The following is a 112,115-nucleotide window of genomic DNA, read 5'->3' on the forward strand; positions in this document are numbered from 1 at the left end:
GGCCGCCACGCGGTGCGCGCCGCGCTGGCCGACGCCCCGCGCGCCGGCCAGCCGCTGCTGCTGGACGGCGTGGCCCTGGTGGCGGCCACCTCGTGGAGCGCGCCCAGCTACTTTGGCCACGACGCTGCGCAGCATCTGGGCCTGGCCGCGCCCGCCGGCCCGGCGCACGCGCCCGAGGCCCAGCTGGCCGCGCTGGCACCCGAGCTGGGCGGCCCGCGCCTGGCGGTGGACACCGCCTGCGCTTCCTCGCTCTATGCCCTGGACCTTGCCGCCGGGCTGCTCGAAAGCGGCCAGGCGCGGGCCGTCGTCGTGCTGGGCCTGAACGTGCTGATGCCGCCATTCCTGTTCATCGGGTTTTCCAAGCTGATGGCCTTGTCGCCGGCCTCGCGCATTGCGCCGTTTGCGGCCGATGCGTCAGGCATCGTGCCCGGCGAATGCGCTGCGGCACTGGTGCTGGAGCCGCTGCACCTGGCGCGCGCCGCCGGCCGTCAGGTCGTGGGCCTGGTGCGCGCGGTGGGGCTGGCGGCCGATGGCGCCGAGCGCTCGGTATTCGCGCCAGGTGCCGACGGCCAACGGCTGGCCTACGAGCGCGCCTTCGAGGGCCTGGACCGGCATGCGGTGGACTACGTCGAGGCCCACGGCACGGCGACCACGGTGGGCGACGAAACTGAAATCCACACGCTGCAGGCCTTTTTCGGCGCCGGCCGCGACCGGCCCTTGCCCATCGGTTCGGTCAAGGGCCTGATCGGCCACACGCTGGCCGCCGCCGGCATCGCCTCGGTCATCAAGGGCCTGAAGATGCTGGCCACGCGCACGCTGCCGCCGCACCTGCCGGTCACGCCGCATGCCGGCCTGGCCGACACGCTGCTGACGCTGGCCACCGCACCCCAGGTGCTGGGCGAGCTGGGCCGGCCGATGCGGGTCGGCATCTCGGGCTTTGGCTTTGGCGGTGCGAATGCACACGTGGTGCTGGAGGAGGCGCCAGCGATGGACCCGGGGCCCATCACGGCCGCGCCCGCCGAACCGGCCGAGGCCCTGGCCATCGTCGACTTCGAGGCCGCCTTCGCCGGTGTCAACGGTGCCGCTTCTTTGGCCATGGCCGCACGGGGCGGCGAGTGGCCCGCCGGCCGCTTCCCCGCCACGCTGCGGGTGGACGCCCAAGGCCTGCGCATGGGCCCGAACTTCCTGCGCCGGCTGGACCCGCTGCAACTGCTGGCCACCCACCTGACCCGCGAGCTGCTGGCCCGCCATCCCGGCAGCAGCGGCTCGGCGGCCACCGGCATCGTGCTGACCAGCAACCTCGGCGGCGAGATGAGCCTGCGCCTGTCGCGCAAGTACGCCGCGCTGTTTGCCGACCGGGCCGCTGCCGACGCGCCGGAAACCAGCATCGAAGCGATTGCCTCGGCGCTGCCGACCATGTGCTCGGGCTACCCGGCCTATCACCTGGACCTGCGCGGCTTTCACGAAACCCTGGCCGGCGAGCCCGGCAGTTTCTGGACCTCGCTGCGGCTGGCGCCGCGCTGGCTGGCCGGCAGTTGCCAGGCCCTGGTGCTGGGCGCGGCGCGGCAGGTCAAGAGCCCGCTGGAGGCGCAGCAGGCCGGCGCGCAGGACGGTGTGGGCCTGTTCCTGCTGAAGACCGAGGCCCAGGCCCGCGCAGCGGGTGAGCCGCTGCTGGCGCTGCTGCGCCCGCTGGCGCCGGGGCTGGCGCTGCCGGCGGCCTGCGCGCAGGCGGGGCTGGACCTGGCCAGCATTGCGCTGCGCCTGCGCTGTGAGCTGCACCAGGCCGAGCTGGGCGAGGCGGCCGGTGTCGAGCTGCTGGCCCAGGCGCTGCTGGCGCCGGAGCGCCGCGTGGCGATCGAGGTCTGCCGGCAAGGCCAGCCGGTGCAGGCCTGGGTGCTGGACAAGGAGGCGGCGTTCAGCGCTGCCCCGCGCCAGCCGCAGCTGCCGCTGGAGATTCGCTTCGCGCCGCATGGCCGCATGGCCGAGGAAATATTGCCGCTGCCGCCCATCGTGCCGTCCCGGCCCATCCTGGCGGCCTCGCTGCCTGCCTCGCCTGTGACCGAGCCCAGCGCTTCGGCTGCGCGCTGGGCGCAGCAGGCCGGCCAGGCCTTGCAGGCGTTTTTCGCTGCCCAGCGCCGCGCGCTGGACCTGCTGCCGGGCCCGCTGTCGATGTCGATGCCTGTGTTGCCGCCGGCCGTGGCCATGCCCGACTTTGGTGTGCTGCAGGCCATCGCCAGCACCGCGCAAGGCCTGTCCGCCGAGCTGCGGGTGGACGAAGAAGACCCGTATTTCTTCGACCATGCGCTGGACCATGTGCCCGGCATCCTGATGGTCGAAGGCATCGTGCAGCTGGCCCTGCACCGTGCGCCCGGCCACTGGGTGCGCCGGCTGGCGCTGAAGTTCCGCCGCTTCTGCGAGAAGCAGCATGCGGTGCACATCGAGCTGTTGCCGCGGCCCGGCGCGCTGTGTTTTGGCGGCCAGGTGCTGCAGCACGGCCAGGCTGTGGGCAGCTTCGAGATCGAGCTGGGCACGCCGCCGCTGTTGCCGGTGGGCACCGCGGCGCCGGTCCGCCCGGTGGACCAGCCGCAGCTGCTGCACAAGCGGCATGCGGCCAACGTGCTGGTCGGGCCGCTGGCCGAAGGCGCCCGCGGCCATGACACGGCGCTGGTGCCGCCACCGGCCGGCCACCGCTTCGCGCACGGTGCGCCGGGCTTCCATGGCCCGCTGTACCTGCTGGAGACCGCGCGCCAGGCGGTGATGCTGGGCGCCCACGGCGTGATGGGCATTCCGCTGGGCCTGCCGATGAACCTGCTGGCGCTGGAGCTGCGCCTGGCCGAGCCGGCCCCACGCGCCGCCAGCCTGGCCTACCGCCTGCAGCCGCAGCCGCTGCGCAAGGTCGACACGATGACGCTGGCCGACGTGCGCACCGTGCTGCTGGAGGGCGAGCGGGTGCTGGGCGAGGTGCTGATCAAGGCCCAGGTGGTGGACGCCGACACCTACGAGCAGCAGCGCGGCCGCGAGCCGGCGCCGCAGGCCGGGGCCGCGGCGCTGGAACGGAGCGCAGGATGACGGCCGGCATTGCAGGACCCGCGGGTCCGATCGAACGCCTGCTGGCGCAGGTCGAGATCCGGCCGGACGCGCCGGCCATCGAGATGGAAGCCAGCGGCCAGGTGCTGAGCTACCGCGGCCTGCAGGGGCTGATCGAGGACGTGCGCGCGGCCTTGCAGGCGCTGGGCGTGGGCGAGGGCGACGCGGTGCTGGTGGCCCTGCCGGCCTGCCCGGAGCTGGTGGCGGCGTTCTATGCGCTGGCTTCGCTGTCGGCCTTGTTCGTGCCGGTGGCCGAAGACCTGACGCCCTTCGAACTCGCCCCTGTGCTGGCCGATGCCAGGCCCAAGGGCGTGATCGTCGCCGAAGCCGGCATGCTGGCCCGCGTGCTGGGCCCCAGCGTGGGCTTTGCGCTGCTGCTGCAGGGCCAGGCGCCGGTGGTGCAGGCGATCGACGGCGTGCGCGTGGCGGTGCTGGCGCAGTGGCTGGCTCAGCCGCAAGGCCGGCGCCCCGCGCTGCAGCCACCGCCGGGCAATCCGCTGGTCAGCTGCCACTTCACCTACAAGGGCCTGGGCTACCCGCTGGGCGTGCTGCACCGCTATGCCAGCTACGGCGCCTGCATCGAAGGCCTGCTGGCCAGTGCCGGTGTGCGGGCCGGCTCGGTGCACCTGGCGCTGCTGCCGCTGCACCCGATCTATGCGCTGCTGGCCAGCGTGTTGTCGCCGCTGTCGCTGGGCGCGCATGTGATCGTGGTCAGCGGCTCGGGGCGGCGCCATGTGCTGGCGCTGCTGAGCCGGCGGCAGGTCGAATGTGCCTCGCTGGTGCCCACCATCTACCGCCTGCTGGTGGCCCAGGCGCGCTCGCCGGGCCGGCACAAGGCCGGCGCGTTGCACCCCGAGCTGCTGCTGGTGACCGGCGGCAGCCACATGAGCCCCGAGGCCATGGCCGAGGTGGAAGAAACCGTGGGCGTGCGGCCCTGCCAGGGCTACGGGCTGACCGAGGCCTTGCTGGTCTGCGCCAATTTCCGTGGCACCGAACAGCCGCATTCGCTCGGTCAGCCGCTGCACGGCGGCGTGCAGGTGGCGGTGCTGGATGCGCAGGGCCAGCCGCTGCCGGCCGGCCGGGTTGGAGAGATCGTCGTCAGCGGGCCCAGCCTGATGCAGGGCTACCTGGGCCGGCCGCGCGAAACCGCGCGCTTCCTCAAGGGGGGCCGCATGCACACCGGCGACCTTGGCCACCTGGACGCCCAGGGCCACCTGCATTTCGACGGCCGGGCCATGCCCTTCACCAAGAGCGCGGCGCAGATGGTGGACCTGCCGGAGATCGAGGCGGTGCTGCGCCGCCACCCGCTGGTGGCCGACGCCCGCGCCTCGGTGCGCAACGACCCGCTGCGGGGCGAACGCGTCGACGCCTCGGTGGTGCTGCGCGCCGGCGCGGCGATCCAGGGCGAGGACCTGGTCGCGTTTGCGCGCGGCTACCTGTCGCCCCACAAGGTGCCGCGCTCGGTGCGGCTGTTCCAGCGCGGCCTGGTGGCCACCGGCGCGCAAGACTTCCAGGAGGGGGCATGACCCAGGTTTCCGTGACGACTGCGGCCGCTGCCGCCCGTGGCAAGGCCTTGCGCGCAGCCATGCCGCTGCTGCTGACGGTTGGCGGCTTCGTGCTGATCGGCGGGCTGTGCGGTTACCGGCTCTACCAGCTCGGGCCCACGCCGCAGGCGGCGATGTGCGCGGCAGCGGTGGCGCTGTATGCCGGCTGGCTGGGCTGGGAGTCGCGCGTGTCGGTGGCCGAGGTCGGCAAGCGCACGGCCGATCACGACCGCGGCACGATGGAGATGGCCGCCGCCGCCAAGATCACGCTGCTGCTGGCCGCGCTGCTGCCGCCCAGCCACGTGATGGCCGCGGCCGCGCTGCCTGGGCTGGCGCTGATGGCGCTGGGCATCGCGCTGCGCACCACGGCCATCCGCCAACTGGGTGCGGCCTACAGCCACCGCATCCGCGTGCCGGCGCTGCCGCTGGTCGAGCGCGGGCTGTATGCGCGCTTGCGCCACCCGGCCTACCTTGGCACCTTGCTGGCCCATGCCGGCGTGGCGCTGGTCTTCTTCAACCCCTGGTCCCTGGCCGCGCTGGCGCTGTTGTGGGCGCCAGCGGTGCTGATGCGAACACTGGTCGAAGACCGCTGCCTGATGGCCTTGCTGCCCGAATACGCCGCCTACGCGCGACGCGTGCCCGCCCTGCTGTTGCCCGGGCTGTATTGAACCGAACCCCACCGAACCGGAGCTCCCATGAAACATCTGCAAGAGCGCTTGCCGCTCATCCTGTCGATCTCGTTTGTCACTGCCATCCTGGTGCTCACGCTGTGGCGGCTGTCGGCCTGGGCCGATCCGGCGCGGCTGCTGGCCTTTGCCTTTGTCGGCGCCTACCTGCTGTGGCTGGCGGTCGAGGCGCGCGTCGCGGTCGGTGAAATCGGCAAGGGCCAGACCGGGCTGGACCGCGGCACGCTGGAGCTGTATGCCTTCGGCCGGGCCGTCACGGTGCTGGCGGCGCTGGCCCTCGCGCCGGCCCAGCAAGCCATCAGCGCCCAGGCGGCCGGTGGCTTTGTGCTGTTTGTCGCCGCGGTGCTGTGGCGGCTGAACGCGATCCGCGAGCTGGGCCGCTTCTATTCGCACCGGGTGCGGCTGCGCGGCGACCACCAGATCGTCGACACCGGGCCCTATCGCTTCGTGCGCCACCCGGCCTACACCGGGATGATCTTCGCCCACCTCGGGCTGGTGCTGTTCTTCTTCAGCTGGCCCGCCGCCGCGCTGCTGGCGCTGCTGTTCGTGCCGGCGGTGGTGCTGCGCATCCTGGTCGAGGAAAAAGCCTTGATGAGCACGCTGGCCGGCTACCGCGAATTCAGCCAGGGCCGGCCACGGCTGCTGCCGCTGGTGTGGTGAGCGGCGAGCGCATGGCCCCGCTGGCGCTGGCCATCACCGGTGCCACCGGCTTCACCGGCGGCGCGCTGCTGCGCCGGCTGGCCGCCGAGCCGCCCGGCAGCGTCAGCGCGCGGGCGCTGGTGCGGGGCGAGGGCAGCCGCGTGGCGAGTGCCTGCGTCACGCCAGTCATCGGCGCCTTGCCGGCGCTGTCGGACGGCGCTGCCGAACAGCTCTTTCCCGCGGGGCCGCATGTGCTGGTGCACCTGGCCAACCACAACGTGGGCGACGCGGCCAGCTTCGAGGCGGTGAACGTGGAAGGCACGCGCCGGCTGCTGGCCGCGCTGCCGGCCTCGTGCCAGGGCATCGTCTATGGCAGCTCGCTGTCGGTGCTGGGCCAGGCCGCGCAAGAGGGCGTGGACGAGCGCGCGCCGGTGGCGCCGCAGACCGCGCTGGCCCGCTCGCGGCTGGCGGCCGAGCAACTGGTGCTGGCCGCGGCGCAGGCGCGCGGCATTGGCGCCTACCTGCTGCGCCCGCGCTTCGTGCTGGGCCGCGGCGACGCGGCCACGCTGCCCGGCCTGCTGCGGCTGGCCAGGCGCGGCCTGGCGCTGGGCAGCGGCGCGCAGCGCTGGTCGGTGATCGACGTGGACGACCATGCCGAGATCATGCTGCGCCTGTGCCGCCGGCTGCAGGCAGGCAGCCAGGTGCGCGGCCCGCTGCACATCGGCTATTCGCGGCCGATCAGCTTCGACGAAGTGCGCAGCGCGCTGGGCGAAGCCTTTGCGCTGCCGCCGGTGCGCCGCCGGGTGCCGGTCTCGGTGGGGGTGACGCACCTGATGTCGCGCCTGCCGCTGGCCGGGCTGCGCCGCCTGGCGACCCAGCTGGAGCTGGTGGGCCTGTCGCATTTCTCGGCCACCGACCGGCTGCAGGCCGAGGTCGGCACCGACCTGCTGGGCAAGGACCCGCGTGCCGTGGTGGCGCAGGCCGCCCGGCTTCTTTCACAGTCTTGAGGTCTTCGCCATGAGCGCATCCCGTCAGATCATGCCGGTCCCGTCCGGGCGGCCGCCGTTGCCACGCCGCATTGGCGCCCGCATTGCCACCGAGGCCCAGTTGCGCGACCACCAGGCGGTGGGCGGCAAGCTGGCCCGCCAGCGCGTGATGCGCGAAAAAGGCCTGGCCGTGCCGCCGTTTTTCGCGCTGACCGCAGCCTTCTTCGACGAGCTGTTCTGGCCGCTGCGCGAGGAGGTGAGCCACCTGCTCGCCAAGCTGGACTTCAGCGACGGCCAGGCCGTGCGGCAAGCGGCCGCGGCGATTCGCGAGCGCTTTGTCGCGCTGTCTCTGAGCGCCGAGCAGGAGGCCGCGGTGCTGGCCAGCTTCGACCGTCATTTCCCGGCCGACGCGCTGGTGGCGGTGCGCGCCTCGACCATCGGCCACCGGCTTGATGAAAGCGAGGACTCGGCGGATAACCCGTTCGCCGGCATGAGCGAGACCTTCCTCTACGTGCGGCGCAGCGAAGTGCTGACCAAGCTGCGGCTGTGTTGGGCCAGCGGCTTCAGCGCCGAGTCGCTGGTCTACCGCCAGGCCCAGGGCATGGACCTGCTGGGCTTCAGCGTCGGCGTGGCGGTGCAGCAGATGGTGCTGGGCCAGCGATCCTTCGTGCTGTTCACCGTCAACCCGCGCACCGCCGCCCGCGAGACGGTGATCGCCGCCGGCCACGGCATTGGCGAGGGCGTGGTGCAGGACAAGGTGGCGACCGATCACTACTTCGTGCATGGCAGCAGCGGCGAGATCCGCGCCGAGGTGGTTGAGAAGACCGAGATGCTGGGGCTGGACCCGGTGCTGGGCAGCGGGCTGGCCATGCTGGCCGTGCCGCTGGCGCTGCAGCAGGCGCCTGTGCTGTCGGACGACGAGATCCGCGCGCTGGTGCAGCTGGGCCGCCGCATCGAGGCGGTGTTTGGCGCACCGCAGGACATCGAGGGCACGATCGATGCGCAAGGCCAGGTGCATGTGCTGCAGTCGCGCCCGATCGCGCTGGACTACCGCCGCATGCGCGTGTGGACCAATGCCAACGTGACCGAGAGCTTCCCCGGCGTGACCACCGCGCTGACCTACTCGTTCTCGCGCTACTTCTACCGCGTGATCTTCCACGACTGCTACCGCCGGCTGGGCATGAGCGAGCGCGGACTGCACGATGAACACGAGGCGCTGGACCGCATGATCGGCTTCGTGGGCGGCCGCGTGTATTACTGCCTGACCCACTTCTACCACCTGCATTCGCGCAGCCCGCTGTTCCCGGTCTTCCGCGCGCACTGGGAAAAGATGATGGGTTTCCGCGCCTCCTACGAGGCGGCGCCCGCCGGCATCTTCGGCCGCGCGCTGCGCGCCACCGGCAAGGCCCTGGCGACTGCGTCTGCCGGCGCCGTGGTGCTGTACCGCTACTTCACGCATGAGCGCGCGATGCGCCATTTCCACGCCTGGTGGGAAGGCCTGATCGCGCCGCTGCGTGGCCGGGACTTCGACGAACAGGACCTGCTGGTGCTGGAACACGAGTTCCACCGGGTGTGGCGCGAGGTCGGCAATGAATGGGGCGTCACGCTGCTGAACGACACCTACCTGCCCGTCCTGTATGGGTTGACAGAAAACCTGTTCAAGCAATGGGGCCTGGCCGAAGACGAGGCGCTGATGAGCGACCTGCTGTGCGGCGACGAGGACCTGATGAGCGTCGAGATCGTGCGCAGCGCCGTGCGGCTGGCCGAGCGGGTGCGCGCGGTGCCGGCGCTGCGCCAGGCCTTTGCCCACATGCAGCCGCAGGCGCTGTGGGACGCGGTGGCCGCCGACGCGCTGGACGCCGAGTTCTGCGCCGCTGCGAAGCGCCATTGCCACCGCTACGGTGACCGAGGCCTGCAGGAGCTGAAGATCGAGCAGCCCAACATGCGCCACACGCCGCAGTTGCTGATGCAGATGGTGCAGGGCTATGTGGGCGGCGAGGTCACGGTGCAGGGCTTGCGCGAGCGCGAGCAGGCGCTGCGCCAGGCGGCCGAGCTGCGGCTCAAGGAACTGTTGGCCGATGCGCCGGTCAAGCGCCTGGTGCTGGCCTACCTGCTGCCCAAGGTGCGCGGGCTGATCCGCCATCGCGAGAACAGCCGCTATTGCCGCAGCGAGCTGTTCGGCTTCAGCAAGAACGTGTTCCGGGCCATGGGCCGGCGGCTGGTGGCACAAGGCGTGCTGCGCAGCGCAGACGATGTCTACCACCTGTCTCAGGACGACTTGTTCGGCTGGCTGGACGGCAGCGGCGTGACCCAGGACCTGCAGGCGCTGGCCGACCTGCGGCGGCGGGAATTCAGCCAGAACGAGAAGGCCGAGACCGCGATGGACCTGACCACGCTGGGTCCGCTGCACGACAACGTGCTGCTGGCGCCCAGCCAGGAAACGCCCACCGAAGGCGAGCTGCGCGGGCTGGGCTCCAGCACCGGCAAGGTCCGCGGCCGGGCGCGGGTGGTGATCGACCCGAACAGCGTGGGCGCGCTGGGCGAGGGCGCCATCCTGGTCGCGCGCGAGACCGACCCTGGCTGGCTGTTCCTGATGCTGTCTGCCAAGGGCATGGTGGTGGAGCGCGGCAGCATGCTCTCGCACACGGCGATCACCGGCCGCAAGTTCGGCATCCCGACCATCGTCGCGCTGCCGGGCGCGACCACGCGCATTCCCGATGGCGCGCTGATCGAGATGGACGGTGCCAGCGGCCGGGTCGAGATCATCGAACTGCCGGTGGCCGGTGACGCACCCGCCATGGCCGAGGCCGCGTGACGACGACCACCCGCGCCGCAGGCCCGCGCTGGCCGCTGCTCGGCTTCCTGCGCGAGGTCTATGCGCCCGGGCTTCACCTGGCCTACGCCGCCGCCTGGTACCTGGCGCTGGAAGGCACCTTGAGCGGGCTGGCAGGCCTGCCGTGGCGGCCCGACGCGCGCAGCCTGGCCTGCATCGCCACCTTCTTCCTGGTGCTGTTCTTCCTGCGCGTGGCCGACGAATGGAAGGACCTGGCCTACGACCGCGTGCACAACCCGGATCGCCCGCTGGTGCGCGGCCTGGTCACGCTGCGCGACCTGTATCGCTACCTCTGGGTCGCGGCGCTGCTGGTGCTGGCGATCAACAGCCTGCTGGCGCCGTGGCCGCTGTTCATCGTGCTGGCCGACCTGGGCTGGGGCCTGGCGCTGGTTGCGCTGGAGCGCCGCTCGGCGGCGCTGCGCGACGGCATGCTGCTGAACCTGCTGCTGACCTATCCGGTGAACGTCGCGCTGAGTGTCCATGCCTATGCCGCCTTCCTGGCCAAGACAGGTGCTGCGCCCTCGGCCCGCGGCGTGTTGGTGATCGCCGCGTTTGCGCTGGCCTTCCTGGTCTACGAGCTGCTGCGCAAGACCGCCTGGCCGGCGCTGGCGCGGCCGGGCGAACGCCTGTATTCGCAGGTGCTGGGCGGCGGTGGCGCAATGGCGCTGGTGCTGGCCTGCGCGCTGGGCGCCAGCTTCACGCTGTTCGCGCTGTGGCTGCAGCAAGGCATGGCCCCGGCGCTGGCGTCGCTCACCTTGCTGCCGCTGCTGCCGGCGGGCCGGGCCGCGTGGCGCTTCCTGCGCGAGCGGCGGCAGCGCGTCAAGCTCACGGGTTTGGGCATGCAGAGCCTGCTGCTGTTCTACGGCGGGCTGTGCCTGCTGGCGCTGTGGCGCGCGCTGGCCTGAGCGGGGTTGACCCGGGTCAGGAATCTTGTTTATGATTGAGTAATCACTCAACTAAGCAAGCATTGTTTCCCGGCATGGCCAGACCCCGCAGCGAAGACAAGCGCAACGCCATCCTGCAGGCCGCGATCGACGAGTTCGCGGCGCGCGGCGTGTGGCACACGCCCACTTCCGCCATTTCCAAGGCGGCCGGCGTGGCCGAGGGCACGCTGTTCACCTACTTCGCCAGCAAGGACGAGCTGGTCAACGCGCTGTACCGGCAGCTCAAGGGCGAGCTGGCCGAGCGCATGCTGGCCGGCTATCCGGCCGGTGACGGCGCCGGGGCGGTCAAAGCCGGCTTCGGCCATGTTTTCAGGACCTATGTGGCCTGGGGCGCGGCCAACCCGGCGCGCTTCAAGGTGATGGCCCAGCTGAAGCACTCGGACCAGGTCACGGCCGAGAGCCGCGCCGCCGGCCTGGCGCCTTTTGCCAGGCTGGGCGAAGCCGCGGCGCAGGCCATTGCGCAGGGCATCGTGCGCCCGCTGCCGTTCGACTTCGTCTGCGCGCTGCTGGGCGGCATGGCCGAGGCGACGATGGGCTTTGTCGCCACCGCGGCGCCGGGCGATCCGGACCACGCGGCCGCGGCTTTCGAGGTCTTCTGGCGCGGCGTCGTGATGCCCGCCGGCTTGGGAAAGTGAAACGATGCGATTGCTGATCATCGGTGCCACCGGCATGGTGGGCCAGGCGGTGCTGCGCGAGGCCTTGCTGGCCGACGACGTGAGCCAGGTCCACACGCTGGGCCGCTCGCCGGCCGGCACCGCGACCTGGGCCCGCACTTCCCAAGCTGCCAAGCTGCGCGAGCACCTGCACCCGGACCTGTTTGCGCTGTTCGGCGTGGGCGCGCCAGGTGGCGAAGCGGTGCTGACCGAGCCGCTGGCGGCCGAGCTGCGCGAGGTGGACGCCTGCTGCTTCTGCCTGGGCGTGTCGGCGGCCGGGCTGGACGAAGCCGCCTACGCGCGCTTCAACCATGACCTGCCGCTGGCGGCCGCCCGTGCGCTGCAGGTACTGAACCCGGCGATGACCTTCCTGTACGTCTCGGGCGCTGGAACAGACACGACCGAGCAGGGCCGCTCGATGTGGGCGCGCGTGAAGGGCCGCACCGAAAACGCACTGCAGCGCGTCGGCTTCCGCAGCGTCTACCTGCTGCGGCCTGGCGTCATCGTGCCGCTGGATGGCATCCGCTCCAAGACCGGTTTCTACGACGGGTTCTACCGCCTGGCGCGGCCGCTGCTGGGACTGGCGCTGCGGGCCTTGCCCGGCCAGGTCCTGGACACCCGCCGCCTGGGCCGCGCGATGCTGGTGCTGGCGTCCCGTGGTGCTCCGAAGCCGGTGCTGGAGTCACCAGATTTGCAGGCGCTGTCGCTCTTGCGGCCGGCCACTTCGGGAGGTGCAAGCCGTGGTTGAACGCAGCGCAGTGAAGCGCCGGCTCTGGCGCTGGCTGTTGCTCGCCGTGGCGGGCACCGTCGTTGGCACCGTGGCGGGCCTGAGTGGCTGCGCCATGCTGGACCATTGGGGCACGCCACATGACGAAGCGGCGCAGGCGGACGCGCGCAAGGCCGAGTCGCCGCAGTGGCACGACGGCGAGTTCCACAACCCGCAGCCGATGTGGAACAACACGCTGCAGGCGCTGACCGGCGTGCTGTTCAACGAGACCCCGGCCCGTGCGCCCGAGTCGCCCGTGCCGGTGCTGGCGAGTGAAGGCGAAGCGCTGGCCCAGCCGCCGGCCAGCGGCCTGCGCGTGACCTGGTTCGGCCATTCGTCCACGCTGCTGGAGATCGACGGTCAAAAGGTCTTGCTGGACCCGATCTGGAGCCAGCGCCCGTCGCCCGTCAGCTGGGCCGGGCCGCAGCGCTGGTTCACACCGCCCATCGCGCTGGACAAGCTGCCGCGCATCGACGCGGTGCTGGTCTCGCACGACCACTACGACCACCTGGATGCGCCGACCATCCAGGCGTTGAACGCGCGCCCAGAGCCGCCGCGCTTCATCGTGCCGCTGGGCATTGGCGAGCGGCTGCGCCTGTGGGGTGTGCCGGCCGGGCGCATCACCGAGCTGGACTGGTGGCAGGCCACCACGTTGGGCGAGCTGCAGGTCACCGCCACGCCGGCCCGCCATGCCTCGGGTCGCTTGAACCCGCGCAGCAACCACACGCTGTGGGCCGGCTATGCCTTCACCGGCCCGCAGCACAAGGCCTGGTACTCGGGTGACACGGGGTTGCACGACACGCTGCGCGAGATCGGCCAGCGCCTGGGCCCGTTCGACCTGACGCTGATCGAATCCGGCCAGTACGACGCCGACTGGCCCGACTGGCATCTGGGCCCGGAGCAGGCTGTGCTGGCCAACCAGTGGGTGGGCGGCAAGGTGATGATGCCGGTGCATTGGGGCCTGTTCGCGCTGGCCAACCACGGCTGGACCGAGCCGGTCGAACGTGTGCTGGCGGCGGCACGCTGCAACGGCACGCAGCTGCTCACGCCGCGCCCCGGCGAAAGCGTGCAGCCCACGCTGGCGGATGGCCCCGGCCACACGCCGTGGTGGCCGCAGCAGCCCTGGCGCAATGCCGCGGAAAAGCCGGTGCGCGCCACGCAGGCCGGCGACCCGGCGCAGCGCATGCTGCAGCTGGATTGCAAGCCCGGCGCTTGAGCCTCAAGTGCTGGGCACTGCTTCCACGAAGCGCTTGCGCAGCCAGCTCAAACCCGGGTCCTGCTGGGCCCGCGGGTGCCAGGCCATGGCCAGGTTGAAGCGCGGCATCTCGAAGGGCAGGTCCAGCACGTCGACGATGGCCGCGTAGCGCTGCAGCAGCTGGCTGGGCAGCGTGGCCACGCAGTCGGTCTGCGCCAGCACCAGCGCCACCTGGTTGTAGCTGGGCACGGTGACGGCGACTTGGCGATGGCGCGAGAGCGTCGCCAGCACGTCGTCGGTGGGGCTGTGGAAGTCCGCCTTCTGCGAGACGATGACGTGCGGCAGCCGGCAGTATTCGTCCAGCGTGGCGGGCTGCAGCCCGCGCGGGTGCTGCTTGCGCTGCGCCATCTGGAAACCATCGCTCATCAGGAAGCGGGCCTTCAGCGTGTCGGGCACCTTGCCCGAGTCGCCAAGGAACAGGTCCACCTCGCCGCGCGCCATGCGCGCCACCAGCGTGTCGCCGCCATCGGCCGGAATCACCGCCAGGCGCAGCGCCGGGTTCTGCTGCTGGATCACCGCGGCCATCACCGTCAGCCCGATGATGGTGAACACGCTGTCGTTGGCCGCCACGACAAAGGTGCGGCGCGAGCGCGTCGGGTCGAAGGCCGGCTCGCTGGCCACCGCATCGCGCAGCATCGCCAGCGCCTCCCCCAGCCGCGGCTTCAGCTCCAGCGCACGTTCGGTCGGCACCATGCCGCGGCCGGTTTCGGAGGGCACCAGCAGCGGGTCGCCAAACACTTCGCGCAGCCGCGCCAGCTGGCCCGACAACGCCGACTGGCTGATGCTCAGCCGCCTGGCGGCGCGCGTCACGTTCAGCTCCGCCAGCAGCGCGTCCAGCGAAATCAGCAGCGGGAGCTCGGACCGTTTGATATCCATTTTTCCGATGCCTCGTATTGGAATTTGCCACTCACCATTGTGAATGGTGATGGGTAACCTGACGGCCGTTGCCACTTCTTTCCGCCAGTTTTCCATGAACAAGACTTCTGCCATCCGTTCCGCTGCCTTCGTGCTGAGCACGCTCGTGGCCGCCGCCTTCACACCCTTTTCGACCGCTGCCGAGCCGGCCAGCGCCGCCGTCACGCAACACGTGCAAGCTGGCGTCTACCGCCACAAGCTCGGCGACTTCGAGATCACCGCGCTGTCAGACGGCTCGGTGCCGCAGGACCTGCATGCGCTGCTCAAGGGCGCCAGCCAGGGCGAGGTGGACGGCTTGCTGGCCCGGTCCTTCCTCGCCAGCCCGGTCGAGGCTTCGATCAATGCCTTCCTGATCGACACCGGCTCGCGCCTGGTGCTGGTGGACGTGGGCGCCGGCGACTTCTTCGGCCCCGGCTACGGCGGCAAGCTGCTGAGCCGGCTGCGCGCTGTGGGCGAGTCCCCGGCCGACATCACCGACATCCTGCTGACCCATGTGCACACCGACCACAGCGGCGGCCTGGTGCACGAGGGCAAGGCGGTGTTCCCGAAGGCCGTGCTGCACGTGGGCCAGCCGGACGTGGACTTCTTCCTCGCGCCGGCCAACCAGCAAGGCGTGGGCGGCTACGACAAGGCCTATTTCGCGCAGGCCACCGCGGCGCTCACGCCTTACAAGGCCTCGGGCCAGCTGCAACCGTTCAGCGGCGTGAGCACGCTGCTGCCCGGCATCACCGCCATCCCCACGCCAGGCCACACGCCCGGCCATGCGTTCTACCGCGTCGAGAGCCACGGCGAGGCCATGACCTTCATCGGCGACGTGGTGCACGTGCAGGCCGTGCAGTTCCCGCAGCCGGCCATCACCATCACCTACGACGTGGACCAGCCGGCCGCCGCCCGGCAGCGGCAGGCCCAGTTCCAGAAGCTGGCCGACGAACGTGCGCTGGTCGCAGCGCCGCACCTGCCGTTCCCGGGCCTGGGCCATGTGCGCCAGGAAAAGACCGGCTTCAGCTTCGTGCTGGTGGACCATCACGACCGCGAGGGTCAGTGAGGCGTGGCCCGCAGCGTGGCGGGCCTCAAGCCTTTGGGTTGGTGTCCGCGGTGCCTGCAGCAGGCGGCGCGGCAAGCGCGGGCGCCGTCAGCGTCAGCAGGATGTCGGCATACCAGGCGCAGTTCAGGCCCAGCGATTCGTCCAGCACCAGATCGCGCGTGCCCATGTCCATGCGCGAGGCGTGAACGCCCAGCAGGCGCCAGGGAAGCGTGGCGCCCAGCGCCGCGTCGCGCATCACCACAGGCGCGCCGCTGGCGCCTCGGTGGGTGCGGGCATCGGTCAGGAAAAAGCCCTGGCCCTGGAAGCGCACGCCAAAGGCCGAGGCCACGCTGGCCTGGCGCACCACCGGCAGGTGGTGCAGCGTGTCGTGGAAGCCCAGCGGGAAGCCCACCACCAGCAGCGGCTGGCCGACCTCCACGTCCGGCTGGGTGTGCTGCACATGGGCTGGCGTGAAGCAGCGCAGCACCGTGCCGGCGGGCAAGGACGCGCGCGGCAGCGGCAGCACCGCCACGTCGATCTCGCCGCCGCCGTCGCTGGCCTGGCGCCACAGGCTCAAGCCCTCGTGGTAGGTGAACAGCGACAGCACCTGCATGGCCCGCAGGTCCACCTCGTCGGTGTGCAGCTCGATCTCGATGCGGTTTGGGTGATGCTTGCTGGCCGCGTCGATGAACACATGCCGGCTGGTCACCAGGAACAGCTGATCCCCGCGCTCGAAGAAAAATCCGGTCGCACCGGTCAGCACCCGGTCGCCGTCATAGGTGGTGATGCGTGTGGTGCTGAGCAACAAAGGTTCGGTCATCGGCATTTCTCCCATCTGGCTCGATGATGGCATGGGCCGTGCCCGGTCGCCGTACAGCCAGCGTATGTGTCCCAGCGCACCGACGGTTGCCAGGCCGCAGGCGATGCTGCCTAGCGGGGCGGCCAGCGAGCATCCCGAACCACCAGGCAACGGAGACGCGATGAGCACAGAGGCTTTTTTCCACCTTCCTTCCGGCACGGTGCGCTTCTGGGTGCAGGTGCAGGACACCGAGGTCGGTGCCAGCATCGGCAAGGAGGTGTTGCACTACCGCTACCAGTCCGCCAGCCTGGACGACGACCCGCTGGCCACCTACCTGGCGCATGCCGCCGAGCTGCATGCCGCGGTGCAAAAACGCGTGGCCGGCGGCTCGGTCGAACCGGTCATGCTGCGCGACGGTGACGTGAGGCGCTGAGCCAAGGCCGCCGAGCGCTTTTGATGTTTTTTGAACATTCCGCGTGAGGAGCATGCACGGTCTGGCGTCAAATCGATGCCAGCGTCCTGACCAACTTCGATATCGCCATGCGCCCGCCGGCTTCCGCCCATTTCCCTCACGGCAACGATCGCGTGCCATGCCATTGCGAGGGGTAAGTGCGCGGCTTTCTGCTTGAAGACGATCCGCGGCATGCGGCCCATGTGATCGACTGCCTGGCAGCCACCGACATCGAGATTTCGCATTTCTCGACGGCCGGCGCCTTCTTCAAAGGACTGGCCGCGGCCACGCCGCAGATGATCGTGCTGGACTGGGGCCTGCCGGACCTCAACGGCTTCGAGGTGCTGCGCAAGGTGCGGGAACACCATGGTTTGCGCATTCCCATCGTGATGCTGACTTCGGTCGACAGCGAGGATCTTGTCGTTGCGGCGCTCGAAGCCGGTGCCGATGACTTTCTCACCAAGCCGGTGGCCCGTCCCGTCCTTCGCGCGCGGCTCCAGGCACTGGCGCGGCGTGTCTCGCAAGTGCCTGTCATCTACCGGGGACGCTTGACCTTTGGGTCGTTCCACCTCGACTATGCAGGTCAGAGCGTGGTGGATGTCGATGCGCCCGAAGAGCGCTTCGCCCTGACGCCACGCGAATTCGACCTGATCTGGCTGCTGATGAACAATCCGGACCGCTTCATCCCGCGCGCTGAACTGCTCGCCGCTGTTTGGGGCAAGGCGAGTGAAGTCGCCACCCACACCCTGGCCCAACATGTGCATGCGGTTCGCAAGAAGCTGGGACTCGCACGGCGCGGGATTCGGCTCGTGGCCGTCTACGGTTCCGGTTACCGCCTCGAGTCGCCTGCTGGCTGAGCGCCTGAAGCCCTCCTTCCGGTCATGGCCCCGACGCATGCCCTCGTGAACCCGACGCCCTCCCTGGTCGATGTGCCATCGTCACCGACACCTGCGGCCCCCGAAGTCACCCCGCTGGTGGTGGTCGACGACCTCGTGGCCGCTTGGCAGGCGCACCTCGATGACTTGACCGGCGAGGCGCGGACCCGTTTGCTGGTCACGCTGGCATGGCACCTGCGCCAGCGCGATCCTGTGCAGGCGCGGCGCTTGGCAGACGAGGCGTCTCCTTTGCTGACCGCCGCGCCAGCCGCAGAAGCTGCATCGCTGCTCGGCCGGCTGCAACTGGTGGTTGGCGAGCAGGCCCTGCTCGCCGCCGATTTCGACCTGGCGCGCACGCACGCCGATGCAGCCCTCGACCTGTTCGCGAACGCCGGTGACGCAGTTGGCGCCGCGGACGCGCACAGCCTGCTCGCTTCGCTGGAGACGGACCTGGGCCGCCACGATGAGCGCGACGCCGCGCTGAGCCGGGCACGAGCTGCGGCGCTGGCCGCCCACGACCCGCAGCGCCTGGCGCTCATCGATGCTGCGATCGGCTACAACGTCACGGTCGCGCAAAGAGGGCATTCGGCGAGCGATTGGGCCGCGGCCACCGACGCGCAGCTGGCGGGCGAGATCCCGGCACGGGTGGCCTACGCCAACGACCAGCGCGTGTTGATGGCTTTTCAACGGGCCGAATACGGCCTTGCCATCACCTGGCTGCGCGACCAGCTGGAGGCGGCGCGCATTTGTGGCATGGTGCGCAAGCAGATCACGACTGCAGCGAACCTGAGCCTGGCGTTCGCCATGTTCAATGACCACGGCACTGCCCTGGAGTGGGCCCAGGCGTCGCTGGACATCGCACGCGCCGCGGGGTGGCCGGTCCTGGTTGGCACGGCGCTGCTGCAGACGGCCCAGGTCCTGAATGACCTGGGCCAGGACGCCCCGGCGCAGGCCATGCTGGACGAATCGCTGGCCGTCCTGACGCGACAGTCCGGCGCCCGCCTGCATCTGGAGGTGCTCGCCTTCCAGGGCCGTCTCGCGCTGGCGCGCGGCGACGCGGCGGCCGCGCTGCAGGCCAGCGACGACCTGGCGCGCTTCTCGCAAGGTCACTATCGCGAAAACTACCTGTTCTTCGTTCGCTACTGTCGTGCGCGTGCGCTGATGCTGATGGGGCGCGCGTTGGAAGCGGAGCGCGGTGCGTTCGAAGCGCTCGAGAGCGCGCAGAAGATGCAATGGCAGCACGGGCAGATCGAAGCGCTCGAACTGCTGGCGAGCCTGCATGACCGCCATGCCTTGAACCCGCCGGCGCCGCTGGAGGCCGCGACGGCGCCGCTGCACTACCTCGGGCGTGCGCTGGCCGTCGCCGTCGCGATCCCTGGTTTCCAGGTGCCCGACAGCCTGTTCGCGCAGTTGGCCGAGCAGCATGCCAAGGCGGGTGACCATGCGGCGGCCTATGCGCGTTCGCTGGACGCGGCAGCGGCCCGGGAGGCGACGCACAGCCGCGAGGTGCGCAATCGCGCCATGGCAGCACAGTTGCGTCACGAGGCGGAATCGGCCCGGGCTGAACGCGATCATCAACGGCGGGTTGCCGACATCGAGGTCGAGCGCGCACGCTCGCTGCAACACGCCCTGTCCGAACTGCAGGCCGCGCAGGACGAACTGATGCAGCGCAATGCCGAGCAGGCGCGCATGCACACCGAACGCGAGGAGACGCTGGCCTTTCTGGCCCATGACCTTCGCGCCCCGTTGTTTGCACTGGGTCCGGCGCTGCAGAACGTGACGCCGAGGGACGAAGCGCAACTTGCGGAACGCCTCGCCGAGAGGGCCCTGGCGATGACGGACCGCTTTCTGGCCGTCGCCCGCCTCAGCCAGCTTCCGACAGCCGATCGCGTGCCGCTGGACCTCGCTTCCCTCGTGGACGCCGCCTGCGAGACCTTCGAGCGCCGCGCGATCGACGAGGGCCGGCTGCTGGAGCAGGACCTGGTCTTCGGCGTCGCCATCGTGGGGCACCGCGAGACCCTGATGCGTGCGTTCTGCAACCTCGTCGACAACGCCCTGAAGTTTTCGCAGGACCGCGGCCGGGTGGACGTCTCGATGGTCTTCACCGAACACGAGGCCGCGATGGTGGTGACGGATGACGGCCCCGGCATGTCCGCCGCCGCACAGCAGGTGCTGCTTCGCACCGGCGGCGAGCGCTCGGTCTTTTCGGGTGGCCGCCTCGGCCTGGCGATCGTCGCGGAGGTGGCCAAGGTGCACGAAGCCCGCATCGCGGTCCACGCCGGGCCGCAGGGCACGCGCATCGAGTTCTGGCTGCAGCGCGTGGCCACTTGAACCAATTATCAGCAACTATCAAGTGCAGGCGTGGCTTGTCATCGGTTGGCCATGCGAAGGGTTTCGCAAGCAGGGCGCGCTGACTACATTGGGGTATCACTTAACCCGCATTGGAAAGTCCCATGTTCGATCGAGAAGTTGTGTTGTCCTCGGCAAGCCCTGGTGGCCATCGGAAGACCTTCGGAGCGCTGGTCGCCAGCGTGGCCTTCACGGCCGGCGCATTGGTGCTGCCCACCGTCCATGCCGGCGAGAACGGCCCGAAATTCGAGCTGCTCTACACCTTCACCGGCGGCAATGACGGGGCCTGGCCCGCCGGCAACCTGGTGGCCGACAAGAAGGGCAACCTCTACGGCACGACTTCTGCCGGCGGCCCCAATGGTGCGGGCACCATCTACAAGCTGGCGCCGGACGGCACCCAGACGGTGATCCACGCCTTCAACGGGATGGATGGCAACCTCGCGATGTCCGGCCTGCTGAAGGGCTCGGACGGCAATTTCTACGGCGTGACCGAGATCGGCGGCCGCAACGGCGCAGGCAATGTGTACAAGGTGACGCCAAAAGGCGTGCTGACCTCGATCTACGATTTCGGGGCCAGCGACGTCGACGGGTACACGCCCGCCAGCGATCTCATCTGGGGCTTGGATGGCGCGTTGCTGGGCACGACGGTCAACGGCGGCGCCAACCACCTCGGCACGGTCTACAAGGTCACGCTGGACGGCAAGCTCACCATCCTGCACAGCTTCAACGGCGTTGACGGCAAATATCCCGCCGCCAGCCTGGTGATGGATGCGGCTGGCAACCTCTACGGCACCACGTCGAACACCGCCAGCGGCAGCTCGGGCACGGTGTACAAGATCGACGCCAAGGGCGTCTTCAGCGTGCTCAAGACCTTCGACCATGCGTCGGGCTTCTTCTCGCATGTCCCGCTGACACTGGACGCCGAGGGCAACCTCTACGGCGCCACCGGTGCGGGCGGCGCGACCGGCAACGGTGCGGTGTTCAAGCTGACGCCGAGTGGCACGTTCAGCGTGCTGTATGACTTCACCGGCGGCGCCGATGGCTCGGAACCGGAGGCGGGGCTGATGCTCGACGGGCAGGGCAATCTGCTGGGCACCACCAACTGGGGTGGCTACCAGTACAACGGCACGGTGTTCAAGCTCTCGCCGGACGGCAAGCTGAAGACGCTGCACTCGTTCGACGGCGTCACCGGCAGCTATTCGCGGGCCGCCCTGCTGCGCGACAAGGCCACGGACGTGCACTGGTTCTACGGCACCACGTATGCCGGCGGCTCGGGCAGCGGCGTGGTCTACCGCGTGATGAAAAACTGATCGAAGAAACCGGCTCGGCTGGGCGCACGAGCCGCATCGCCAACAGAACTTCCGCCACGCCATGCCTCATCGGCACGTGGCGCCTCGGTTCCTGTGAAGTCTGACTGACTGATGGCCAGGTTTCGAAGATGCAGGCCCCGGAGCTTTGTGCAGCTGACGCTCAGCCCGTACGCTGCGCCTGGAACATCGTCATCCGAGCCAGCAGCCAGTCCAGCAGTTCATTCGCCGCGGCCACCAGCGGCCGGCCGGCGCGCACCAGCAGCCTGGCCTGCGCGTTGCGGAACAGCGGGTGGTCCACGGGCAGGGCGACCAGCTCGCCGGACTCGATCTCGCGCTGCGCGGCGAACTCGCCGATCAGCGTCAGGAAGTTGCCGCTGGCGGCCATGCGCTTGAGCGCGGTCAGTGAGTTGGTGGTCAGCGTGGGGCGGATGGCGATGCCCTCGGTGAAGGCCAGCATCTCGATGAGTTTGCCCACGCCGAAGCTGGCCGGCATCAGCGCCAGCGGATGTGCCAGCAGGTCCTGCAGGCCGGCCGGGCCACCGCGCTGCGCGAGCGCGTGCCGTGGGTGCATCACCAGCATCACCGGCTGGGCTGAACTGGCGCGGGCGGTGATGTGCTCGTGCGGTGGCGGGTTGTAGGCCAGGCCGATGTGGGCCCGGCCCTCGGCCACCTCGGCCTGCAGCGCGTCCATCGACAGCATCTCGATCTCGACCTCCAGCTTCGGGTAGCGGGTGCAAAAGTCCGACAGCACCTCGGCCACCAGCAGGTCCACATAGCCTTCGCTGATGACCACCCGCACGTGGCCAAGCTGCAGCCCCTTGATGGCCTGCAGCCGGTCTTCCAGCCGCTCCTGGTGCGAGCGGTAGCCGCGCCAGAACTCCAGCAGGTGGGCCGCCGCCTCGGTGGGCTTCACGCCGCGCGCTTCGCGCTCGAACAACTGCGCGCCCAGCTCGTCTTCCAGCAGCCGGATCTGCCGGGTGATGACCGAAGGCGCGGTGTTCAGGCTGTCGGCCGCGCCGCGGATCGTGCCTTGCGCCACCACCTCGCGGAAATAGCGCAGGCGCTGCTGGTTGATCTCTCGCATCCCGTGGCTCCTTGATTGCTTGTTGCCTGTTGAGCAACGAAGTGTGACTTTAGTTGCTCTTGTTCGAATGAGGTGGCGCGCGGACCATTCGCCCCGTGCTCACCCCATCCGCCTCAGCTTCAGCCACCTCACAGGAGAACCGCATGACTTCCGCGCCGCAGCCCACCCGCCGCCACTTCCTCGGCAGCACCGCCCTCGGCCTGGCCGCCACCGCCGGGCTGGCCTGGACCGGCGCCGCACGGGCGCAGGTCGCTGGCGTTGCCGCCTCGGCCGCCGCGTCGTTCGGCCCCATCCGCCAGGTCGAGGCCGGCCTGCTGGACGTGGGTTATGCCGAGCTGGGGCCGGCGAACGGCCCGGTGGTCGTGCTGCTGCACGGCTGGCCGTATGACATCCACAGCTTCGTCGAGGTGGCGCCGCGGCTGGCCTCGGCCGGCTACCGGGTCATCGTGCCGCACCTGCGCGGCCATGGCAGCACGCGCTTCCTGTCGACTGAGAGTTTCCGCAACGGCCAGCAGGCCGCGGTGGCGCAGGACATCATGGCCCTGCTGGATGCGTTGAAGATGCCGCGTGCGCTGTTCGCCGGCTTCGACTGGGGCGCGCGCACGGCCGGCATCATTGCCGCGTTGTGGCCCGAGCGCTGCGAGGCATTGGTCTCGGTGAGTGGCTACTTGATCGGCAGCCGCGAGGCCAACAAGGCGCCGCTGCCGCCGGCCGCCGAGCTGGCCTGGTGGTACCAGTACTACTTCGCCACCGAGCGTGGCCGCCTGGGCTACGAGAAGAACCGCGATGCCTTCGCCCGGCTGATCTGGCAGACGGCCTCGCCGAAGTGGCAGTTCGACGAAGCGACCTTCGCGCGCAGCGCCGCCTCGCTGGCCAACCCGGACCATGTGGCCATCGTGATCCACAACTACCGCTGGCGCCTGGGCCTGGCCGAAGGCGAGGCCCGCTACGACGCGCTGGAGCAGCGCCTGGCCGCCGGCCCCGCCATCACCGTGCCCAGCATCGTGCTCGAAGGGGACGCCAATGGCGCGCCGCATTTCGATGGCGACGCTGCCTTCCGCCGCAAGTTCACCGGCAAGTACCAGTTCCGGCTGATCGAAGGCGGCATCGGCCACAACCTGCCGCAGGAAGCGCCCGCCGCCTTTGCGCAGGCCGTGCTCGACGTGGCGCGCCTCTGAACCTGAATCTGAACCCTTCCACCCGACAAAAGGAGTACCTCATGTCCCGCATCACCGACGTTCTCTACACCGGCCGTACCCGCACTCAGGGCGGTCGCGACGGCAGTGCCCGCAGCGACGATGGCCGCCTCGACATCTGCCTCAGCCCGCCCGGCAGCGCCGGCCAGGGCACCAACCCCGAGCAGCTGTTCGCCGCCGGCTGGTCCGCCTGCTTCATCGGCGCGATGGGCCATGCCGCGCGCCGCATGAAGGTGGCCCTGCCGGCCGAAGTGGCCGTGGCCGCCGAGGTGGACCTGGGCACCGGCGAAGGCGGCTATTTCCTGCAGGCCCGGCTCGCGGTGAGCCTGCCCGGCCTGGCGCCGGACGTGGCGCGTGCGCTGGTGGACGAAGCTCACGCCACCTGCCCGTATTCCAAGGCCACGCGCGGCAACATCGACGTGGCGTTCTCGGTCAACTGACCGAACCGAACCCGCAGATCCGAAAGGCTGGATGGCCATGCTCCCTGTTCGTTTGTCCCGCGCCCGCGGTTGGGTGGTCCGCGCACTGGCGCTGCTGCTGGCCCTCTGGCTGGCCTTGATGGGCCACGGTACGGCCACGGCCGGCAGTGGCTGGGTGGGCGCGGCCCTCAGCGGGCAGCAGCTGCTGCCTGCGCTGGACGGCGCCACCGCCTGGCTCAACTCAGCCCCGCTGGACGCCCAGGCCCTGCGCGGCAAGGTGGTGCTGGTGGACTTCTGGACCTACTCCTGCATCAACTGCCTGCGCACCTTGCCCTATGTGCGCGCCTGGGCGCAGAAGTACGGTCCGTCCGGCCTGGTGGTGCTGGGCGTGCACACGCCCGAGTTCGACTTCGAGCGCGCGCTGCCCAATGTGCAGCGTGCGGTGAAGGACCTGGGCATCACCTACCCGGTCGCGGTGGACAGCCAGCAGGCGCTGTGGCGCGCCTTCGGCAACCGGGCCTGGCCGGCGTTCTACTTCGTCGACGCGAGCGGCAGGATCCGCGATCGCCAGCTTGGCGAAGGCCGCTATGAGCGGGCCGAACGCATGATCCAGCAACTGCTGCGCGAAGCCGGCCGCCGCAACGTGCCAGAAGACCTGGTGGCACCGCAAGGCGAGGGCACGCAAGCCGCAGCCGGCCCGCGGGCGCCAGCGTCCGACGAGACCTACCTCGGCGCCGCCCGCGCCGAAGGCTTCGTGGCCACGCTGGGCCAACTGCGCACCGGTGGTCGCCCGCAACGCTTCTCGCCCGCGCCGCGGCTGGACCTGAACCAATGGACGCTGGCCGGCAACTGGCGCGTGGGCGAGGAACAGATCGAAGCCCCGCAGGCCGGCGCCCACATCAGCTACCGCTTCCGCGCCCGAGACCTGCACCTGGTCCTCGGCCCCGGCCAACCCGGTCGCAGCCTGCGCTTCAGGGTCCGCATCGACGGCAAGGCCCCAGGCGCGGACCACGGCAGCGACACCGACGCCGAAGGCAACGGCCGCATCGATGCCCAGCGGCTGTACCAACTGGTCCGCCAGTCCACCGATGGCCGCGAGCGGCTGTTCGACATCGAGTTCCTGGACGAGGGCGCGCAGGCGTTTTCGGTCACGTTTGGGTAGCGGCGCGTGAGTGTTACGCTGCTGCGGCCTTGAACAAATTGCCTTCAATCTCACCGCGAGCTAGGCATCCATCGCGTGTCCCGCCCAGTGTGAGGGTATGAGCGCGCGATGAGCGACATGCCCCTCTCGGTCGCCGCCGGCTCCTTCGAGTTGGCAGTGCCCGCCGGGGTGTGAGCACGCCGCGTGGAGAGCTTCGACCGATGAGCGCACCGTCCTGCTGGTGGTCCTGTCTGGGCTGCGAAATGACCAATGAAGGATCAGCCGAGGTCTCGCGCAGAAGCGACCTCTGCGAGATATGCCACAAAGGCTTTAACGGCGGGGTTGTTCTGCCGGCTCTGCGGCCAAACGGCATGGATGGCGGAGCTGGTGACCCAGTACGGCTCCAGGATCGGCATCAGTAGGTGGCGCTCGACATAGGGCGCGGCTATCCACGATGCAGCCATGCCAATGCCGGCGCCGGCCGCCAGCAACTCGACAACGGCATCGCTGACGTCGACGACGATGGCCGCGTCTGGCCGTAGCTCTACCGCTCGCTCCCCAACGGCGAACGCCCAACTCAGCAACTTGCCGGAGTTCTGGTATCGGAAGTTAACGCAGTCGTGGTCCGCGATCTCTTCGGGGCGTTGAGGGATTCCGCGCTCAGAGAGATATGCTGGCGAGGCGTAAGCCCCGAGGCGAACAGGTGCGAGCGTTCGCGATATCAGATTGGAGTCGGGTAGGTGGCCAATTCGAATGGCGACATCGATCCGCTCTTCCACCAGGTTGACGAAGTGATCACTGAGCCGGAGGTCCAGCTTCACCTTGGGAAATCGGCGGCGAAACCCAGGCAGGGTCGGTGCCAGCAGCCGCGTGCCAATGGGCAGTGGGGCCGCAATCTTCAGCGTGCCGCTCGGTTCAGCTTGAGATGCGGTTGCTGCCTGGACGACGCTCTCCGCGGCCTGGAGCAACTGCAGTGCCTTGTCCTGCAGTTCATGCCCTTCGGGCGTCAGCACGAGCGACCTGGTCGTGCGGGTGAAGAGCTTGACCCCCAGAAGCAACTCAAGGCGCTGTATCGACTTGCTGACGGCTGATGGCGAAATGGACAGCGACTTGGCGGCCGCAGTGAAGCTGCCGAGGGAGGCTGCGCGTGAGAACGCAATGATTCCGGTCAGGCGCTCAAAGCTGATTTGTTCCGTCATGGAATATCTATATCAATGAACAGACCGATTATCAATGGCGAGGAACATTGCCACACTGCCCTCATCGCGGCAAAAGACCGCCATTCCATGAGGTAATCAACGATGAGTGCGCAAGTGATGAAGGCAGTTCGACAACATGCATTTGGCGGCCCGGAAGTTTTGACGTACGAGGACGCGCCGATGCCAACACTCGCCGCAGGCGAAGTCCTCATTCGGGTGCACGCCGTGGGCCTGAACCCGCCCGACTGGTATCTGCGCGACGGCTACAGGATGCTCCCGCCCGAGTGGCAGCCCAAGGTCCACTTTCCGCTCATTCTCGGGACGGACGTCTCCGGCGTTGTGGAGGCCGTTGCCCATGACGTCGCGGACTTCAAGCCGGGCGACGATGTCTATTCGATGGTTCGCTTCCCTGACGGCCTGGCTGGGCAGAGCCGTGGCTACGCTGAGTATGTGACCGCCCCAGCCAGCGAGGTCGCTCTGAAACCGGCCCGCATTGACCACGCACATGCCGCTGCGGCTCCCATGTCGCTGCTGACGGCATGGCAATTTCTCATCGAACTGGGTCACGATGTTCAGAATCCCCTCCAGCCCCACCGTCACGAGCCGGTGCCGCTTGAAGGCAGGGTGGTGCTGATCAACGGCGCCGGTGGCGGTGTTGGGCACTTTGCGGTCCAGCTCGCCAAGTGGAAGGGCGCCAAGGTCGTCGCTGTCGCCTCCGGGCGCCAGGAACAGTTCGTGCGGAGTCTGGGCGCCGACGAGTTCATCGACTACACGCGCACAGCGCCAGAAGAGCACGTTTCGGATGTCGATTTGGTCGTCGACGGTGTCGGAGGCCCCACGACTGGCCGCTTCTTGAAAGTGTTGAAGCGGGGCGGGGCGTTGTTCCCCATCTTTCCGCTGGGCTTCAATGGCGCCGACGAAGCGGCGAAGCTGGGTGTGATGGTGTCGTCAACTCAGGTGCGTTCCAGCGGCAAGCAGTTGGCCACTCTCGCGGGTCTGCTTGACGCCGGAGTCGTACGCGTCGCCATTGACAGTGCTTACAAGCTCCAGGACGCGCGTGCCGCCCACGAGCGGGCGGCTGCAGGTCACATTGCCGGCAAGTTGGTGCTGACCGTCCGCCAGGAGTCCGGCGATGTCTTCAAGACACAGGCTCAAGCGGGCGATCGACGACCTGCTGGATACTTCAATCGACCTCGAGGTCGCGCTTGACCGGCACTTCTCGCCAGTCTTCGTTCAGACCGTCAACGGGCAGAGGGTAGACAGACCTGCCTTCGCGACCGGGATTGCGCTGTTGCGCGGCCAGTTGTATCGGGCCAATGTCACCGTACTCGACGAGATCGCGGTGGCAAATCGATACGCCCAGCGTCATCGGATAGAGCTTGAATTCACGGACGGGTCTCGGCTGGCACGGGAGGTCTACGTCTTTGCTCAGTTCGACGCTGACATGAAATTTGCGAGCATCCATGAAGCCTCTCATGAACTCAGCGGTCCTTGAGCCCAAGGTCAAGCCGACCGTGGAACGAGGCGGGCCGCCCAAATGTCCGTCAACGCAAGGTGGATGGCGCAACAGGAATCGCCTGGAACGCCTTCGAGTCATGAGCTGCAATCGCGATGATCTGCGGATACTTCTCGCGTGCCGCACGAATGAGCGCAATGTCGTGCCGTACTTCATTGTCACGCTCGCCAATGATGCGCCGCATCATCCATGGCTTTTCAGCGGGAAGATCGATGCCTTCCATTTGGAACGTGAGGTCGCCGAGGAATGCGAGCCGCTTGCCTGATGGCAGGTTAACGAAGACAACCACCGAGTCCGGCGTGTGTCCCGGTGCGGGAACGATCACGACCGATCCATCACCCCAAACGTCATGGCTCCGGGGGAAGCCGAGGTATGAGCCTCCATCGAACTTGTACTCAATGAACCGGACATTCTGAAAGCTGCGCAATAGCTTCGTGTCCTCGGTCTCAGAGGCGATGAACATTCGCGCCCGGTCGCTGATCAGTACAGGAACATCCTTCAAATCCTGGAGACCGCTGATGTGGTCCCAGTGTGCGTGGGTGGGAATCACGCCAGCAACGTCGCCCGGCTTCATGCCAAGCGCTGCCAACTGCTCAATCGCTGGCGTGCCTCGCCGGTAGGGCGTTCGCTGCATCGCCGGCAGCGTAAGGACATGTGAATCCACGTTGGTACCTGCCCCGGCATCGATCAACAGATTTCCTTTGGGGTGCCGGATGAGCACCTGCGTCATTGCCATGTGACGGGTCTCGCGCCAAGAGCCTCCCCGGAAGGTGAGCGCGGCCGGACTGTCATACGAGCCGGTCGGCAGCGAGGTGACAGACATTGCCGACGGGGGCAAGGCCGGCGGGAGTACGCCGACGTCGGGATCATCAAGTCTGAGACTTGCGGGAGTGAACGATTGCCACGCCGCGACGCTGGCTACAACCGCGCAGGCGATGAAGACTACGAAAGACCCGGTCAGGATCTTCTTGATATTGAGAGTCGGGTTCGAACTGGGCATGGGGAGCGCCTTTGCTGGTCGTCTGGTCTTGCTGAATCATGTCAATTCGACCATGCCGACATTCCTGACCAACGCCTTGATCCTGTCAAGATATTGCACAATCCTGCCAACTCGCCCAAATGAGGACAGACGTTGAATCCCCTCGTCCTTGATGACCTTTCTGCTCTCATCCGGCGCCATCACAAGGCGACCAACACCCTGAACACGTTCCCGAGACTGCATCTCACATATTCGGAGGAGCCTGCTCTGTCGTACTCACAGCTCTGCGAGCCGATGTTCGCGCTGGTCGCCCAGGGAAGCAGCTCTATCACCCTTGGCCCGCGGAGCATCGAATGCAGCGCCGGCCAGTGCGTCGTGGTTCCTGTTGACTTGCCGCTCACTGCCTATGTGACCAAAGCAGACTTGCAGCGCCCATTCTTGGGCTTGGGTTTTCGGCTGGATCCGGCGGCCATCGCCGCGCTGATTCTTGAGTCCGATCCAGCACGGCCCACCGTTTCGGACTTCTCGCAGGGACTTACCGTCAGCCCACTGTCTCTGGAGCTACTTGACCCGCTGGTTCGACTGCTGCGACTGGCAGATCGTCCTCAAGACATTCCCATTCTTGCCCCAGCGATCGAGCGAGAACTGCTGTGGCGACTCATGACCGGTCAACAAGGGAAGGTCGTGCGGCAGATCGGACTCGCTGACGGAAGGTTGACGCGCCTGAACCGCGTGATCCGCTGGATACGCTCAAATTTCGATCGCACGCTTCGCATCAGTGAGATGGCCGGCATCGCCGATATGAGCGTGACATCCTTTCACCGACACTTCTTGCGCGCCACGTCCCTCACACCCTTGCAGTTTCAAAAGCAGATCCGGCTGCAAGAGGCACGCATGAAGCTTTTGTCAGGGGCCCTCAGTGCAGAGGAGGTCTGCTATTCAGTGGGCTACAGCAGCCCGTCACAATTCAGTCGCGAGTACCGGCGACTGTTTGGCCGTGCACCCGGCGCCGGCAGGCAGTCTCACAAATGGGGCGCGACCTGACCTCGATCCAGCCCGCGCGTGTTGTGTCATCTGGTTTTCCGACTGGGACGGCGTGTGCGTATTCCGATCCTATTGATCATCAGGTCCAGTTGTGCGCATCACAGGGTCCGGCACTCCTGAACAGTGCCTTGTAAACCCGTTAGCTCAACAGCGGTGGGCAACGCAAAGCGTTGTCCAAGGCCCCAGGGCGCGCAGCGCCCGCCCCCTCTTGCATCACTCACTGCAATGCGCAGTTCCACTCAGGCGAGCGCTTGCAACGCCTCGACCACATTCCGGCACTGCCGCTTCAGGTTCCGTGACGGCGGTGCCCCAAAACAGCCGGCCGCATCCGCGGGTGGACTGTGACAAGCTTTCGTGGACGCGCTGGCCGACGCTGTTGGTCTCGGTGGACCGGGACACAGCGGGCGCCTGACCTGCCAGCGCGCGCCCCGCTGCCCAAGTAAAAAAGGCCGCGCCCGTTGCCGGGTGCGGCCTTTGCGATCCGGTCAGGCCTGGATCACGGGCGGTTCACGGCCGTCCATGCAGCCTTGACGGCTTCGGTCTCCGGCGAGGTTTCGCCGAACAGGTCGGTCGCGGCGCTGATGGTGGCGGCGCGGGCGGCGGCGTAGTCGGTGCTGCTGGTCATGTAGACGGTCAGCGCGCGGTACCAGATCTTGGCGGCCTTCTTGCGGCCGACGCCGGTCAGCGTGGCCGAGCCGGTGGCGGTCCTGGTGTCGCCCGAGACGCAGGTCTTGGACGGCGCACCGGCGGTGGTGCCTTCGGCCAGCAGGAAGTAGAAGTGGTTGGCCACGCCGGACGAGTAGTGCACATCCAGGTTGCCCACGCCGCTGTACCAGCAGTCGGCCGAGCCGCCGTCCTTGCTGGGCTGCTGCATGTAGCGCAGGGCCTTGCCGCTGCCGGCCGGGTAGAGCTCTTCACCGATCAGGTAGTCGCCCACGTCGTTTTCGTTCTGGGCAAAGAACTCGACCATGCTGCCCATGATGTCCGAGGTGCCTTCGTTGAGGCCGCCGGACTCGCCGGAGTAGATCAGCGCGGCGGTGCGCGAGGTCACGCCGTGGGTCATCTCATGGCCGGCCACGTCCAGCGAGACCAGCGGGGTGAAGCTGTTGCCGTCGCCGTAGGTCATGCAGAAGCAGTCGTCGCTCCAGAAGGCGTTGTCGTAGTTGCGGCTGTAGTGCACGCGGGAGTAGGCGCCCTGGCCGTCGTCGGCAATGCCATTGCGGCCAAAGGTCTTCTGGTAGTAGTCCCAGGTCATGTTCTGGCCGTAGGCGGCATCTGCAGCCACCGTCTCGTTGCTGGTCTCGGTGTTGTCGCCCCAGAACTTGTCGGTGCCGGTGAAGACGGTGCCGGTGCCGAACTGGCGGCTCTTCATGTCCACCACGTAGTGGCCGCCGCGGTTCAGGTCCTTCAGCGTGTAGGTGGTGTCGGCCAGGTCCGAATGCAGCGGTACGTTGCCGGAGTACAGGGTCTTGCCCTTGCCCTTGACGTCGGCCGTCTCGATGTCGTCCCACTGGTCGAGCAGGGTGTTGCCGGTGGCGCTGATGATCAGGTGGGCCTGGCTGGGCGTGCCGTCAGGCTGCACGCCGTCCACGCGCACGTCCCAGGCCAACTGCGGTTGGCTGCCGCGGGCGTAGATCACCAGTTCCTTGTGCTTCACGCTGCCGGCGGAAGCCAGCGAGGTGGTGGCGGCGAGCGCGGTCCTGGCGGCCAGGGCGGCTTCGACCTTGGGCGTCAGGTCGAGCTGGATCATGGCCTTCTGGGTGAGGCTCAGGCCTTGCAGGCTGCCGTCCGCACGGCTGTGCACCACCAGGTCGCCACCGATCACGCGCAGCCCGTTGTGGGTGCGGGCAAAGCGCACGTGCTCGCTGCCGTCGGCATCGACGACCAGGTCACGCGCCGAATAGGCGTCCGCGCCCGAACCATGGGCCGAGGCCAGGGCCTGGCCGTTCAGGTGCGCGAGGGCGCGTTGCACGGCGGGGTGCTCGGCGGCGGGTTGTGCCGCCAGGGCCGACTGGCCCATGCAGATGGCGATCGCCGCAGCGGCGATCAGGCGCAGGGAAGGATTCTTCATGATGACGTCTGTCTTTGTGATGGAAGGGGCTGGGTGGTAAAGCGGTTCAGCGCGCACTGGCGCTGCGTGCCTTGGGTGTCAGCGTGGCGGTGCCGCTGGCGTCGATGAGGGTGGCCTTCGGGTCCTTCGCCGGCTTCTGGCCGAACAGGAAGCGAGCCGAAGGGCCGGCGTCGCTGAACGAAACGAAATCGGCGCTGACCACGTCGGCTTTGCCGTCGCCATTGAAGTCGCCCACGGCCAGGGCATGCGGCTCGTCGGCGATGAACGCGGCGAAGTCGCGGGTCAGCGCGGGCGCATCGGCACCGGGGGCGGTCTTGTTCAGGTAGATCACCATCGCGCCGTTGGAGAAGTCGTCGGCGACGAGGTTGGTGAACACCAGGTCGGGCTTGCCGTCGCCGTCCATGTCTGCCAGGCGCACTTCGTAGGGGGCGCCGTCCGAGCGTGAGCTGACGGTGAACACCGGCCGGGCGCTGCCGGTGGGCGTGCGGTTCAGCAGCACGCTGAAGGTGCTGCCGGTCTGCTGCGAGTCGTTGTCCGCGGTGACGATGTCGGGCCGGCCGTCTCCGTCCAGGTCGGCCACGTCCATGCCGCTGACCCCGCCGGGCAGGCTCACGGCGATGGGCGGTGCAAAGCGGATCGGCCCGCCAGCGGGCGTGGTGTTCAACAGCAGCGACACGTCCGCCGACAGCAGGTTGCCCACGGCGATGTCAGGCTTGCCGTCGCCGTTGACGTCCAGCGTGCGAACCACATAGCTGTAGGAGCCGGCCTGCGGGCTGCCCGGCAACGATGCAGCCAGGGTCAGCGTGGGCTGGGTGGCACCGGCGGGCGTGGTGTTGCGCAGCACAAGCGCCTTGCTCCCGAAGCCGGTGGCGAGCACCACGTCGACGACACCGTCGCCGTCGAAGTCGGCGAAGGCAACGTCGGTGGTCGCGCTGTCGCCCAGCGCCACATCGCTGCGGTCGAAGCGCAGGTCGGCGGCGCCGACGGGGGTGGTGTTCAGGAAGACCGAGATGGCCGTGGTGTCGGTGACCGAGGTCACCAGGTCGGGCCTGCCATCGCGGTTCAGGTCGGCGCTGCCCAGCCGCATCGGTGCGGCGACCACCGGCAGCGAGGCCAGCGCGGTGAAGTTGGCCTGTTTGGCCTTCTTCGCGGTGTCGTTGCGCAGCAATGTGATGGCGGGTGCGCTGCTGGTGGCCGAGGACATGGCGACATCCGGCAAGCCATCGCCGTTGAAATCGGCCACGACCGCGCCTTGCGGGGAGCGCCCGATGCTGGCCGAGCCGGCTTCGACCCAGACACGCCCTGTTGCCGGCTGCGCCACCGGGTTGGACAAGGCGAGCGTGAAGCTGCGGGCCTGGGGCACGGGCTTGCCGACCAGCGGCACGTCCACCACCAGTTGCACCTGCCCCGGCGCGAAGCTCAAGGTGCCGTGGGTGCTGGTGTAGTCACGGCCCGCCAGTGCGGTGCCGTCGACGGTGGCGTAGTCGACCAGCGCGGCAAAGCCGGTGTTGCCGCTGCGGGTGACGACGAACTGCAAGAAGCTGGTGAAGCGGCTGGGTTCGATGGACGTGTCGTTCACGGCCAGGTTGGCGGCGGCGAAGGCTGGGGCACTGGCCAGCAGGCCCAGGCCCCATGAAAGTGTCGTGGCGGCGGCTGTCTTGCGAAGCAGGTGGCAGGTCATGGGCGTGGGGATACGAAGTGAATGGGGGCCTGCGCCGCGTGGGCGATGCCGCAGGCGGCGCAGGCAGCTCGCAGCGATCAGGGCTGCAGCTTCCCGATGCCGCTTTGCAGGATGGTCACCGGCGTGCTGCTGCGCGACTGCAGCGCCACTTGCAGCTTGGCGCGGCTGTTGATCACCGTGTCGGCCGTGACCACGTCGGGCAGGCCGTCCTGGTTCAGGTCGACCGCGGCCAGCGCATGCGGCTCGTCGGTGCCGGTCACGAAGTTGGCCTGGATGAAGCTGGGGTTGTCGCTGCCGGCGGTGCTGCGATTGAGCAGCACGCCGACGGCGCCGGCGGGGGTGTTGCCCACGCCCAGGTAGCTCACCAGCACGTCGGTGCGTCCGTCCAGGTCCATGTCGGCGGTGGTCACGCCGTAGGGAATGCCGCCGATCTCGCGCACGTTGGGGGCGAAGACCGGTGTGGTGGCGCCGGCCGGGGTGCGGTTGAGCAGCAAGGCCCAGGTGCTGCCGGCGGTGCCGTTGTTGTTGACGGTGACGATGTCCAGCTTGCCGTCGCCGTCGATGTCCAGCGTGGCCATGTCGGACGCAGGCTCGACGGTCTCGAAGGTGATGGCCGGTGCGAAGCTGATCTTCGAGGAACCGGCGGGCGTGGTGTTGAGCAGGATGGCGACGGTGGCGTGGTTGGCGTCGTAGCCGTTGCCCAGTGCGATGTCGGGCTTGCCGTCGCCGTTGAAGTCGCCGGTGACCACGGTCTGCGGGAACGAGAAGCTGCTGGTGGGGTCGGCCGAGAAGCCCAGCGGCGCGTCCAGCGCCACGCCGGTCTCGCCGCGTTTGGTCAGGTTGCGGAAGACGATGGCGCGGTTGGTGTCGGCCGCCGAGGGCGAGCCGAAGCCCGCGCCGACGATGTCGATCTTGCCGTCGCCGTCGAAGTCGGCGCAGGCCATCTGGTTCATGTAGCCCCAGGGCAGCGAAACCACGTCGGTCCGCACGAAGCTCAGTGCGCCGGGCTGCGAGGTGTTCATGTGCACCGTGAACTGGTTGATGCCGGCGCCGGCGGCCACCAGGTCGGCCAGGCCGTCGCCGTTCAGGTCGCAGGTGACCGGCTTGTTCGGTGCCGAGATCATGCCCAGTGCCAGCGGCGTGGCCAGCACCGGTGCGGTGGTGGCGCCGGCGGCGGTCTTGTTGAGCATCACGTCCAGGGTGCCGGCCGTGTAGTTGGCCAGCGCCAGGTCAGGCTTGCCGTCACCGTCCAGGTCGGCGCTGGCCATGCCGTAGATGTACTGGCCGATGGTGGCAGCGGGCTTGGTGGTGGTCAGCGCCAGCGTGTCCAGGCTGCCGACGGTCTCGATGGCCTGGTCCAGCTGCAGCGTGAATTTGCCCAGCTTGCGGTGCTTGGCGTCCTTGCCCAGCACCTGCACCGGCACCGTGACGCTGGTGGCGCCTGCCGGGATGGTGGCAATGCCGCTGGTGGGCCAGTAATCCTTGCCGGCCTTGGCCGAGCCGTCCACGGTCTGGTAGTGCACGCTGACGGCATTCGTGGTGTCGCCCTGGCGCACGATCTTCATCGGCAGCACGGTGGGCTGGTCGCCCAGCGTGACCGCGCCGTTCTTGCCGTTCAGGGCGGCGGCGGACTGGGCATGGGCCGAGTCGCCCAGGGCAAGCACGGCCAGCGCGGCGGCCAGCAACTGGACGGCGGGCAGGAGACGGAAACAGGCAACAACGGCGGGCACGGGCAAACTCCTAGCGGACAGGCTTCTGGGATGTGGGGGATGCCCGGGCGGGTGGCCCGGGCCCCGCCAGGTGGCGGTCGGGCGGCAGTGGGTGATCTGCAGCTCGAGCACGAAGATAGGCGCCACCGCCAGGCAAGTCCTGCCCAATTGATGACCAAACCATGACTGCGGGGTGCAGTCCCCGAGCGCTGGCGCTTCAGCGCAGCTCAGAGCAGCGTCAGCAGGCGAGGTGCGCGAGGCGGCGCGAGCGCGTCCTGGGTCGCCGCATAGATCGGGCCCAGCGCGGCCAGGAAGGGCGGTGAGCGGTGGCGCATGGCCTCCATTGCGGCCTGGTGCAGCTCGCCGGCTTCGTCGCGCCGGCCCTGGGCCAGCGCCAGCCGGGCGGCCACCGCCAGGCCCAGCGGGTGCTCGCGCAGCCAGGGGCCGATGTCGCGCAGCAGGCGGGCGGCCTCGGCCGGCTGGCCGGCTTCGAGCTGCAGCCAGGCGGCGTCCAGCTGGGCATGGGCGCGGGTGCTGCCCAGCGGCGCCATCTGGCGTGTCTGGGCCAGCAGCGCCAGGGCCTGGGTGTCATCGCCCTGTTCCTGGGCCTGGGCGGCCCGGGCGTGCCGCTCGGCGGCTTGCAGCGGCAGGTCTTCGGCCCAGCGGGGCAACGCGTGCCAGGCCGCCTGCCAGGCGGCTTTTTGCGCCAGCAGCTCGGCGGCCGGGCGCAGCCGCAGCCAGAGGCCCAGGCGCCAGCGCTGGAACAGGTGCACGCTTTCGGCATAGCCGTTGTCCTGCGACTGGGCCAGCGCGTTCTGGCAATGCGCCTCGGCGCCGGCGAGGTCGCCCTCGTGCGCCGCGCGGTAGGCCCAGGCCACGGCCAGCGCCGCCAGCACGCGGCGCAGCGTGCCATCGCCCAGGTGGGCGGCGGCGTGGAAAGCGCGTTCGGCCAGGTCGCCCGGCGAGCGCAGTTCGAAAGCCAGCTGAGCGGCGATCAGCAGCACCCAGGCGGCGCTGTCGTGTTCGTTGGCCGGCAGCTCTGCGAGGCGGGCCATCGCGGCTTCGCAGCGTGCAGTGGCCTGGCGGAACAGGCCCAGCCCGGCCTCGGCCAGCGCCAGGCAGGCGAGGGCGTCCACGCTGTTGGCGCGCAGGCCGTGGCGCTCGCACAGCGCCAGCGCCTGCTCGGCCAGGTCGCGCGCCACCAGCAGGTCGCCGGCATGGTGCGAGAGCACCGCATGGTTGGTCAGGATCACCGCCCGGCGCAGCTGGTTGCCAGCCCGTTCGTTGGCGCGCCAGGCCAGGTCGTAGAAGCGCCGGGCGCGTTCGTAGTCGCGTTCGACCTGGGCGGCAATCGCCTGGCCCAGGTAGATGCGGATCACCCAGTCCTCGTCGTCGAACGGGCGGGCCAGTGCCAGCGCGGTGTCCAGGTGCTGGCGGGCACGGGCGATGCCGGGTGCATCCGCCGCGCTGTTGAACAGCGCCCGGCCCAGGCCTTCGTGCGCGGCGGCCGTCAGGCGCAGGTCGCCAGCCCGTTCGGCATCGGCCACCAGCGCCAGGCCGATGCGCTCGGCTTCGGCGTCGTTCAGGTTGGCCAGCGCGCGCAGGTGGTGCAACCGGGCGTAGAGGTCGTCGGGGTTGAAGTCCAGCACCACGCGCAGCAGCCGGGCCGCCACTTCCCAGCGTTCCTGCCCACCGACCTCGATGGCGCGCGCAAAAGCCTGGCTGGCCAGCGGATCGGGCGTGGCGCGCTGGGCGGTGTTGCGCAGCGCGGTTTCGGGAAACAGGCCGGCGGCCAGCGCGTCGGCCAGCTGCCCGCCCAGCGCGCCGGGCTCGGTCGCTTTCAGGCTGCCGCGCAGCTCGTGCCGGCCCACGCTGTGGTAGTCCAGCCGCAGCCGTTCGCCGCTGCGGCGCAGGCTGGCCAGCACCACGCTTTGCGCGCCGGTCAGTTCGGCGAGCTGCAGTGCCAGGGCCTCGTCTGGCTTGGCAGACCTGGCGGCGGGCAGCTGGCTCAGCGCGTGCTGCACCGTCTCGGTGGCCAGGATGCTGAGGCGGGTGTCGCCGTCCAGCGCCTGCGCGGACAGCAGCGGCAGGCCCCAGGCGGTCCAGTCCAGCGTGCTGTCGCCGCTGGCGTTGTGCACCGGCAGCAGGGCCAGGCGCGGGCGTGCAGCGGCGGGAGATGGCCCTTCAGGCGCGGCCGGGCCGTCGCCCGGTGCCGCGGTGCTCACGCCGCCCGGCGGCTGGAAGCGGTAGCCCACGCGGTGCACCGTGCGCAGGAGCAGCGGTTCGTCGCCGGTGTCGCCCAGGGCCTGGCGCACCTTCATCACGGTGCGGGCCAGCACGTTGTCCGACACATCGGCCCCGCGCCACACGGCGTCCAGCAGCTCGGCCTTGGGCACCACGCGGTCCCGCTGCCGCACCAGGTGCAGCAGCAGCTCGAAGGCCTTGGGTGGCAGCGGTTGCGGCTGGCCGCGCCAGAGCAGCTCGCGCCCGGCCGGCCTCAGCACGCAATCGCCAAAGATCAGCTCGTCCGATTCACCATCCACCATCACACCCAATGCCGTGCCGACCTGTTCGCCGCATCATCGCACGCGGGTTCGGGCGGGCTTTCGGCGCATGAGTTTCAGCGTGCGAGCGCCAGCCGCAGCTGCGGCCGCACCCGGTCCGGCTCGCCTTCGATGGGGGCGGGCAGGCTGCCCACGCGCTGGGCGCCGCGGGCCAGGTAGAAAGACTCGGCGTAGGGGTCGGCGTCTATCGTCAGCCCGGCGGCACCGGCCGCGCCCGCCAGCCGAGCGGATTGCGCCAGCAGCGCCCGGCCCACGCCGCGGCCGATCTGCGCGGGCAGCACCCAGCAATGCTGCAGCGCCCAGTCGGGCGAGCCGGGCTGCAGCACGACAAAGCCGGCAATCAGCGCGTCTGGCAGCTCGGCGGCGCCGTGGTCCACCCGCTCGGCCACCCAGCAGCAGCCTGTCGCCAGCGTGGCCTCGTCAATGCGCAGGTCATCGGCCCAGGCCGCCAGCTGGGCGGTGCTGTAGGGCCAGAAGGCCTTGGAAGCCTGCGCCAGCGCGCTCAGCGCCTCGGCCTCGCCTGGGCGGGCAGGGCGGAGCGAAAAGTGCAGCGAAAAGGCGGTGGGCGCCATGTCCGGCGCGGGCAGGATGCTCGGGCTGGTCAGGTTCTGGATGGGCATGGAAGAGGAGGCCATGCCTGTTCGACCCGGGGTGCGCGATTCGGTTCGAGCGGAAATGTCTCAGCTTTTGGAAGCGTCGGCCCTGGCGTCGGCATCTGCCGTCAATGGGCCGGGCCAGACAACGGCCTGGGCGACGACCACGTGCTCGCCATTGAAGGTCGCCGAGGGCGCGCTGCGCAGCCGGTAGCCCAGGCTCAAGGCCGCGGAAACACGGTGACAGAAGGCCGCATCGTCCACGCCGGTCAGCAGGCGGTAGACGGGCATGCCTTCCGGCGGGCCGGCGGGGGTGACGGGCGTGGCGTCCGGCGCGGGCGAGAGGGTGCCGTCACCAAAGCGCAGGTCGGCAGCGTTGACCGCGCGGATCTCCGGGCCGAAGCTGGCGATGTCGGGCAGCGTGGCGTTGTGGTGGGCGCGGATGGCCGCGGCGCTGGCGTGGGCCTTGTCGTGCGTGGTGTGCGCGTCGGCCACCAGCAGCACGGGAAAGCTCAGCGCGGCGGCGCGGCGCGTCGTGGTGTCCACGCAGAACTCGGTCGCGTAGCCGCAGATGGCGAGCTGCTGCACGCCCCAGCCCTTGAGCAGCTCCAGCAGATCGGTGCGCAGGAACGAGTCTGGCGTGGTCTTGCGCACAAAGCTGTCGCCGGCATCGGTCTTCAGACGGCGCTCCAGCTGCCAGCCGTCGCTGCCATGGGCCAGCGGGCCGCTGGCGCGCTCGTGCTGGATGAAGACCACCGGCACGCCGGCCGTGCGGGCCTGTGCGGTCAGGGCGTTGATGCGGTCGATGACCGCGTCGGCCTCGAAGGGGCGCGGCGAGTCGTCGAACAGGCCGCATTGCACATCGATCACGAGCAGGGCAGTTTTCATGGCGCTGGGTCTGTCGTTCAGGAGGAAGCTTGATTCTCGGCGACCTTCTCCGCGGCCGGGACGCCAGCCCGGCCAGCGGGGCGGTCTTTGCGCCTGCGCTGGCTCAGGAATGCCAGATCGTGTTGACCGTCAGTGTGCGCAGCCCCGCCTGCTCGCAGCCGAGGTGGCTGGGGGAGCCGTGTGCCACATCGGTGAAAGCCCAAGCCAGCCCCAGTTCGCGGGCGCGCTGCAGGCGGGCCTGCAGCAGCGCGCGGTGGTGGCCTTGCCGGCGATGCGCTGACAGCGTGAAGCTGTTGCCCAGGAAGCCGGCGCCGCCGGCCACATGCAGCGTGGCCCAGGCGCAGGGTTGGCCGGCGTTGTCCCGGGACAGGAAGACCTGAAACTCGTCCGTGGCGTAGAAGTGGCGCTTGCGGGCGCGCTTCTCGGCGCTGAGCTGCAGGCCTTCATGTTGCTGCAGCAGGTCCAGGAAAAGATCGGCCTGGTCGGGGCGCAGCAACTCCACCTGCGCTGTGGCCGGCTGGGGCGCCAGCGCTGCGGGTTGCACGGCCAGGTAGCACAGCGCGTACGCGGGCCGGTAGCCCAGGCCTTGCAGAAACGCGCTGGTGCTGGCGCCCACGCTGTCCGGCCACAGTTCCCAGGCCGCGGCCTGTTCCGCCTCGGGGCTGAGTTCCAGGTCCTCCAGCGCGGCGATTTCGCGTGCCACCGCGCGGTGGTAGTAGCTGCTGTGCGGGCGCGCCGGGTCGCACACCCAGGGCACGGCGTCGGCCGGTGCGCACTGCACGGCGGCTTCGTCGCCGTCGGTGGTGCGGCGGGCATTGAAGGCGGCGTAGACCAACTCGGCGGGCACCAGCGCCCGGGCGGCGGCCTGCCAGTCCATCAGGCCCATCAGGCACCCTTCACCGGGTACACGCCCTCGCCGTGCGCTGCGGCGCGGAAGGCGGGCAACTGCTCGGCCTGGGCCGACCAGGCAGCCAGCCGCGGGTAGCGCTCGGCATGGACCTGCTCGGGCTGCATCTGCTGCGCGAAGTGCGCGGCGACAGCCAGCGTGATGCCGGCTTGCTGCAGCTCGCCGCTGGCCAGCGACAGCAGCTTGGCCTGAGGCGACTGCGGTGCCAGCGCGGCTTCGAGCAGGCCGAAGGCGCTGTGCATCTGACCGGTGACCCGCTCAAGCCATGGTGCGTGAACCTTTTCGGCCGGGCGAATGCCGTGTTCGTAGACGATCTGCACGCTCTTCTCGGTGGCGGCCAGCGCCAGGCCGATCAGGTGCAGCGCCTGCTGGCGCGCGGGCAGCGCGGCCGGCATCAGGCTGCGGGGCGCTGCCAGCGCTTCGGCGTAGTCGAGGATCAGCGTCGAATCCATCAGCACCGTGCCGTCGTCACAGACCAGCGTGGGTGCCTTGACGACCGGGTTGATCTGCCCGAAGGCGTCGAAGCCGCGGAAGACCGAGACCGAGCGGTGTTCAAACGGCAGCTGCAACAGCTGCAGGGAGACGGCGACGCGCCGCACGTAAGGCGAGTCCAGCATGCCGATGAGTTGCATGGGAAGGTTCCTGAAGGTCGGCTGCAGAGTCTACGGTGCAGCCGGCGCGAGGGCCAGTCTTGCGCCCGCCTGTTTTGGCAACGCAACCTGCGTGCCGGGTACGATGCCGCATGCGGGTCTGCTTTCGTGTGCTGTTGTGGGGCTGGCTCTGGCTGCTGCCGGCCGCGCTGGCATTTGCCCAGCTCCCCAGCCTGAGCGACCAGGAACGCAACTGGATTGCGCAGCAGGGCGCCGTGCCGGTGGTGGTGGTGGACGGCAACGCGCCGTACTACAGCCGGCGCGCAGACGGCATGCCGGTGGGGTTTGCCATCGACATGATGGACCGCATCAGCGAGCGCACCGGCTTGCGCTGGGCCTACCGCTGGGTGCCTTCGGCACAGGCGGCCGCGCCGCTGCTGGCCAGCGGCGAGGTGCAGATGACGCCGCTGGCCGCCCCCAGTCCCGGGCGGGCGCCTTTTGTCACCTTCCCCGGCCCCTTGCTGGACGCCGAGCTGGTGCTGGTGACCCGCAGCGACGTGACCGACGTGTCCGAAGCCCAGAACTTCGCCGGCCGACGCGTGGCCATCGTGCAGGCCCAGGTGCCGGGCGAAATGCTGGTGCGCGAGTTCCCGGGCACGCGGGTCCTGTCCTTCGAGACCACCCAGCAAGCCCTGCAGGCCGTGGCCACCGGGCAGGCCGACCTGTGCGTGGCCTGGCTGCACGAGGCGCTTTACCACATCGAGGCCAATCTGCTGGCCAACCTGCGCGTGCGCCGGGAGGACCGGGCCGGGCGCAGCTTCCTCGGGCCTGCGGTGTCGCGCCAGCAGCCCTTGCTGGACAGCATCATGCGCAAGGCACTGGAGAGCATCAGCCCGGCCGAGCGGGCCGCGGCGGCGCGCCGCTGGTTGCCGGTGGGGTCGTCGGCGCTGTGGGTGCCCGGCAAGGTCGAGCTCAGCGATGTCGAGCGCAACTGGGTGCAGCGCGCGGGCGATGTCCGCATTGGCTTCGACCGCGAGTTCGCGCCCTTCACCAGCAGCACCGGCCTGGGCCGCTTCGAAGGGCTGGGGGCGGACATGTTCCGGCTCGCGGCGCAGAAGGTCGGCCTGCGCGTGATCGAGCAAAGCGGCGCCAGCTTTGCCGACACCTATGAACGCGCCGCGCGGGGCGAGCTGGACGTGATCGTCGGCATGGCGCGCACCGAGTCGCGCCGGGCGCTGTTCGACTTTGTCGGGCCGTTCTCGTCTTCGCCCACCGTGCTGGTCATGCGCAGCAGCGACCCGCGCCAATGGCGCACGCCAGACGACATCGAAGGCGGCTCGCTGGGCTTGCTGAAGGAGCATTTCCTGCTGCCGCAGCTGCACTCGCGCCGCCCCGGGCTGGTGCTGGCCGAGTTCTCGTCGCAGGCCGACATGCTGGCCGCGCTGGACACCGGCGCGGTGGCCGCGGCCCTGGGCAACGCCACCGTCATCAACCGCCTGATCGATGCGCGCTACACCGGCCGCCTGCGCCTGACCGGGGTGCTGCCGGATGCCGACAGCGAGCTGTTCTTCGGTGTGCGCAAGTCCAGGCCCGAGCTCGCGCGCTTGCTGGAAAAGGGCTTCGAGGCCATCACGCCCGGCGAGGCGGCCGACATCCAGCGGCGCTGGCTGCTGGTCTCGGTGCAGCCCGGGCTGACCTGGGCGGACGTCACGGGCTGGGCGGTGCCGATTGCGCTGGCCGGCCTGCTGGTGATCGGCATGATGTGGCTGGCCAACCGCCGGCTGAAGCGGGCCCACCTGGCCGAGCGCGAAGCGCGTGCTGACGCGGAACGGGCGATCGAAGCGCACCGGCGGGCAGAAGCCCTGCTGAACGACGTCGCTGCCCATGTGCCGGGCATCGTCTTTCGCTACGTTGTCCGGCCGGATGGCAGCTTCGCCCACCGCTACACCTCGCCCGGCACGATGCGCTTCATGGGCGTCCAGCAGCTGGATCCGACGCGCTCCATCCTGCGCGAGGTGATTGACCGGGTGCGCGAGGACCACCGGGCCGGCGCCCTGGCTGCCGAGCGGGCGTCGATGCGCACCGGGCAGCCTTTCAAGCTGACGGTGGCCTACCTGGACCCGGAGCGCGGCAGCCGCTGGGTGCATGCGGAAGCGGTGCAGCGCACCGAGCCGGACGGCACGCGGGTCTGGACCGGGTACGTGGTCGACGTGAGCGCCGAGCGTGAACTGCAGGCCAGGCTGGCGCGCGAGGCCGAGTCGCGCAACCTGCTGATGGCCTCGGCCAGCCATGAGCTGCGCGCACCCACGCACCTGCTGTCGCTGGCCCTGCAGTCGGTCAGCGAGCGGGGGCTGGACGAGCAGCAGGCCGGCGCGCTGGAGATTGCCCGCCAGTCCGCGCAGACCTTGACCCAGCTGCTCAACGACGTGTTAGACGCCGCACGCTTTTCCACCGACGCCATCAAGCTGCGCCCGCGCAGCTTCGACCTGCAGGCCCTGCTCACCGAAGTGGCCGGGGCCTGGCGCGCGGCGGCCGGCAGCAAGGGCCTGCTGTTCGAGCTGCATGCCTCGCCGGACCTGCCGCGCCGCGTGGTGCTGGACCCGTTGCGGCTCAAGCAGCTGCTGACCAACCTGCTCAGCAACGCCTGCAAGTACACCGCCGCCGGCCGGGTCTGGCTGGAAGCCTCGCGCGCCGCAGATGGCAGCCTGCGCTTCGTGGTGGGCGACACGGGAGTGGGCATCGACGCGAAGCTGCGCGCGACCTTGTTCGAGCCCTATGCCACCGCCGAACGCGAGGCCGGGCCGGCGACGCCCGAGGGCAGCACCGGCCTGGGCCTGGCCATCTGCCGCCAGCTCTGCACGCTGATGGGCGGCCGCATCGAGCTGCACAGCGAAGCCGGCCGGGGCACCGAGGTCACGCTGCAGATTCCGTTGCAGGACGAGCTGGCACCCGCTTTGACCGGGCCGCGCAGCGGCGCGGTGCTGGTCTGCGACGACGACCCGGTCAGCCGGCTGATGATGACCGAGATGCTGTGCCGCCTGGGCTTCGAGGCCGAGGGCGCCGCCGACGCCCGCGACGCGCTGGCCCGCTGGCGGCGCGGCGGCGTGGGCGCCATCGTCACCGACCTGGACATGCCCGGCCTCGGTGGCCTGGAGCTGATCCGCGAAGTGCGGCAGGCCGAGCTCGGCCGCGAACACCCGACCGTGATGGTGGTCTGCTCGGGCAGCGAGGTGCCTGAGCTGCAGTCGACCGAGCGCAGCGCGCAACACGACGCCTACCTGCTCAAGCCGGTGCAGATGGACCTGCTGGCGCAGACGCTGCGCGACCTGGGCCTGATGGGCGCCTGATCGGCGCCGGTCTTTTCAGGGCACCACGGCGTCTGCCGCCCGCGGCGCGGCGCCGGCCGCCGGCTTGAACTGGTTGGGAAACCAGCGCTCGCGCAGCCGCAGCCCCGGGCGCTCCACCAGGTAATGCAACAAGGCTGCCACGGCCAGGCAGGCCAGCGTGACCAACGCCAGCCGCAAGCCAGGTGCCGCCGCCAGCCCCGCGCCACCGGCCGTGGCCACGATGTAGGCCACCGGCTTGTGCGAGAGGTACAGCGGATAGGACCAGGCCGCCAGCGTGGCCGCACCCGGCACGCGGGTGCGCTGCAGCCAGCTGCCCGGCCGCATGGCCGCGGCCACCAGCAGGCCGAAGCTCATCGCCACCAGCGAATAGCCGGCAATGCTCATGAAGCCGCCATAGCCGTAGCCGTCGATGTAGTAGTGCTGCAGCACGCCGTGGCCCATGGCGAGCAGCGCCAGCAACGCGGCAGGCAACAGCCAGCGGCCCGCCGCCCCCATCAGCCGGCGCCAGGTCCCGGGGTGCAGGTGCTTGAGCATTGCCAGCGCAACCCCGGGCAGGAATTCGTCGAAGCGGCACAGCGTGCCGTAGTACACCCAGGGGTAGTAGTGGTCCGCCAGCGGGCTGTCCTCCCGCCCGTACCAGCTCCACAGCAGCGCGCGCGTGCCCACGCCCAGCGCCAGCAGCAACGCCAGCGCGCCCCAGGCCTGCCGCCGGCCCCAGCCCCAGGTCTTCACCGCAAAAGCGCCCAGCAGCGCCGCCAGCGGCAGCGTCGCGTAGAACTGCTCCTCGATGCACAGCGACCAGGCATGCGAAAACGCGGTGCCCGGCTGCAGCCCCCAGTTCTGCGTGAACGTGAGGAAGCGCCACAGCGGCGGCGGCGCCTTGCCGCCCATCAACGCAGGCGCCAGAAAATACGCCGCCACCACCAGCCAGTACACCGGCCAAGTGCGGAAAATGCGCCGCGCATAAAACCCGCCCAGGTCCAGCGCCCGCCCCCGCACCAGCCCGCCCAGCAGGCCGTTGGCAATCAGGTAGCCACTGAGAACGAAGAACAGGTCCACCCCCACCCAGCCCACCTCGCTGAGCCAACCGAACGTCGCCTCCCGCGAGACAAAGACTTCGTAGTGGTACATGAAGACCAGCGCGATGGCGATGGCACGCAAGGTGTCCAGGCCGGCCTGGTGCTGGGGGATGCGTGGCTCAGGGGCGGTCATGGTGTGGCGGACAGGAGCTGGGAGGCGCTTGCGCTTGCAGGCGCCGCTCGTTGAGCAGGTAGATCGGGAAGATGGCCAGGGCCAGCAGACACAGCACGCTGGCGAGCAGCGTTGCGGAATGATCGAGCAGCGCGCCGCCCATGGCTGGGCCTGCAAAGAAGCCGAGGTAACGCAGGTCGACCAGGCCCATCAGCCGGCCACGGTTCTCGTTCGTCGCGAGCCGCGCCGCGGCGATGTCCGGCAGCGGAAACAGGATCACCTCGCCCAGCGTGAACAGCACTGCGCCCAGGTCCACGCACCACTGTGCGGGCGCAGCGCCAAACAGCAGCCAGAGTGCGGCCGTCAGGGCCGCCACGCCAATGGCCACTTGCAGGTGCATGGGGAGCTTGGCGATGGTGCGGTCGCTGAGGTACATCGCCGGAATGGCCAGCGCAGCATTGACGAACAGCGCTCGGCGGTAAAGCGGCCCACCCTCTGGTGCGAACGCCATGTCCAGCCGCAGCGACAACGTGGACTCGTATTGCGAGAAGACCAGGAAGAAGACAAAGCCCAGCGCGATGAGCCCGGCCATGGCCCAGCGGTCGACGGCCAGCGGCGCAGCGCCAGCGCGGGCGGGCGCTGGCCCGGCACGCAGGCGCGTGCTCGTCGCCAGAAACAGCGCAAAAACCGCAGCGGCCAGCGAGAAGCAGGACTGCGGCCCGTAGGGTGCCATGGCGGTGGCCAGCAAAGGCCCGAGCATCGCGCCGCCAACCAAACTCATGTAGCGCAGCTTGAACAGTCGGCCGCTGCCATCGTCGTACTGCACCAGCGCGGACTTCAGCGCCGGCTCCATCAGCAACCGGCACAGGCCGATCAGCAGGATCAGCCCGATGGCCGCTTCAGCGCTGCGCGCCGCAAACAGCGCGGCAAAAACCAGCACATAGAGCGCCGCGGCCAGGCGCAGCATGGGCAGCCAGCCCAGCCGGTCGGCCAGCATGCCGCCTGCCCAGGCGCCGCCGGAAGACACCAGCGCGATGCTGCCAACGACCAGTCCCGCAGCCGAGTTGCTGAGAGCGAACTGCTGCTTCAGGTACAGCGCCAGGTAAGGCAGCAACGCAAACAGTGCGGTTGCGGACAGGCCCATCAGCACAATGAGGACCAGCCTTGGTTGCCGGCGCTCTGGAGGAAGTGGCGGGTCCTCGCGTGTCGAGCTGGTATCCGGCATGGGTGGGCAAGAAGCTGGGCGGTCTGCGGCGGCCGCGCATTGTGACCCAGCTGGCCCCTGCGAGAGGCTTCGACCGGCTCAGCCCGAACGGGATGTTCAGGCGCCGAATCGGGGGTGGCTTCAGCCGGCCTCGACCGTCACGCCCGGCCAGCGCTTGGTGTATTGCTTGGTGGCCACGCGTTGGCGGTAGGTTTGTTCGCTGACGCGCACCGGGTTGCGGCGCACGCGCAGTGCGAACAGGTCGGCCAGGCCGTAGGGGGCGATGATGCGCAGGCTGTCGTCTGGCCGCAGCGCGATGGCGACCGAGGTGCAGTATTCCGGCCAGCTGGCGACCGCTTCTTCCAGGCTGTCCAGCGGGGCCACCGCGTGGCCGAAGATGGCTTCGAACCAGTGGTGCACGCCGGCCTGGTTGGTCACTTCCCAGGTCAGCTCGGGGCAGGCGCGGGTGAGTTGCTGTTGCAGGGCCTGGTCGCGGGCTTGGCGACAGTCGGCGGCGTCGAAGAAGACGACGTCCCAGTCGGCCACGGGCGAGGCCTCCGCGTGGCCGTGCAGGTGGTCCCAGACCAGGGTGCGGATGGCGCCTGCGCCAATGCAGGCGTCCGGCGGCGCGACTGCACGCACGGCGCGCAGCGCGGTCATGAAGGTGGGCGAGGACTGGACGATGTGCTGCAGGCGCAGCGTCAAGGTCGCATCGGATTCAGGCAACAGCGTCGTCATTGGGGAGACACATCCATCAGCGTTTCGAGGAAGCGGCGCTGCCAAGCGTGCACGTCGTGCTCGCGGATGTTCGCCAGCATGCGCTGGTGGCGCAGCTGGCGTTCCTGCAGCGGCATTTTGAGCGCGTGCAGGATGGCCTCGGCCGTGGCGTCGGTGTCGTAGGGGTTGACCAGCAGCGCGTCGGTCAGCTGCTCGGCTGCGCCGGCAAAGCGGGACAGCACCAGCACGCCAGGGTCGGCCGGATCTTGCGCGGCGACGAATTCCTTGGCGACCAGGTTCATGCCGTCGCGCAGCGGCGTGACCAGCGCGACCTTGGCGGCGCGGTAGAGGCCGGGCACGGCGTCGCGCTCCAATGGCTTGTGCAGGTAGCGGATCGGCGTCCAGTCCAGCTCGCCGAAGTCGCCGTTGATCGCGCCGCACAAGCTCTCCAGCTCGCGCCGGATGTCGCCATAGGCCTCGACCTCCTCGCGTGACGGTGCGGCGATCTGGACCAGCGTGGCCTGCTGGCGGACTTCGGGGTGGCGCTCCAGCAGCGTGCGGAAGGCGACCATGCGCTGCGGCAGGCCCTTGGAATAGTCCAGGCGGTCAATGCCGACCAGCAGCTGGCGCTGCGCGTACTGCTGGCGCAGCGTGGCCAGGGTTTCCTGGGCCGGCGGGGCTGCAGTCATCGCGATGAAGCTGTCCACGTCCAGCCCGATCGGGAAAGCACCGGCGCGCAGCATGCGGTTGAAGGCGCCGAAGGAATGTTCTGAGAGTTCTTCGGCATGCGCCTCGGCCACCAGGTAGCGCCGCAGGTGCACCATGTCGGCTTCGCTCTGCAGGCCCACCAGGTCGTAGGCGAACAGTGCACGCATCAGCCAGTCGTGCCCGGGCAGCGCGGCCAGGATCAGCTGCGGCGGCAGGGGAATGTGCAGGAAGAAGCCGATGCGCTGCTGGCAGCCCAGCGCGCGCAGCTCGGCGGCCAGCGGGATCAGGTGGTAATCGTGCACCCAGAGGACGTCGTCCGGCTTCAGCAGCGACGCCAGCGCCTGGGCGAACTGCCGGTTCACGCGGCGGTAGGCATCCAGGTGGCCGGCCTCGAAGTGGGCCAGGTCCAGCCGGTAGTGGAAGACCGGCCACAGCACGCCGTTGGCATAGCCGCGGTAGTAGCCGTCGTAGTCTTCGCGGCTGAGGTCCAGCGTGGCCAGCGTCACGTTGTTGTCCAGCGGCTTGATGTGCAGCCGCTGGTCGGACGGCGTGGCCGCGTCGACCACATCGCCCGCGCCGAACCACAGGCCACCGGACCTTGTGAGGGCGTCCCCCAGCGCGACCGCGAGGCCACCCGAAGAGGGCTTGCTCGGGTCTCCGACCCGGTTGGACACCGCGACAAGCCGGCTCATCGCGTGAACCTCTCGGGCTGTTGTGCGCCGAGCTGGGCCGCGGCGGCGGCCAGCCAATCGTGCAGTTCGGCCGGGTTGGCCAGGCGGTGCGAGGCCAGCGTTTCGCCTTCACCGATCTTGATCGCCACGCCGCCCATGCTCTGCACCAGTTCGAAGGCGCTCTCGTCGGTCACGTCGTCGCCAAAGAACCAGGGGCGGCGCAGGCGGAAAGGTTTGTAGTCCATCAAGGCATGCACCGCGGCGGCCTTGGTCGCACGGCTGGGTTTCATTTCGACAACGAACTTGCCGCGCAGCAGGGCCATGCCCTCCGCATGCAGCAAGGCTTCTTCCATCACCGCCAGGCACATGTCTTCCAGCGCGGGGACCTGCCGGTAGTGCAGCGCAATCGCACCGGGCTTGCGCTCCATCAGCAGCGCCGGGTGCTGTTCGCACAGCTGCGCGATGACGGTTGCGGCCTGGTCCAGCGAGGCCACCGGCATGCGCCGCATGGGGCCTTCGGCAACGCGCAATTCGGTGCCGTGCACGCCCGCCACGGTGAGCTTCAGCGAGTGCAGGTAATGGTCAATCTCGCTGACTGGCCGGCCGCTGACGATGGCCAGCGCGCCGTTGAGTGCGAGCTTCAACTGGAACAGCAATTCAGCCGTGCGCGGCAGCACGGCAATGGTGTCGGGCGTGGGCGCCAGATCGACCAGCGTGCCATCGAAATCAAAGAACAGCGCGCATTCGCTGCCAGGCAGATCGGGAGCCTTCATGCGTGCTCCGCGGGCATGCCGAAGCCGGCCCGTTGCCGTAAGTGCGCATTCCGTTTTCCGATCTTCATCCCTGGGGTGCGTTCATGAGCCATCTGCATGCCGGGGACTATAAAAGTTGCCCGCCGGCCTCCGTGTAGGCGCAGGCCTGATATCGCAGCGCGCTGCCCCTGGCGGGTCAGGCTTCGCACCCGCAAAATGCATGCATGCAAGTTGCAACGACTGTTTCAAACATGCTGTTTGACCCCGTGCGCCACGAGGGCTTGAACGGGCCGCCGTGGGACGAGGCTGCGGCAAGCGCCGCGGTGCAACGCATGGTGCAGGACGCGCTGCAGGACTTCTCGCCGCAGGGGCTTTGGCCGGCTCATGCGCTGGACGATCCGGCCACGCCTGACACGCGCTACTCGATGCTGTATTTCGGCGCTGGGGGCATCGTCTGGGCGCTGCATCGCCTGTCCAGGCAAGGCCACGTGGCGCCGGCCGAACTGACCCGTTTCGACGCCACCCTTCCGACGCTGGTCCAGCGCAACCGGGAGGTCGGCGAGACCCACCTCGCCGGCACGCAGTCGCTGTTCATGGGTGACGCGGGCCTGCTGCTGTTGCAATGGCAAGCCGCGCCTTCGCAAGCCATCGCCGACCGGCTGTTCGACGTGGTGCAGGACAACCTGCACCACCCGGCGCGCGAGATGCTGTGGGGCTCTCCCGGCACGCTGGTGGCGGCCATCCACATGGCGGAGGCGACCGGCGAGCCGCGCTGGGCCGAGCTGTTCACGCGCGGGGTGAACATCCTGTGGGACGAGATGGTGTTCGAGCCGGTGGCTGGCACCTGGCTCTGGCGCCAGGACCTGTATGGCCGCGACAGCTGCTACCTCGGTGCCGGCCACGGTTTTGCCGGCAACCTGTCCCCGGTGATGCGGGGTGCGGCGCTGCTGCCCGAAGCCGTGGTGAACGCCTTTGCCGAGCGGGCCTTGCAGACGCTGCAGGTGCTGGCACGGCGCGCCGACGGCTGCGCCAACTGGCCGCCGTCCCACCCGCCGGATGCCAACGGCAAGATGCTGGTGCAGGACTGCCACGGCGCGCCCGGCATCGTCTGCCGGCTGGCTGCCGCGCCGCGCACGCCAGGCTGGGACGCGCTGCTGCTGGAAGCCGGCGAGATGACCTGGCGCGCCGGCCCGCTGGCCAAAGGCTCGGGCCTGTGCCACGGCACTGCAGGCAACGGCTACGCGCTGCTGAAGCTCTGGCATCGCAGCGGGGACGCGCTGTGGCTGGCGCGCGCACAAGCCTTTGCGATGCACGCGGCGGCGCAGGTGGACGCGCAGCGCGAGGCCAGCGGCCACGCCCGCCATTCGCTGTGGACCGGCGACATCGGCGTGGCGCTGTTCATCGCCAGTTGCCTTCAGCAAGACAGCCGCTTGCCGATGCTGGACGTGTTCTGAGCCAGGGCCGGTTCACGCCACTGCAGCAGCTTGCACCGGCCGATGGCACTTTCAGGATCCGCATTTCGTTAGGAGGTTCAGGAGCGTGGCCTCGGAGGGTTGTGCCGAAGGTGACGGGAGTCTTGCGAAATGGGTTCGATGTTGCGGGTGGCCAAGGGGCTGCTCTGTCTGGCCGCCATGTCGGCGGTGTTGGCGGTGCCGGCGGTGAAGGGTGAAACGCCGGCTTCGCCGCCGCCCACCTGGGTGCTGCAGGCGCGAGTCATCGCCACCGGCCTGCCCGGAGGTTTCGGGCTGCGCCAGGTGGGCCGCTTCCACAGCGGCGGGCCCATCCCGTCCAACCCCGAGTTCCTGCTGCAGACCCAGGCCGGCCATGTGCTGGACCCGGAGCGCCTGCTGGTGGCCGTGGCCGGCAACCTGGGCGCGGCGCCCGGCAATGCGGCGCATGCGACCGGCAGCGTGCTGTCCATCGACCCGCGCGCGGCCCGCGAAGGCGCGCCGCTGCAGGTGCCGCCCGAGCTCGCGCGCCGCCCGCCGCCGCCGGGCTCGCCGGTGCAGCTGTACAGCGCGCAGAGCGAAGCCTTCCTGAACCAGCGCCACAACGACGGCGCCCGCACGGCGATGTTCGGCGCCGTCTCGGGGCCGCGCTACCTGTCGGTCAACAACGCCTTCGGCCGGCCCTGGGTGGCCAATGCGCCGTTCGGCTTGGCCGGCCCCGGCAGCGAGAGCGTGGTGGACCCGGACGGCACGCCGCTGGCCAACGCGCCCAGCGAAAGCGCTGGCGGCGTGTTTGTCGGCGACCGGAGCGGCCGGGCCAGCGTGCCCAAGGCCGTGCGCAGCGGCTGGTGGGCCTCGCTGTGGAACCGGCGCGACAGCGGCCAGCTCACGCCTGGCGTGATCGGGCGCGGCGCGCTGGGCACCGCGCTGCTGGGCGCCTCGCCGGACGGCAGCGGCTTTGCGGTGTTCGCCGTGGTCACTGGCGACGGCGCGGTCGTGCAGGTGCATGTGCAGGACGGCGTGGACGGGCTGGCGCCGCCCGGCACGGTGGACGTCGGCGGGGTCGATCCCGGCGTCATCGGCATGGCCTTCAAGTGGATGCCCGGCCGCGCGCTGTACCTGGCCGACGCGCGGCGCAACCGCATCACGGTGCTGCAGTTGGCGGACGATGGGCGGCAGTTCACAACCCGCCGCACCGAGCAGTTGAACTCGCCGTGGCTGCGCCAGCCGGTGGACCTGGCCGCCACGCTGCCCGAGATCGCCAACCCGCGCTTTGCCAGCCAGACCACGCTGTCCGGCGGCTCGGACCTGTACGTGCTCAACCGAGGCGACGGCAGCCTGCTGCGGCTGCGCCAGGACGGCCAGGCGGCCGCCCGCGCACTGGTGGACTGGCCCGGCGTGGGCCGCATCGGCGCGGACAGCCTGCGTGCGCTGGCCGTCTCGGCCGACGCGCAGCGCATCTGGCTGATGGCGCAGCCGCCGGGCAGCGCCACGGCCACGCTGCTGGAGGTGAACGCCTTCGACGCAGCGGGTCAATTTACGCCCATCGCCGCAGCCATGACCGCCGCGGCGTCCGGGATGGCGCGGGCCGCCGGTACCTCGGCCGCCGCCATGGCTCACGGCGCGAGCCTGTTCGCCACCAGCTTCTCGCCGCGCGAAGGCCTGGGCCCGCTGTTCAACGCGCCTTCGTGCGTGGCCTGCCATCCCGGAGGCGGCGCCAGCGCCGATGAGGCGCATTTCGCACGCCGCCTGGCCCGCATGGACCCGGTGAGCGGCCGGCTGGTGCCGCAGGCCGGTCAGCTCAGCAGCGTGGCGCCGCGCCGCTCGGTGCGCGAACTCGGCGTGGCAGGCGCGCCTTCTGCTGACGCACCGCGCGAGGCCAACGTGGTCTCGCTGCGCATGCCATTGGCGCTGCAGGCGGCCAGCCGGCTCGACGAGATCCCGGACGCGGTGATCGCCGCCCAAGCCGTCAGCAAGGGCGACGGCATCAAGGGTCGGGTGCAGCGGGTCACCACCGCCAGCGGCGAGCAGCGGGTGGGCCGCTATGGCTGGAAGGCCGACGTGGCGACGCTGGAAGACATGGTGGCCGAGGCCATGGGCAATGAGATGGGCATCACCAGCGCGCTGGCGCTGCACCCTGTGGCCCAGCCCAAGGACGATGGCGCGATGGTGCGTTCGCTGGCCGCCTACCTGCGCACGCTGGGACCGCCCGCACATGCGCCCGGCGGGGCAATGGCCTCGGCGAAGAACGCTGCGACGGAGCGGGCACGATGAGCATTCAACTGGAACCGCCGGCGGGTGTTGCGCTGGCAGCCCGCCCGGCCGCATGGCGGGCATGGCGGACATGGTGGCCGGCGCTCGAACTGCGCGCCCGCTGGCCCGGCGTGGCCGCTGCCGCGGCGCTGGCGCTGGCCGCCAGCTGGATGGCCGGTGGCCTGGGCGACCCGCTGGCGCGCAACCCGGTGCTGGTGGCGATGCTGTTCGGCCTGCTGCTGGGCAGCGTGCTGGGGTGCCCGGCGGTGCTGCAGCCAGGCCTGGCCTTCACCAAGCGCCAGTTGTTGCGCCTGGGCGTGATGCTGCTGGGCTTTCGCATCACCGTGCTGCTGCTGGTTTCGCTCGGGCTGGTGCCCATCCTGATCGCTGCCGTCGAGCTGGTGGCGGTGCTGCTGCTGGTGCGCTGGGCGGGGCGCCGCTGGTTCGGGCTGGACCCGGCGCTGGCGCTGCTGGTCGCGGTGGGTTCATCCGTCTGTGGGGCGGCAGCCATTCTTTCGGTGGCGGCGCTCGCGCCGGGCCGCGAGAAGCATGCCGGCCTGGCCATCAGCCTGATCACCGTCAGCGGTACCGTGGCGCTGCTGCTGTTTCCGGTGGCCTTCAGCGCGGGCTGGCTGCCGGGTCTGGACGAACATGGCTTCGGCATCACCGTGGGCGCCAGCATTTTCGAGCTGGCCCAGGTCTATGGCGCTTCGTTCGCCATCTCCGAGGGCGCGCTGAACACCGCCACGCTGGTCAAGCTCAGCAAGGTGGTGATGCTGATCCCGCTGCTGCTGGTGATGGGGCTGCAGCGCCAGTCGGTGACAGGCGGCGAGGGCGGCGCGGGCGAGCAGGCCGGCGCGGCGCGCCCTCGCGTGGCCGTGCCATGGTTTGTTGTGGGCTTCCTGGCGGTGCTGCTGCTGAACTCCAGCATCACGCTGCATCCGCAGGTGCGCGCGAGCCTGCTGCAGTTCGACCAGTTCCTGTTCCTGATGGTGATGATCGCGCTGGGCCTGAGCACACCGCTGCGCCTGCCTCGCCAGCCAGCGCAGGCCTTGCGGCTGGCGGGCCTGTGTGCACTGGCGCTGGCCCTGTCGGCCGGGCTGGCCTATGCGATGGTGCGCCTGACGGGCAGCGGGGCCGATGTGCCCGCGGATGCTGCCGGGACAGCCGGCGGGCAACTGGCCCTGGCCCAGCGGCTGGACGTTGGCGGCCGCGTCTTCGACGCCGTGGGCTGCGCCAAGTGCCATGTGCCGTCATTGCCTGGCATTCATGGCGACGTGCCGCTGTATTCGGACCTGCTGCTGCACGACATGGGCCCTGCGCTGGACGACAAGATCGTGCAGGGCGACGCGACTGGCGCCGACTGGCGCACCACGCCGCTGGTCGGCCTGCACATGCGCCAGCGCTACCTGCATGACGGCCGCGCCGAGACCCTGCGCGACGCCGTGCTGGCCCACGGCGGCGAAGCCGAGATCGTGCGCCAGCGCTTCTTCGAGCTGGACGAGGCCGAGCAGCAGGCCGTCTACCGCTTCCTGTCCGGCCTGTAGCCCTGCCTGCCAGGGACTGGCCTTCTCAGAGCCCCAGCGCGCTCAGGGTGCCGTTGGCGCTGATGTAGACCATGCCGCCGGACAGGCTCAGGCGCGCGTAGCTGCCGGAGATCGACACCGGCACGCTGGCCACCAGCTTGCCGTTGCCAGCCTTCAGCGCGACCACCGCCGTCTCGCTGCTGGCGTTCTGGGCCAGCAGGTAGACCAGCCCATTGGCCCAGACGAGGTTGGAGATGGCACCCTGGCCGCTGGGCAGCGGGCGGGTCCACAGCGTGTTGCCGGTGGCCGCGTCCAGCGCCAGCACGCTGGTGCCCACCGGCACGTAGACCGCCTGGCCGTGCAACGCCATCGCGGTGCCCACGAAGCCCACGGTGCGCGACCAGCTCAGCGCGCCGGTGGCGGCGTCGTAGGCATTGACCAGGCCGGAGTCGGTCGTGACCACGACCTTGTCGCCCAGCGGCTGCGCCGGGCGCTGCATGTTGCTCGCCGCGACCTCGGTCGCCCACAATTCGACGCCAGTCTCCGCGTCATACGCATGCAGCTTGCGCGGCCCGTTGCCGCAGCATTCCAGCCAGGTGCTGACGAACACCCGGCCGCCAGCGACGGCAGGATCGTTGTTCATCACGCCGTTGCCGCCGGTGGTGGCGCGCCAGGCCTGCTGGCCCGTGGCCGTGTCCAGCGCCACGACCTGCCCGCGGTTGCTGCTGACGTACAGCCGGCCCTGGCTCAACGCTGCGTCCGCATTCAGCCCCATGTCCGCGCTGCTGGCCATCAGGTCCGTTTCCCACAGCACATGCCCGCTGGCCGTGTCCAGCGCGCTGACCACGTTGCGGTAGTTCGGCGACAGCGCCGAGCTGACGAGAAAGGTCTGCCCACCCGCCGTGGCCGGCGTACCGCAGTTGCCCACGCCCGCCAGCTGGTCCCACTTGCTGGCACCACCGGCAAGCTGCAGTGCCGACACGTCGTACAGGTTCGAGCACGCCAGCAACTGCGGCCCGGCCTGCGTGACCGCGCTCGCATAGAACTGCCCCAGCTGCCGCTGCCACTTCAGCTGCAACCCTGCCACGTTGCGAGCCGTCAACGTGGCCTCGTCGGTATTGGCCTGGCTCTTGGCTGCGCTGTAGCCCTCTTGCGGCCACTTGGCGAAGGCGGGCGTTGCAGCGGCACAGGCGGCGGCTGCAAGCAGCGCCAGGGACAAGAATCGTGGGATCGGCATGGGCAGGACTCTCAATGAAATTCGGCCCAATCTATCCGCTGCCCATGAATGCTGCGTGGCGGTTTGCCCTGGGATCCCTAGGTTGAGATGGGCTTGAGATGTGCGAAGTGGCCGCCGTAGCGGTGTCTCGTTGTGCGGCCAAGATCGATTCGGCGCATCGCCAAATTGTCCGCAAACCTCTCTCCCCCGCACCAGCCTGCTCACCCTGCGGGTTTGCTCTCCACCGGCGTGGGGTCACGGATTCAGGATCCTTGCTCTCCTCATGGCTGCATTTTTCTCAACGAGAGATGCCTCCCGAAGTTACGAGCGTTCACATCCGGTGCAGAAAGATTACTGACACGTTACGGCGGTGCAAGCTCGCTGCCCGAAAAACTCGACCGCAACAACACGCCGTCTTCAGTGCTGCGGGAGGATGGCGATCTTGGAATCCTTACTGTGCAGGACGCGCTCCCTCCTGGTCGAGTTGTACGATCTGGCACGGCGCCAAGTTCTCGGCTGATACTGGCTTTCGGTTGTGGGCTCCTTTTGGGTGCCGTGGTCGACATCCGCGGATGAACCCTCTCTAAAAACTGACGGAATCTGAATGACGACGACTCCCATCACCATCTCGGATCTCACCACAGCAAACACCAATGGCACAGGCGTCTTCGACATCCTGATGCGATCGGTCCAGGGCTACTTGGACAGCGAGGTGACGCAGGGACGCATCAAGGAACCCGAATACGCCACGGCCTACTTGGCATCGATGAGCCTGGCCATGCAGACGGGACTGCAGTTCGTGCTCGCGCAGCAGAAGACGGCCCTAGATGCGCAGCTGCTCGAGCAGCAGATCACGCTGGCAAGCTTGGAAGTCCAGAAGGCACAGATCGAACTTGCCATCCTGACGGCCGACCAAGCCAAGGTTCCTGCTGAGCTTGCTGAGATCCCGGCTCAGATGGCTTTAGCGGACCAGCAGAAGTCAAAGTTGGAGACGCTCCACGTGCTGCCCAAGCAAGGCTTGACGTTGGATGCGCAGAAGACCCTGGCCACACCGCAAACACTGAGTCAGGCCGATGCGGACCATGAGCGCACACAGGCCTCGTTCGGCAAGTCGAGCCAGGAAACGGCAACGCCGGCTCAGAAGGCCGCCACTGAGCAGGTTGAAACATCCGTCGTGACCACTGACAGCGAAACTGTGGTGACCAGTGTGGGCGGCATGACCGGGGCGGTCACGCTGCGACAGATTGGCCTGCCGCCGGCTTATGCGAAAGATGTGGTGGGCGACGGTATCGTGGATGATTACCCAGCTATGCAGGCGATGGTGAATAGCCTTCGGATACTTTCGCCTATCACCCCCGTCACAGCAATGGCGACGACCTCGCCGACCACGATCGACCTGAGCGGCCGAACCATCAAACTGAGTCAGCCGCTGGACCTTAATAACCTCTACAACATCAAGTTTATCAACGGCAAGTTCATCGCTGACTCTACTGTGAGTTGGACAGGTAAATCGTTGATCAGCCTCGTGAGCTATTCCGGCGCGACGCCGGGCTCCACGTGGCGACAACACCGGATTAAGTACATCAGTTTCGAGAACATTGAGTTCGACGGAAACAATGTGACGCCGGTGGTTGTGAAGTTGCAAACCACTTACGAGGTGTCGTTCTATCGCTGCCGGGCAGTCCACTGGCAGATTGACGGAAAGGGCTGGTACACGGTCCCCAGTCCGACCCCCGACGCTAATAACCAAGGTTCCTATCTGACCAACAACACGCAGCTGCGCCTATCGCACTGCAATGCGTCGTGGCGGCAGCATGGCGAAGAGGATGGCTCTTCTTCAGGAACCGGCATCGAGATCAATACCTCGGACTGCCACATCGACAGCTGCGTGAACTTCGGCTGCGATATCGGCTTCGCTTTCGATCATTGCTACAACGTCAAGTTCTCGAACTGCCACAGCTACGTCGGTTCGGATAAATACTGTCTGGTGATCGGGCCAGATGCCCATAGCGTGTGGTCCACAGACTTCTACGGCGATACCGGCATCATCGAACTGCGCTCGTTCTGCCACTCGTTCGTTGGCGGTGGCTTTGTTGCCAATTCGAAGTTCCGTCTGCATGTCTCGCAAGCGGACGAGGCCCTGGACGGGCTGGTGCTTCAGGGTGTTCAGTTCGCGAATCAGCCTACCGTGGAATACGAGGGTTCCGGCTCACTGTCGCAACGACTGCGCGCCAGCTTCAACAATTGCCGCCGGCCTGACGGTTCGCCGATCCGCGGCGTCGGCTCTACGTCGTACTGGCTTGGTGACGTCACGGCGCCAACCATCGTCTTCAACGACTTCGCTGGCGTCTACTCCACAACCGGCTTTTACTCACCGACACCGAATCAGGTTGCACTCACCGCGGAGTCAACCGCGCAGGTGATGTGGAACGCCGAAGGCACGGTGCTGACGAACCGCGGCACGATCAGCCGGCCGTCGCTGCGGTGGGGTGACAGCGCCAACTCTGTTGACAGCACTTCTGGTTGGTATTCGCCGCAGGCAAACCGCATCTCTACCGTCAGCAACGGCATCGTGATGCAGGCCGTTAGCGAAACTGGCCACCAGTTCTACCGCGGCACGCGCGCGGTGCCTTCGCTCAGGTTCCGCGACGCAACAACTTTCGACAGCGATTCTGGCTTCTATTCGCCGGCGTCAGACCAGGTGGCCTTTGCAGCCAGCGACGTGCGCATCATTCGATTAGACCGCACTGGCGTGTTGATGAAGCGCGGCACGGTCAGCAGCCCGACACTGCGCTTTGGCAACGACCCGAGTGATGACACGGGTTCGGGCTGGTACTCTCAAGCAGTTGACGAATGGGCTTTGGGCAGTGCCGGTGTGATGCGTTTTGCCAGCCGGCCGAATGGTGTGGTGCTGGGCGGCCAACTCGGAGTTTCACTGCCCGCCCCAACGCTGACCATCTCCGGCGGCACGCTGACGCTCACGACCGGCACGCAGGTTTTTTTTGCCGGCGGCGGCACGCTCAACACCATCACGGTGCCGAGCCTATTCTCCGGCGGCGGCGGCTACGCAACCATCATCCCGACAGCGTCGATCACCACCACGACGGCCGGCAACATCAAAGAGGCACTGACGATGGTGGCCAACAAGCAGTACCGTCTTTATTACGATAGCGACGCCGGCAAATGGTTCTTCTGATTCACATCCGATTTGACGGATGTCAGCGCATGAGCGCCGCGGCGGCAACACGGCGTTCGGCCAACCCAGGCACCAGCCAATGCCCAACAGGGCCACGACCAGCAGCATCGCACCGACGACCCGTGCCGTGCTGTGGCTCTCGGCATACGGATCCAGTTTCCGACTCGTCCCCCGGGGGCAGCTTCGCCTCTTCGGATGGCGACGCGCCCAACCGTACCTTCAGCCGCATGCGGCCATTGATGGCCCAGCCGCTGGCGTTGAGGATGGGGCCGAGGCTGCGTTGGCGGAGCTTGAGCCAGGCGATGAGCATGCTGGGGCCTGAGATGGATAGCACGATGCCTTCGGCACAGTGGGTTTGCGTCAGCAGCGAGTAGAGGAGTTCACCTCGTCGGTCACGGGGTGTCCGGATCCTGGTCTTGGGCCGCGGGTGATTCGTCGTGCCGCACACCAATCAGGCGCTTTTCCCGTGCGATCTCCGCCACCAGTTCCGCTTCGGTGGGCAGCACGCGCTGGTACTTGGAGGCAAAGAGCTGCTGGCTTTCCTGGATCACCGAATACTTGACGACGGTTTCATCCTTGCTGTCGCACAGGATGATGCCGATGGTGGGGTTGTCATCCTCGCCGCGCTTGAGGTCATCGAACATGCGCACATACATGTCCATTTGGCCGATGTCCTGGTGGCTGAGCTTGCCCGTCTTCAGGTCGATGATGACAAAGCACTTGAGCAGGTAGTTGTAGAACACCAGGTCCATGAAGAAGTGGCTGGTCTCGGTGCTGATGCGCATCTGCCGCGCCACGAACGAGAAGCCCTTGCCCAGCTCCAGCAGGAATTTCTGCAGCTCGTCGATGATGGCCTGGTCCAACTCGCTCTCCCTGAGCCGAGCCGATTCCGGCAACTGCAAGAACTCCAGCACGTAGGGGTCCTTGATGAAGTCGCCCAACGATTCAAGGTTGCCTGCGCCGCTGGTTTCGCTCTTGCCTTGGGACGACAGCAGGCGCTGAAAACTACGGCTTTGCATGTTGCGCTCCAGCTGCCGCACCGTCCACTGCTGCGCGGCGCCCTCGGCGAGGTAGTAGGCCCTGGCCTCGGGGTCGTCCTCCCGCATGATGAGCCGGTTGTGGCTCCAGCTCAATTTGCTACACGCTGTGTAGCAAATTTCCCTGTCGGGGTAGGTCAGGTAGAACTGGCGGAAGTTGCGCAAGTTGGCATAGGAAAACCCCTTGCCAAAGTTCTCAGTCAGCGCCCGGGACAAGTTCTCCAGCAGCCGCGTGCCGTACTGGGCTTTGTGCTTTCCTTGCTGTTCTTCCTGCACGATGCGCTGGCCGATCAGCCAATAAGCCTCCACCATGGCCGAGTTCACCGCCGAGCGCGCCTTGCTGCGCGCCTGCTCCAGGATGGACTTGATGTCCGCGTGGAAGGTGGTCAGTTCGCTCATGGCAACGGGGGCGGGAATGGAGGCATCGCAATGCGCGGTGGTGTTCGCCCATTGTGACTTCCAGCGCGCCACTGGACATCACGCGGTTGGCGTTGAAAGTCGGCGGCGCGCCATGGCAAGGATGCAGGCGTCGTCGAGCTGAATCGACTTCTCTCCACTGGGCGCACCGGACGGCTATTTCGTCACGGCAGCAACCGCCGCCCCATGCCGCAACGCCTCCGGCAACACCCCATTCAACCACCCCATCCGCCAGCCCAGGGCCAACAGCACGACGACCAGCACCAGCGCGCTCACGGTCCACGCCGTGCCATGGCGTTCTGCATACGGATCTGGCTTGCGGCTCGCGCCCGGCGGCAGCTTGGCTTCCTCGGAGAGGGACGCGCCCAGCCGCACGTTCAGCCGCATGCGCCCATTGATCGCCCAGCCGCTGGCGTCCAGGATGGGGCCGAGGCTGCGTTGGCGGAGTTTGAGCCAGGCGATGAGCATGCTGGGGCCGGAGATGGACAGGACGATGCCGATCAGGGCGACGGGGATCCACCAGCCCAGTTCGACGAACTTGCCGAACACGCCGACGATGACGGCGCTGATGCTGCCCAGCGCCACGCCCAAGGCGGCGACGGTGCCGACGTCGATGCGGCGGGCGTTCAGCGCGGCCGCTGAAGCGGCTGGCGCAGCGGGTGCGGGCGGCGTGGCCTTGTCCAGCGTGGCGACCTGGCCGGCCAGGCCGCCGAGCTTGCCTTGCTGGGTCGCGTCACTCGCGGCGGCGCGCTTGGCGACCTGTTCCTCGATCAGGCGCAGGAACTTCTTGTACGGCAGCAGGAAGGCCTGCCGGATGCCGATCGGGTTCTCGATCACCTTGACGATGCGGGCGTCCCAGTCGCGGCCCTCGCGGTCGTAGAAGACGCCGTTCCGTCCGACAAAGAGGAAGTCCACGTCGCCGGCGGTGAAGGCCGCGACGATGGTCATCTTCTCGCTGCCGCGCACACATTCGCAATACGCCAGGTAGGCCTTGGCGAGGCCGGCGATCACCGCATGCTGGCCGGCGTCGTTGACCTGCACCACCAGGTCGCAGCTGCGGCCGTCCAGGTAGAGCCTTCCGGCCTGGAAGATCGCGCCTTCGCGGCGGTAGAAGGCCTCGAACGAGACGAAGTTGCGCAGCAGCGGCAGCAGGTCGCGCTGCAGGCGCAGCAGCTTCTCCAGGTCGTTGACGTGGCCGTGCTGCGGCGCGGCGGCTTCGTCTTCTTCGATCAGCGCAAGCAGGCGGGCGCGGCTGGCGGCCAGGTCCTGGCCGAGCAGGGCCAGCAGCTTGTCGGCGCCCAGTGCGGCCACCTTGCCGGGCGGCCGCGTGGCGAGCCAGTCGCGGCAATGCGTCACGCGGCTTTTCAGGTCCTGCCATTCGGCTTCGGCCAGCGTGTTGCGCTCGCTGCCCAGCAGCGGGGCGACGGCCAGCTGGCGCAGGTCCTGCAGCGCGGTTTGCCAGGCCGGGTTGGCGCCGTGGTCCAGCGGCAGTGGGCGGCCGGCGCTGACGGGGGCCAGCGGCAGCTGGCGCAACGGATCGGCCGACAGCGAGAGGGACTGCAGCGCATACCCCTGCAGGGTTTCGGGTGCGGGCAGGTTCAGCGCCTCGGCGGCGCCTGCGGCGTAGCTGGCCAGGCGGCAGCGGGCGAAGAAGTCCTCGACCTTGTCGTGCACCGCGTCGACCGCCTGCGCGGCGCTGCGCATGTCGCCGCAGTCGCTCTCGCCCTGGTGGTGCCAGGCCAGCAAGGCTTCGGCGGCGTCGAAAAAGGCCGTGGCCTGGTCGACGCCGATGCCGGCTTCGCCGCCAGCGTCCTTCACGCTGCCCTGGATCTCGATGACCTGCTCGATCAGGCCGCGCAATGCGGTGTCGTCGCCAGCGTTCGCGGCGGTGACGATGCCGTCGCCGTTCAGCCGCTCGTCGGCCAGGTGCTGCTGGCGCTCGGCAATGGCTTCCAGGCCGATATCGCCAGCCTTGGCTTCGGCGCTGTCCAGGCGGGCCAGCGTGCGGCGGGCTTCTTCGGCCAGCGCGCGGCCTTCTTCGTTGTCGGCCAGCGAGGCCAGTGCGAGGCGCTCGCCGCCGCGCACCAGCTGCTCTGGGTCTGCCAGCCGTTCGCAGGCCCATTCGCAGGCGGCCAGCAGCTCGGGCGCGCGGATGCGGCCGTCGTGGTCGGTGTCGATCAGGTCCAGCGTGCGCGCATCGAAGTGGGTGCCGCGAGTCGGGCAGGCCAGCGCGACCCAGAGCTTCTGGTCGAGTTCGCGCAGGTGGGCGATGTCCTCGCCGCTGGCGATGAGCACCTGGTCGACGCCACCGGCGCGGAAGAATTGCCAAGCATGGTTCATGGAGGACGGGGGCAGGCGCCGGGCCGGACGCCGCAGAAGGTCAAAGATTGCTGAAGTGTCGCCCGGTGCCAGGTGCTGCTGTGTAGGACCAGGCCGAAGTGAGGCTGCCAACAGGTCGCCGCGAGGAATTCGTCACCGCCGTGTCTGCTTGAAGCGCGCCATCTCGTATGGAGGGTAGAAGGGCGCCACGCAGCGAGCATGGCAACCGAGCCCATTTTTCAACATCACACTCATCGACCCGTCATGCGTGACCCCGTCCGACAACTCGCGCACTCGGCCCGCTACCGTCTTTCGCATGAATACGAGACGGTGTGGCTGACGCGCGAAGGTGCAAGGCCCACCGAAATCGGTGATTTCTACGGCGACCCCCACACGGCCATCATCGATGGTGCCGAAAGATGGTGTGCCGTCGGCGGCAATGGCCTCATCGTCTATTTCTTCGAAGAGCCGTTCGAGGCCTACCAACCCGGCCGGCCGTCTGCCCAGTATTTCGAGCTCGGCCGGAAGGAGCGGGACACCTGGTGGGTGGAGAGAATCCAGCAAACCGGTCCGTGGGAAATCCAGGTCCTGCTTGAGACCGGCCTCACTCAACGCATCACGTTCAAGCGGACCAGCGAAGGCTGTGCCTTTGTGGTTCACGAAGGCGGGCGGGACGCCGGCCTGCCGAGGCCGTGAGCTTCAGCCCCAGCGGCTGCGCAGCTTCTCGCGCAGGTCCATGACCTGCGTGGTCGGGCGCGTGGGTTCGCTGCCGTCGGCGCGCGGTGTGGCCGGCGTGAACAGCGGCAGCAGTTCGGGCGGCAGGAAGCGGCTGCGGGCGCCGTACATGTGGCGGTCGCCGTGGCGGTGCTGCTGGGTGACGTAGAAGCGCTGCGGCACCATCAGGTCCAGGTGCTGGCGGGCGCGGGTCATGGCGACGTAGAGCAGCCGGCGCTCTTCCTCCAGCTCGGCCGTGGTGCCCACGCCGAGGTCGCCCGGCACGCAGCCATCGACCACGTTCAGCAGCGTCACCGCTTGCCATTCCTGGCCCTTGGCGGCGTGAATGGTGGAGAGGATCAGGTAGTCCTCGTCCAGCGACGGGTCGCCTGCGTTGTCGCTGCTGGCCTCGGGCGGGTCCAGCGCCAGCTCGGTGAGGAAACGCTCGCGGCTGCGCTGGCCGCGGGCCAGTTGCACCAGCTGGTCGATGTCGGTCTGGCGTGCGGCGGCGTGTTCGTGCAGGCGCTCGAGCTGCGGGGCGTACCAGTCGGCAATCGCCTGCAGCTCGCTGGGCCAGCCCGGCTCGCCGCGGCGCAGCGCGAGCCACAGCGTGGCCAGGGCCTGCCATTCGACCGCGGCAGCAGCGGGCGGTTGCCAGGTGGCCATTGCGGCGCCGGGGTCCGCGGCGGCGGCCAGCGTGTCCAGCAGCCGGCGTGCATGCGCCGGGCCGATGCCCGGCACCAGCAGCGCCACGCGCAGACCGGCCAGCCGGTTGCGCGGGTTCTCGGCCCAGCGCAGCACGGCCAGCACGTCTTTGACATGCGCGGCTTCGAGGAATTTCAGGCCGCCGTACTTGACGAACGGGATGCGCCGGCGCGCGAGCTCCAGCTCCAGCGCGGCGCTGTGGTGCGAGGTGCGGAACAGCACCGCCTGGCGCTTCAGCGTGAGCCCTTGTTCGCGCCGCGCCAGCACCTGCTCGCAGACCCAGCGCGCCTGCGTCGGCTCGTCTTCCACGGTGACCAGGCGCGGCTTCTCGGCCGAGGCGCGGTCGGTCCACAGCGTCTTGGCAAAACGTTCTGGCGCGAGTGCGATCACCGCGTTGGCCGCGTCCAGCAGCGGCTGCGTGGAGCGGTAGTTGCGCTCCAGCGTGACGACCCGCGCCGGCGGCGAATACTGGCCGGGGAAGTCCAGGATGTTGCGCACTTCGGCGGCGCGGAAAGCGTAGATGGCCTGCGCGTCGTCACCCACCACGGTGACGCCTTCGCCGCCCGGCTTCAGTGCGCGCAGGATGCCGGCCTGCAGCCGGTTGGTGTCCTGGTATTCGTCGACCAGCACCTGCTGGAAGCGCTCGGAAAGCGGGCCGGCAATCGCCGGCTCCTGCATCATCGTGTGCCACCACAGCAGCAGGTCGTCGTAGTCCAGCACCTGCTGGTCTTGCTTGGCGGCTTCGTAGTCGGCGAACAGGGCTTGCAGTTCGCCGACCCAGTCCAGGCACCACGGGAAGACCTGCTGCACCACCGGGCCCACGGCGCTCTGGCTGTTCACGCAGCGCGAGTAGATGGACAGGCAGGTGCCTTTCATCGGGAAGCGCTTGGCGGTGGCGGCCAGGCCGCGCTGCTGGCGTGCCAGCGCCATCAGATCCTCGGCGTCGCCGCGGTCCAGCACGGTGAACTGCTCGGACAGGCCGATGGCCACGGCCTGCTCGCGCAGCAGCCGGGCGCCCACGCTGTGGAAGGTGCCGGCCCAGGGCAACACTGGCGCGGCCTGGCTGGGCTTCAGGCCCAGCGCCTGGTGCAGCAACGCGGCGCAGCGGCGCTGCAGTTCCAGCGCGGCGCGGCGCGAGAAGGTGAGCAGCAGCAGGCGCTGCGGGTCGGCGCCGTTCAGCACCAGGTGAGCCACGCGCGCGGCCAGCGTCAGCGTCTTGCCCGAACCGGCGCCGGCAATCACCAGCAGCGGGCCGCCCTGGTGGGCGGCGGCTTCTCGCTGGGCATCGTTCAGCGCAGCCAGCGGGTCGGTGCCAGCGGGCGGCGGCACATCGGGGCGGGTCAGGGTCTGCATCGCGGCTGCGAGCATACTGGATGAATCAACAGCCGGGATGGGGCGGCCTGGCGGCGGCTTGGTTCGCCGCCTGTCTCCGTGTAACACTTCGCCGATTCACGTCGGCCGACATCACAAGCCGCGAGCCCCACCCAGGCGCGCGTGCCGCACGGGTGGCCCAAATGCCACCCGCGCACAGGACGGCCGTGGCGCAGCAGGTGAGGCCGCATGCCCGTTCCAAGACCCCCATCCCGGCGACTGTCCGACTGGCTGCCCTACGCCATCGTGGCGGCGCTGGTGGCCGTGTTGCTGATGGCGCTGGCAGGGGTGTCCATCTGGCAGGAACGGGTGCGCCAGCGCGAGCGGGCCGCAGCCGCCACGCAGAACCTGGCCCGTCTGCTCGAAGGCCGCGTGGCCGACGTCTTCACCCAGTTCGACCTGGTGCTGCAGGTGGCTGCCTACCATGCGGTGGACCACCTGCTGGACGACGCCAGCAGCCCGTTCGACGCGGAGCGCGAGCTGCAGGCCTACCGGTCCGCGGCACCAGGCATTGCCGGCATGGCCGTGGTCGACGCGATGGGCCAGCGGCGCTACGGCCAGGGCGCGCTTGGCCCGCGCCTGTCGCAGCGCGAAGATTTCGTGCGTGCCCGTGATGGCGGCGAATCTGGTTTGTTGATCGCCGGCCCGCTGCGGCATGACGAAACCGGTCCGTGGGTGATGCTGCTGAGCCGCGCGCTGCGCGGCCGGCAGGGCGAGTTCCTCGGCATGGTCACGGCGGACTTGCCGGTCGACCTGTTCGGTCCGGTGTTCCGAGACGTGGACCTGGGCGCGCATGGCGCGGCCACGCTGCGCACCGCCGGGCTGGCGCTGGTCTACCGCCAACCCTGGCCGGACAGCGGGCGCAGCGGCATCGGTCGCAGCGAGGTTTCGCCTGCGCTACGCGAGGCCATCGCGGTGCGGCCGGAGGCGGGCGAATACGTGGCCGCCACCGCGCTGGACGGGGTCTCGCGCATCAATGCCTACCGCAAGCTGCGCGGCCATCCGCTGTACCTGGTGGTCGGCCTGCCGGAGGCGGATTTCCCCAGCGGCTGGAACCGCATCGACACCAGCATCGTGCTGCTGGCAGCGACCACGCTGGCGGTGGCCGGCTTTGCGGTGCTGCAGCTGCGCCGCGCCTCGCGCCGGCAGCTGGACGCTGCGCAGCGCCGCTTCGAGGCCATCGTCGAGTCCTCGCACGACGCCATCATCTCCAAGACACTGGACGGCAAGGTCACCAGCTGGAACCGCGGCGCCGAGCAGATCTTCGGCTACAGCCCGGCCGAGATGCTGGGCCAGCCGCTGCAGCGCCTGTTCCCGCCCGAGCGGCGCGACGAGGAGGCGGCCATCATCGAGCGCCTGCGCAGCGGCGAGCCGGTCTCGCATTTCGAGACCGAGCGGCTGCACAAGAGCGGCCGGCGGGTGCCGGTGTCGGTGACCATTTCGCCGCTGGTCGACCAGGCTGGCGAACTGGTCGGTGCGTCGATGATCGGGCGCGACATCAGCCACCACAAGGCGATGGAAGAAGAGGTGCGCAGCCTGGCCTTCCACGACCCGCTGACCCGGCTGCCCAACCGCCGCCTGCTGCTCGACCGCCTGCGCCATGCCCAGCAGACCAGCCGCCGGTTGAACAGCCACGGCGCGGTGCTGTTCATCGACCTGGACCAGTTCAAGGAGCTCAACGACCGCCACGGCCACGACGCGGGCGACCGCTTGCTGGTGGAGGTGGCGCGCCGGCTGCGCAGCGCCGTGCGCGAGAGCGACACCGTGGCCCGGCTGGGCGGCGACGAGTTCGTCGTGATCTGCGAGAACCTGGGCCAGGAAGTGGCCGCGGCCAGCGAGGCCGCTGACGGCGTGCGCGAGAAGATCGCCCAGGCCCTGGCGCAGCCGTGGCTGCTGAGCATGGGCATGGCCCCCTGCGTCGGCGCGAGCGTCGGCGTTCGGCTGTTTTTCGGCGTGGACGATGACCTGGACCAGCTGATCCAGGACGCCGACCGGGCCATGTACGACGACAAGGCCAGGCGCCGCGCCGGCCGTGGCCAGGCGCACGCCTGAGCCCGCGCCCGCTGGGGATTCAGAGCAGGCCGCTGGTGTGCGCGCTCAGGCCGGCAGCGCCTCGCCGGCGGTTGGTTGCCGCGGGTCCTGCACCTGGCCGGCCAGCGCCTGCCGCGCCTGCTGCACGCCTTGCGCCATCAGCCTGGCCACGCGCTCGGGCGAATAGTCGAACTGGCCGCCAATCCCGTCCTCGGGCAGCGAAGGCCGCATGATGCGCAGCCAGGGCTGGAAGCGCGAAGCCAGCAGCGGCTGCGGCGCCAGCTTGTCGAACATCAGCAGGTGCAGGGTGCGGTCCAGCATCGCGATCGAGCTCAGCGGCAGTTCCGCCGGCGCGGGCGCGAACTGCTCGATCGTCACCAGCTGCACCGGCTCGTCCGCCTGCACCCGGCCATTGGCGCACAGCCGCTCCCACAGCAGCTGCAGCGCCGGCTCGCGGCTGACTTCGCCGTCCCAGTACAACCGGCCGTCCATCTCGACCGACGGGAACATCAGCGGCATCGCCGCGCTCGCCGTCAGCGCCGGCACCTGGACCGCTTCGTCATCGCTGCAGAACAGGCGCAGCCGGCCGCTGGCCACGTCGGTCGCGGCGACCGCCAGCATCGGGCCCTCGCCAGGCCGGCTGCGGTAGCCCTCGCTGCCGACCAGGGTCTCGAACAGCTGCTGCAGCGCCAGCGGCCGGTACAGCGGGCGCTCGCGGCGGCGCAGCGCGCCCAGCACATTCCAGTTTGCGAACTCGGGATGGAACAAGCCGCGGTTGCCCCACAGCAGGCCGGTCAGCAGCCCATTGGTGGCGCGCAGTTGTTGCGCGGTCAGCGAATCACCCAGCGGCAGTCCGAGGAAGGGGAAAGACGGCATCGCGATGCGTTCCTCCCAAAGTTGCTGCAACTGGCTGCGGCCGTGGTCTGCGCTGTGGAACGCGGTGGCCACCGTGCAGGCGTTCAGCGCCCCGATGGAAGCGCCGGCCACCGCGATCAGCTCGTGGCCACTGGCGGCCAGCCACGGCGCGAGCGCCTGCCAGGCGCCACAGCCAAAGGCGCCCAGCGGGCCGCCGCCCTGGAACAGCACCACGGTCTTGATCGGCGAGCGGGAAGGGGCGGCAACGGGGCGGCGTGGCATGGGGCGGCTGGCGCAGTGGTCGGTGTGGCTGTGCTGCGTTGCAGCAATCGACGGTCCCGGCCCTGGCGCCAGCGCACCAATGCGGCGGCGCCAGGACCGTCGATTGCTCGGCTGCGCCATCCCAGCAACGCTGGCTGCCAATCTCACCACCGGAACATCTTCATGCGATTCAACACCTGGCTCCTGGCGCTGACCGCCACCGGCATCGCCGTGCACACGCTGCGCAAGGCGGCGAACCGTGGCTCCACCACCGCCCTCACCACCAGCGGCTCCCGGCCCGGCGACGGCGCCGCCGCTGGCTTCACCGCCGGCAACGGCTCGCCCAACGCGGCCGAGCGGCTGCCTGACATGGGGCTGAACACCGGCCGCATGCGCAAGCCGCATCCCACTGACAGCGACGAGGCCGCGCCCGGCCTCGCGGACTTCGCCCGCGGCGCCTGAAAGGAACCGACATGCTTGCCATGGACTATCGAGGCCCGTACCGGATCCGCGCGCGGCAGAAGGCGGATCCGGTGATCGAACACCCGGGTGACGCGATCGTGCAGGTCACCCGCGCCTGTATCTGCGGCTCGGATCTGCACCTCTACCATGGGCTGGTGCCCGACACCCGCGTGGGCACCACCTTCGGCCACGAGTTCATCGGCCGCGTGGTCGAGGTCGGCCCGGCGGTGCAGCAGTTGAAGAAGGGCGACATGGTGCTGGTGCCGTTCAACGTCTTCTGCGGTGCCTGCTACTTCTGCCAGCGCGAGCTGTACAGCAATTGCCACAGCACCAATCCCGAGGCCACCGCGGTGGGCGGCATCTATGGCTACTCGCACACCACCGGCGGCTATGACGGCGGCCAGGCCGAGTACGTGCGCGTGCCGCTGGCGGACATCGGCCCGACCAAGATTCCGGACCAGCTGCACCATGACGACGCGGTGCTGCTGACCGATGCGCTGCCCACCGGCTACCAGGCCGCCGAGATGGGCGACATCGAGGAAGGCGACACGGTGGTGATCTTCGGCGCCGGGCCGGTGGGCATCTTCGCTGCCAAGTCGGCCTGGCTGATGGGCGCGGGCCGGGTGATCGTGGTCGACCATGTCGAGTACCGGCTGGCCTTCGTGCAGCAGTACGCGCAGTGCGAAGTGGTCAACTTCAAGGAGGTGGCCGACATGGCCCTGCACCTGAAGAAGATGACCGACTGGCTGGGGCCGGACGTGTGCATCGACTGCGTCGGCTGCGAGGCCGCGGGCAGCGCGTTGCAGCGGCTGACCGGCGTGAAGCTGAAGCTGCAGGGCGGGGCGGCCACGGTGCTGCACTGGGCCATCAACTCGGTGCGCAAGGGCGGCAGGGTGTCCATCGTCGGCGTGTACGGCCCGACCTTCAATGCGGTGCCGATCGGCAATGCGGTCAACAAGGGGCTGACGCTGCGCATGAACCAGGCCAGCGTGAAGCGGCACCTGCCGCGGCTGATCGAGCACATCCTCGCGGGCCGGCTGGTGCCGCGCGAGGTCATCACCTACCGCGTGCCGCTGGAAGAGGTGGCCGATGCCTACCACCTGTTCTCCAGCAAGCTCGATGGCTGCATCAAGCCGGTGCTGATTCCGCCCGGCGCGGCCCATTGAGCGCCGCCGTCTGCCACCCGACTGCCAGGAGACTGCCATGTCCGTCCGTCGAGCCGAGCCGTATCCGCACGCCGAACCCCACGGTCACGACCACTCCCATGCCGAGCCGCATGGCGCGGCAGCCGTGGCGCCTCATGCCCCGGATGGCGTGCCGCCACGCCAGCCGGTGCGCCGCGAGGCCTTTGCCCACATCCCTGGCTGGGGCGCCGACCTGGCCAAGGCCGACCGCCCTGCGTACCCGATGGAGCGCCAGCCGCCGCGGCTGGACCCGCTGCCCAGCGGCCGCCCGGTGCAGCAGCGGCCATCGGTCGAAGTGCTGCATTCGACTGAGCGGCCGGGCCTGACGCCGGTCTTCGGCACCGGCCAGCCGCCCAAGGGCCTCAGCGGCATGCTGCGGCGCGTGGCCTTCAAGTTCAGCGAAAGCGACCTGCGGCACTGGCTGGTGCTGCTGTTTGCCGACCGGGTCAACATGGTCGAAGGCGTCTGCAGCGACCTGGCGCATGGCCATGTGCCCAGGGTCTATGCCGAGATGGGCGGCCGCGCCGAACTGAAGCACAACCCGGCTGGCGCGGCGCGCAAGGCGGCCGCCGTGGTGGCGGTCGCGGGGCTCGCGTACCTACTGCTGCGCAGCCGGCAGCGCCGTCGCCAGCTGCGCTGAAGAAGCGCCGAGCCTGGGGCCGGCGCTCAGGCCCGCGAACGGGCCCGGCGTTCCTGCCACACGGCGGCGGCGAACACGCCCATGCCGCCCAGCGCCAGCAGCACGCCGACCCAGCCGGTGGAGGTCCAGCCCATGCCGGCGGCAATGGCGGCGCCGCCGAGCAGCGCGCCCAGCGCGTTGGCGGTGTTGAAGGCCGAGTGGTTCAGTGCGGCGGCCAGCGTTTGCGCATGGCCGGCCACGTCCATCAGCCGGATCTGCAGCGCCGGGCCGATGGCGACGATGCTGCCGACCAGGAACACTGCCAGCGCCGCGGTGACCGGGTGATGGGCCATCGGCACGAAGGCGGCCATCACCGCGGCGTCCCACACCAGCAGCCAGCCGATGGTGGGCATCAGCGCGTGGTCGGCCAGGCGCGAGCCGACCAGGTTGCCGGCGACCATGCCCAGGCCGAACAGCGTCAGCACCAGCGGCACTGCGTCGATCGAGAAGCCCGAGACTTCCATCAGCGTGGGCTTGATGTAGCTGAAGACCGCGAACATGCCACCAAAGCCGATCGCGGCAATGCCCAGCGTCAACCAGACCTGCGGCTGGGCCAGGGCGCTCAGTTCGCGCAGCGGGCTGGCGCCGTGGGCGGCCGGGATGTTGGGCACGCCGCGCTGCACCAGCACGCAGGCCAACGCGGCGATCGCGCCCACCAGCACAAAGGCCGCGCGCCAGCCCCAGTGCTGGCCCAGCCAGGCAGCGAGCGGCACGCCGACCAGCGTCGCGCTGGTCAGGCCCAGCATCACCAGGCCGACGGCGCTGGCGCGGCGGTTGGGCGGCGCCAGCGCAGCCGCCACCAGCGCGGCCACACCGAAATAGGTGCCGTGCGGCAGTCCGGCCACGAAGCGCAGCAGGTTCAGCGACAGGTAGCCCGGCGCCAGCGCGCTGGCGAAGTTGCCCACGGCGAACAAGGCCATCATCGCGACCAGCAGCGTGCGCCGCGGCCAGCCGGCGGCCAGCACCGCCAGCAGCGGCGCGCCGAGCACCACGCCCAGCGCATAGGCGCTGATCACATGGCCGGCCTCGGGAATGCTGACCTGCATGTCGGCCGCCACTTCGGGCAGCAGGCCCATGATGACGAATTCGCCGGTGCCGATCGCAAAACCGCCGACGCCCAGCGCGATGATCGCGGGCCAGAACGCCCCTGCCTGGCGGATGGTCGGGACATCGGTGAGGGTCGGCGCAGCGGGATTCATCGAGTTGGGGTGGGCAGGCGAGGAGGCGGGGCAGGGGCCCGGCGCGGCAGCGACAGGTGTCGCATTGTGTTGCAGTGCAGCAAGCCCCCGCTGGCTGACGGTTACTTGGCGGTTACGCACACTGGCTGCGATTCAACTTTTGCCCCCACGAACCGATACTGTCTGGGCCGGCGGCAACTGCCAGCGCACACGAACCTGTCCCACTGCCGAACTGCCGACCGACCGCCCATGCCGATGCCAAAACCTGCCGATCTACACCGCTGGGGCCTGGTTGAGCAAGTTGCGGGCTTCGCCGTCTGGGACCTGGATGTCCCGGCACAGCAGGTGCTCTATTCCCCCCAGTGGAAGGGCTGGCTGGGCTATCCGGCAGAGGACAGTGCGGACCCCGTCGAGACTTGGCGCTCACGCGTGCACCCGGACGACCTTGGCGCGATGGTGCAGGCGCTGTCCACCCACATCGACGGGCAGGAGCCGAGTTACGAGCATGAGTTCCGGCTGCGTGCGGCTGACGGCGCTTATCGACGGGTGCTCTCGCGAGGCCAGGTGGTGGCCAGAGACGGGCATGGCGCCGCGCTGCGTGCCGTGGGCACGCTGACGGACCTCGGCAAGCGGCGCCAGGCACAGGAAGCTCGCCAGCCGGCGCATGGGCCTGTCGATGGCGATGGCGTCAGCGATGCGCAGCGGCAGTTCTGGCTGCGGGTGAGCCACGAATTTCGCACGCCCCTGAACGCCGTGCTCGGTTTTTCCCAGCTGCTGGCCACGCGCCTGGGCGCGGATGACCTGCCCACCCAGCGCCTGTACCTGGCGCATGTGGAAAAAGCGGGTTGGCAGCTGCTGAAGCTGGTGGAAGAGGCCATGGCCGAAGGGGGCCATCCGGCGTCCACCCCGGCTGGCCTGGCAGACCGCGCGCTGCCCGGGACGGACGAAAGCCCTGGCGGCTGACGAGCCGCTCAGCGCTCAGGCCGCGCTTGGCGTTTCCACCTGCAGCACGCCGCGCTTGACCTGGTCGCGCTCGATGGACTGGAACAGGGCCTTGAAATTGCCTTCGCCAAAGCCATCGTCGCCCTTGCGCTGGATGAATTCGAAGAAGACCGGGCCCAGCATCGTGGCCGAGAAGATCTGCAGCAGCAGGCGAGGGCGTCCGTTGTCGGTCGAGCCGTCCAGCAGGATGCCGCGCGTCTGCAGTGCCTTGGCGTCTTCGCCGTGGCCGGGCAGGCGCTCGCTGAGCATCTCGTAATAGGCCTCGTTCGGCGCTGTCATCAGCGGCACGCCGGCGAGTTGCAGCTGGTCGATGGTGGCCAGCAGGTCATCGCTCAGCAGCGCCACGTGCTGGATGCCTTCGCCGTTGAACTGCATCAGGAATTCCTCGATCTGGCCGGAGCCCTTCTTGGATTCCTCGTTCAGCGGAATGCGGATCTTGCCGTCCGGCGCAGTCATGGCCTTGGAGGTCAGGCCGGTGTATTCGCCCTGGATGTCGAAGTAGCGGATCTCGCGGAAGTTGAACAGGCGCTCGTAGAAGCTGGCCCAGAAGGCCATGCGGCCGCGGTAGACGTTGTGCGTCAAATGGTCGATCAGCTTCAGGCCATGGCCGACCGGATGTCGGGCCACGCCTTCGACGTATTCGAAGTCGATGTCGTAGATGGACTTGCCGTCCTCGAAGCGGTCGATCAGGTACAGCGGCGCACCGCCAATGCCCTTGATGGCCGGCAGCCGCAGCTCCATCGGGCCAGTGGGGATCTCGACCGGCTGGGCGCCCAGTTCAAGCGCGCGGGCATAGGCCTTGTGCGAGTCCCTGACGCGGAATGCCATTCCGCAAGCCGATGGGCCATGCTCGGCCGCGAAGTACGCGGCGTGGCTCTTGGGCTCGTTGTTGATGATGAAATTGATCTCGCCCTGGCGGTACAGCAGCACCTGCTTGGAGCGGTGGCGCGCCACCAGCGAGAAGCCCATGGCTTCGAACAGCGGCTCCAGCTGGCCGGGAGTGGGCGAGGCGAATTCGACGAATTCGAAGCCCATCAGGCCCATGGGGTTGTCAAACAGATCAGCCATGGTTTGGCTCCTGGAAAAGATGTCGTTGATCAAGCGGCAAGCGGCCTGCCCGGTGACGGACCGGTGCAGGCCTGCAGCCATGCGAAAGGGAAAAGGAAGGAGAAGGGAAGCGGGTGAGGGCGCCGGAGCGGCGCTCAGCGCGCTTCAGGCCGGCGCGTGGGCGCTCGGCGGCGCGCACGGCACGCCGCGCACGCTGCGGGCGAGGTGGTCACCGATGATCAACTGGCAGACGGTGGTCGTCATGGGGCGCATGGTAACCAGCCCGGCGCGGCCCGTACAGCGACTGCGCAATGGCAGCAACCAAATACCGCCAAACTGGCTTGGCAGGCTGTGCCTCACGCAGTTGAGGCAGCACCAGAGGAAGCAGCGTGCCGTCCGAAGACATCAGCAACCCGACGGAGACGGCAAGCTGGCGCTGAGTGCAGGCGGGGTCTGCCTCAGGCCAACGCAGCCTGCCGGATCGCCGGCTGCAGCTTGGCCTGGAACTGGTCCATCGTCAGCTCGCGCAAGTCCACGGCCTTGGCCCCGCCACCGGCCACGACCGTCACCTCGGTGATGCCAATGACCTTCAGGATCAAGCGCAGGTACTGCGTGGCGATGTCCCGGTCCTGGATCGGTGACCCCGCCTCGTAGCTGCCGCCCGAAGCCAGCAGCAGCGTCGCCCGTTTCCCCTTGAGCAAGCCCTGGCCGTCAAACCCGAGCGTCAGGCCCTTGCGCACGATGTGATCGATCCAGGCCTTGAGCGCGGCCGGCACGTTGTAGTTGTAGACGGGGCTGGCGATGACCAGGTGGTCCGCGGCCAGCAGTTCCGCCACCAGCGCATCGGACAGCCGCAGCAGGTCCTTCACCTCCGACGTCTGCTGTGCTTCAGGTGTGAAGTAGGCCTGCAGCCAGGGGCCGGTGACAAAGGCCAGGGCGGTCTCGGCGAGGTCGCGGCGAACGACCTCGCCATCGTGGTGCGCAGCCTGCCATTCGGCGACGAAGTGGCGGGTCATCTGGCGCGAGATGGAAGATTCGCCGCGCGGGCTGGTCTCCACGACAAGAAGTCGGGACATCAAGAATTCTCCTGTGCAGGTTCGCAACCGCCGGATGGCGGCACAGGGCGAATTGAAGCCCTCGCAGGACTTCGGCGGAAGTGATAAAAATCCGATCTGTTCCATCAGGATTGGAGATAGATCGTGATCGGCAGCCTGACCCTGGACCAATTGCGCGTGCTGGTGACCATTGCCGACCTGGGCAGCTTCTCGGCCGCGGGCCGGCACCTGCTCCGGGCCCAGTCCGCCATCAGCCAGGCCGTGGCCACGCTGGAGGCGCTGCAAGGCATTGCCGTGTTCGACCGCCAAGGTCGCCGGCCGCAACTGACCGAGACCGGCCGCGTGCTGGTCGATCAGGCGCGCCTGGTGCTGGCCAGCGCTGCACGCTTCGAGGCGGTCGCCGCTGGCGCGCGGGGCGGCCTGGAGCCGGAGCTTGCATTGGCAATCGATCCGCTGGTGCCCACCGCGCCGCTGATCGAGAGCCTGCGCGCGCTCAACGCCACCTTCCCGGATCTGCCGGTGAGCTTCTCGACCGAAGGGCTGGGCGGCGCGCTTCGGCGCCTGCGCAGCGGCAGCGCCGCTTTGGCCATCTGCCTGCTGCTGCCTGCGGTGCCCGAAGACATCGTCGCCCATCCGCTGATGCGGATCCGCATGCTGCCGGTGGTTGCGCCTGGGCATCCGCTCGCGCTGCTCGACCGGCCTGCAACCGCCAGTGACCTGGAGTCCCATGTGCAACTGGTGCTGTCGGATCCGGTGGCACCAGCCGGCGCCAACTACGGGCTGTCCAGCGCCAGACTGTGGCGCTTCGTCGACCTGGCCCGTCGGCTCGATTTCCTGCTCGCCGGCTTTGGCTGGTGCCGCATGCCTGAACACCTGGTCGCCAGCCTGATTGCCGCGGGCCAGCTGAAAGCGCTGCAGCTGCAGGACGATCCCACGCCGCCTGAAGGACTCGTCATCCACGCCGCACACCGGCGGGACCGCGCACTGGGGCCCGCCGCGCGCTGGCTGCTCGAAGTGCTCCAGCAGCGCCTGGGAGTCTGACCGCACGGGCGGTCTGCCGTCGAGCCCGTCGAGTTTTCTCATCCCCCTCGGGGGGCTTGACGCGAAACAGCGTCTTGATGTTTCGGCACATGGCTCACTCCGGGAGTCGATTCATGGCGCGCTGCGGGCAAATGGCAGCTTGAATGCGGCAGGGCAGAGCCAGCCCAGCACCAGCGCGACGATGAACAGGGCGGGCACGTCGCCGATCAGGTGGCCGGCGTGGGCCGGATTGGCCATGGCCTGCACGGCCATGACGGCTGCATGAACGATGCTGGACCAGATGGTGAAGGCGATCAGGCTGAGATGCTGGCCGGGATTGCGGGAGGCCATCAGCAGGAAGACGCCGAGCGTGGCGTACAAGGCGATGATCATCTCGATGTACTCGGAGCGGCCGTGGTGCCACACCCAGCCTGCAGGCCACAGCACCGTCAGCGGGTACACCCCGAAGATGAAGATCAGGCCGCAGGCGATCAGTGCAGCGCGAAGCGGCCTCAATGAATGATTCGCGTCCATTGTTTGCATTGCGTGATTCTGCAACCTGGCCTCGGCAGTTTTCCTTTCCGGCTTTTGGCGGGGGTCGGCCGACAGGGTCCGTGGAAGGCGCTGAGCTGGCGCTTGCTGCGGGTTTTCGGGGCCGGCGAATGCCTGATTTGCCTGCGAATCCGGGCTTGTGACGATTTTGGTCTGGCATTGATCGTGCATCATCCGGCCCAGCGGCTGCCCGGCCCCAGGCTTCTCCGGGCACACGCTGCATGGCATGAGAAGTTTTGACCCCCTCGCTGCCGCGGTAGCCGTCCGCTTGCTTGCGCGCGCAGTGCCTTCGGCGCTGCTGCTGTCCCTTGTCGGTTGTACGCATGTGCCGCTGGTGGGGGGCTGGCTGGGCGGCGACCGGGGCAGCGCTGCGCCGGCGCCTCCGCCGCCGGCACCGGTGCAGCCCTACCAGGCGACCGGGCACGAGCCGGAATGGCGCATCGATCTCGGTGAGCAAGGCGTGATGCGCCTGCCTTTGCAGCCGCCGTTGAGCTGGGTGCAGCCGCCGCCCGAATGGGCCGGCACGGCGCGCCGCTGGCAGGCCGAGGTCAATGGCAAGCCGCTGGAACTCACCGCCACGCCCGGGCTGTGCCGCGACAGCATGAGTGGCATGCCGAGGCCCGATGGCGTGAGCGTGCGCTGGGGCGATGCGCGCTGGCGCGGTTGCGGCGGCGAGGCGGCCAGCCTGTTGCTGGGACCGGAATGGCTGGTGGTGAGCGTGCAGGGCCAGCCGCTGATCGACCGCAGCCGGGCCACGTTGCGTTTCACGCCCGAGGGCCGCTTCACCGGCCTGGCCTCGTGCAACCACTTCACCGGCGCCTGGCGCCTGGGCAGCGAAAGCCTGCTGCTGAACCCGCCGGCGGTGACGATGATGGCCTGCGCGCCATTGGTGATGGCGCAGGAAGACCGGCTGCTGGCGGTACTGAAGGCCGTCAACCGCTTCGACTTCTCGCCCAAAGGCGAGTTGCTGCTGCTGACGGCCGATGGTCGCCAGTTGGCAGCACGCCGGAACTGAAAGCGGCCGCTTGCGCTCAGGCGTGCGCTTCCTGCTCTTCCTCTGTGTAGGCTTCGACCACCAGGGCGCCGCTGTCCACATAGCGCTGGAAGTCGGGCAGCGGGATGGCGGCTGAGCCGCGTGCATCGCCGTCCTGCCAGCCCAGGGTCACGTCCAGCTTGGTTTCCTCGATCTCGCAATTGCCTTGCGGGATCTTCATGTCCATGCCGTCGCCTTCGCGGTAGCTCACCTCACCCACCACTTTGCCGTGTAGCTTGCTCATGTCAGTGCTCCTGCAGGGTTGGTCGAGTGCCTAGACTAGGGCTCGGCGGCAATGTCGGCAATCGGTGCAGGCCGACAACCCTGTAGGACGCGGGGTGCAGCGCAACAAAGGCTTACGCGGCCACGCGCGGCGCGGCGGCTGGTTGCACGAAGTCGGCGTGGAATTCGCGCGGCCTGCGCTGGGCCGGGAAGCGGATGCGCACCACCTCGCCGGCCAGCGCAATGACTTCGCCGCTGCCATGGCGCTTGACCTCGACCCAGTCGCCAACCGCCAGCGGCTGGCGCTCCGCTGGGGCCGGCGCTTCAACCGCGGCTTCCGTCGGAAAGGTCAACGGTGCTTCGGGCTGGATGTCGGCCAGGGCCTGCAGCCGCAGGCAGCTGTCGCAATGGCCGCAGCGGCCACTTTCCGACTCCGGCAGCGGCTGGTCGAAGTGGGCCAGCAGCATCTGCCAGCGGCAGCCGCCTGACTGGGCGTAGTCCATCATCGCTTCCAGCCGCTGGCGGTCCTGGTCCTTGCGCTGGTCGTAGCTCTCGGCCACCTGTTCCACCACCTCGGCCACCGAATGGCTGGCGTCCACCGTCACCCTGCCGTCGCGGCCCAGGCGCACCAGGCGCAGGCCGCGCAGCGCATTGAGCACCTGGCGCGTCTTGGCCAGTGGGGCGTCCACCGCATCGCGCAGCGCGCTGGTCAGCCAGCCGCCCGGCGGGCCAGGCTGGGTCAGGGTTTGCCACAGCGCCCGCACGTCGTTTTTGGACGGGTAGCGGCCGACCAGGAAGAAGCGTTGCACCGCACGGTCGGCGCGCAGGAACATCAGCGTGCAGGTGGCCTTTTCGCCATCGCGTCCGGCACGGCCGCTCTCCTGGTAATACGCGTCCAGCGAGGCCGGCAGCTGGGCATGCACCACAAAGCGGATGTCGGGCTTGTCGATGCCCATGCCGAAGGCCGGCGTGGCCACCATCACGCGCACCTGGCCCCGCATGAAGGCGTCCTGGCTGCGGGTGCGCTCGGCAGCGCCCATCTGGCCGTGGTACAGCGCCACGTCTTCACCGGCCTCGGCCAGCATCGCGTGCAGCTGCTTGGCGCTGCGCACCGTGCTGGCGTAAACAATGCCGGCGCCTTCGCTGTCGTGCACCAATGCCTGGATGCGGCGCAGCCGGGTGGCTTCTTCGTCGACCAGCTCGACCTGGTAGTCGAGGTTGGCCCGGTAGACGCCGGTACACAGCACGCCTGCCGCGGGGATTTGCAGCGCGCGGCAGATCTCGCGCTGCACCGGCGAAGCGGCAGTGGCCGTCAGCGCCAGCACCGGCACGCCCAGCGCCTGGCGCAGTGCGCCCAGCTCGGCGAAGGCCGGCCGGAAGTCGTGGCCCCACTGGGCAATGCAATGCGCCTCGTCCACCACCATCAGCCCCAGGCGCGCCGGCCCCACGCCCTTCAGCAGCTCGCGAAACGAGGGCTCGCCAGCCCGCTCCGGCGTGGTGAAGACGATGCGGGCGCTGCCGCTGGCCACCGCCTGCTCGGCCTCTTCCAGCGCCGCCACGTCCACACCCGAATGCAGGCGCACGGCCGGCACGCCCAGCGCGTTCAGCGTGTCGCACTGGTCCTTCATCAGCGCGATCAAGGGCGAAATGACCAGCGTCATCCTGTCTGACAGCACGGCGGGCAATTGGTAGCACAGCGACTTGCCGGCGCCAGTCGGCATCACCGCCAGTGTCGACAGGCCGGCCAGCACGCGTTGCATCACCTCCTCCTGCCCTGGCCGCAAGCGGCGCAGGCCGAAGACCTCGCGCAGCGTACGCATGGCCTCGGTGGACAGGCCCGGTGCGGCGTCGGCCGGTTCATGGGGGGCAGGGCCGCGCGGCCGGCGGGCAGCACGCGGCGTGGACGAAGTCAGGCTGGAGGGCATGGCAACAACAGTCAGGTCACGGGCTGCAAGGCGCACAAGCAGGGCTGCGGGCCGCCAAGGACGGCACGCAGCGCTGCAGCTGCTACTGCAGCGAATCCTGGGGCCAGCGGTGTGGCACGGTCGCGCGTGCAGCGCCCATTCGGGCGTAGGAATGCGCCTACCTGGCCGGCCTGGCGATGGCTTCGCCCGGCAGCGCCAGGCCCGGTCCCTGCAAAGCCAGGCGCCAGTCTTCGCTGTCGATCAGCCTGGTTCGCCCGGCACGCCGATCATCCAGGCCACGCCGAAGCGGTCGGTCAGCATGCCGAAGCAGGGCGTCCAGAAGGTCTTGGCCAGCGGCATCTGCACGCTGCCGCCTTCGCCCAGCGCAGCGAACACGCGCTGGGCCTCGTCTTCGGTCCTGGCCTTGAAGAACAGCGAGAAGCCGGCGAAATGGGCGCCCGGCTCGCAGTTGTCGGAAGCCATGATCAGCGAGTCGCCGATGTGGAAGGACGCGTGCATCACCTTGTCCTTGAAGCCTTCGGGCAAGGGCGTCGGCGGCGGCTCCGGGCTGTCGCTGCTGCACAGTTCGCTCCCCGGGGCAAGGGTTGCGGCCGCTAAAGTGCAGGGATGACGCACACAGGCCCAGACATGCCACTGCCGCGGCTCGTGTTGCGTGGCTTGGTGGGCGTGCGCCAAGGGCGCCGGCTGTGGGGGCCTTTGAACGTGATGCTGCAGGCCGGCAGCGCGCTGCACCTGCAAGGCCCCAACGGCAGCGGCAAGACCACGCTGCTGCGCATCCTGGCCGGGTTGCGCGCGCCGGCGGCCGGCCACTGCGGGCGAGACGGTGAAGCCTGGTTCATCGGCCATGCCCTGCCGCTGGCAGACGAGCTGGACGCGCTGGCCAACCTGCGCGGCTGGCTGGGGCTTTCAGCGCGGGTTGACGATGCCGTGCTGCAGGCCTGGCTGGACCAGATGCAGGTCCCTCGCCAGCGCCCGCTGCGGCAGCTCTCGGCGGGTCAGCGCCGCCGGCTTGCGCTGGCACCGCTGGCACTGCAGCCGCGGCCGCTGTGGCTGCTGGACGAACCGTTCGACGCGCTGGACGCCGCCGGCCAATCGGCGCTGTGCGCGCTGGCGCAGTCGCACCTGGCCAGTGGCGGCGCACTGGTGCTCAGCGCGCACCAGGGCCTGCCCGCGGGCTTTCCTGCCTGCGAGGCGCTGCGGCTGGGGCCGGCCGACTGGGTCGGTACAGTCGTCCCATGAACCTCTGCCTGGCCATCCTGCGGCGCGAGCTGGCGCTGGCCTGGCAGCGGCCGGCCGAGCTGGCGCGGCATGCGCTGTTTTTCGTGATGGTCGCCGCGCTGTTCCCGCTGTCGCTGCGGCCGGACCCGGCGACGCTGGCGCTGCTGGGCCCAGGCGTGTTGTGGGCCGCGGCCTTGCTCGCGGTGCTGCTGGCCTGCGGCCGCTGGTTCGATGAAGACCTGCGGAATGGCTGGCTGGACCAGTGCCAGCTCGCTGCGCAGTCGGCCGAACTGCCGCTGGCCTTGCCGCTGGCGGCGCGCTTTGTCGCGCAATGGCTGCTGGTGGCCGTGCCGGTGCTGCTGGCCGCGCCGCTGGTGGCCTTGCAGTTCGACCTTCAAGGCCCCGCGCTGGTGGCACTGATGGCCTCGCTGCTGCTGGGCAGTGCGGTGCTGGTGCAACTGGCCGGCGTGGCTGCGGCGCTGGCCGCCGGGCTGCGCGGCGCCAGCCTGCTCACGCTGATGATGGTCTTGCCGCTGGCCACGCCAGCGCTGGTGCTGGGCACGCTGGCCGTGCATGCGGCGCAGCAAGGCCTGCCGGCCGGCCCGGCGCTTCAGTTGCTTGCCGCCTTGCTTGCGCTGGCCTGCATCGCCTGCCCGTGGCTGGGCGCCGTGGCCCTGAAGCAGGCAGTGGGCGACTGAATTGCTCAGGCGCCGCGGGTGGTGTCCGCCAGCGCTTCGGCCAACAGGTCCAGCCGGTCCTGGCCCCAGAAGATCTCGCCATCCAGCACGTAGCTGGGCGCGCCGAAGACCTGGGCGTCGATCGCTTCGCGGCTGTAGCGCTCGTAGACCTCGGCCACTTCCGACATGGTCGATTCGGCCAGGCGTTCGGCGGGCAGCCTGCACTCGGCCAGCAGCGCGGCCAGCGTGGCCGTGTCGGCGATGTTGCGCTCCTGCACCCACACGGCGTTCAGCAGCGCGCCACTGAGTCGCAGCGCGGCCTCGGTGCCGTCCTTCAGGTCCACCGCGATGATCAGCAGCGAAGCCGGTCCGGTGGCCACCGGAAAGAACTTCGGCTCGATGACCATCGGCAGACCCAGGCTCTTCGAGATGCGGCGCAGCTCGACCAGCCGGTAGGCCTGGCGCTGCGGCGCACGCTGCGCGAGCGGCAGGCCGCCCGAGACCGGGAAGACCTTGCCCAGGTCGATGGGCCGCACGCGGATGCTGGCCCCATGGGCGCGTGCCAGCGCCACGAAGCGGTCATGCCCGAGGCAGGTCCAGGGGCTGTGCGGGGCGAGGTGATAGTCGATGACGCGGCTCAAGAACGGCTCCATGCGCAGGTGGGTGCGAGGAATTTCGCACCGACCGGTTTATAGGCCAAATCGCCGAACCGTTCGCACACAAAACGCGCTTCAGGCGTCCCGCCACATGCGCAGGCTGCGCCCATCGTCTTCCTCGCCGGTCACATGAAAGCCCAGGCGCTCGTACAGGCGGCGCGCCGGGTTGTTGACCAGCACCGAAAGCAGCATGGGCCGGCCCTGGTCCGAGGCTTGCGCACACAAGGCGCCCAACAGTGCACTGGCCAGGCCACGGCCCTGGTGGGCGGGCAGCAGCTGGACTTGCACGATGTGCCAGGCCTCGGGCTCGTCGCGCCACTTCAACATGCCGGCCGGCTCGCCCTGCCACAGCAGCAGCTGGATGTCCTCGAAGAACAGCATGACCCGCGCCAGCGCGTCTTCGGCGGTGGGCTGGTAGCCGGCGTCGCGCAGCCGTTCCGTCATCGTCTGCTCTCGCAGGGCCAGCAGGAAGGGCAGGTCGGTTTGCGTGGCGGGCCGCAGCGTCAGCCCGGCGGGCAGCGGCGAGATGGAAGGCAGGCGCATGCCTGTCAGCATAGCCATTGCTGTTCGTTGGCGCGCCACAACGCAGCAGGCCTCTCCCGCTTGCGCACTCCCGGCGAGTGCCTTCATCATTCGCACCCCATTGCTGGAGGCGCCCACGACAGCGCCCGCATCACGGAGATCCCCCTATGTCCTCGTTGTTCATCTCCACCATCGACTGAACACGGTTCCCGCGCCCCGGCCGAACCGTGTCTGTTCATTCACAGATACGGCTCAGACCGCGCGGCAAGCAAAGCCCCGCAGCCTGACGGCCGGGGCTTTTGCTTTTCGGAAACCGAATGAGTGCACAACTCCGTTCCCGCGCCCTCGAGGAGGGGCGGGTCAAGGCCCTGCGCCGCATGAAACAGCCGATGACGCTGGTGCTCGAAACGAGCCCCGGCGCGCGCGACCCCGTGGCGCGTGCGTTGGCCCAGCGCGGCTTGCGTGGCGCAGGCCAACACATCCAAAGCCGCGGCGCCCAGCGCCGTGCAGACCGCGTGGCGCTGCAAGCGCTGCTGCGAAGAGAGGATTGGGATGAATGATCCCCAGCAACTGCGCGACCAGCTGGCGCAAAAAAACCAACAGCTGCAGAACGTCGCTGCCCAGCTCAAGACCGAGCTGTTCGGCATCGACGCCATCATCGACCGCGTCATCGATTCGGTGCGCGCTTGGGTACTGATGCCCGAGCTCGTCTCGCGGCCCGTCATCGTCTGCCTCTGGGGCCTGACGGGCACCGGCAAGACGCAACTGGTGCGCCGCCTGGCGCAGCTGCTGGGCTTCTACGACCGCTTTGTCGAGGTGCAGATGGACGGCTTCTCCAACGGTGCGGGCTGGCGCGGCGCGCAGAGCATCTCGGGCATGCTGGGGCAGTCCGGCGTGCGCGAGGGCGAGCCGGGCATCCTCGCGCTGGACGAGTTCCAGCGCTTTCGCACCATCGACAACAAGCGCGCCGAAGTGCGCGTCGAGCGCTACCAGGACGTCTGGGCGCTGCTGTCAGACGGCCGGCTGCCGCCGTCGCTCTCGCTGCTGGGCGACATCGAATCGTCCCTCGCCGAGGCAGCCTTCGATGCCGAACGCGCGGAGGCCAGCGAAACCCAGCGGCGCTTCAAGCTGCGCAGCTGGGAGGCCAAGGAACTCAAGCGCAACATGAAGCTCGACGAGCCTTTGCTGCAGATCATGGCCTGGACCCCCGAGCAGGTGCAGCAGCGCCTGCGCGAATTTCGTGACAGCGGCCAGCAGCAATGGGAGACCGACTACAGCCGGCTGCTGGTCTTCGTCTGCGGCAACCTCGACGAAATGTACGAGGACCTGGCCACCAGCGTGGACGATTGCGACAGCGACGCCGACACCTTCCACGCCATCACCGGCAAGCTGAGCGTCATCGACGTGAAGCAGGCGCTCAACAAGCGCTTCAAGCCCGAACAGGTGGCACGGCTGGGCAACGAGCATGTGATCTACCCCTCGCTCTCGCGCCGCGCCTACGAGCAATTGATCGAGCAGAACTGCGCCCGCTATGCAAGCGAGACGGCGGGCCGCTGCGGCCTGCATTTCGAGCTGGCCGCCAGCGTGCGCGAGCAGATCTACGCCAACGCCGTCTTCCCGGCGCAGGGCACCCGGCCGCTGTTCTCATCGCTGCACGCCATCCTCGGCGCTGGCCTGGCCAAGGCCGCGCTGTGGGCGCTGGAGGGCGGCGCCGAGGCCGGCGACAGCGTGGGCCTCACGGCCGATGGCCGCAGCCTGATCGCGCACTGGCGCGGCCAGTCGCACGCCATCGCCGCACCCTTCGAGATCACGCGCCTGCGCCAGCGCAACAACGCCGACTTCCGCGCGCTGCTGGCCGTGCACGAGGCCGGCCACGGCCTGGTGCATGCGCTGCTGTTCGGCCGTGCGCCGCAGGAGATCAAAATCCACGTCGCCAGCTTCGAGGGCGGCTACAACGCCTACACCTCGCGCAAGGTCTGGTCGCGCCGCAACCTGCTGGATTCGATCTGCACCAGCCTGGCCGGCCGCGCTGCCGAGCTGCTGGTCTTTGGGCGGGACATGAGCTCCAGCGGCGCCGAGAGCGACCTGCGCAAGGCCACCGAAACGGCGGCCCGCATGCAGCGTCACCTGGGGCAGGGCGAGCGCATTGGCCGCAGCGACGTATCCGCCAACAGCGAAGACAACCTCTGCACCGACGTCGAAGCCAGCAACGCGCCGATCGAAGCGTTGCTGCAGTCCGAGCACGCCCGCGCCACTGGTCTGCTTGAAATCCACCGCGGCGCGCTGCTGTCGCTGGTGGACGAACTGATGGCCCAAGGCCAAGTCACGCCCGCGCGCTTTGCCGTGGTGGTGGGGCTGCCGCTGGGCAGGCCGGAGGACGCACTGGACCCGTATGCGGAGCGGCTGGCGGCGTTTCGGGCGGAGGGCTGCGAGCGGCTGAGGGCTTAGGGCGCGGCCGGTTTGTTTGGCTGCTGCATCACGTTTGCATTACATTGTGGGCATGAAGACCGCTACCTTGCCTGCCGTGCGTGTCGAACCTGCGCTTCGCAGCGATGCCGAGGCTGTTCTCGACGAGGGCGAATCCCTCTCCGATTTCGTGGCCTCGTGTGTTCGCGACGGCGTCGCCTGGCGGCGTACGCAAGACGCATTTCTCACGCGCGCCCGGGACGCGGTCGAGCGATCCGAGCGTGAAGGCACCGGGATTCCGCCCCAGGAGGTGCTGCGTCGGATGGACGACCGGCTGGAGGCGGCGCGCAAGCAACTGGCGGCAGGCAAGCCAAGCGCGGGGAAGTGATCAGCTACCGCGTCCTCCTGACGGAAGAGGCTGCCGACGACTTGCTGCGGATCGAGGCGTTCACCATCGATCGCGAACTCGCCAGCGAGACGCCTGATCTGGACGTTGTTCAGCGCCTCAGAGACGCCGTTGACCACGCACTTCGACTGCTGGCGTTCTCACCGTATGCCTGCCGCAGGGCCGCTCGCGCCCTTAACGACAAGCAGCGTGAACTCATCGTGCCATTCGGAAACGCCGGGCTGATTGCCGCTTTTGAAGTGCGTGGCGACGCGGTCTGGATCGGCGCCATTCGGCACCAGCTTGAGCAGGACTACCACTGAGAAGCTTTGACGCCACCACCATGATCCGCCACCTCGTGTTGCTGAAGTTCACTGACGAAGCCACGGCCGAGCGCCGCGACAGCCTGTCCGCCGCCTTCGCCGGCCTGGCCGCCCAGATCCCCGAAGTGCATTCGATGGAGTGGGGCCCCAACGCCAGCCCCGAAGGCCTGGACAAGGGCTTCACCCACTGCTTCCTGGTCACCTTCCAGGATGAAGCAGGTCGCGACGCCTACCTGCCGCATCCGGCGCACCTGGCCTTTGTGGACGAGTTGAAGCCATGGTTGGCCGATGTGCTGGTGGTGGACTACGCGGTGCCGTGAGGTGTGTGTTGTTGGGCTCGGGACTTGTGGTGACAGGATCCGGCCAGGAGCGGTCCTTCACCAAGTGATGTTCGACAGCCTGTTTCCTGCACGATTCACGTGCTCAAGAGTTCGGTAAGAATCGTTGAAGATCCACCTACAACGCGTGCAAACCTTGGAATCAGCGTTATGAGTTACGACTTGATGGTTTTTGCCCCCGAAGCAGCTCCGAAAGATCGAGAAGCCTTCATGGAGTGGTACGACAGCCAGTCCGAGTGGGAGGAAGAGCATTCGTACGACAACCCCGAGGTTTCTGCGCCGGGGCTTCGAGCTTGGTTCCTTGAAATGATCCAATCATTTCCTGCCATGAACGGACCATTTTCCTCGGATGATCTTCCGGAAGATGAAGCGTCTGTCACCGACTACAGCGTTGGACAGTCTGTCATTTACGCCGCATTTGCTTGGTCTAAGGCCGAGCAGGCGTATGAAGCGATGTTTAGCCTCGCCGCCAAGCATGGCGTCGGGTTCTTCAACGCGAGTTCGGAGAACGCCGAAGTCTGGCTACCTGATGGCAAGGGCGGTTTGTCGCTCACACACACCGCGTGAAAGGTTTCAGGTGCCTCTATTTAGTCGCACCAGCTTCCGCAACGGGTCGTAAGGCGCCCAATGAAGTCCCCTGTTAACGGCGGCGTTACAGCCCGCCGTCTTTCCCAGATCCCGTCTCGCATTCCGCGCTGACGTCCTTCTGCGTCGCTCCTCACCCGCTCACGCCCCGTCTGGCAACTCCGCGCTCTCGCGCAGCTCTTCCGGCGTGGCGGTGCCGAAGCCGAAGAACTCCAGGTAGGCGGGGATCATTTCGAAGAGCATGTCGGTGCCGACCTGGATGGGGCAGCCGCGGGCTTGGGCGGCGGCCAGCAGCGGGGTGATGCGTTGGCGCATCACCACCTCGCCGACGAAGGTGGTGGGGGCAATGCGGTCCACGTCGAAGGGCAGGGGGTCGCCTTCGCGCGAGCCCAGCGGCGTGGCGTTGACGATCAGGTCCATGCCGGCGGGGTCGTTGCGGCCGAGGCCGACTTTGAGCTGCGGGTAGTGCTGGGCGAGGCGGCCCGCCAGCGCCTCGGAGGCGGCTGCGTTTGAGTCGAAGAGGTGCATCTCGGCCACGCCGGCGGCGACGAGCGATGCAGCAATGGCGCAGCCTACGCCGCCGCTGCCGGAGACCAGCACGCGCTTGCCGGCCAGCGCAAAGCCTTTGCGCTGCAGGCCGCGCACGAAGCCGGCCCCGTCGAATTGGTCGCCGAGCAGGCTGCCGTCTGGCCGCATCAGGATGGCGTTGCAGGCGCCGGCCACCGCGGCGGTGGGCGTGACCTCGTCCATCAGCGCCAGCGTGGCGACCTTGTGCGGCATGGTGACCAACGCGCCGCGCAGGTTGGTCAGGCGCCGCAGGCCGTTGAGGCCGGCGGCATAGTCCTCGGGCTTGAAGCCCATGGGCACGACGACCGCGTCAATGCCGCGGCGCTCGAACCAGGGGTTGTAGATCATCGGGGCCTTGAAGCCCGCGGTCGGGTAGCCCAGGTGGGCGATCAGGGTGGTCTTGCCAGTGATCATTGCAGCGGCCATGTGGGGGGGGCAGGCGCGCGCCGGGCGGCGGGCTCTGAATGGGCATCACGATAGGCAGGCGCGGCACGGGCGACAAGCGAATCGCGCGATAATCGCGCGATCCGGGCGCTGATCGTGCCCAACGCGGGTTTCCCCGTATCTTTTTTCTTCGCCGCCATGGATGACACACCGCCGTTCGAGATCGATCGCAAGGACGTGATCGACGGCCTGGGCAAAGGCCTGCGCGTCATCGAGGCCTTCGATGACGACCACGTGCGCATGACCGCCAGCGAAATGGGCGTGCGCGCCGGCATCACCCGCACGGCCGCGCGGCGCTACCTGCTGTCGCTGGTGCACTTCGGCTTCATGGCGACCGACGGCAAGTTTTTCTGGCTCACGCCGCGTGTGCTGCGGCTGGGACAGAGTTACCTCAATGCCTCGCGCCTGCCGCGCCTGGTGCAGCCTTTCATCCAGCGCGTGTCCATGCAGTGCGGCGAGACGGTCAATGTCAGCGTGCTGGACGGGCACGAGGTGATCTACGTGGCGCGCAGCAATTCGCCGCGGCTGGTGTCCATCGGCCACCATGTAGGCGCGCGGGCCCCGGCGCATGTGGTGACGCCGGGCACCGCCATGCTGTCGACCTGGAGCGACGAGGCGCTGAAGGCCTGGGCGGCAGTGCACGAGTTCAGCAGCTACACCGGCCAGACGGTGACCGACCCGCAGCGCTTCCTGGACAACTGCCGCACCGCACGCGCGCTGGGCTACTGGATCACCGAGCGCCAGCTGGACATGAACCTGGTGGGCATTGCGGTGCCGCTGCTCAACCGCAAGGGCGAATGCAAGGCGGCCATGAGCTGCACCGTGCAGGCGGTCACCCACACCACCGAGGACCTGGCCGTGCGGTTGCTGCCCTTGCTGCGGGAGGCTGCGCTGGGGCTGGCGCCCCTGATCTGAAGCGAGACCGGGCGCGCTCGGCGCTCAGTGAAAACCCCTTTTTGGTTCGCAGAGCGCGCAGGCTGCGCGATCATCGCGCAGTGCGCTGGTGTCTTCCCGGCACCGGTGCTGGAATCGAGTCTCTTGGCGGGCGACAGCCGTGCGGGGCCGCGACTTCAGGCCCCTTGTCTCCGCCCCATAACAGGAGACACCGATGAGCCCGTCCCCCGCGAAGTCTTTTCCCGACGCCCACGCCGCCAGCCAGACCCGCAAAGCCACGGCCAGCGGCTGGATCGGCTCGGTGCTGGAGTACTACGACTTCTTCATCTATGCGACGGCCGCGGCGCTGATCTTTCCGCAGATCTTCTTCCCCGCCGGCAACCCGACGATTGCCATCGTCACCTCGCTGGCCACCTACGGCGTGGGCTACGTGGCCCGCCCGATCGGTGCGATGGTGCTGGGCCACTACGGCGACACGCACGGCCGCAAGAACGTGCTGGTGCTGTGCATGTTCCTGATGGGCTTCTCGACCATGGCCGTGGGCCTGCTGCCGACCTACGCGCAGGCGGGCCTGTGGGCACCGGTGCTGCTGGTGGTGATGCGGCTGATCCAGGGCTTCGCGGTGGCGGGTGAAATCTCCGGCTCCAGCTCGATGATCCTGGAGCACGCGCCTTACGGCCAGCGCGGCTACTACGCCAGCTTCACGCTGCAAGGCGTGCAGGCCGGCCAGATCCTGGCAGCAGCCGTCTTCCTGCCGCTGGCGCACTTCCTGCCCAGCGAGGACTTCAACACCTGGGGCTGGCGCATTCCGTTTCTGCTCAGCTTCGTCGTCATCGTCGCGGGCTACTTCATCCGCAAGGAGGTCGACGAGACGCCCGCGTTTGCCGAGGTGGCGAAGAAGGGCGAGAAGCTGCGCGCGCCCATCACCCAGTCCTTTGCCAGCAACAAGGCCGACATGTTCCGCGTCGTCTGCATGGCGCTGATGAACGTGATCCCGGTCGTGGCGACGATCTTCGGCGGCGCCTACGCGGTGCAGAAGGCCTACGGCATCGGCTTCGACAAGGAGGTCTACCTGTGGATCCCGGTGGCCGGCAACATCCTGGCCGTGATCGTGATTCCGTTCGTCGGCAAGCTCTCCGATCGCATTGGCCGGCGCCCGCCAATGATCGTCGGCGCGCTCGCCGCCGGCCTGCTGTCCTTCGCCTACCTTTACGCGATCAGCATTGCCAACGTGCCGCTGGCGGTGCTGATGTCGCTGCTGATGTGGGGCGTGGTCTACCAGGGCTACAACGCGGTATTCCCCAGCTTCTTCCCCGAGCTGTTCCCCACCCGCACGCGTGTCACCGCGATGGCGCTGTCGCAGAACGTGGGCACCGCCATCACCGCGATGCTGCCGGCGCTGTTCGCCACCGTGGCGCCTCCCGGCACGCAGAACATCCCGCTGATCGTCGGCTCGCTGACGCTGGGCATCTGCGCGATTGCCGCAACCGCCTGCTGGTCGGCTCGCGAAACCTACCGCGTCCAGATGCACGACCTGGGTCGCCCTGGCGCCACGCCTGCTGCCGGCGACGGGCTGCACGCGCCGCACAAGTCGCACACCCTGGCCTCTTGACACCTCACCCACTGCTGCCATGACGCTTGCCCAGACCCTGCCCGCCACGCTCCAGCGCGAACCGGTGATCGACGCCAACCCGCTGGGGCTGGACGGCATCGAGTTCATCGAATACACCACCCGGCGGCCGCAGGCCCTGGGCCAGGTGCTGGAGGACATGGGCTTCCAGCCGGTGGCCCGCCACCGCTCGCGCGAAGTTCTGCTCTACCGCCAGGGCGGCATGAACGTGGTGATCAACGCCCACACCGGCACGGTGGCCGGCGGCCCGCACCTGGGCGAGCAGCCCGAGATCGCCGCCATTGCGCTGCGCGTGCGCGATGCCTCCGAGGCCTACCGCCAGGTGCTGGCACGTGGCGCCTGGGGCGTGCCGGCGCAGGTCGAGGTGATGGAGTTGAACATTCCGGCCATCCACGGCGTGGGCAGCAGCCGCATCTACTTCGTCGACCGCTACCGCGAGTTCTCGATCTACGACGTGGACTTCGTGCCGATTCCCGGCGTCAACCAGCAGCCACCGGCGCTGCAGGGACTGCACTGGTTCGGCCTGGTGCAGTACATCGGCAACGACCGCATGAACGACTGGGTCGAGTTCTACCGCGAGCTGTTCAGCTTCACCGAACTGCCCGACGAGCAGCGCTTCGGCATCCTGCCCAAGGGCCACATCCTGCAAAGCCCTTGCCGCTCGTTCTACCTGCAGCTGATCGAGCCCGAGCTGTTTGTCATCGAGTCCAGCGAGCGCTTCGCGCGGCTGGGCCTGGGCACCCCCGATGTGCCGGCTGCCGTGCAGGCCCTGGCGGCCCGCGGCGTGGCCTTCCAGACCGATCTGCAAGGCGAGGCACCCGCCCGGCATCCCGAGCGCGGTGCGCTGACCCGCACCTGGCTGGGCAGCGTCAGCTTCGAGCTGGTCCATGACGAGGCGGGCCAATGAACGCCGGCAGCCAGCCGGCAGCCAGCGCGCACGCCGCAGGCAACTTCCGCGACTTCGGCATGGACACCATCACGCTGGCCGGCCCGCTGGAAGCGCGCCTGGCGGCCATGCATGCGGCAGGTTTCGAGCAGGTGATGCTCTCGGCACGCGACCTGGTCGGCCACCCGCAAGGCGTGGACGCCGCGGTGCAGGCGGTGCGCGACAGCGGCCTGCGGGTCACCGGCTTCCAGGTGCTGCGCGACTTCGAGGGCCTGTCCGGCCACCTGCACGCCTACAAGGTGGACGTTGCCAAATCCATGCTGGAGATGTGCCACGCAGTGGGCGCCAAGGTGCTGCTGGCGTGTTCGTCCACCTCCAGCCATGCCAGCGACAGCGTGGCCGACATGGCGCGCGACCTGCGCAAGCTGGCGATGCTGGCGGTGCCCATGGGCATCCGCGTGGCGTTCGAGGCGCTGTCCTGGGGCCGCAGCGTCAATGAGTTCACGCAGGCCTGGGAGATCGTCGAGCGGGCCGATGCACCCAACCTCGGCCTGGGGCTGGACGCCTTCCACCTGCTGGCGATGAAGACCCCGCTGGAAGCACTGGACCTGGTCGACCCCGACAAGATCTTCCTGGTGCAACTGGCCGACTTCATGTGGCAGGAGATCCGCTCGGTGGAAGAGCGCATCAGCACCGCCCGCCACTTCCGCGTCTTCCCCGGCGAAGGCGTGCACAACGAAGCGCTGGCCGACCTGGTCACCCGGCTCAGCCGGATGGGCTATCGTGGCGACTACAGTTTCGAGGTCTTCAACGACGACTACCAGCAAATGCCGCTGCCCACCGTGGCCGCGCGTGCGCGGCGCTCGGCGGACTGGCTGACCGAAGGCGTGCTCAGGCGCTCGGTGCCCTTGCCGGGCAGCATGCAGCTGAAGGCCTTGCGATAGACAATCGCCCTCGTCCATCAAGCCCCGCTCGCGGGGCTTTCCTTTTCCTGCCTGCTCGCGCCGATGCTGAACATCCTGCTGCTGACCGCCCCGATCTACCTGCTGATGGCGCTCGGCTATGCCATTGCCCGCGGCGGCCTGTTCGACGCACCGGACTTCCGTACCATCGGCCGCTTCGTCGTCAACGTGGCGCTGCCCTGCATGCTGTTCCACGCGCTGGCGCGCCAGCCCATCGCGCAGATCTTCGACGTGCACTACCTCGGCGCCTATGCCGCCGGTTCGCTGCTGATGCTGCTGGGCACCACCGCGTGGGCCCGGCTGCGCCAGGGCCGCACCATGCCCCATTCAGCGCTGCTGGCCATGGGCGTGTCGTCCTCCAACAGCGCCTACGTGGGCTACCCGATCGCGGTGCAGTGGCTGGGCCCGGTGGCCGGCGTGGCGCTGGCGCTGAGCATGCTGGTCGAGAACCTCATCATCATCCCGCTGGCCCTGGTGTTGGCCGCGCAGGGCGACGCCGAAGTGCCCTGGCGCGCCACCTTGCGGCGTGTCTTCGGTCAGCTGGTGCGCACGCCGCTGATCGTTGCGATGGCGCTGGGCGTGCTGTTCTCGCTGACCGGCCTCACGCTGCCGGACCTGCTGATGCGCCCGCTGCAGATGATGGCCGTGGTCGCGTCACCGGTCTCGCTGTTCGTGATCGGCGGCTCGCTGCACGGCGCGAAGCTGGAAGGCCAGCGCAGCACGATGGCTGCGGTCATGCTGGGCAAGCTGGTGATGCACCCGCTCGCCGTGGCGCTGGCCTTCTGGCTGTTGCCCGCCGTGTCGCCCGAGCTGCGCAACGCCGGCCTGATGCTGGCCGCCGCGCCCATGCTCAGCATCTACCCGATGATGGCGCTGCGCTACCACTGGGAAGGCTTCTGCGCCGCGGTGCTGCTCATCACCACGCTGGCCAGCTTCATCACCGCCAGCGGCTGGCTGTGGCTGTTGAAAACCTGGGCGCCCGGCGGATGAGCCCGGGTCCGGTTCCACGAGAATAGGCGCCTGCCGCGCCCGCGGCGTCTTTCCTGCGCCGCATGCCCGCCTCTGTCTGCCTCCCCGTTGCCTTGCATCAGCCTTCGCCCGCAAGGTGCTTGCCGGCGGCTGCTCGATGAACGCCAGCCGCTGGCTGTTCTACTTCGCCGCGCCGCCGCGCCTGGCCGCGTTGGCCGCCCGGCTGGTGCGCCCGCTGCTGGCACTGGCCGTGTTTTTCGCGCTCGCCGGGCTGTGGCTGGGCTTTGGCGTGGCGCCGGCGGATGCCGTGCAGGGCCAGGGTTACCGGCTGATCTACCTGCACGTGCCAGCGGCGTGGATGAGCATGTTCCTCTACGCGCTGATGGCAGGCTGGAGCTTTGTCGGCCTGGTCTGGCGGGTGCGCACGGCGTTCTGGCTCTCGCATGCGCTGGCGCCCACCGGCGCGGTGTTCGCCGCTTTGAGCCTGGCCACCGGCTCGCTGTGGGGCCAGCCGATGTGGGGCACCTGGTGGGTGTGGGACGCGCGGCTGTCCACCTCGCTGCTGCTGTTTTTCCTCTACCTCGGCTACCTGGCCTTGCTGCAGGCCCATGACGAGCCCGAGCGGGCCGACCGTGGCTGCGCGGTGCTGGCGCTGCTGGGCGCGCTGAACCTGCCGGTCATCTATTTTTCGGTGCGCTGGTGGAACACCTTGCACCAGGGCGCGACGCTCACGCCCGGCCAGGCGCAGATGGCGCCTGTGATGCTGGCCGGCCTGCTGCTGATGACCGCTGCCGCCTGGGCCTATGCCGCGGCCACGGCGCTGCGCCGGGTGCAGCTCGTCATCGCCGAACGCCAACTGCAAATGCGCTGGCAGGACGAACTGCCGCAAGCGGAGGCGCTGCATGCCTGAGTGGCTGCAACCCGCCTGGCAAGACTGGGCCAGCTTCTGGCAGATGGGCCGGCACGGCGTGTTCGTCTGGTCCGGCGTGGCGCTGGTGGCTGCAGCCTTGGCTGGCGAATGGCTGGCGCTGGCGATCCGCGCGCGGCGCTTGCGTGCGGCGCAGGCAACTGCAGAAGGGGAGTGGCGATGAGCCGGCGCCAGCGGCGTTTTGCGATCTGGGCCACGGTGCTGCTGTTGGCTGGCGCAGCCGTGGCGCTGGCGCTGTCTGCCTTCAAGCAAAACCTGGTCTTCTACCTGACGCCCAGCGAACTGGCCGCCAAGCCACAGTCCACAGACGTGGCGCTGCGCATTGGCGGCTATGTGCAGCCCGGCTCGCTGCAGCGCGAGGCAGACAGCCTGGCGGTGCGCTTCGTTCTGGCCGATGCCGGCCACACGCTGGCGGTGCACTACCGCGGCGTGCTGCCGGACCTGTTCGCCGAAGGCAAGGGCGCCATCGTGCAGGGCCGGCTGGCGGCCGACGGCAGCCTGCAGGCCCAGGACGTGCTGGCCAAGCACGACGAGAACTACACCCCGCCGGGCCTGGCCCCGGCCAGCCCGGCTTCCGCGCCATGAGCGCCATCGGCTGGCTGGGCAACACGCTGTTGTGGCTGGCGGTGGCGGCCGGGCTGCTGCAGGCCGGCGCCGGCATCGGGCCATGGCTGGCGCGGCCCTCTGCTGCAAGCCGGGCACGGCGCCTGGTCCACATGGGGCTGGTGGCGCAGGCCGTGAGCCTGCTGGCCGCGCTGGCCGTGCTGGCCTGGGCGCTGGCGGCGCAGGACCTGAGCATCGCCTACGTCGTGCACCACAGCCACCGCGCGATGCCGCTGGTCTACCGGCTGGCGGCGGTGTGGGGCGGCCACGAAGGTTCGTTGCTGCTCTGGGCCGGGTTGCTGGCCGGCTGGAGCGCCGTGGCGGCCTGGGGCCTGCGCGCGGCCGAGCCGGCCTGGGCCAGCCGGGTGCTGGGTGTGCTGGGCGCCTTGAGCCTGGGGCTGCTGGCCCTGCTGCTGGGCGGCGCGAACCCGTTCGAGGCCTGGCAAGGCGCCGCCGCGCTGCGCGAAGGCATGGGCCTGAACCCGCTGCTGCAGGACCCGGCGATGGCGCTGCACCCGCCGCTGCTGTACCTCGGCTACGCCGGCACCGCGCTGCCGTTTGCGATGACGCTGGCCACGCTGGCCTGGGGTGCGCCGGCCGACTGGGTGCGGCGCGCGCGGCCGTTCACCGCGGCGGCGCTGGCCTGCCTGTCGGTGGGCATCACGCTGGGTTCCTGGTGGTCTTACTACGAGCTGGGCTGGGGCGGCTGGTGGTTCTGGGACCCGGTGGAAAACGCCTCGCTGCTGCCCTGGCTGGCGCTGGCGGCGCTGCTGCACGTGCAGGCCGGGCGCGATCAGCGCGGGCGCTTCGCCCATGCGAGCGCATTGCTGGCGATGGCCGCCTGGGCGCTGGCCTTGCTCGGTACGTTCCTCGTTCGCTCGGGTGTGCTCACGTCGGTGCATGCCTTTGCCAGCGACCCGCTGCGCGGCAGCGCTTTGCTGGGCCTGATGGCGCTGACGCTGCTCGTCTGCTTCGTGCTGTATGCGCGCCACCCCGAGCGGCTGCTGCCGGCCAAGGCTGCGCCGCTGCCGGCGGCGGTGTCGCGCGAAAGCGTGCTGGCGCTGAACAACCTGCTGCTCGTCGTGGCCTGCGCCAGCGTGGCGCTGGGCACGCTGTACCCGCTGGTGATGGAGGTGCTGGGCCTTGGGCGGCTGTCGGTCGGTGCGCCTTATTTCGAGCGGGTGCTGGGGCCGCTGTTGGGCCTGGCGCTGGCGCTGCTGGTGCCGGCGGCGTGGCTGCGCTGGGGCGCTTCGCCATGGCGGGAATTGCTCACGCGCTTGCGGCCAGTGGGCTTGCTGATGGCACTGGGCGCTGTCGCGGTGCCACTGACGTTGTGGTTGGCCTTCGGCCGCTGGCAATGGGGCAGCTTGCTGGCGCTGTGGCTGGCTTGGGGCGTGGCGGGCAGCACGCTGGCCTGGGCCTGGCAACGCATGCACAGCGTCGGCTGGCGCGGCTTTGGCGCGTCGCCCGGCGGCATGGTGCTGGCGCACCTGGGGGTGGCTGTGTTCACCGCTGGCGTGGCACTGTCCAACGGCTACGGCCAGGAGCGCGATGTGCGGCTGGCGCCCGGTGAATCCGCCCCGCTGGCCGGCTGCCCGCTGAAGTTCGAGGGCCTGCACGATGAGATCGGCCCGAACTACCTGGCCCGCGTCGGCCAGTTCCGCTGGGGCTGCGAAGGCGATGCGCCGCGCCTGCTGCGGGCCGAGAAGCGCGTCTACATCGGCGGCGGCCGGCCCACCACCGAGGCCGCGATTGCGCCCGGCTTGTGGCGCGACCTTTACGTGGCGATGGGCGAACCGCTGGGCCAGGGGCTGTCGGCCGCCTGGAGCCTGCGGGTGCAGCACAAGCCCGGCGTGCGCTGGATCTGGGCGGGCGCGCTGCTGATGGCCACGGGCGCGGCGCTTTCTGCCTTGGCACGGCGCGGACGGCCGCCGCGGGCATTGCCGCAGGGGGCGCCTGCATGAGCCGGCCGCGCTGGGGTCTCTGGTTGGCAGGGCTGCTGCTCGCGGGGCTGTTGCTGCTGCTGGCGTCTGCGCTGTGGCAGGGCCGGCCGCGCACGCTGCCTGCCGCCCGGCTGGGGGCCGCGTTCCCGGCCTTGCCGCGCCCTGTGCTGGGCCGCTCGCCCGGCCTGCTGCAGACCGTGGTGGCCGACGGGCAGCCGCGGCTGGTCAACCTCTGGGCCTCGTGGTGCGGCCCTTGCCGGCAGGAGCAGCCGCTGCTGATGAAGCTGGCCGAACGACTGCAGGCGAAGGGCCAGGGCGGCCGGCTGGTGGGCCTGAACTACCGCGACACGCCTCAGGACGCCACCGCCTTCCTGGCCGAGCTCGGCAACCCCTTTGCTGTGACGCTGGTGGACGCCGATGGCCGCCTGGCCATCGAGCTCGGCGCCTACGGCGCGCCCGAAACCTACCTGGTGGACGCCGAGGGCCACATCGCCTTCCGCCATGTGGGCGCACTGACCCAGCAGGTCATCGACCGCGACCTGCTGCCCAAGCTGGAGGCGCCATGAAGCCAAGCCTCACCTGGCTGTCGACGCTGCCGGCCGCCGCGCTGGCCCAGCCCGCGTCTGCCCCCGAGCTGGACCCCGAACGCCTGCAGGCGCTGTACCGCCGGCTGCGCTGCCTGGTCTGCCAGAACGGCTCGCTGGCCGACTCGCAGGCACCGCTGGCACTGGACCTGAAGCGCGAGATCGCACAACGCATGGCGGCTGGCGACAGCGACCGCGGCATCATCGATTTCCTGGTCCAGCGTTACGGCGAATTCATCAGCTACCAGCCGCCTTGGGAGCCCGCGACCTGGCTGCTGTGGCTGGGACCGCTGGCGCTGTTGCTGGGCGGTGCGGCGTGGCTGTTCCGCCAGCGCCGCCATGGCCCCGTCGAACCCGAAGAACCGGTGGACCCACGATGACCTCAGACGCCTCGCCCGAACCTGCCACCACGCTGGCGGCCCTGATGCAGGCCCGCCAGCACACCGGGCCGAAACACCTGGTCGAACCCGGCCCGGGCGAGGCTGCGCTGCGTGCGCTGTTCAGCGCCGCGGCCACCGCGCCGGACCACGGCCGCCTCTTGCCCTGGCGCTTCATCGTGCTCGGGCTCGAAGGCCGCGAACGGCTGTCACAAGCCTTTGCCGAAGCACTGCACGAGCGCGACCCCACCGCCACCGAAGACCAGCTCGGCGAGGCCCGCGCCAAGGCCGCGCGCGGCCCGGTGCTGGTGCTGGCCGTTGCGCGGCTTCAGTCGGGCCATGCGCAGGTGCCGCCCGAGGAACAACTCGTCTCGCTCGGTGCGGCCCTCCAGAACCTGCTGCTCGCCGCCGAAGCAAACGGCTTCGCCAGCGGCCTGTCCAGCGGCCGCGGCATGCACAGCGAGGCCATGCGCCGGGCTTTTTCGCTGGCCGAGGGCGAGCAGGCAATCTGCTGCATCACGCTGGGCACGGCGGCCAGGCGCAAGCCGCCGCGCGAGCGGCCGCGGCCTGATGATTTCGTGACCTGGCTTTGACGCCGACTCGGCGCTGCATGCCGACATAGACTGCGCGGCAGCACCTCAACTTCGGTCACGCATGCCTGCCACTGGTCCCCATCTTCGCTACCGATTCGGCCGCTTCGAGCTGCAACCGCAAGAGCGCCGGCTGTTGGAAAACGGCGTGCCGGTGGACCTTCGGCCGCGGGCTTTGGACCTGCTGAGCGCGCTGGTCCAGCGGGCTGGCCACCTGGTCGGCAAGGACGAACTGTTCCGCGAGGTCTGGCCCAGGGTGGTGGTGGACGACAGCGCCTTGCAGGTGCAGGTTTCGGCCTTGCGCAAGGTGCTGGGCAAGGCGGCGCTGGCGACCGTGTCGGGCAGTGGCTACCGCTTCGTGATGGCGGTCGGCGTGGTGGAAGCGCAGCCAGAGCCGAGCACTGCGCTGCCCAGGCACAACCTGCCACTCGCGTTGACCAGCTTCGTCGGCCGCGAGGCGGCGCTCACGCGGCTGGCGCAGTCGCTGGCGCGGGCACGTTTGCTCACGCTGACAGGGGCTGGTGGCTGTGGCAAGACGCGCTTGGCGTTGCAGGCTGCAGCGGCCGTGCTGGACCGCTACCCCGATGGCGTGTGGCTGGTGGAGCTGGCCGCGCTGGCCGACGCTTCGCTGGTGCCGCAGGCGGCGATGGCCGCGCTGGCCCTGGAAGAAGCGCCGGGCGTGGCGCCGATGCAGACGCTGACCGCGCACCTGGCTTCGCGCAAGCTGCTGCTGTTGCTGGACAACGCAGAGCACCTGCTGGCCGGCTGCGCCGCGCTGTGCGATGCCTTGCTGCGCGACTGCCCGGCGGTGACGTTGCTGGTCACCAGCCGAGAGAAGCTGGGCCTGGTGGGCGAGCTGAGCTACCGCGTGCCGTCGCTGTCGGTGCCGGATGCGGCAGCGTCGCCCGAGGCGCTGCTGGCGGCTGAGTCGGCCCGGCTGTTTGTGGACCGCGCCCGCCTGCTGAAGCCGCACTTCTCGCCCACGCCGCAAAACGCCGCGGCACTGGCGGCGATCTGCCGCCGGCTGGACGGCATTCCGCTGGCCATCGAGCTGGCGGCGGGGCGCATGCGCGCGATGTCGGCCGAGGAGCTGAGCCAGCGGCTGGACCAGCGCTTCAGCCTGTTGGCGGGCGCCTCGCCAGGGTCGCATCCCGCGCAGTCGCGGCACCGCACCTTGCGGTCCTTGATCGACTGGAGTTTCGACCTGCTCAGCGAGGCCGAGCAGGCCTTGCTGTGCCGGCTGTCGGTCTTTGCGGGCGGCTGCACGCTGCAGGCGGCCGAGGCGGTCTGCAGCGAACGGCCCGAGGATGTGCCGCAGGTGCTGGACCTGCTGGCCGCGTTGTCCGACAAGAGCCTGCTCGTCGCCGAGGACCAGGCCCACATCACGCGCTACCGGCTGCTGGAAACCGTGCTGGCTTATGCACGCGAGCGGCTGCAGGAGCGCGGCGAGGCGGCGCGCTGGCATGACCGCCATGTCGTGCACTTCGTGGCGCTGGCCGAAACGGCTTGGCCGCATTTGCGCGGGCCGGACAAGCGCACCTGGGTCGACACGCTGGCGGCGGACCAGGACAACCTGCGTGCGGCGCTGGCCTGGTCGCTGGCCGTGCCGGAACGCACCGAGAGCGGCCTGCGCTTGGTGGCGGCCCTGGTCAGTTTCTGGCTGATCCGCGGCCAGCTCTCGGAGGGGCGGCGCTGGCATGCGCTGGCGCTGTCCGTGGCGCCGCAGGACGGTGACCCGGCGTTGCGGGCGACCGTGCTCAACCGGGGCGGCATCCTCGCTTTCCAGCAGGGAGACCTCGAAGCCGCCAGGCCGCTGTTTGCGCAGGCGATTGCCATCGACCGCCAATTGGGCAACCAGGTCGGCATGGCCTCGGCGCTGAGCAACCTCGGCGGCGTGGTACTGGAGCTGGGCGATCTGGCCGAGGCACGCGCACTACAGGAGGAAAGCGCTGCGCTGTTTCGCGTGCTGGGCGACCAGGGCCGGCTGGCGCAAACACTGCTCAACCTGGGATCCACGGCGCTCGCGCAGGAGGACTGGATGGCAGCCCAGGCCGCGCTGTCTGAAGCGGTGGCCATCATGCGCAGCCTGGGCGACCACCATGGCGTGGGCAATGCATTGGGCCCCCTCGCCGTGCTGGCCACGCAACGCGGTGAGCACGCGCAGGCGCGCGGGATGCTGCTGGAGGCCTTGGCCATCTTCGGCGAGACTGGCGACCCCCGCGAGACCGCCGAGCTGCTGGAGGAGCTGGCCCACGTCGAGTCCCTGGTCACGCCGGACCTGCGCGCGGCGCGGCTGTGGGGCGCGGCCGAGCAGTTGCGCACGGCGGCCGGCACGCCGCTGCCGCGCAACGAGCTGGCGACGCACGCGAAGAGGGTCGCGGCGGCGCGCCTGGCGCTGGCCGATGACGCCGCGTTCGACCGGGCCTGGCGCGAAGGCGCGGCCATGAGCCTGGCGCAGGCCTTGCAGGCCCTGCCCATCTGAGCTCCCGCGTTCCTGGTTCGACGCCATGTGCCACAGCTCGGCGTGCATTTTCAGGAAACGCTCAGGAAAATTTCAGGCTCCGCGGGGTGTGGGCTGCCTGGCAGCGTGGACAGTCGCATCTCATGGCCGTGCGCCGAAGCCGGGTGCAGAACACCCGGCATCGCCGGCCATGCCAAACGATGCAACCAGCACTTGCGCCGCCGCGGCAGGCTGCGGACTTGCACGGTGATGCCGTGTGGACCTTCGGTCCGTTCGAGCTGCGCCAGTCGACGCGGCAGCTGCTGTCCCATGGCCGGCCGTTGCCACTGGGCAGCCGCGCGTTCGACCTGCTGTGCGCGCTGGTGGAGCGGGCCGGCGAGGTGCTGAGCCGGGAAGTGCTGGTCGCCCGTGTCTGGCCGCGCACCATCGTCGAGGACAGCAGCCTGCGGGTGCACATCGTGGCGCTGCGAAAGCTGCTGGGCGAGGGACGGGATGGCGCGCGCTACATCGCCAACGTGCCCGGCCGCGGCTATGGTTTTGTCGCGCCGGTGCAGCTAGCCGGTGCCGTGTCCCATCCGGCGTCCGCGCTGGTGCCGGTCCTGGCAGCGGCACCCTGGGTGGCTGCGCCTGGCTTGCCCCGGCCGCTGACGCGCCTGGTGGGCCGCGCGGAAACGGTTGCAGCCTTGAGCGCCCAGCTGGCGCGCTGCCGCCTGGTCAGCATCGTCGGCCCGGGCGGCGTGGGCAAGACGGCGCTGGCGCTGGCCGTCGCCCACGCGAGCCTGGCCAGTTACGAACAGGGTGTGTGTTTCCTGGACCTGGCGCGGGTGAGCACCGCGGCACAGTTGCCCGCGGCGCTGGCCGCTGCGCTGGGCATCAAGCTGCCGGCAGGCGACGCGTGGCCAGGGGTGATGGCGCACCTGCACCCGCGCCGCATGTTGATCGTGCTGGACAACTGCGAGCAGCTGATCGGCATCGCGGCAAGCGTGGCCGAGCGCGTGCTGAAGCAGGCGCCTGGCGTGCACATGCTCACCACCAGCCACGAGGCGCTGGACGCCGAAGGCGAGCGCGTGCACCGCCTGGCGCCGCTGGCTTTTCCCGAGCGCACCGAGCATGCCGGGTTCGCCGCGCCGCCGGACCTGGCGTCCGCCCTGGCGTTTCCCGCCATCCAGCTGTTTGTCCAGCGTGCGATGGCCAACACCTGCAGCTTCGCGCTGACCGACCAGAACCTGGTCCTGGTGCTGCAGCTGTGCCGGCAGCTGGACGGCATGCCGCTGGCCATCGAACTGGCCGCGGCCCGGGTCCACGCCCTGGGTCTGCAAGGGCTGGCCAGGCCGGCAGACGAACTGTTGCGCCTGCTCACCCGCGGCCGGCGCACGGCTGCGCCGCGCCACCAGAGCCTGCAGGCCATGCTGGACTGGAGCCACGCGCTGCTGAGCGAGACCGAACGCGTGGTGCTGCGGCGCCTGGCGGTGTTTCGCGCCGGCTTCACGCTGGCAGCGGCCACCAGCGTGGTGGGCGACGAACAGCTGCGTCCGGGCGCGGTGATCGAGGGCTTGCTGGGCCTGTGCGCCAAATCGCTGCTCGCCATCGACTCCCGCGACGACAGCTTCGGCTATCGCCTGCAGCACATGACACGGGTGCATGCGATGGGCAAGCTGGTTGAAAGCGGAGAGCGCCAGGCGGTGGCGCAGCGGCTCGCCGAGTCGGGCCACGAGCGCGGCCCCGGCCGCCAGTGGCCACCGGCACTTCACCTGGTGTTGTTCAGGGCGTGACGACCGTCACCGTCGGCACCAGGTCGAAGCCCACGATCTCGAAGGGCTTGTCGGGGGTGGACAGCCACAGCGAAGGGAAGTACTGCGCGCCGGACTGGAGCTTGGTGACTTGCGGCAGCGGCTTGGCGATGTTGCGGGTTTCACCGGGCTGCAGCGTGATCAGGCTCTGCGCCTGGCCGCCGTCGCCGGGCACGCTGAAGGCGGTGGTGTTGGCGGGCGAGCCGGTGGGCTGGACCAGGGCCGAGGTCCAGGAGGCGACGGTCCTGGCGGTGCTGCCGGTGTTGGTCAGGTCGTAGCTGTAGCTGCACTTGCTGCCGGCCGGCAGGGCGTCGCCGTTGACGCAGCCCTTCACATTGCTCACCACGATGTGCTTGGGCGGGATGGTGAAGCTGGTCGCCGCGGGCGCGGTCTTGCCGTCGTAGTCGAAGGTGGCCGAGTAGCCGATGTCGAAACCGGTGGAGCCGGTGGCCCAGAACTGGTAGCGGCCGGCGGCGAGCTTGCGGGTGTCGATGCTGAAGCTGCCGTCCTGGCCGGCCTGGGCGCCATCGATGTAGCCGGTGCACAGCGCATAGCCGGGCTGGGCGCAGGCGTACAGGTTGACGTAGGGCGGGAAGGGCTGGGTCACCGGTGCGCCGGTGTCGGCGTTCAGCAGGGTGCCGGTGAAGTTGACAGTGGTGGCGCCGGCAACGGACTTGCGGGCGCCCGGCGTGGCTTGGCGGGCCGCCTTTTCGCGGCGCTGGTTGGCCTCGCGGATCAGCGCGGCCTGCGTCAGGCCGATGTTGCTGGTGCCGCGCGCGGTGACGGTGAAGCCGAAGCCGGTCTGGCCCATGGTGGCCAGCGGTTTGCCGGTCTTGCCGACGTAGACGGTGGCCTGGCCGGAGACGCCGGTGGGCGCGGCGGCAATCGGCATGAGCTGGCTGACCACCGCCGAAGCGCCTGCCGCGATTTGCACATGCGCCGGCGTGTAGGCCGCGGCGCCGGTCATGAAGTTGGTGGTGCCGTAAGGCGCGCCGTTCGGGCTGGCATCGACCACGGTCCAAACGTCGGCGTCGATGGCCGACGCGGTGGTGTTGGTGACCGTGACGCTGAAGCTGCAGTCGCTGCCTTGCGTGCTGCGCTTGCAGGCGGTGGGCGAAGACAGCGTGACCGGCAGCGGCTTGACCTTCAGCGCGATCTTGGCAACGGTCTCCGGGCCTTCGTAGGCGAAGGGGGCGGAGTAGGTGCTGCTGTAGCCGTTGGGCGCCGTGCGCAGCTGGTAGTGGCCGGGGTCCATGCCGCCCAGCGACAGCGCGAAGCTGCCGTCCGAGGAGACCGGCAGCGTGACCACTTCGTCGCGGCAGGTGTCGTAGCCCGGGCCGTCGCAGTGCAGCAGCGAGACGGGGCCGAGGTTGGGCGGCAGCGGTTGGCCGGTGCCGGCTTCGGTGACGCTGCCGGTCAGGTAGGGCGCGGCCGGCTTGATCACCTTGAGGGTGTAGGTGCCCAGTTCGTAAGGGCTGCCCTCGAAGAAGAAGTCCGGGAAACCGGCGGCGGCGAAGATCACCACGCCGTCGGCCGGCACCTTGAACAGCACGCGCGAGTCCATGTCGGGGCCGGCATGGTCGTTCATCGCGATCTGCTGGCAGCTGCTGTCGAACACGCCAATGATGCTGTCGAGCAGCGAGCCGCCGCCGCCCAGGTTGGCCGACAGGTTGGCCTGCAGCAGCTTGCCGGGCGTGGCGGTGACGCGGTAGAAGTCCACGTCGCCGGTGACGATTTCGCCGGTGACCGAGGTGCCGGGCGCGGCGCCGATGTCCTGCGCGATGGCGCAAGTGCTGTTGGGTTCGACTTCGGCCACCTTGGCCTGGACCCAGGGGCTGAGGGCGGCCAGCGCCAGGGCGATGACGGTCTGGCGGGGAACTGCTTGGCTCATGATGAAGAGACTCCGGTGGTGCGCATCACCGAGCGGATGCCGGTGTGTGTGGCCATCAGTTTCGCAACCGGTGTTCCTCGGGTCAGCACCCGGCCGGCCGATCCAGCTAAAACCCAGGGAATCGAGAAAAAAACCAGTCCGGCAGCCATGTCACGGTCGCCGGACCGCCGGCCGTTGCCTTTTCGTGTCCTGCCGTGGCGCGCCGGGCGGGCGGCGGGCAGGCCCAGGTCCAGCGGCGCTGCCCGACGGCGGTGCGGCGGCGGCTGCGGACTGGTGCGCGGTTCAGGGCGCTTCGGGCACGCGCATCAGGTCGGCCTGCGCCGAGCCTTGCCGGCTGACCAGGGCCTGGCCGCGCGCGTCGATCGACAGCGAGCGGAACGGGCCGACCGAGCCGGCTGGCAGTTCGAGCACGGCCTGCTCGCGGCCGCTGGCGTCGCGGCGCAGCAGGCGGTCGGCGCCGGGGCTGCGCGAAATGCGCCAGAGCTGGCCGTCACGCCACAGCCAGTTGCCCCAGTCCTGCAGCGCAAGGTCTTCCACCACCAGCTGGCCGGGCCCGGTGGTGCGGCCGTCTTCGCTCAGCGGCCGGCGCCAGATGCCGCGGTGGCTGTCGCGGCTGAAGTACAGCCAGCGCCGGCCTTCGGTGCGGATTTCGCGGCCGAAGCGGGCCTGCTCATCGGCCAGCGCCGTCAGGCTGTGGCGGCCCAGGTCGTAGCGCCACAGCGCCGCACTGCCATTGCTGTCGCCCGAGATCAGCAGCAGCGACTGGCCGTCTTCGCTCCAGCTGACGTTGGACAGCATGGCCGGCAGCTCGATCACCTCGGGCTTCGCATCCACCAGGCCGTCCAGCCGGCCGACCACCAGGCGGTTGCCCGTTTGGCCGGGCGTGGGCGTCAGCGCGGTGGCGTAGCGATGGCCGTCCGGGCTGCAGGCCGCCGGCTCGGGAATGCCATCGTCCGGCAGTGGCAGTTCGCGTGGCTCGGCCTGGGCGCCGTCCCGGTACCACAGGCCAATGCGGCGGGCGCGGAAGGAGATGAACAGCGGGTGCTCGGCGTCGGTGCAGGCGCTGCCGTACAGGTCGCGGCTGGTGGAACGGATGGTTTCGCGCAGCTGCGGTGGTGCCGAACCATCGCCCAGCGCATAGCGCTCAATGTGGTCGTCGAACAGGCGCACGCTGGCGGCCATGTCGCCCGAGCCGTCGGGGATGGCGACCAGGCTGGTGGCGTTTTCCACGCGCGAGAAGCGCCGCGGCGGGCCGCCGTCGGTGCCCACCTGCCAGAGCGCGAAGTCGCCAGCCATGCCGGCCGAGAAGACCACTGCGCTGTCGTCCTGCCGCCAGGCCATGGCCCAGATCGGCTTGTCGGCATTGGTCAGCTGCAGCACCGCGCCGCTCTGCACGTCCACCCGCAGCAGGTCGCCCACGGTGTCCTTGAGCCGCAGCACCGCCAGGTGCCTGCCGTCGTGCGACCAGCTCATCTGCCCGTAGCCCAGGCCGGCGGGCTCCTGCGCCAGCGTGCGTTCCTGGCCGTCCGCCAGGCGGCGCAGCTGCAGCAGCTGGCCGCCGGAGGTCTGCGCCGAGCGGCGGGTGAAGGCCAGCCAGGCGCCGTCCGGCGAGGCAGCGAGGGCCGCCGCGCCACGCAGGAACAGGCAGTCGGTCAGCTCGCGCGGGTTGCTGCCGTCCTGCAGCGCCAGCGTCATGACCCGGCAGTGCTCGCCATGCACGGCCTGCAGGTAGGCCAGCTGGTTCGCACCCAGCCAGACCGGCCGCTCCATCAGGTTCTTCGGGTCGCTGAACTCGCGCGGCGGCGCGGCAGGCTGCTTCAGGTCCACCACGCGCAGGCGCGGATTGCCGCCGGTGCGGCGCCAGACGTAGGCCAGGAAGCGGCCGTCGGGTGAATAGCTGGGCCACTGCTCCACGCCTTCCAGCGTGGTCATCGGCCGCGGGCCGGGCGCGGCCTGGGTGCTGGCGCTGCTGGCCGGCCGGCGCGTCCACCCCAGCGCTGCGGCCAGCGCGAGCAGGGCCAGCAGCGAGACCAGGCCGGCCCGTTGCCGCAGCGACAGCCTGCGCGGCGCTGCGGCAGCGGGCGGCCCGTGCGAAGGCTCGGCCGGCGCCGGCACGGCGGCCAGCAGCGTGGCCTCGGCCACCGGCGCCCGGCGCTGAGCCGGCCAGAGCAGGCGATAGCCGGACTTGGAGATGGTCTCGATCGGCGCGTCGTCCGGCGCCGTCGCGCGCAGGCTGCGGCGCAGCTGGGAGACGGTGTGGGTCAGCGCGGTGGCACCGGTGTAGGCATTGCCGTCCCACACTTCTGCGATCAGCTGTTCGCGGCTGAGGACCTGGCCGGCGTGTTCGGCCAGCAGCTGCAGCACCCGCGCTGCCTTGCCCGAAATGCGCTCGCTGCTGCCCTCTGCACACAGCGTGCGCGCAGCGGGGTCGAACACGAACCGCCCGATCTGCCATTGCCGCAGCTGGGCTTGGGGAGCCGGGTCGGCAACCGTGTCCATGTCCTCCAGCAAAACTGCGCCACCATGCCAATCGAGTGAGGGAAGCCAAGCGTACCGCACGGCATTGGGACCGGCGGCTGCCGGGCTGACGTGCACCAGCCGCCGCGGAAGAAGTCCGCGAAACGGGGCTGTCTCGGGGCTGGCGTTGCCATTCCGTTGCCTCCGGGGTGCTTCCGATGCCCCGCCGGCCCAAAACCAAGAAAAAACATAGCCCCAGGCGGCTGCCTTGCAAGCGGTGGGCCAACACACTGGCCACTTCCCCCAGCTCTTGCAGCCTCGCCACCATGTTGTATTTCCTGTTTCCTCGCCGCCTCAGCCCGGCCGGGCTGGCCGCCAGCCTGTTGATGGCCACCGCCTCGTTCGCCGCCCATGCGGCCTCGACTGAAACCGAGCCCAACAACGACTGCGCCAGCGCGCAGCTGCTGGGCAAGCTGTCCAGCGGCGCAGACCTGGCCGGCCAGATCACCGAAGGCGATGTCGACTACTTCCAGTTCACCGGCAACCCGGGCAAGTGGATGGAGGTGGAGGTGGTGCGCGACAGCAGCACGCCCGGCAACGACATGATGGCCGGCATCGTCGACAACACCTGCCTGGTCTCCGCGGCCAACAACGTGACCGTGATGGGCATGGTGCCAGCCGACGGCAAGCTCGTCTTCGCCGCTGCAGGTTATGGCGACTGGTCCTTCCACGGCTTGCCGGCCGAGTTCGGCAGCTATCACATGATCGCCGGCGCACCGCGGCATGCCTACCTGGTGGGGACCGTGCTGGACGGCAGCACCGGCGCAGCGCCGGCCTATTTCTCGGCCCTGGTCACGCTGCTGGCCTGCACCAGCAGCGACCCGGCCAGTTGCACCCAGGCCGTCAACTCCGCCTACGCTTCGGACCGGGACGGCAGCTACTACCTGCCGCTGGGCGACCTGCCCACCGGGCCGTACAGGGTCAAGATGTCGGCCAACGGCTTTCACGACCCGAAGTACACCCAGGTCATGACGCTGGGCCCCGACGCCGGGCTGGTCACGCAGAACTTCAAGCTGAAACCCCCGTCCTTGCCGGTGGGCTTCAGCGACTTCAGCGCGTGCACCTACATCAAGGCCGGCAGCGAGTGCGAGTTCAGCTACCAGGTCAAGAACACCACCGGCGCGCCGGTCGCCATCGACGTGTGGGCCCACACCGTCGTGGCGCAGACGATTGGCGCCATCGAGGCGGTCGAGCTGGATGCCGGCAAGGGCGGCCGCCAGGCCAAGCGCATCGAGCTGCAGCCCGGTGAGAAGCTGAAGCTCAAGCAGGCACTGGGCGTGGCGGGCATGCCCTCGGGCATCGCCGGCACGACCATGCTGTATGCCGCGCTGGCCGACCATCCTACCGAGCTGGTTGGCATGTTCCCCGGCTTCGACTGGCGCATCACCGAAACCGGCACAGCTTCGCCGCTGTGGCCACAACCGCATGCCTCGCTGAAGCGCGCACGGCGCATCACGCTGGCGAAGGCGACGGCCGCCGATGCCGGCGCCATCAGCGGCAGCATCGTCGACGCCAGCGGCCAGCCCGTCTCGGCCCACCTGACGCTGCGCTGGTGCTGGGACAACGCCGACACCGTCTGCGCCCAGTCCACGCTGAGCACCAAGTCGCTGGCCAACGGCCGCTACAGCTTCAAGGACGCGCCGACCTGGCCGGCCGGCCGCTACCAGGTGTGGGTCGACGATTCGGCCTACGACCAGGCCTACAGCCCCGCGTTTGCCTACGATACCGTCAACTCGGTCAAGCTCGCCCCGGTGCTGGCGCAGCCGCGCAGCATCACCATCCAGGACGTGACCACCTGCTACGGCATGCCGGCCGAAATCCTGGTGCAGTACGCCGTGCGCCTGGGCGACGCCTGCACCATCGGCTACAGCCTGACCAACCACGCCACGGCGCCGATGACCGTGGACGCGTGGATCCGCGTGTTGAGCGACCGCAGCGGCAGCGTCGACAACAGCGACTCGCGCTTCCTGCAGATCACCGCCTTCAGCACCGGCAAGAAGGCCGGCTTCGTGCCGCAGCGCATCACGCTGCAGCCCGGCGAAACGCGGGTCATGTCGCAAGCCGTGAACCTGGCGGACGAGCCGCTGTACGCCGGCGGCGGCCTGGCGATCTGGGTCTCCCCGGCTGACCAGCCGCTCAAGCCTGCTGCCACCTGGAACCAGCAGATCTTCGCGATCGTGCCTTGAGGTGCAAAGCGGCGCTGGCGCCACGCCCGTGCCGCAGCCCTCCGCGGTCAGGACTTGCCCCAGCCTGGCTTCGCCGCCGCCTGCCGAATCCAGTCCACCATCTGCGCCTCGTCGAAGTCGCCCTCGTGGACATCGACCCAGCGCGCCTCCTTGCCGGTGCCGCCCGGCGGCACGGGTTGCAAGTCCGTGCCCTTGAAGAAGCTCACCTTCACAAACCGCGTGAACACGTGAAACGCCAGGAACCAGCCCTGGCCTTCAACGCCATAAAACGGCGAATTCCATTTCACTGCCTTGCGCGCATGCGGCACCTGCTGCATGACCAGCGCATCGAGCCGCTGCCCGATGTTCCGCTTCCAATCCGGCATGGCGTCGATGTAGGCCTGCACCGGCGCATCGCCATCGGCCTTGGCGATTTGCGGGTTGCCGCCGGAGAGCAGGATTCGCTTCATGGCCTTGGGCTTTGCTGCACTAAAAATAACCAACTAGGTTATGATTTTCAAATGAAGGGCAAACCTCATTGCAAGTTGAGGCTTGTACATGCGCTCGTCCGCGCGGAAAAGGTGAGGGCCACCCGTTCGGCGATGGATGGTGCCGGTGAACTGGGCATTTCCACATTGGCCGCCATGTGCGAAGTGGTGCTCAGGCTGGAGTTAAGGCAAGGCTGAACAAGTCCTGCGTGCCGCGGCGGATTCAGGCGGGATGCCAGGCTAGGCGCGAGCCGCCGCCCAGGCTCATGCCTGGGCAAGGTTCGCAACGACGCCTGGCGCCCGCCTGAACCGCCCCGGAGGGCTGACGAGAGAACGGGCCGCCTCGGTCGTTGCGCCGCTCGGCGTCGGGCGGACAGCCCGACCTTCGCGTCGCGCCTACGATCCGGCCCGTTCTCTCGCCAGCGCGGCATGCAGGACTTGTTCAGCGTTGCCTTAACCCACTCCTACAAGAGCATGACGACTCATGCCGATCACCGGATTTGGCAGGACGTTTATCGGATGTGCGTGGCTGACGTCGAGGTGTACATCAAGCTGACGGTGGTGGATGACCTCCTCATCGTTTCGTTCAAGGAGCTGTGATCATGAAATGCCCGAACTGTGGCGCCGCTGAACTGGTGCACGACACACGAGATGTCCCGTACACCTACAAGGCAGCAACGACCTTGATCCCTGCTGTGGCGGGCGACCATTGCCCGGCTTGCGGCGAGCTTGTGCTGGATCGTGGCGCAGACGATCGCTATGGCGCGTTGACCGCGCAGTTTCGCCAGCAGGTGAATGCCGCCTACGTGTCTCCCACCTACATCGCGCAGGTGCGCAAGAAGCTGGAACTGGGGCAGCGCGAAGCTGGCGAATTGTTCGGCGGAGGCGTCAATGCCTTTTCCCGCTACGAGCGAGGCAAGACCCGACCGCCACTGGCCCTGGTGCAATTGCTGAAGATTCTGGACCGGCATCCCGACTTGCTGGACGAGGTCAGGGCGAGCTGATTGAGTGGAAAGTGGAAGGGGCGGGGATGCTGAGCCGTGTCTATTCGACGCTGCTGGGTGCGGCGGCAGGCGCCATGCTGTACCTGGGCTTCGACCTGTTGGGTCGCCATGGCCTCGATCACTGGTCGATTCACGGGCCGGTACGATGGTGTGCACTGATCGGGGCGCTCGTCGGGTTGATCGGCGGGCCGGCCATCGCGGAGCGGTTGTGGTCGACGGCCACGGATGACGTGCGCGACGATGCGACCTGGACGATCGGCATGGGCACGGTGATGATTGTTTTTGCGATCGTGGTCGGCGTGGGTCTCTACTGCGCCGCGGGTTGAACAATGGGTCGCAGTTGTCTCCCGAACGGTTTTCCAGCGCTCACGTGCTTGGCGATTCGCTGCTGGCACTGAACCTGCGCCACCGTGCCATTGAGCCGCCCTGTCCGTCTCAGCCTTAGCGGCTCAGTGACCGCTGCCTTCCGACTCTCCAGCCGGCGCGGCGGTTGTGGGCACCTTTTTGGCCAGGCCGACGTTCCAATGGCCACCTTCGGCCTGATGAAGCTGCAGCAGGTCGTATGTCTTGAGCATGCTCAAGAGGCCGGAGTGACCGAAGTTGCGCGGGGAAAAGGCGGGGTCGGTGCGCTTGAGGTATTGGCCCAACTGGCCGACACCCACCCTGCCGTCGGGTGTGTCGCCAACCAGCAGCACCACGGCATTCACGACTGAACGCGGCCGCATTTTGGGCGGTGGTTTGGCTGGCAATGCGGCGGCCGCGGCGCCGGGCGGTGACGCTGCTGGCAATGGGAGGGGCAGTGCCTGGGGGAGGACTTCAGGCGGCGACGCGATCCATTCGAAGAATTGATCGCTGGCATTTCGCAAGGCAAGCGGCGTCTTGGGTTCGCCGACGATGAGCACCGAGGCGCCTCGCTCTTTCAGCTTGCGGCACAGGTAGGCGAAGTCCGAGTCGCTGGTCACCAGGCAGAAAGTGTCGGCCCGGCGGTCGAACATCGCCTCCAGCGCGTCCAGGGCCAGCGCGATGTCGGCAGTGTTCTTGCCCGCTGCGTATTGGTATTGCAGACAAGGCGTGAAGGCCAGCCGCACCAGCGCCTCCTGCCACTTGTTGGCCAACGTGCTGTGGTTGCCATAGCCCCGGCGAAGCACCACCCGGCCAAACTGCGCGACCACATCCAAAGCATGTTGCAGGACTTCCGGACTGATGTTGTCGCAATCCACCAGCACCGCAACGCGGCTGTCAGTGCCTTGGTCGATGGTGCCCACTTCCGCCCCCTGAGATTGTTCTGCCCCGGTTCAGTATCGTCGTGGGGCGCTC

At 69.1% G+C, this 112,115-nt stretch carries 98 protein-coding genes and 1 pseudogene; 60 read left to right on the plus strand and 39 right to left on the minus strand.

The window, feature by feature from the left end:
• From ACAH41_RS24940 to ACAH41_RS24985, 10 genes are all read left to right on the plus strand, one after another.
• On the plus strand, positions 1–3,069 hold a 3,069-nt coding region (locus ACAH41_RS24940), incomplete at its 5' end, for a beta-ketoacyl synthase N-terminal-like domain-containing protein (RefSeq protein WP_370538587.1).
• Entirely contained in the window at positions 3,066–4,613 is a 1,548-nt protein-coding gene (locus ACAH41_RS24945) for a class I adenylate-forming enzyme family protein (RefSeq protein ID WP_325650992.1), read from the plus strand. The genes ACAH41_RS24940 and ACAH41_RS24945, both read left to right, overlap by 4 nt.
• On the plus strand, positions 4,610–5,299 hold the full coding sequence (locus ACAH41_RS24950; RefSeq protein ID WP_325650990.1) for an isoprenylcysteine carboxylmethyltransferase family protein: 690 nt from the start codon (positions 4,610–4,612) through the stop codon (positions 5,297–5,299). The genes ACAH41_RS24945 and ACAH41_RS24950 overlap by 4 nt, the downstream gene beginning before the upstream one ends.
• Before the next feature lie 27 nt (positions 5,300–5,326).
• A complete protein-coding gene (locus tag ACAH41_RS24955) occupies positions 5,327–5,977 on the plus strand; it encodes an isoprenylcysteine carboxylmethyltransferase family protein (RefSeq protein ID WP_325650989.1) in 651 nt (216 codons plus the stop codon).
• Entirely contained in the window at positions 5,974–6,963 is a 990-nt protein-coding gene (locus ACAH41_RS24960) for an NAD-dependent epimerase/dehydratase family protein (RefSeq protein WP_325650988.1), read from the plus strand. Before ACAH41_RS24955 ends, ACAH41_RS24960 begins: the two co-directional genes overlap by 4 nt.
• Positions 6,964–6,973: 10 nt before the next feature.
• A complete protein-coding gene (locus ACAH41_RS24965) occupies positions 6,974–9,757 on the plus strand; it encodes a PEP/pyruvate-binding domain-containing protein (protein WP_325650987.1) in 2,784 nt (927 codons plus the stop codon).
• Positions 9,754–10,680, plus strand: coding sequence for a hypothetical protein (locus tag ACAH41_RS24970; RefSeq protein WP_325650985.1), 927 nt, complete (start codon positions 9,754–9,756; stop codon positions 10,678–10,680). The genes ACAH41_RS24965 and ACAH41_RS24970 overlap by 4 nt, the downstream gene beginning before the upstream one ends.
• Positions 10,681–10,754: 74 nt before the next feature.
• Positions 10,755–11,354: a TetR/AcrR family transcriptional regulator gene (locus ACAH41_RS24975; RefSeq protein ID WP_325650983.1), complete on the plus strand. Its 600-nt coding sequence runs from the start codon at positions 10,755–10,757 to the stop codon at positions 11,352–11,354.
• A gap of 4 nt (positions 11,355–11,358) precedes the next feature.
• On the plus strand, positions 11,359–12,120 hold the full coding sequence (locus ACAH41_RS24980; protein WP_325650981.1) for an epimerase: 762 nt from the start codon (positions 11,359–11,361) through the stop codon (positions 12,118–12,120).
• Complete coding sequence (locus ACAH41_RS24985; protein WP_325650979.1) at positions 12,113–13,354, plus strand: MBL fold metallo-hydrolase; 1,242 nt, start codon at positions 12,113–12,115, stop codon at positions 13,352–13,354. The genes ACAH41_RS24980 and ACAH41_RS24985 overlap by 8 nt, the downstream gene beginning before the upstream one ends.
• Positions 13,355–13,357: 3 nt before the next feature.
• On the opposite strand, the gene ACAH41_RS24990 is transcribed toward ACAH41_RS24985, so the two are convergent.
• Entirely contained in the window at positions 13,358–14,269 is a 912-nt protein-coding gene (locus ACAH41_RS24990) for a LysR family transcriptional regulator (RefSeq protein ID WP_325650977.1), read from the minus strand.
• A gap of 94 nt (positions 14,270–14,363) precedes the next feature.
• On the opposite strand from ACAH41_RS24990, the gene ACAH41_RS24995 reads away from it, so the two are divergent.
• Positions 14,364–15,353 (plus strand): MBL fold metallo-hydrolase, encoded by a 990-nt coding sequence (locus tag ACAH41_RS24995; RefSeq protein ID WP_325650975.1) that lies wholly within the window; start codon positions 14,364–14,366, stop codon positions 15,351–15,353.
• Between the two features lie 25 nt (positions 15,354–15,378).
• Here the strand turns inward: ACAH41_RS24995 and ACAH41_RS25000 are convergent, their stop codons facing one another.
• Positions 15,379–16,152 carry a serine protease gene (locus ACAH41_RS25000; RefSeq protein WP_325650974.1) on the minus strand — a complete coding sequence of 258 codons (774 nt, stop codon included), beginning with the start codon at positions 16,150–16,152 and terminating at the stop codon, positions 15,379–15,381.
• Positions 16,153–16,312: 160 nt separating this feature from the next.
• Between ACAH41_RS25000 and ACAH41_RS25005 the strand changes: the two genes are divergently transcribed.
• The 4 genes from ACAH41_RS25005 to ACAH41_RS25020 all read left to right on the plus strand — a co-directional run bounded on the left by ACAH41_RS25005 (position 16,313) and on the right by ACAH41_RS25020 (position 21,116).
• Complete coding sequence (locus ACAH41_RS25005; protein WP_141287835.1) at positions 16,313–16,564, plus strand: DUF1488 family protein; 252 nt, start codon at positions 16,313–16,315, stop codon at positions 16,562–16,564.
• Between the two features lie 176 nt (positions 16,565–16,740).
• Entirely contained in the window at positions 16,741–17,439 is a 699-nt protein-coding gene (locus ACAH41_RS25010; RefSeq protein WP_325650971.1) for a response regulator transcription factor, read from the plus strand.
• Positions 17,440–17,484: 45 nt separating this feature from the next.
• Positions 17,485–19,788 (plus strand): HAMP domain-containing sensor histidine kinase, encoded by a 2,304-nt coding sequence (locus ACAH41_RS25015; protein ID WP_325650970.1) that lies wholly within the window; start codon positions 17,485–17,487, stop codon positions 19,786–19,788.
• A 122-nt stretch (positions 19,789–19,910) separates the two neighbouring features.
• Positions 19,911–21,116, plus strand: coding sequence for a choice-of-anchor tandem repeat GloVer-containing protein (locus tag ACAH41_RS25020; protein WP_325650968.1), 1,206 nt, complete (start codon positions 19,911–19,913; stop codon positions 21,114–21,116).
• A gap of 160 nt (positions 21,117–21,276) precedes the next feature.
• Here the strand turns inward: ACAH41_RS25020 and ACAH41_RS25025 are convergent, their stop codons facing one another.
• A complete protein-coding gene (locus ACAH41_RS25025; RefSeq protein ID WP_325650966.1) occupies positions 21,277–22,200 on the minus strand; it encodes a LysR family transcriptional regulator in 924 nt (307 codons plus the stop codon).
• A 143-nt stretch (positions 22,201–22,343) separates the two neighbouring features.
• Here ACAH41_RS25025 and ACAH41_RS25030 point away from each other — a divergent pair, with 143 nt between their 5' ends.
• From ACAH41_RS25030 to ACAH41_RS25040, 3 genes are read left to right on the plus strand one after another with little or no spacing between them, the layout of a single operon-like run.
• On the plus strand, positions 22,344–23,378 hold the full coding sequence (locus ACAH41_RS25030) for an alpha/beta hydrolase (RefSeq protein WP_325650965.1): 1,035 nt from the start codon (positions 22,344–22,346) through the stop codon (positions 23,376–23,378).
• Positions 23,379–23,419: 41 nt separating this feature from the next.
• A complete protein-coding gene (locus ACAH41_RS25035; protein WP_325650963.1) occupies positions 23,420–23,836 on the plus strand; it encodes an organic hydroperoxide resistance protein in 417 nt (138 codons plus the stop codon).
• A 37-nt stretch (positions 23,837–23,873) separates the two neighbouring features.
• On the plus strand, positions 23,874–24,977 hold the full coding sequence (locus ACAH41_RS25040; protein WP_325650961.1) for a thioredoxin family protein: 1,104 nt from the start codon (positions 23,874–23,876) through the stop codon (positions 24,975–24,977).
• 257 nt (positions 24,978–25,234) lie between these two features.
• Here the strand turns inward: ACAH41_RS25040 and ACAH41_RS25045 are convergent, their stop codons facing one another.
• Complete coding sequence (locus ACAH41_RS25045; RefSeq protein ID WP_325650959.1) at positions 25,235–26,155, minus strand: LysR substrate-binding domain-containing protein; 921 nt, start codon at positions 26,153–26,155, stop codon at positions 25,235–25,237.
• A gap of 102 nt (positions 26,156–26,257) precedes the next feature.
• Between ACAH41_RS25045 and ACAH41_RS25050 the strand changes: the two genes are divergently transcribed.
• Positions 26,258–27,364 (plus strand): NADP-dependent oxidoreductase, encoded by a 1,107-nt coding sequence (locus ACAH41_RS25050; protein ID WP_325650957.1) that lies wholly within the window; start codon positions 26,258–26,260, stop codon positions 27,362–27,364.
• On the opposite strand, the gene ACAH41_RS25055 is transcribed toward ACAH41_RS25050, so the two are convergent.
• Both ACAH41_RS25055 and ACAH41_RS25060 read right to left on the minus strand, forming a co-directional pair.
• On the minus strand, positions 27,339–27,620 hold the full coding sequence (locus tag ACAH41_RS25055; RefSeq protein WP_325650956.1) for a hypothetical protein: 282 nt from the start codon (positions 27,618–27,620) through the stop codon (positions 27,339–27,341). The two genes, ACAH41_RS25050 and ACAH41_RS25055, sit on opposite strands and share 26 nt — an antisense overlap.
• A 79-nt stretch (positions 27,621–27,699) precedes the next feature.
• Positions 27,700–28,671 carry an MBL fold metallo-hydrolase gene (locus tag ACAH41_RS25060; protein ID WP_325650955.1) on the minus strand — a complete coding sequence of 324 codons (972 nt, stop codon included), beginning with the start codon at positions 28,669–28,671 and terminating at the stop codon, positions 27,700–27,702.
• Positions 28,672–28,803: 132 nt separating this feature from the next.
• Between ACAH41_RS25060 and ACAH41_RS25065 the strand changes: the two genes are divergently transcribed.
• A complete protein-coding gene (locus tag ACAH41_RS25065) occupies positions 28,804–29,694 on the plus strand; it encodes an AraC family transcriptional regulator (protein WP_325650953.1) in 891 nt (296 codons plus the stop codon).
• A gap of 496 nt (positions 29,695–30,190) precedes the next feature.
• Here the strand turns inward: ACAH41_RS25065 and ACAH41_RS25070 are convergent, their stop codons facing one another.
• The 8 genes from ACAH41_RS25070 to ACAH41_RS25105 form a co-directional block, all read right to left on the minus strand.
• Positions 30,191–31,765 carry a M4 family metallopeptidase gene (locus ACAH41_RS25070; protein ID WP_325650951.1) on the minus strand — a complete coding sequence of 525 codons (1,575 nt, stop codon included), beginning with the start codon at positions 31,763–31,765 and terminating at the stop codon, positions 30,191–30,193.
• Positions 31,766–31,811: 46 nt separating this feature from the next.
• Positions 31,812–33,446 (minus strand): FG-GAP-like repeat-containing protein, encoded by a 1,635-nt coding sequence (locus ACAH41_RS25075; RefSeq protein ID WP_325650949.1) that lies wholly within the window; start codon positions 33,444–33,446, stop codon positions 31,812–31,814.
• Positions 33,447–33,523: 77 nt separating this feature from the next.
• Positions 33,524–35,176, minus strand: a complete 1,653-nt coding sequence (locus ACAH41_RS25080) for an FG-GAP-like repeat-containing protein (RefSeq protein ID WP_325650947.1) — start codon at positions 35,174–35,176, stop codon at positions 33,524–33,526.
• Positions 35,177–35,382: 206 nt separating this feature from the next.
• Positions 35,383–37,701, minus strand: a complete 2,319-nt coding sequence (locus ACAH41_RS25085; RefSeq protein WP_370538588.1) for a winged helix-turn-helix domain-containing protein — start codon at positions 37,699–37,701, stop codon at positions 35,383–35,385.
• A gap of 74 nt (positions 37,702–37,775) precedes the next feature.
• The gene (locus ACAH41_RS25090; protein WP_325650943.1) at positions 37,776–38,354 is read right to left on the minus strand and encodes a GNAT family N-acetyltransferase; all 579 of its coding nucleotides are present in this window, start codon (positions 38,352–38,354) and stop codon (positions 37,776–37,778) included.
• Between the two features lie 45 nt (positions 38,355–38,399).
• Positions 38,400–39,200: an isochorismatase family protein gene (locus ACAH41_RS25095; RefSeq protein WP_325650941.1), complete on the minus strand. Its 801-nt coding sequence runs from the start codon at positions 39,198–39,200 to the stop codon at positions 38,400–38,402.
• Between the two features lie 103 nt (positions 39,201–39,303).
• Entirely contained in the window at positions 39,304–40,086 is a 783-nt protein-coding gene (locus tag ACAH41_RS25100) for a GNAT family N-acetyltransferase (RefSeq protein ID WP_325650939.1), read from the minus strand.
• Positions 40,086–40,739 carry a glutathione S-transferase gene (locus ACAH41_RS25105; RefSeq protein WP_325650937.1) on the minus strand — a complete coding sequence of 218 codons (654 nt, stop codon included), beginning with the start codon at positions 40,737–40,739 and terminating at the stop codon, positions 40,086–40,088. Before ACAH41_RS25105 ends, ACAH41_RS25100 begins: the two co-directional genes overlap by 1 nt.
• A 110-nt stretch (positions 40,740–40,849) precedes the next feature.
• Here ACAH41_RS25105 and ACAH41_RS25110 point away from each other — a divergent pair, with 110 nt between their 5' ends.
• The gene (locus ACAH41_RS25110; protein WP_325650935.1) at positions 40,850–44,044 is read left to right on the plus strand and encodes a transporter substrate-binding domain-containing protein; all 3,195 of its coding nucleotides are present in this window, start codon (positions 40,850–40,852) and stop codon (positions 44,042–44,044) included.
• 15 nt (positions 44,045–44,059) lie between these two features.
• Here the strand turns inward: ACAH41_RS25110 and ACAH41_RS25115 are convergent, their stop codons facing one another.
• From ACAH41_RS25115 to otsB, 5 genes are all read right to left on the minus strand, one after another.
• Positions 44,060–45,256: an acyltransferase gene (locus ACAH41_RS25115; RefSeq protein WP_325650934.1), complete on the minus strand. Its 1,197-nt coding sequence runs from the start codon at positions 45,254–45,256 to the stop codon at positions 44,060–44,062.
• Positions 45,243–46,379 (minus strand): MFS transporter, encoded by a 1,137-nt coding sequence (locus ACAH41_RS25120; RefSeq protein ID WP_325650933.1) that lies wholly within the window; start codon positions 46,377–46,379, stop codon positions 45,243–45,245. The genes ACAH41_RS25115 and ACAH41_RS25120 overlap by 14 nt, the downstream gene beginning before the upstream one ends.
• A 201-nt stretch (positions 46,380–46,580) precedes the next feature.
• On the minus strand, positions 46,581–47,177 hold the full coding sequence (locus ACAH41_RS25125; protein ID WP_325650932.1) for a nucleotidyltransferase family protein: 597 nt from the start codon (positions 47,175–47,177) through the stop codon (positions 46,581–46,583).
• On the minus strand, positions 47,174–48,556 hold the full coding sequence (locus ACAH41_RS25130; protein WP_325650930.1) for a trehalose-6-phosphate synthase: 1,383 nt from the start codon (positions 48,554–48,556) through the stop codon (positions 47,174–47,176). The genes ACAH41_RS25125 and ACAH41_RS25130 overlap by 4 nt, the downstream gene beginning before the upstream one ends.
• The gene (gene otsB / locus ACAH41_RS25135) at positions 48,553–49,308 is read right to left on the minus strand and encodes a trehalose-phosphatase (protein WP_325650928.1); all 756 of its coding nucleotides are present in this window, start codon (positions 49,306–49,308) and stop codon (positions 48,553–48,555) included. Before otsB ends, ACAH41_RS25130 begins: the two co-directional genes overlap by 4 nt.
• A 230-nt stretch (positions 49,309–49,538) precedes the next feature.
• On the opposite strand from otsB, the gene ACAH41_RS25140 reads away from it, so the two are divergent.
• The 3 genes from ACAH41_RS25140 to ACAH41_RS25150 all read left to right on the plus strand — a co-directional run bounded on the left by ACAH41_RS25140 (position 49,539) and on the right by ACAH41_RS25150 (position 54,535).
• The gene (locus ACAH41_RS25140; protein WP_325650926.1) at positions 49,539–50,741 is read left to right on the plus strand and encodes a LanC-like protein; all 1,203 of its coding nucleotides are present in this window, start codon (positions 49,539–49,541) and stop codon (positions 50,739–50,741) included.
• Between the two features lie 129 nt (positions 50,742–50,870).
• Positions 50,871–53,009, plus strand: a complete 2,139-nt coding sequence (locus tag ACAH41_RS25145) for a hypothetical protein (RefSeq protein ID WP_325650925.1) — start codon at positions 50,871–50,873, stop codon at positions 53,007–53,009.
• Complete coding sequence (locus ACAH41_RS25150; protein ID WP_325650923.1) at positions 53,006–54,535, plus strand: putative sulfate exporter family transporter; 1,530 nt, start codon at positions 53,006–53,008, stop codon at positions 54,533–54,535. The genes ACAH41_RS25145 and ACAH41_RS25150 overlap by 4 nt, the downstream gene beginning before the upstream one ends.
• A gap of 25 nt (positions 54,536–54,560) precedes the next feature.
• On the opposite strand, the gene ACAH41_RS25155 is transcribed toward ACAH41_RS25150, so the two are convergent.
• Entirely contained in the window at positions 54,561–55,751 is a 1,191-nt protein-coding gene (locus tag ACAH41_RS25155) for a PQQ-binding-like beta-propeller repeat protein (protein ID WP_325650921.1), read from the minus strand.
• Between the two features lie 583 nt (positions 55,752–56,334).
• Between ACAH41_RS25155 and ACAH41_RS25160 the strand changes: the two genes are divergently transcribed.
• On the plus strand, positions 56,335–58,926 hold the full coding sequence (locus ACAH41_RS25160) for a hypothetical protein (RefSeq protein ID WP_325650919.1): 2,592 nt from the start codon (positions 56,335–56,337) through the stop codon (positions 58,924–58,926).
• Positions 58,927–59,318: 392 nt separating this feature from the next.
• Here the strand turns inward: ACAH41_RS25160 and ACAH41_RS25165 are convergent, their stop codons facing one another.
• Together ACAH41_RS25165 and ACAH41_RS25170 are read right to left on the minus strand one after the other, a co-directional pair.
• Positions 59,319–60,434, minus strand: a complete 1,116-nt coding sequence (locus tag ACAH41_RS25165) for a YhcG family protein (RefSeq protein WP_370538589.1) — start codon at positions 60,432–60,434, stop codon at positions 59,319–59,321.
• Between the two features lie 102 nt (positions 60,435–60,536).
• Entirely contained in the window at positions 60,537–62,720 is a 2,184-nt protein-coding gene (locus tag ACAH41_RS25170; RefSeq protein ID WP_325650915.1) for a hypothetical protein, read from the minus strand.
• Between the two features lie 243 nt (positions 62,721–62,963).
• Here ACAH41_RS25170 and ACAH41_RS25175 point away from each other — a divergent pair, with 243 nt between their 5' ends.
• The gene (locus tag ACAH41_RS25175; protein WP_325650913.1) at positions 62,964–63,395 is read left to right on the plus strand and encodes a hypothetical protein; all 432 of its coding nucleotides are present in this window, start codon (positions 62,964–62,966) and stop codon (positions 63,393–63,395) included.
• Between the two features lie 3 nt (positions 63,396–63,398).
• Here the strand turns inward: ACAH41_RS25175 and ACAH41_RS25180 are convergent, their stop codons facing one another.
• Positions 63,399–65,471: an ATP-dependent helicase gene (locus ACAH41_RS25180; RefSeq protein WP_325650911.1), complete on the minus strand. Its 2,073-nt coding sequence runs from the start codon at positions 65,469–65,471 to the stop codon at positions 63,399–63,401.
• Between the two features lie 207 nt (positions 65,472–65,678).
• Between ACAH41_RS25180 and ACAH41_RS25185 the strand changes: the two genes are divergently transcribed.
• Positions 65,679–67,541, plus strand: a complete 1,863-nt coding sequence (locus ACAH41_RS25185) for a diguanylate cyclase domain-containing protein (RefSeq protein WP_325650909.1) — start codon at positions 65,679–65,681, stop codon at positions 67,539–67,541.
• Between the two features lie 45 nt (positions 67,542–67,586).
• On the opposite strand, the gene ACAH41_RS25190 is transcribed toward ACAH41_RS25185, so the two are convergent.
• On the minus strand, positions 67,587–68,657 hold the full coding sequence (locus tag ACAH41_RS25190) for a patatin-like phospholipase family protein (RefSeq protein WP_325650908.1): 1,071 nt from the start codon (positions 68,655–68,657) through the stop codon (positions 67,587–67,589).
• Positions 68,658–68,819: 162 nt separating this feature from the next.
• On the opposite strand from ACAH41_RS25190, the gene ACAH41_RS25195 reads away from it, so the two are divergent.
• The 3 genes from ACAH41_RS25195 to ACAH41_RS25205 are packed head-to-tail and all read left to right on the plus strand — an operon-like array spanning position 68,820 to position 70,922.
• Complete coding sequence (locus ACAH41_RS25195; protein WP_325650906.1) at positions 68,820–69,098, plus strand: hypothetical protein; 279 nt, start codon at positions 68,820–68,822, stop codon at positions 69,096–69,098.
• 11 nt (positions 69,099–69,109) lie between these two features.
• Positions 69,110–70,264 carry a zinc-dependent alcohol dehydrogenase gene (locus ACAH41_RS25200; protein WP_325650904.1) on the plus strand — a complete coding sequence of 385 codons (1,155 nt, stop codon included), beginning with the start codon at positions 69,110–69,112 and terminating at the stop codon, positions 70,262–70,264.
• A gap of 37 nt (positions 70,265–70,301) precedes the next feature.
• The gene (locus tag ACAH41_RS25205) at positions 70,302–70,922 is read left to right on the plus strand and encodes a hypothetical protein (protein ID WP_325650903.1); all 621 of its coding nucleotides are present in this window, start codon (positions 70,302–70,304) and stop codon (positions 70,920–70,922) included.
• Between the two features lie 26 nt (positions 70,923–70,948).
• Here ACAH41_RS25205 and ACAH41_RS25210 read toward each other — a convergent pair whose 3' ends face one another.
• Positions 70,949–72,160 carry an MFS transporter gene (locus ACAH41_RS25210; protein ID WP_325650899.1) on the minus strand — a complete coding sequence of 404 codons (1,212 nt, stop codon included), beginning with the start codon at positions 72,158–72,160 and terminating at the stop codon, positions 70,949–70,951.
• A gap of 234 nt (positions 72,161–72,394) precedes the next feature.
• On the opposite strand from ACAH41_RS25210, the gene ACAH41_RS25215 reads away from it, so the two are divergent.
• The gene (locus ACAH41_RS25215; RefSeq protein WP_370538590.1) at positions 72,395–73,102 is read left to right on the plus strand and encodes a PAS domain-containing protein; all 708 of its coding nucleotides are present in this window, start codon (positions 72,395–72,397) and stop codon (positions 73,100–73,102) included.
• Positions 73,103–73,117: 15 nt separating this feature from the next.
• On the opposite strand, the gene hppD is transcribed toward ACAH41_RS25215, so the two are convergent.
• Both hppD and ACAH41_RS25225 read right to left on the minus strand, forming a co-directional pair.
• A complete protein-coding gene (gene hppD, locus ACAH41_RS25220; RefSeq protein WP_325650896.1) occupies positions 73,118–74,209 on the minus strand; it encodes a 4-hydroxyphenylpyruvate dioxygenase in 1,092 nt (363 codons plus the stop codon).
• A 437-nt stretch (positions 74,210–74,646) separates the two neighbouring features.
• Positions 74,647–75,264 carry an NAD(P)H-dependent oxidoreductase gene (locus tag ACAH41_RS25225; RefSeq protein ID WP_325650895.1) on the minus strand — a complete coding sequence of 206 codons (618 nt, stop codon included), beginning with the start codon at positions 75,262–75,264 and terminating at the stop codon, positions 74,647–74,649.
• Between the two features lie 123 nt (positions 75,265–75,387).
• Here ACAH41_RS25225 and ACAH41_RS25230 point away from each other — a divergent pair, with 123 nt between their 5' ends.
• A complete protein-coding gene (locus ACAH41_RS25230) occupies positions 75,388–76,284 on the plus strand; it encodes a LysR family transcriptional regulator (protein ID WP_325650893.1) in 897 nt (298 codons plus the stop codon).
• 111 nt (positions 76,285–76,395) lie between these two features.
• Here the strand turns inward: ACAH41_RS25230 and ACAH41_RS25235 are convergent, their stop codons facing one another.
• Positions 76,396–76,989, minus strand: coding sequence for a DUF6632 domain-containing protein (locus ACAH41_RS25235; protein ID WP_325650891.1), 594 nt, complete (start codon positions 76,987–76,989; stop codon positions 76,396–76,398).
• Between the two features lie 52 nt (positions 76,990–77,041).
• Between ACAH41_RS25235 and ACAH41_RS25240 the strand changes: the two genes are divergently transcribed.
• Complete coding sequence (locus ACAH41_RS25240; protein ID WP_325650890.1) at positions 77,042–77,830, plus strand: META domain-containing protein; 789 nt, start codon at positions 77,042–77,044, stop codon at positions 77,828–77,830.
• Positions 77,831–77,846: 16 nt separating this feature from the next.
• On the opposite strand, the gene ACAH41_RS25245 is transcribed toward ACAH41_RS25240, so the two are convergent.
• From ACAH41_RS25245 to ACAH41_RS25255, 3 genes are all read right to left on the minus strand, one after another.
• A complete protein-coding gene (locus tag ACAH41_RS25245) occupies positions 77,847–78,092 on the minus strand; it encodes a hypothetical protein (protein ID WP_325650888.1) in 246 nt (81 codons plus the stop codon).
• Between the two features lie 112 nt (positions 78,093–78,204).
• The gene (locus tag ACAH41_RS25250) at positions 78,205–79,995 is read right to left on the minus strand and encodes a RecQ family ATP-dependent DNA helicase (RefSeq protein ID WP_325650886.1); all 1,791 of its coding nucleotides are present in this window, start codon (positions 79,993–79,995) and stop codon (positions 78,205–78,207) included.
• A 240-nt stretch (positions 79,996–80,235) separates the two neighbouring features.
• The gene (locus ACAH41_RS25255) at positions 80,236–80,520 is read right to left on the minus strand and encodes a VOC family protein (RefSeq protein WP_325650885.1); all 285 of its coding nucleotides are present in this window, start codon (positions 80,518–80,520) and stop codon (positions 80,236–80,238) included.
• A 102-nt stretch (positions 80,521–80,622) separates the two neighbouring features.
• On the opposite strand from ACAH41_RS25255, the gene ccmA reads away from it, so the two are divergent.
• Together ccmA and ACAH41_RS25265 are read left to right on the plus strand one after the other, a co-directional pair.
• Positions 80,623–81,234 (plus strand): heme ABC exporter ATP-binding protein CcmA, encoded by a 612-nt coding sequence (ccmA, locus tag ACAH41_RS25260; RefSeq protein WP_325650883.1) that lies wholly within the window; start codon positions 80,623–80,625, stop codon positions 81,232–81,234.
• The gene (locus ACAH41_RS25265) at positions 81,231–81,911 is read left to right on the plus strand and encodes a heme exporter protein CcmB (protein ID WP_325650879.1); all 681 of its coding nucleotides are present in this window, start codon (positions 81,231–81,233) and stop codon (positions 81,909–81,911) included. Before ccmA ends, ACAH41_RS25265 begins: the two co-directional genes overlap by 4 nt.
• 5 nt (positions 81,912–81,916) lie before the next feature.
• Here the strand turns inward: ACAH41_RS25265 and ACAH41_RS25270 are convergent, their stop codons facing one another.
• Together ACAH41_RS25270 and ACAH41_RS25275 are read right to left on the minus strand one after the other, a co-directional pair.
• Positions 81,917–82,531, minus strand: a complete 615-nt coding sequence (locus ACAH41_RS25270) for a 2-hydroxychromene-2-carboxylate isomerase (RefSeq protein ID WP_325650877.1) — start codon at positions 82,529–82,531, stop codon at positions 81,917–81,919.
• 90 nt (positions 82,532–82,621) lie between these two features.
• Positions 82,622–83,089: a GNAT family N-acetyltransferase gene (locus ACAH41_RS25275; protein ID WP_325650875.1), complete on the minus strand. Its 468-nt coding sequence runs from the start codon at positions 83,087–83,089 to the stop codon at positions 82,622–82,624.
• 296 nt (positions 83,090–83,385) lie between these two features.
• On the opposite strand from ACAH41_RS25275, the gene ACAH41_RS25280 reads away from it, so the two are divergent.
• From ACAH41_RS25280 to ACAH41_RS25305, 6 genes are all read left to right on the plus strand, one after another.
• On the plus strand, positions 83,386–83,628 hold the full coding sequence (locus ACAH41_RS25280) for a hypothetical protein (protein WP_325650874.1): 243 nt from the start codon (positions 83,386–83,388) through the stop codon (positions 83,626–83,628).
• On the plus strand, positions 83,621–85,516 hold the full coding sequence (locus ACAH41_RS25285) for an AAA family ATPase (RefSeq protein WP_325650873.1): 1,896 nt from the start codon (positions 83,621–83,623) through the stop codon (positions 85,514–85,516). Before ACAH41_RS25280 ends, ACAH41_RS25285 begins: the two co-directional genes overlap by 8 nt.
• Before the next feature lie 52 nt (positions 85,517–85,568).
• A complete protein-coding gene (locus tag ACAH41_RS25290) occupies positions 85,569–85,862 on the plus strand; it encodes a YlcI/YnfO family protein (RefSeq protein WP_325650872.1) in 294 nt (97 codons plus the stop codon).
• Positions 85,859–86,182: a type II toxin-antitoxin system RelE/ParE family toxin gene (locus ACAH41_RS25295; protein ID WP_325650871.1), complete on the plus strand. Its 324-nt coding sequence runs from the start codon at positions 85,859–85,861 to the stop codon at positions 86,180–86,182. Before ACAH41_RS25290 ends, ACAH41_RS25295 begins: the two co-directional genes overlap by 4 nt.
• Before the next feature lie 20 nt (positions 86,183–86,202).
• Positions 86,203–86,502, plus strand: a complete 300-nt coding sequence (locus tag ACAH41_RS25300; protein WP_325650870.1) for a Dabb family protein — start codon at positions 86,203–86,205, stop codon at positions 86,500–86,502.
• A 168-nt stretch (positions 86,503–86,670) separates the two neighbouring features.
• Complete coding sequence (locus ACAH41_RS25305; RefSeq protein ID WP_325650869.1) at positions 86,671–87,087, plus strand: hypothetical protein; 417 nt, start codon at positions 86,671–86,673, stop codon at positions 87,085–87,087.
• Between the two features lie 159 nt (positions 87,088–87,246).
• Here the strand turns inward: ACAH41_RS25305 and ACAH41_RS25310 are convergent, their stop codons facing one another.
• Positions 87,247–88,086 carry a shikimate dehydrogenase gene (locus ACAH41_RS25310; protein WP_325651392.1) on the minus strand — a complete coding sequence of 280 codons (840 nt, stop codon included), beginning with the start codon at positions 88,084–88,086 and terminating at the stop codon, positions 87,247–87,249.
• Between the two features lie 168 nt (positions 88,087–88,254).
• Between ACAH41_RS25310 and ACAH41_RS25315 the strand changes: the two genes are divergently transcribed.
• The 14 genes from ACAH41_RS25315 (at position 88,255) to ACAH41_RS25380 (ending at position 102,715) form a co-directional block, all read left to right on the plus strand.
• Complete coding sequence (locus ACAH41_RS25315; protein WP_325650868.1) at positions 88,255–89,031, plus strand: IclR family transcriptional regulator C-terminal domain-containing protein; 777 nt, start codon at positions 88,255–88,257, stop codon at positions 89,029–89,031.
• A 193-nt stretch (positions 89,032–89,224) separates the two neighbouring features.
• Positions 89,225–90,622, plus strand: a complete 1,398-nt coding sequence (locus ACAH41_RS25320) for an MFS transporter (protein ID WP_325650867.1) — start codon at positions 89,225–89,227, stop codon at positions 90,620–90,622.
• 19 nt (positions 90,623–90,641) lie between these two features.
• A complete protein-coding gene (locus tag ACAH41_RS25325) occupies positions 90,642–91,547 on the plus strand; it encodes a 4-hydroxyphenylpyruvate dioxygenase (RefSeq protein ID WP_325650865.1) in 906 nt (301 codons plus the stop codon).
• Positions 91,544–92,470, plus strand: coding sequence for a sugar phosphate isomerase/epimerase family protein (locus tag ACAH41_RS25330; RefSeq protein WP_325650864.1), 927 nt, complete (start codon positions 91,544–91,546; stop codon positions 92,468–92,470). The genes ACAH41_RS25325 and ACAH41_RS25330 overlap by 4 nt, the downstream gene beginning before the upstream one ends.
• Before the next feature lie 63 nt (positions 92,471–92,533).
• Positions 92,534–93,478: an AEC family transporter gene (locus tag ACAH41_RS25335; protein ID WP_325650863.1), complete on the plus strand. Its 945-nt coding sequence runs from the start codon at positions 92,534–92,536 to the stop codon at positions 93,476–93,478.
• A 136-nt stretch (positions 93,479–93,614) separates the two neighbouring features.
• Positions 93,615–94,367 carry a heme ABC transporter permease CcmC gene (gene ccmC, locus ACAH41_RS25340; RefSeq protein WP_325650861.1) on the plus strand — a complete coding sequence of 251 codons (753 nt, stop codon included), beginning with the start codon at positions 93,615–93,617 and terminating at the stop codon, positions 94,365–94,367.
• Positions 94,360–94,548 (plus strand): heme exporter protein CcmD, encoded by a 189-nt coding sequence (ccmD, locus tag ACAH41_RS25345; RefSeq protein ID WP_325650860.1) that lies wholly within the window; start codon positions 94,360–94,362, stop codon positions 94,546–94,548. The genes ccmC and ccmD overlap by 8 nt, the downstream gene beginning before the upstream one ends.
• On the plus strand, positions 94,545–94,970 hold the full coding sequence (gene ccmE / locus ACAH41_RS25350) for a cytochrome c maturation protein CcmE (protein ID WP_325650859.1): 426 nt from the start codon (positions 94,545–94,547) through the stop codon (positions 94,968–94,970). Before ccmD ends, ccmE begins: the two co-directional genes overlap by 4 nt.
• The gene (locus ACAH41_RS25355) at positions 94,967–96,952 is read left to right on the plus strand and encodes a cytochrome c-type biogenesis CcmF C-terminal domain-containing protein (RefSeq protein ID WP_325650858.1); all 1,986 of its coding nucleotides are present in this window, start codon (positions 94,967–94,969) and stop codon (positions 96,950–96,952) included. Before ccmE ends, ACAH41_RS25355 begins: the two co-directional genes overlap by 4 nt.
• The gene (locus ACAH41_RS25360; protein ID WP_325650856.1) at positions 96,949–97,497 is read left to right on the plus strand and encodes a DsbE family thiol:disulfide interchange protein; all 549 of its coding nucleotides are present in this window, start codon (positions 96,949–96,951) and stop codon (positions 97,495–97,497) included. Before ACAH41_RS25355 ends, ACAH41_RS25360 begins: the two co-directional genes overlap by 4 nt.
• On the plus strand, positions 97,494–97,895 hold the full coding sequence (locus ACAH41_RS25365) for a cytochrome c-type biogenesis protein (RefSeq protein WP_325650855.1): 402 nt from the start codon (positions 97,494–97,496) through the stop codon (positions 97,893–97,895). The genes ACAH41_RS25360 and ACAH41_RS25365 overlap by 4 nt, the downstream gene beginning before the upstream one ends.
• Positions 97,892–98,485, plus strand: a complete 594-nt coding sequence (locus ACAH41_RS25370) for a nitroreductase family protein (protein WP_325650854.1) — start codon at positions 97,892–97,894, stop codon at positions 98,483–98,485. Before ACAH41_RS25365 ends, ACAH41_RS25370 begins: the two co-directional genes overlap by 4 nt.
• Before the next feature lie 61 nt (positions 98,486–98,546).
• Positions 98,547–100,964 (plus strand): tetratricopeptide repeat protein, encoded by a 2,418-nt coding sequence (locus ACAH41_RS25375; RefSeq protein ID WP_325650852.1) that lies wholly within the window; start codon positions 98,547–98,549, stop codon positions 100,962–100,964.
• A 179-nt stretch (positions 100,965–101,143) separates the two neighbouring features.
• Positions 101,144–102,715 carry a winged helix-turn-helix domain-containing protein gene (locus tag ACAH41_RS25380; RefSeq protein ID WP_325650851.1) on the plus strand — a complete coding sequence of 524 codons (1,572 nt, stop codon included), beginning with the start codon at positions 101,144–101,146 and terminating at the stop codon, positions 102,713–102,715.
• Here the strand turns inward: ACAH41_RS25380 and ACAH41_RS25385 are convergent.
• From ACAH41_RS25385 to ACAH41_RS25395, 3 genes are all read right to left on the minus strand, one after another.
• Positions 102,705–104,624 (minus strand): hypothetical protein, encoded by a 1,920-nt coding sequence (locus ACAH41_RS25385; RefSeq protein WP_325650850.1) that lies wholly within the window; start codon positions 104,622–104,624, stop codon positions 102,705–102,707. The genes ACAH41_RS25380 and ACAH41_RS25385 overlap by 11 nt on opposite strands.
• Entirely contained in the window at positions 104,621–104,773 is a 153-nt protein-coding gene (locus tag ACAH41_RS25390) for a hypothetical protein (protein ID WP_325650848.1), read from the minus strand. The genes ACAH41_RS25385 and ACAH41_RS25390 overlap by 4 nt, the downstream gene beginning before the upstream one ends.
• A 133-nt stretch (positions 104,774–104,906) precedes the next feature.
• Positions 104,907–107,123 carry a winged helix-turn-helix domain-containing protein gene (locus ACAH41_RS25395; RefSeq protein WP_325650847.1) on the minus strand — a complete coding sequence of 739 codons (2,217 nt, stop codon included), beginning with the start codon at positions 107,121–107,123 and terminating at the stop codon, positions 104,907–104,909.
• Between the two features lie 284 nt (positions 107,124–107,407).
• Between ACAH41_RS25395 and ACAH41_RS25400 the strand changes: the two genes are divergently transcribed.
• Positions 107,408–109,327: a carboxypeptidase-like regulatory domain-containing protein gene (locus ACAH41_RS25400; RefSeq protein WP_325650843.1), complete on the plus strand. Its 1,920-nt coding sequence runs from the start codon at positions 107,408–107,410 to the stop codon at positions 109,325–109,327.
• A 47-nt stretch (positions 109,328–109,374) separates the two neighbouring features.
• Here the strand turns inward: ACAH41_RS25400 and ACAH41_RS25405 are convergent, their stop codons facing one another.
• On the minus strand, positions 109,375–109,776 hold the full coding sequence (locus ACAH41_RS25405) for a DUF1801 domain-containing protein (RefSeq protein ID WP_325650842.1): 402 nt from the start codon (positions 109,774–109,776) through the stop codon (positions 109,375–109,377).
• Between the two features lie 51 nt (positions 109,777–109,827).
• Between ACAH41_RS25405 and ACAH41_RS25410 the strand changes: the two genes are divergently transcribed.
• The 4 genes and pseudogenes from ACAH41_RS25410 to ACAH41_RS25425 all read left to right on the plus strand — a co-directional run bounded on the left by ACAH41_RS25410 (position 109,828) and on the right by ACAH41_RS25425 (position 111,124).
• Positions 109,828–109,992, plus strand: a complete 165-nt coding sequence (locus ACAH41_RS25410; protein ID WP_325650840.1) for a type II toxin-antitoxin system MqsR family toxin — start codon at positions 109,828–109,830, stop codon at positions 109,990–109,992.
• 228 nt (positions 109,993–110,220) lie between these two features.
• A pseudogene (locus tag ACAH41_RS25415) lies at positions 110,221–110,394 on the plus strand (type II toxin-antitoxin system MqsR family toxin); the annotation flags it as partial.
• A 2-nt stretch (positions 110,395–110,396) separates the two neighbouring features.
• Entirely contained in the window at positions 110,397–110,798 is a 402-nt protein-coding gene (locus ACAH41_RS25420) for a type II toxin-antitoxin system MqsA family antitoxin (RefSeq protein ID WP_325650839.1), read from the plus strand.
• 26 nt (positions 110,799–110,824) lie between these two features.
• Positions 110,825–111,124 (plus strand): hypothetical protein, encoded by a 300-nt coding sequence (locus tag ACAH41_RS25425; protein WP_325650837.1) that lies wholly within the window; start codon positions 110,825–110,827, stop codon positions 111,122–111,124.
• A 123-nt stretch (positions 111,125–111,247) separates the two neighbouring features.
• On the opposite strand, the gene ACAH41_RS25430 is transcribed toward ACAH41_RS25425, so the two are convergent.
• Positions 111,248–112,063: an NYN domain-containing protein gene (locus tag ACAH41_RS25430; protein ID WP_325650834.1), complete on the minus strand. Its 816-nt coding sequence runs from the start codon at positions 112,061–112,063 to the stop codon at positions 111,248–111,250.
• Between the last annotated feature and the right edge of the window lie 52 nt (positions 112,064–112,115).

Origin of the sequence: Ideonella sp., from assembly GCF_041287625.1 — a bacterium.
Classification (GTDB): domain Bacteria; phylum Pseudomonadota; class Gammaproteobacteria; order Burkholderiales; family Burkholderiaceae_C; genus Ideonella.

Bases quoted from the DNA above. Each gene is read 5' to 3' on its own strand.
- ACAH41_RS25400 (WP_325650843.1), top strand. From the start codon at position 107,408: ATGTTGTATTTCCTGTTTCCTCGCCGCCTCAGCCCGGCCGGGCTGGCC.
- ACAH41_RS25170 (WP_325650915.1), bottom strand. From the start codon at position 62,720: ATGAACCATGCTTGGCAATTCTTCCGCGCCGGTGGCGTCGACCAGGTG.
- ACAH41_RS25180 (WP_325650911.1), bottom strand. From the start codon at position 65,471: ATGCAGACCCTGACCCGCCCCGATGTGCCGCCGCCCGCTGGCACCGAC.
- ACAH41_RS25395 (WP_325650847.1), bottom strand. From the start codon at position 107,123: ATGGACACGGTTGCCGACCCGGCTCCCCAAGCCCAGCTGCGGCAATGG.
- ACAH41_RS25175 (WP_325650913.1), top strand. From the start codon at position 62,964: ATGCGTGACCCCGTCCGACAACTCGCGCACTCGGCCCGCTACCGTCTT.
- ACAH41_RS25265 (WP_325650879.1), top strand. From the start codon at position 81,231: ATGAACCTCTGCCTGGCCATCCTGCGGCGCGAGCTGGCGCTGGCCTGG.
- ccmE (WP_325650859.1), top strand. From the start codon at position 94,545: ATGAGCCGGCGCCAGCGGCGTTTTGCGATCTGGGCCACGGTGCTGCTG.
- ACAH41_RS25025 (WP_325650966.1), bottom strand. From the start codon at position 22,200: ATGCGAGAGATCAACCAGCAGCGCCTGCGCTATTTCCGCGAGGTGGTG.
- ACAH41_RS25280 (WP_325650874.1), top strand. From the start codon at position 83,386: ATGAGTGCACAACTCCGTTCCCGCGCCCTCGAGGAGGGGCGGGTCAAG.
- ACAH41_RS25335 (WP_325650863.1), top strand. From the start codon at position 92,534: ATGCTGAACATCCTGCTGCTGACCGCCCCGATCTACCTGCTGATGGCG.
- ACAH41_RS25375 (WP_325650852.1), top strand. From the start codon at position 98,547: ATGCCTGCCACTGGTCCCCATCTTCGCTACCGATTCGGCCGCTTCGAG.
- ACAH41_RS24950 (WP_325650990.1), top strand. From the start codon at position 4,610: ATGACCCAGGTTTCCGTGACGACTGCGGCCGCTGCCGCCCGTGGCAAG.
- ACAH41_RS25320 (WP_325650867.1), top strand. From the start codon at position 89,225: ATGAGCCCGTCCCCCGCGAAGTCTTTTCCCGACGCCCACGCCGCCAGC.
- ACAH41_RS25290 (WP_325650872.1), top strand. From the start codon at position 85,569: ATGAAGACCGCTACCTTGCCTGCCGTGCGTGTCGAACCTGCGCTTCGC.
- ACAH41_RS25095 (WP_325650941.1), bottom strand. From the start codon at position 39,200: ATGAAAACTGCCCTGCTCGTGATCGATGTGCAATGCGGCCTGTTCGAC.
- ACAH41_RS24990 (WP_325650977.1), bottom strand. From the start codon at position 14,269: ATGGATATCAAACGGTCCGAGCTCCCGCTGCTGATTTCGCTGGACGCG.
- ACAH41_RS25035 (WP_325650963.1), top strand. From the start codon at position 23,420: ATGTCCCGCATCACCGACGTTCTCTACACCGGCCGTACCCGCACTCAG.
- ACAH41_RS24995 (WP_325650975.1), top strand. From the start codon at position 14,364: ATGAACAAGACTTCTGCCATCCGTTCCGCTGCCTTCGTGCTGAGCACG.
- ACAH41_RS25185 (WP_325650909.1), top strand. From the start codon at position 65,679: ATGCCCGTTCCAAGACCCCCATCCCGGCGACTGTCCGACTGGCTGCCC.
- ACAH41_RS25215 (WP_370538590.1), top strand. From the start codon at position 72,395: ATGCCAAAACCTGCCGATCTACACCGCTGGGGCCTGGTTGAGCAAGTT.
- ACAH41_RS25125 (WP_325650932.1), bottom strand. From the start codon at position 47,177: ATGACGACGCTGTTGCCTGAATCCGATGCGACCTTGACGCTGCGCCTG.
- ACAH41_RS24955 (WP_325650989.1), top strand. From the start codon at position 5,327: ATGAAACATCTGCAAGAGCGCTTGCCGCTCATCCTGTCGATCTCGTTT.
- ACAH41_RS25420 (WP_325650839.1), top strand. From the start codon at position 110,397: ATGAAATGCCCGAACTGTGGCGCCGCTGAACTGGTGCACGACACACGA.
- ACAH41_RS25060 (WP_325650955.1), bottom strand. From the start codon at position 28,671: ATGCCCAGTTCGAACCCGACTCTCAATATCAAGAAGATCCTGACCGGG.
- ACAH41_RS25120 (WP_325650933.1), bottom strand. From the start codon at position 46,379: ATGGGCCTGTCCGCAACCGCACTGTTTGCGTTGCTGCCTTACCTGGCG.
- ACAH41_RS25225 (WP_325650895.1), bottom strand. From the start codon at position 75,264: ATGTCCCGACTTCTTGTCGTGGAGACCAGCCCGCGCGGCGAATCTTCC.
- ACAH41_RS24980 (WP_325650981.1), top strand. From the start codon at position 11,359: ATGCGATTGCTGATCATCGGTGCCACCGGCATGGTGGGCCAGGCGGTG.
- ACAH41_RS25000 (WP_325650974.1), bottom strand. From the start codon at position 16,152: ATGACCGAACCTTTGTTGCTCAGCACCACACGCATCACCACCTATGAC.
- ACAH41_RS25205 (WP_325650903.1), top strand. From the start codon at position 70,302: ATGTCCGTCCGTCGAGCCGAGCCGTATCCGCACGCCGAACCCCACGGT.
- hppD (WP_325650896.1), bottom strand. From the start codon at position 74,209: ATGGCTGATCTGTTTGACAACCCCATGGGCCTGATGGGCTTCGAATTC.
- ACAH41_RS25355 (WP_325650858.1), top strand. From the start codon at position 94,967: ATGAGCGCCATCGGCTGGCTGGGCAACACGCTGTTGTGGCTGGCGGTG.
- ACAH41_RS25330 (WP_325650864.1), top strand. From the start codon at position 91,544: ATGAACGCCGGCAGCCAGCCGGCAGCCAGCGCGCACGCCGCAGGCAAC.
- ACAH41_RS25425 (WP_325650837.1), top strand. From the start codon at position 110,825: ATGCTGAGCCGTGTCTATTCGACGCTGCTGGGTGCGGCGGCAGGCGCC.
- ACAH41_RS25145 (WP_325650925.1), top strand. From the start codon at position 50,871: ATGGGTTCGATGTTGCGGGTGGCCAAGGGGCTGCTCTGTCTGGCCGCC.
- ACAH41_RS25030 (WP_325650965.1), top strand. From the start codon at position 22,344: ATGACTTCCGCGCCGCAGCCCACCCGCCGCCACTTCCTCGGCAGCACC.
- otsB (WP_325650928.1), bottom strand. From the start codon at position 49,308: ATGAAGGCTCCCGATCTGCCTGGCAGCGAATGCGCGCTGTTCTTTGAT.
- ACAH41_RS25150 (WP_325650923.1), top strand. From the start codon at position 53,006: ATGAGCATTCAACTGGAACCGCCGGCGGGTGTTGCGCTGGCAGCCCGC.
- ACAH41_RS25285 (WP_325650873.1), top strand. From the start codon at position 83,621: ATGAATGATCCCCAGCAACTGCGCGACCAGCTGGCGCAAAAAAACCAA.
- ACAH41_RS25245 (WP_325650888.1), bottom strand. From the start codon at position 78,092: ATGAGCAAGCTACACGGCAAAGTGGTGGGTGAGGTGAGCTACCGCGAA.
- ACAH41_RS25405 (WP_325650842.1), bottom strand. From the start codon at position 109,776: ATGAAGCGAATCCTGCTCTCCGGCGGCAACCCGCAAATCGCCAAGGCC.
- ACAH41_RS25385 (WP_325650850.1), bottom strand. From the start codon at position 104,624: ATGAGCCAAGCAGTTCCCCGCCAGACCGTCATCGCCCTGGCGCTGGCC.
- ccmC (WP_325650861.1), top strand. From the start codon at position 93,615: ATGAACGCCAGCCGCTGGCTGTTCTACTTCGCCGCGCCGCCGCGCCTG.
- ACAH41_RS25005 (WP_141287835.1), top strand. From the start codon at position 16,313: ATGAGCACAGAGGCTTTTTTCCACCTTCCTTCCGGCACGGTGCGCTTC.
- ACAH41_RS25390 (WP_325650848.1), bottom strand. From the start codon at position 104,773: ATGGCTGCCGGACTGGTTTTTTTCTCGATTCCCTGGGTTTTAGCTGGA.
- ACAH41_RS25090 (WP_325650943.1), bottom strand. From the start codon at position 38,354: ATGGCCTCCTCTTCCATGCCCATCCAGAACCTGACCAGCCCGAGCATC.
- ACAH41_RS25160 (WP_325650919.1), top strand. From the start codon at position 56,335: ATGACGACGACTCCCATCACCATCTCGGATCTCACCACAGCAAACACC.
- ACAH41_RS25130 (WP_325650930.1), bottom strand. From the start codon at position 48,556: ATGAGCCGGCTTGTCGCGGTGTCCAACCGGGTCGGAGACCCGAGCAAG.
- ACAH41_RS25195 (WP_325650906.1), top strand. From the start codon at position 68,820: ATGCGATTCAACACCTGGCTCCTGGCGCTGACCGCCACCGGCATCGCC.
- ACAH41_RS25115 (WP_325650934.1), bottom strand. From the start codon at position 45,256: ATGACCGCCCCTGAGCCACGCATCCCCCAGCACCAGGCCGGCCTGGAC.
- ACAH41_RS25070 (WP_325650951.1), bottom strand. From the start codon at position 31,765: ATGAAGAATCCTTCCCTGCGCCTGATCGCCGCTGCGGCGATCGCCATC.
- ccmD (WP_325650860.1), top strand. From the start codon at position 94,360: ATGCCTGAGTGGCTGCAACCCGCCTGGCAAGACTGGGCCAGCTTCTGG.
- ACAH41_RS25110 (WP_325650935.1), top strand. From the start codon at position 40,850: ATGCGGGTCTGCTTTCGTGTGCTGTTGTGGGGCTGGCTCTGGCTGCTG.
- ACAH41_RS25140 (WP_325650926.1), top strand. From the start codon at position 49,539: ATGCTGTTTGACCCCGTGCGCCACGAGGGCTTGAACGGGCCGCCGTGG.
- ACAH41_RS25045 (WP_325650959.1), bottom strand. From the start codon at position 26,155: ATGACGGAACAAATCAGCTTTGAGCGCCTGACCGGAATCATTGCGTTC.
- ACAH41_RS25200 (WP_325650904.1), top strand. From the start codon at position 69,110: ATGCTTGCCATGGACTATCGAGGCCCGTACCGGATCCGCGCGCGGCAG.
- ACAH41_RS25360 (WP_325650856.1), top strand. From the start codon at position 96,949: ATGAGCCGGCCGCGCTGGGGTCTCTGGTTGGCAGGGCTGCTGCTCGCG.
- ACAH41_RS25250 (WP_325650886.1), bottom strand. From the start codon at position 79,995: ATGCCCTCCAGCCTGACTTCGTCCACGCCGCGTGCTGCCCGCCGGCCG.
- ACAH41_RS25365 (WP_325650855.1), top strand. From the start codon at position 97,494: ATGAAGCCAAGCCTCACCTGGCTGTCGACGCTGCCGGCCGCCGCGCTG.
- ACAH41_RS25100 (WP_325650939.1), bottom strand. From the start codon at position 40,086: ATGGGCCTGATGGACTGGCAGGCCGCCGCCCGGGCGCTGGTGCCCGCC.
- ccmA (WP_325650883.1), top strand. From the start codon at position 80,623: ATGCCACTGCCGCGGCTCGTGTTGCGTGGCTTGGTGGGCGTGCGCCAA.
- ACAH41_RS25105 (WP_325650937.1), bottom strand. From the start codon at position 40,739: ATGCAACTCATCGGCATGCTGGACTCGCCTTACGTGCGGCGCGTCGCC.
- ACAH41_RS24975 (WP_325650983.1), top strand. From the start codon at position 10,755: ATGGCCAGACCCCGCAGCGAAGACAAGCGCAACGCCATCCTGCAGGCC.
- ACAH41_RS25050 (WP_325650957.1), top strand. From the start codon at position 26,258: ATGAGTGCGCAAGTGATGAAGGCAGTTCGACAACATGCATTTGGCGGC.
- ACAH41_RS25210 (WP_325650899.1), bottom strand. From the start codon at position 72,160: ATGAATCCCGCTGCGCCGACCCTCACCGATGTCCCGACCATCCGCCAG.
- ACAH41_RS25325 (WP_325650865.1), top strand. From the start codon at position 90,642: ATGACGCTTGCCCAGACCCTGCCCGCCACGCTCCAGCGCGAACCGGTG.
- ACAH41_RS25275 (WP_325650875.1), bottom strand. From the start codon at position 83,089: ATGCGCCTGCCTTCCATCTCGCCGCTGCCCGCCGGGCTGACGCTGCGG.
- ACAH41_RS24945 (WP_325650992.1), top strand. From the start codon at position 3,066: ATGACGGCCGGCATTGCAGGACCCGCGGGTCCGATCGAACGCCTGCTG.
- ACAH41_RS25370 (WP_325650854.1), top strand. From the start codon at position 97,892: ATGACCTCAGACGCCTCGCCCGAACCTGCCACCACGCTGGCGGCCCTG.
- ACAH41_RS25240 (WP_325650890.1), top strand. From the start codon at position 77,042: ATGAGAAGTTTTGACCCCCTCGCTGCCGCGGTAGCCGTCCGCTTGCTT.
- ACAH41_RS25040 (WP_325650961.1), top strand. From the start codon at position 23,874: ATGCTCCCTGTTCGTTTGTCCCGCGCCCGCGGTTGGGTGGTCCGCGCA.
- ACAH41_RS25055 (WP_325650956.1), bottom strand. From the start codon at position 27,620: ATGGATGCTCGCAAATTTCATGTCAGCGTCGAACTGAGCAAAGACGTA.
- ACAH41_RS25235 (WP_325650891.1), bottom strand. From the start codon at position 76,989: ATGATGCACGATCAATGCCAGACCAAAATCGTCACAAGCCCGGATTCG.
- ACAH41_RS24965 (WP_325650987.1), top strand. From the start codon at position 6,974: ATGAGCGCATCCCGTCAGATCATGCCGGTCCCGTCCGGGCGGCCGCCG.
- ACAH41_RS25075 (WP_325650949.1), bottom strand. From the start codon at position 33,446: ATGACCTGCCACCTGCTTCGCAAGACAGCCGCCGCCACGACACTTTCA.
- ACAH41_RS25300 (WP_325650870.1), top strand. From the start codon at position 86,203: ATGATCCGCCACCTCGTGTTGCTGAAGTTCACTGACGAAGCCACGGCC.
- ACAH41_RS25310 (WP_325651392.1), bottom strand. From the start codon at position 88,086: ATGATCACTGGCAAGACCACCCTGATCGCCCACCTGGGCTACCCGACC.
- ACAH41_RS25190 (WP_325650908.1), bottom strand. From the start codon at position 68,657: ATGCCACGCCGCCCCGTTGCCGCCCCTTCCCGCTCGCCGATCAAGACC.
- ACAH41_RS25020 (WP_325650968.1), top strand. From the start codon at position 19,911: ATGTTCGATCGAGAAGTTGTGTTGTCCTCGGCAAGCCCTGGTGGCCAT.
- ACAH41_RS25155 (WP_325650921.1), bottom strand. From the start codon at position 55,751: ATGCCGATCCCACGATTCTTGTCCCTGGCGCTGCTTGCAGCCGCCGCC.
- ACAH41_RS25380 (WP_325650851.1), top strand. From the start codon at position 101,144: ATGCAACCAGCACTTGCGCCGCCGCGGCAGGCTGCGGACTTGCACGGT.
- ACAH41_RS25305 (WP_325650869.1), top strand. From the start codon at position 86,671: ATGAGTTACGACTTGATGGTTTTTGCCCCCGAAGCAGCTCCGAAAGAT.
- ACAH41_RS25315 (WP_325650868.1), top strand. From the start codon at position 88,255: ATGGATGACACACCGCCGTTCGAGATCGATCGCAAGGACGTGATCGAC.
- ACAH41_RS25085 (WP_370538588.1), bottom strand. From the start codon at position 37,701: ATGGTGGATGGTGAATCGGACGAGCTGATCTTTGGCGATTGCGTGCTG.
- ACAH41_RS25410 (WP_325650840.1), top strand. From the start codon at position 109,828: ATGAAGGGCAAACCTCATTGCAAGTTGAGGCTTGTACATGCGCTCGTC.